At 73.2% G+C, this 113,436-nt stretch carries 98 protein-coding genes (1 of these 98 cut by a window edge); 71 read left to right on the top strand and 27 right to left on the bottom strand.

The features are described from left to right. The first annotated feature begins 301 nt into the window (after positions 1–301). The 15 genes from secY (at position 302) to glmM (ending at position 12,630) form a co-directional block, all read left to right on the top strand. Positions 302–1,612 (top strand): preprotein translocase subunit SecY, encoded by a 1,311-nt coding sequence (secY, locus tag AMK13_RS23260; protein WP_030055837.1) that lies wholly within the window; start codon positions 302–304, stop codon positions 1,610–1,612. Further along, on the top strand, positions 1,612–2,265 hold the full coding sequence (locus tag AMK13_RS23255; RefSeq protein ID WP_049649045.1) for an adenylate kinase: 654 nt from the start codon (positions 1,612–1,614) through the stop codon (positions 2,263–2,265). The genes secY and AMK13_RS23255 overlap by 1 nt, the downstream gene beginning before the upstream one ends. A gap of 117 nt (positions 2,266–2,382) precedes the next feature. Beyond that, on the top strand, positions 2,383–3,222 hold the full coding sequence (map, locus tag AMK13_RS23250; protein ID WP_049649046.1) for a type I methionyl aminopeptidase: 840 nt from the start codon (positions 2,383–2,385) through the stop codon (positions 3,220–3,222). 141 nt (positions 3,223–3,363) lie between these two features. Next, positions 3,364–3,789 (top strand): large conductance mechanosensitive channel protein MscL, encoded by a 426-nt coding sequence (gene mscL / locus AMK13_RS23245; protein ID WP_049649047.1) that lies wholly within the window; start codon positions 3,364–3,366, stop codon positions 3,787–3,789. Between the two features lie 194 nt (positions 3,790–3,983). After that, positions 3,984–4,205: a translation initiation factor IF-1 gene (gene infA, locus AMK13_RS23240; RefSeq protein WP_003956442.1), complete on the top strand. Its 222-nt coding sequence runs from the start codon at positions 3,984–3,986 to the stop codon at positions 4,203–4,205. 33 nt (positions 4,206–4,238) lie between these two features. Further along, positions 4,239–4,352, top strand: a complete 114-nt coding sequence (gene rpmJ, locus AMK13_RS23235) for a 50S ribosomal protein L36 (RefSeq protein ID WP_003956441.1) — start codon at positions 4,239–4,241, stop codon at positions 4,350–4,352. A 176-nt stretch (positions 4,353–4,528) separates the two neighbouring features. Further along, positions 4,529–4,909, top strand: a complete 381-nt coding sequence (gene rpsM / locus AMK13_RS23230; protein WP_049649048.1) for a 30S ribosomal protein S13 — start codon at positions 4,529–4,531, stop codon at positions 4,907–4,909. Between the two features lie 72 nt (positions 4,910–4,981). Beyond that, positions 4,982–5,389 carry a 30S ribosomal protein S11 gene (gene rpsK / locus AMK13_RS23225; RefSeq protein ID WP_030232513.1) on the top strand — a complete coding sequence of 136 codons (408 nt, stop codon included), beginning with the start codon at positions 4,982–4,984 and terminating at the stop codon, positions 5,387–5,389. 129 nt (positions 5,390–5,518) lie between these two features. Then, positions 5,519–6,541, top strand: a complete 1,023-nt coding sequence (locus AMK13_RS23220) for a DNA-directed RNA polymerase subunit alpha (protein ID WP_049649049.1) — start codon at positions 5,519–5,521, stop codon at positions 6,539–6,541. 126 nt (positions 6,542–6,667) lie between these two features. Then, positions 6,668–7,141, top strand: a complete 474-nt coding sequence (gene rplQ, locus AMK13_RS23215; RefSeq protein ID WP_049649050.1) for a 50S ribosomal protein L17 — start codon at positions 6,668–6,670, stop codon at positions 7,139–7,141. Between the two features lie 89 nt (positions 7,142–7,230). Further along, entirely contained in the window at positions 7,231–8,142 is a 912-nt protein-coding gene (truA, locus tag AMK13_RS23210) for a tRNA pseudouridine(38-40) synthase TruA (RefSeq protein WP_074003957.1), read from the top strand. A 41-nt stretch (positions 8,143–8,183) separates the two neighbouring features. Then, positions 8,184–9,842 carry an ABC-F family ATP-binding cassette domain-containing protein gene (locus AMK13_RS23205; protein ID WP_074003956.1) on the top strand — a complete coding sequence of 553 codons (1,659 nt, stop codon included), beginning with the start codon at positions 8,184–8,186 and terminating at the stop codon, positions 9,840–9,842. 255 nt (positions 9,843–10,097) lie between these two features. Beyond that, positions 10,098–10,541 carry a 50S ribosomal protein L13 gene (rplM, locus tag AMK13_RS23200; protein ID WP_030055846.1) on the top strand — a complete coding sequence of 148 codons (444 nt, stop codon included), beginning with the start codon at positions 10,098–10,100 and terminating at the stop codon, positions 10,539–10,541. A 45-nt stretch (positions 10,542–10,586) separates the two neighbouring features. After that, the gene (gene rpsI, locus AMK13_RS23195; protein ID WP_049649053.1) at positions 10,587–11,096 is read left to right on the top strand and encodes a 30S ribosomal protein S9; all 510 of its coding nucleotides are present in this window, start codon (positions 10,587–10,589) and stop codon (positions 11,094–11,096) included. 169 nt (positions 11,097–11,265) lie between these two features. Continuing rightward, positions 11,266–12,630, top strand: coding sequence for a phosphoglucosamine mutase (gene glmM / locus AMK13_RS23190; protein WP_049649054.1), 1,365 nt, complete (start codon positions 11,266–11,268; stop codon positions 12,628–12,630). Positions 12,631–12,744: 114 nt separating this feature from the next. Here glmM and coaA read toward each other — a convergent pair whose 3' ends face one another. Further along, positions 12,745–13,740, bottom strand: a complete 996-nt coding sequence (gene coaA, locus AMK13_RS23185) for a type I pantothenate kinase (RefSeq protein WP_049649055.1) — start codon at positions 13,738–13,740, stop codon at positions 12,745–12,747. Between the two features lie 99 nt (positions 13,741–13,839). On the opposite strand from coaA, the gene glmS reads away from it, so the two are divergent. After that, positions 13,840–15,696, top strand: coding sequence for a glutamine--fructose-6-phosphate transaminase (isomerizing) (gene glmS / locus AMK13_RS23180; protein WP_074003955.1), 1,857 nt, complete (start codon positions 13,840–13,842; stop codon positions 15,694–15,696). 37 nt (positions 15,697–15,733) lie between these two features. On the opposite strand, the gene AMK13_RS23175 is transcribed toward glmS, so the two are convergent. Then, entirely contained in the window at positions 15,734–16,282 is a 549-nt protein-coding gene (locus AMK13_RS23175; protein WP_074004045.1) for a Uma2 family endonuclease, read from the bottom strand. A 180-nt stretch (positions 16,283–16,462) separates the two neighbouring features. On the opposite strand from AMK13_RS23175, the gene AMK13_RS23170 reads away from it, so the two are divergent. From AMK13_RS23170 to AMK13_RS23150, 5 genes are all read left to right on the top strand, one after another. Continuing rightward, positions 16,463–17,938, top strand: coding sequence for a bifunctional ADP-dependent NAD(P)H-hydrate dehydratase/NAD(P)H-hydrate epimerase (locus AMK13_RS23170; RefSeq protein ID WP_074003954.1), 1,476 nt, complete (start codon positions 16,463–16,465; stop codon positions 17,936–17,938). 186 nt (positions 17,939–18,124) lie between these two features. Beyond that, positions 18,125–19,324 (top strand): alanine racemase, encoded by a 1,200-nt coding sequence (alr, locus tag AMK13_RS23165; RefSeq protein ID WP_049655958.1) that lies wholly within the window; start codon positions 18,125–18,127, stop codon positions 19,322–19,324. Continuing rightward, positions 19,321–20,553: an alpha/beta fold hydrolase gene (locus tag AMK13_RS23160; RefSeq protein ID WP_074003953.1), complete on the top strand. Its 1,233-nt coding sequence runs from the start codon at positions 19,321–19,323 to the stop codon at positions 20,551–20,553. Before alr ends, AMK13_RS23160 begins: the two co-directional genes overlap by 4 nt. Before the next feature lie 116 nt (positions 20,554–20,669). Beyond that, positions 20,670–21,167, top strand: coding sequence for a tRNA (adenosine(37)-N6)-threonylcarbamoyltransferase complex ATPase subunit type 1 TsaE (gene tsaE / locus AMK13_RS23155; RefSeq protein ID WP_049655956.1), 498 nt, complete (start codon positions 20,670–20,672; stop codon positions 21,165–21,167). Between the two features lie 145 nt (positions 21,168–21,312). Then, positions 21,313–21,528 (top strand): hypothetical protein, encoded by a 216-nt coding sequence (locus AMK13_RS23150; protein WP_074003952.1) that lies wholly within the window; start codon positions 21,313–21,315, stop codon positions 21,526–21,528. 60 nt (positions 21,529–21,588) lie between these two features. On the opposite strand, the gene AMK13_RS23145 is transcribed toward AMK13_RS23150, so the two are convergent. Next, positions 21,589–22,155, bottom strand: a complete 567-nt coding sequence (locus AMK13_RS23145; protein ID WP_049655963.1) for a hypothetical protein — start codon at positions 22,153–22,155, stop codon at positions 21,589–21,591. Positions 22,156–22,309: 154 nt separating this feature from the next. On the opposite strand from AMK13_RS23145, the gene tsaB reads away from it, so the two are divergent. The 5 genes from tsaB to AMK13_RS23120 all read left to right on the top strand — a co-directional run bounded on the left by tsaB (position 22,310) and on the right by AMK13_RS23120 (position 25,802). Continuing rightward, positions 22,310–22,966 carry a tRNA (adenosine(37)-N6)-threonylcarbamoyltransferase complex dimerization subunit type 1 TsaB gene (gene tsaB, locus AMK13_RS23140; protein WP_074003951.1) on the top strand — a complete coding sequence of 219 codons (657 nt, stop codon included), beginning with the start codon at positions 22,310–22,312 and terminating at the stop codon, positions 22,964–22,966. Positions 22,967–22,989: 23 nt separating this feature from the next. Then, the gene (rimI, locus tag AMK13_RS23135; protein WP_049655961.1) at positions 22,990–23,478 is read left to right on the top strand and encodes a ribosomal protein S18-alanine N-acetyltransferase; all 489 of its coding nucleotides are present in this window, start codon (positions 22,990–22,992) and stop codon (positions 23,476–23,478) included. Then, a complete protein-coding gene (gene tsaD, locus AMK13_RS23130) occupies positions 23,471–24,562 on the top strand; it encodes a tRNA (adenosine(37)-N6)-threonylcarbamoyltransferase complex transferase subunit TsaD (protein ID WP_049655951.1) in 1,092 nt (363 codons plus the stop codon). Before rimI ends, tsaD begins: the two co-directional genes overlap by 8 nt. Beyond that, positions 24,559–24,819, top strand: coding sequence for a hypothetical protein (locus AMK13_RS23125; RefSeq protein WP_074003950.1), 261 nt, complete (start codon positions 24,559–24,561; stop codon positions 24,817–24,819). The genes tsaD and AMK13_RS23125 overlap by 4 nt, the downstream gene beginning before the upstream one ends. Before the next feature lie 80 nt (positions 24,820–24,899). Then, positions 24,900–25,802: a polysaccharide deacetylase family protein gene (locus AMK13_RS23120; RefSeq protein ID WP_107418825.1), complete on the top strand. Its 903-nt coding sequence runs from the start codon at positions 24,900–24,902 to the stop codon at positions 25,800–25,802. Positions 25,803–25,847: 45 nt separating this feature from the next. Here the strand turns inward: AMK13_RS23120 and AMK13_RS23115 are convergent, their stop codons facing one another. Genes AMK13_RS23115 through AMK13_RS23100 form a run of 4 tightly spaced genes read right to left on the bottom strand, consistent with a single transcriptional unit; the run spans position 25,848 to position 28,050 of the window. After that, positions 25,848–27,014, bottom strand: a complete 1,167-nt coding sequence (locus AMK13_RS23115) for a class I SAM-dependent methyltransferase (RefSeq protein ID WP_074003949.1) — start codon at positions 27,012–27,014, stop codon at positions 25,848–25,850. Positions 27,015–27,071: 57 nt separating this feature from the next. After that, the gene (locus AMK13_RS23110; protein WP_074003948.1) at positions 27,072–27,401 is read right to left on the bottom strand and encodes a hypothetical protein; all 330 of its coding nucleotides are present in this window, start codon (positions 27,399–27,401) and stop codon (positions 27,072–27,074) included. Next, positions 27,398–27,724 (bottom strand): hypothetical protein, encoded by a 327-nt coding sequence (locus AMK13_RS23105; protein WP_074003947.1) that lies wholly within the window; start codon positions 27,722–27,724, stop codon positions 27,398–27,400. The genes AMK13_RS23110 and AMK13_RS23105 overlap by 4 nt, the downstream gene beginning before the upstream one ends. Beyond that, positions 27,715–28,050: a hypothetical protein gene (locus AMK13_RS23100; protein ID WP_143204610.1), complete on the bottom strand. Its 336-nt coding sequence runs from the start codon at positions 28,048–28,050 to the stop codon at positions 27,715–27,717. The genes AMK13_RS23105 and AMK13_RS23100 overlap by 10 nt, the downstream gene beginning before the upstream one ends. Before the next feature lie 250 nt (positions 28,051–28,300). Between AMK13_RS23100 and groES the strand changes: the two genes are divergently transcribed. The 3 genes from groES to AMK13_RS23085 all read left to right on the top strand — a co-directional run bounded on the left by groES (position 28,301) and on the right by AMK13_RS23085 (position 31,486). Then, complete coding sequence (gene groES, locus AMK13_RS23095; protein WP_049654366.1) at positions 28,301–28,606, top strand: co-chaperone GroES; 306 nt, start codon at positions 28,301–28,303, stop codon at positions 28,604–28,606. A 115-nt stretch (positions 28,607–28,721) separates the two neighbouring features. Next, positions 28,722–30,347 carry a chaperonin GroEL gene (gene groL / locus AMK13_RS23090; protein ID WP_049654364.1) on the top strand — a complete coding sequence of 542 codons (1,626 nt, stop codon included), beginning with the start codon at positions 28,722–28,724 and terminating at the stop codon, positions 30,345–30,347. 140 nt (positions 30,348–30,487) lie between these two features. Then, positions 30,488–31,486, top strand: a complete 999-nt coding sequence (locus AMK13_RS23085) for a LysR family transcriptional regulator (RefSeq protein WP_074003946.1) — start codon at positions 30,488–30,490, stop codon at positions 31,484–31,486. Positions 31,487–31,585: 99 nt separating this feature from the next. Here the strand turns inward: AMK13_RS23085 and AMK13_RS23080 are convergent, their stop codons facing one another. Then, a complete protein-coding gene (locus AMK13_RS23080; protein ID WP_049654358.1) occupies positions 31,586–31,912 on the bottom strand; it encodes a WhiB family transcriptional regulator in 327 nt (108 codons plus the stop codon). Between the two features lie 563 nt (positions 31,913–32,475). Here AMK13_RS23080 and AMK13_RS23075 point away from each other — a divergent pair. The 4 genes from AMK13_RS23075 to AMK13_RS23060 all read left to right on the top strand — a co-directional run bounded on the left by AMK13_RS23075 (position 32,476) and on the right by AMK13_RS23060 (position 37,208). After that, positions 32,476–33,087: a response regulator transcription factor gene (locus tag AMK13_RS23075; RefSeq protein ID WP_014136228.1), complete on the top strand. Its 612-nt coding sequence runs from the start codon at positions 32,476–32,478 to the stop codon at positions 33,085–33,087. A 335-nt stretch (positions 33,088–33,422) separates the two neighbouring features. After that, positions 33,423–34,139, top strand: a complete 717-nt coding sequence (shbA, locus tag AMK13_RS23070; protein WP_074003945.1) for an RNA polymerase sigma factor ShbA — start codon at positions 33,423–33,425, stop codon at positions 34,137–34,139. Between the two features lie 278 nt (positions 34,140–34,417). Continuing rightward, on the top strand, positions 34,418–35,920 hold the full coding sequence (gene guaB, locus AMK13_RS23065) for an IMP dehydrogenase (RefSeq protein ID WP_074003944.1): 1,503 nt from the start codon (positions 34,418–34,420) through the stop codon (positions 35,918–35,920). A gap of 160 nt (positions 35,921–36,080) precedes the next feature. Next, entirely contained in the window at positions 36,081–37,208 is a 1,128-nt protein-coding gene (locus AMK13_RS23060) for a GuaB3 family IMP dehydrogenase-related protein (protein WP_049654353.1), read from the top strand. 108 nt (positions 37,209–37,316) lie between these two features. On the opposite strand, the gene AMK13_RS23055 is transcribed toward AMK13_RS23060, so the two are convergent. Further along, positions 37,317–37,880, bottom strand: a complete 564-nt coding sequence (locus tag AMK13_RS23055) for a hypothetical protein (protein ID WP_074003943.1) — start codon at positions 37,878–37,880, stop codon at positions 37,317–37,319. Positions 37,881–38,132: 252 nt separating this feature from the next. Here AMK13_RS23055 and AMK13_RS45085 point away from each other — a divergent pair, with 252 nt between their 5' ends. Beyond that, entirely contained in the window at positions 38,133–40,124 is a 1,992-nt protein-coding gene (locus AMK13_RS45085; protein ID WP_074003942.1) for a serine/threonine-protein kinase, read from the top strand. 11 nt (positions 40,125–40,135) lie between these two features. On the opposite strand, the gene AMK13_RS45080 is transcribed toward AMK13_RS45085, so the two are convergent. Continuing rightward, positions 40,136–40,669, bottom strand: a complete 534-nt coding sequence (locus AMK13_RS45080) for an SHOCT domain-containing protein (protein WP_074003941.1) — start codon at positions 40,667–40,669, stop codon at positions 40,136–40,138. A gap of 116 nt (positions 40,670–40,785) precedes the next feature. Between AMK13_RS45080 and AMK13_RS23040 the strand changes: the two genes are divergently transcribed. The 7 genes from AMK13_RS23040 to AMK13_RS46435 all read left to right on the top strand — a co-directional run bounded on the left by AMK13_RS23040 (position 40,786) and on the right by AMK13_RS46435 (position 53,326). Continuing rightward, positions 40,786–41,916, top strand: a complete 1,131-nt coding sequence (locus AMK13_RS23040; RefSeq protein WP_079272376.1) for a protein kinase domain-containing protein — start codon at positions 40,786–40,788, stop codon at positions 41,914–41,916. 161 nt (positions 41,917–42,077) lie between these two features. Continuing rightward, complete coding sequence (locus AMK13_RS23035) at positions 42,078–43,865, top strand: serine/threonine-protein kinase (RefSeq protein ID WP_074003939.1); 1,788 nt, start codon at positions 42,078–42,080, stop codon at positions 43,863–43,865. Positions 43,866–43,961: 96 nt separating this feature from the next. Next, on the top strand, positions 43,962–45,593 hold the full coding sequence (locus tag AMK13_RS23030) for a succinic semialdehyde dehydrogenase (protein ID WP_074003938.1): 1,632 nt from the start codon (positions 43,962–43,964) through the stop codon (positions 45,591–45,593). A 94-nt stretch (positions 45,594–45,687) separates the two neighbouring features. Beyond that, positions 45,688–47,493 carry a GMC family oxidoreductase gene (locus AMK13_RS23025; protein WP_074003937.1) on the top strand — a complete coding sequence of 602 codons (1,806 nt, stop codon included), beginning with the start codon at positions 45,688–45,690 and terminating at the stop codon, positions 47,491–47,493. Between the two features lie 330 nt (positions 47,494–47,823). Continuing rightward, positions 47,824–49,479, top strand: a complete 1,656-nt coding sequence (locus AMK13_RS23020) for a proline-rich domain-containing protein (protein ID WP_158077741.1) — start codon at positions 47,824–47,826, stop codon at positions 49,477–49,479. Between the two features lie 992 nt (positions 49,480–50,471). Then, positions 50,472–52,067 carry a glutamine-hydrolyzing GMP synthase gene (gene guaA, locus AMK13_RS23015; protein WP_049659666.1) on the top strand — a complete coding sequence of 532 codons (1,596 nt, stop codon included), beginning with the start codon at positions 50,472–50,474 and terminating at the stop codon, positions 52,065–52,067. A 215-nt stretch (positions 52,068–52,282) separates the two neighbouring features. After that, the gene (locus tag AMK13_RS46435; protein WP_074003935.1) at positions 52,283–53,326 is read left to right on the top strand and encodes a Rieske 2Fe-2S domain-containing protein; all 1,044 of its coding nucleotides are present in this window, start codon (positions 52,283–52,285) and stop codon (positions 53,324–53,326) included. A 24-nt stretch (positions 53,327–53,350) separates the two neighbouring features. Here AMK13_RS46435 and AMK13_RS23005 read toward each other — a convergent pair whose 3' ends face one another. Together AMK13_RS23005 and AMK13_RS23000 are read right to left on the bottom strand one after the other, a co-directional pair. After that, complete coding sequence (locus tag AMK13_RS23005; protein ID WP_049661234.1) at positions 53,351–53,560, bottom strand: hypothetical protein; 210 nt, start codon at positions 53,558–53,560, stop codon at positions 53,351–53,353. Next, positions 53,557–55,008 (bottom strand): PspC domain-containing protein, encoded by a 1,452-nt coding sequence (locus AMK13_RS23000; protein ID WP_074003934.1) that lies wholly within the window; start codon positions 55,006–55,008, stop codon positions 53,557–53,559. Before AMK13_RS23000 ends, AMK13_RS23005 begins: the two co-directional genes overlap by 4 nt. Positions 55,009–55,142: 134 nt before the next feature. Here AMK13_RS23000 and AMK13_RS22995 point away from each other — a divergent pair, with 134 nt between their 5' ends. The 3 genes from AMK13_RS22995 (at position 55,143) to pcrA (ending at position 60,003) form a co-directional block, all read left to right on the top strand. After that, positions 55,143–56,606: a PspC domain-containing protein gene (locus AMK13_RS22995; RefSeq protein WP_380717728.1), complete on the top strand. Its 1,464-nt coding sequence runs from the start codon at positions 55,143–55,145 to the stop codon at positions 56,604–56,606. Then, positions 56,599–57,276 (top strand): LuxR C-terminal-related transcriptional regulator, encoded by a 678-nt coding sequence (locus tag AMK13_RS22990; protein ID WP_049658372.1) that lies wholly within the window; start codon positions 56,599–56,601, stop codon positions 57,274–57,276. Before AMK13_RS22995 ends, AMK13_RS22990 begins: the two co-directional genes overlap by 8 nt. Positions 57,277–57,375: 99 nt before the next feature. Then, positions 57,376–60,003 (top strand): DNA helicase PcrA, encoded by a 2,628-nt coding sequence (pcrA, locus tag AMK13_RS22985; protein WP_049658374.1) that lies wholly within the window; start codon positions 57,376–57,378, stop codon positions 60,001–60,003. A gap of 40 nt (positions 60,004–60,043) precedes the next feature. On the opposite strand, the gene AMK13_RS22980 is transcribed toward pcrA, so the two are convergent. Next, a complete protein-coding gene (locus tag AMK13_RS22980) occupies positions 60,044–60,835 on the bottom strand; it encodes a M23 family metallopeptidase (RefSeq protein WP_074003933.1) in 792 nt (263 codons plus the stop codon). Between the two features lie 347 nt (positions 60,836–61,182). On the opposite strand from AMK13_RS22980, the gene AMK13_RS22975 reads away from it, so the two are divergent. Continuing rightward, positions 61,183–61,587: a cobalamin B12-binding domain-containing protein gene (locus tag AMK13_RS22975; RefSeq protein WP_049660544.1), complete on the top strand. Its 405-nt coding sequence runs from the start codon at positions 61,183–61,185 to the stop codon at positions 61,585–61,587. A 121-nt stretch (positions 61,588–61,708) separates the two neighbouring features. Here the strand turns inward: AMK13_RS22975 and AMK13_RS22970 are convergent, their stop codons facing one another. Continuing rightward, positions 61,709–63,304, bottom strand: a complete 1,596-nt coding sequence (locus AMK13_RS22970) for a DUF5691 domain-containing protein (protein ID WP_074003932.1) — start codon at positions 63,302–63,304, stop codon at positions 61,709–61,711. A 235-nt stretch (positions 63,305–63,539) separates the two neighbouring features. Beyond that, complete coding sequence (locus AMK13_RS22965) at positions 63,540–64,835, bottom strand: SWIM zinc finger family protein (protein WP_049659199.1); 1,296 nt, start codon at positions 64,833–64,835, stop codon at positions 63,540–63,542. A gap of 179 nt (positions 64,836–65,014) precedes the next feature. On the opposite strand from AMK13_RS22965, the gene AMK13_RS22960 reads away from it, so the two are divergent. From AMK13_RS22960 to sucD, 5 genes are all read left to right on the top strand, one after another. After that, positions 65,015–66,097 carry an ATP-binding protein gene (locus tag AMK13_RS22960; RefSeq protein WP_049659200.1) on the top strand — a complete coding sequence of 361 codons (1,083 nt, stop codon included), beginning with the start codon at positions 65,015–65,017 and terminating at the stop codon, positions 66,095–66,097. Further along, positions 66,094–68,517 (top strand): DUF5682 family protein, encoded by a 2,424-nt coding sequence (locus AMK13_RS22955; RefSeq protein WP_074003931.1) that lies wholly within the window; start codon positions 66,094–66,096, stop codon positions 68,515–68,517. Before AMK13_RS22960 ends, AMK13_RS22955 begins: the two co-directional genes overlap by 4 nt. A gap of 113 nt (positions 68,518–68,630) precedes the next feature. Continuing rightward, positions 68,631–69,812, top strand: a complete 1,182-nt coding sequence (locus AMK13_RS22950) for a VWA domain-containing protein (RefSeq protein WP_049659290.1) — start codon at positions 68,631–68,633, stop codon at positions 69,810–69,812. 302 nt (positions 69,813–70,114) lie between these two features. Beyond that, entirely contained in the window at positions 70,115–71,287 is a 1,173-nt protein-coding gene (gene sucC / locus AMK13_RS22945) for an ADP-forming succinate--CoA ligase subunit beta (RefSeq protein ID WP_049659288.1), read from the top strand. 18 nt (positions 71,288–71,305) lie between these two features. Next, on the top strand, positions 71,306–72,196 hold the full coding sequence (gene sucD, locus AMK13_RS22940; RefSeq protein WP_074003930.1) for a succinate--CoA ligase subunit alpha: 891 nt from the start codon (positions 71,306–71,308) through the stop codon (positions 72,194–72,196). 77 nt (positions 72,197–72,273) lie between these two features. Here the strand turns inward: sucD and AMK13_RS46010 are convergent, their stop codons facing one another. Continuing rightward, positions 72,274–74,343 (bottom strand): sigma factor-like helix-turn-helix DNA-binding protein, encoded by a 2,070-nt coding sequence (locus AMK13_RS46010; protein WP_074003929.1) that lies wholly within the window; start codon positions 74,341–74,343, stop codon positions 72,274–72,276. 132 nt (positions 74,344–74,475) lie between these two features. Here AMK13_RS46010 and AMK13_RS22930 point away from each other — a divergent pair, with 132 nt between their 5' ends. After that, the gene (locus AMK13_RS22930) at positions 74,476–75,951 is read left to right on the top strand and encodes a cell division protein PerM (RefSeq protein WP_074003928.1); all 1,476 of its coding nucleotides are present in this window, start codon (positions 74,476–74,478) and stop codon (positions 75,949–75,951) included. A 36-nt stretch (positions 75,952–75,987) separates the two neighbouring features. Here AMK13_RS22930 and AMK13_RS22925 read toward each other — a convergent pair whose 3' ends face one another. Beyond that, a complete protein-coding gene (locus tag AMK13_RS22925) occupies positions 75,988–76,641 on the bottom strand; it encodes a hypothetical protein (protein ID WP_074003927.1) in 654 nt (217 codons plus the stop codon). 416 nt (positions 76,642–77,057) lie between these two features. Here AMK13_RS22925 and purN point away from each other — a divergent pair, with 416 nt between their 5' ends. Beyond that, the gene (purN, locus tag AMK13_RS22920) at positions 77,058–77,717 is read left to right on the top strand and encodes a phosphoribosylglycinamide formyltransferase (protein WP_049654788.1); all 660 of its coding nucleotides are present in this window, start codon (positions 77,058–77,060) and stop codon (positions 77,715–77,717) included. Continuing rightward, positions 77,714–79,291 (top strand): bifunctional phosphoribosylaminoimidazolecarboxamide formyltransferase/IMP cyclohydrolase, encoded by a 1,578-nt coding sequence (purH, locus tag AMK13_RS22915; protein ID WP_074003926.1) that lies wholly within the window; start codon positions 77,714–77,716, stop codon positions 79,289–79,291. Before purN ends, purH begins: the two co-directional genes overlap by 4 nt. 95 nt (positions 79,292–79,386) lie before the next feature. Here purH and AMK13_RS43660 read toward each other — a convergent pair whose 3' ends face one another. Further along, the gene (locus AMK13_RS43660; RefSeq protein ID WP_049654791.1) at positions 79,387–79,998 is read right to left on the bottom strand and encodes a hypothetical protein; all 612 of its coding nucleotides are present in this window, start codon (positions 79,996–79,998) and stop codon (positions 79,387–79,389) included. Positions 79,999–80,553: 555 nt separating this feature from the next. Between AMK13_RS43660 and AMK13_RS22905 the strand changes: the two genes are divergently transcribed. The 6 genes from AMK13_RS22905 (at position 80,554) to AMK13_RS22880 (ending at position 86,189) form a co-directional block, all read left to right on the top strand. Further along, positions 80,554–81,408, top strand: a complete 855-nt coding sequence (locus AMK13_RS22905) for a bifunctional methylenetetrahydrofolate dehydrogenase/methenyltetrahydrofolate cyclohydrolase (protein WP_049654792.1) — start codon at positions 80,554–80,556, stop codon at positions 81,406–81,408. Positions 81,409–81,427: 19 nt separating this feature from the next. After that, the gene (locus AMK13_RS22900) at positions 81,428–81,853 is read left to right on the top strand and encodes a DUF3017 domain-containing protein (RefSeq protein WP_049654793.1); all 426 of its coding nucleotides are present in this window, start codon (positions 81,428–81,430) and stop codon (positions 81,851–81,853) included. A 215-nt stretch (positions 81,854–82,068) separates the two neighbouring features. After that, positions 82,069–83,061 carry a malate dehydrogenase gene (locus tag AMK13_RS22895; protein WP_074003925.1) on the top strand — a complete coding sequence of 331 codons (993 nt, stop codon included), beginning with the start codon at positions 82,069–82,071 and terminating at the stop codon, positions 83,059–83,061. 180 nt (positions 83,062–83,241) lie between these two features. Then, positions 83,242–84,567, top strand: a complete 1,326-nt coding sequence (locus tag AMK13_RS22890) for a hemolysin family protein (RefSeq protein WP_049654801.1) — start codon at positions 83,242–83,244, stop codon at positions 84,565–84,567. 30 nt (positions 84,568–84,597) lie between these two features. Continuing rightward, positions 84,598–85,638, top strand: a complete 1,041-nt coding sequence (gene trpS / locus AMK13_RS22885) for a tryptophan--tRNA ligase (protein ID WP_049654802.1) — start codon at positions 84,598–84,600, stop codon at positions 85,636–85,638. 62 nt (positions 85,639–85,700) lie between these two features. Continuing rightward, positions 85,701–86,189 (top strand): 2'-5' RNA ligase family protein, encoded by a 489-nt coding sequence (locus AMK13_RS22880; RefSeq protein WP_241853003.1) that lies wholly within the window; start codon positions 85,701–85,703, stop codon positions 86,187–86,189. Here AMK13_RS22880 and AMK13_RS22875 read toward each other — a convergent pair. Both AMK13_RS22875 and AMK13_RS22870 read right to left on the bottom strand, forming a co-directional pair. Beyond that, on the bottom strand, positions 86,174–88,735 hold the full coding sequence (locus AMK13_RS22875; protein ID WP_143204609.1) for a CDP-glycerol glycerophosphotransferase family protein: 2,562 nt from the start codon (positions 88,733–88,735) through the stop codon (positions 86,174–86,176). The two genes, AMK13_RS22880 and AMK13_RS22875, sit on opposite strands and share 16 nt — an antisense overlap. 217 nt (positions 88,736–88,952) lie before the next feature. After that, positions 88,953–92,525: a bifunctional glycosyltransferase/CDP-glycerol:glycerophosphate glycerophosphotransferase gene (locus AMK13_RS22870; protein WP_074003923.1), complete on the bottom strand. Its 3,573-nt coding sequence runs from the start codon at positions 92,523–92,525 to the stop codon at positions 88,953–88,955. 134 nt (positions 92,526–92,659) lie between these two features. Between AMK13_RS22870 and AMK13_RS22865 the strand changes: the two genes are divergently transcribed. Both AMK13_RS22865 and AMK13_RS22860 read left to right on the top strand, forming a co-directional pair. Then, the gene (locus AMK13_RS22865; RefSeq protein WP_107418824.1) at positions 92,660–93,658 is read left to right on the top strand and encodes a glycosyltransferase family 2 protein; all 999 of its coding nucleotides are present in this window, start codon (positions 92,660–92,662) and stop codon (positions 93,656–93,658) included. A gap of 47 nt (positions 93,659–93,705) precedes the next feature. Then, the gene (locus AMK13_RS22860; protein WP_074003921.1) at positions 93,706–94,725 is read left to right on the top strand and encodes a YihY/virulence factor BrkB family protein; all 1,020 of its coding nucleotides are present in this window, start codon (positions 93,706–93,708) and stop codon (positions 94,723–94,725) included. A gap of 27 nt (positions 94,726–94,752) precedes the next feature. Here AMK13_RS22860 and AMK13_RS22855 read toward each other — a convergent pair whose 3' ends face one another. Next, positions 94,753–95,940 carry a D-alanyl-D-alanine carboxypeptidase family protein gene (locus tag AMK13_RS22855; RefSeq protein ID WP_241853002.1) on the bottom strand — a complete coding sequence of 396 codons (1,188 nt, stop codon included), beginning with the start codon at positions 95,938–95,940 and terminating at the stop codon, positions 94,753–94,755. Positions 95,941–96,076: 136 nt separating this feature from the next. Between AMK13_RS22855 and AMK13_RS41155 the strand changes: the two genes are divergently transcribed. Next, positions 96,077–96,334, top strand: a complete 258-nt coding sequence (locus tag AMK13_RS41155) for an SCO4848 family membrane protein (protein ID WP_049649180.1) — start codon at positions 96,077–96,079, stop codon at positions 96,332–96,334. A 90-nt stretch (positions 96,335–96,424) separates the two neighbouring features. Beyond that, positions 96,425–98,035, top strand: coding sequence for a hypothetical protein (locus AMK13_RS22850; RefSeq protein WP_143204608.1), 1,611 nt, complete (start codon positions 96,425–96,427; stop codon positions 98,033–98,035). A gap of 75 nt (positions 98,036–98,110) precedes the next feature. Here AMK13_RS22850 and AMK13_RS22845 read toward each other — a convergent pair whose 3' ends face one another. The 6 genes from AMK13_RS22845 to AMK13_RS22820 all read right to left on the bottom strand — a co-directional run bounded on the left by AMK13_RS22845 (position 98,111) and on the right by AMK13_RS22820 (position 103,407). Beyond that, entirely contained in the window at positions 98,111–98,884 is a 774-nt protein-coding gene (locus tag AMK13_RS22845) for a succinate dehydrogenase iron-sulfur subunit (RefSeq protein WP_049649181.1), read from the bottom strand. Beyond that, on the bottom strand, positions 98,884–100,626 hold the full coding sequence (gene sdhA, locus AMK13_RS22840; RefSeq protein ID WP_049649182.1) for a succinate dehydrogenase flavoprotein subunit: 1,743 nt from the start codon (positions 100,624–100,626) through the stop codon (positions 98,884–98,886). Before sdhA ends, AMK13_RS22845 begins: the two co-directional genes overlap by 1 nt. Before the next feature lie 51 nt (positions 100,627–100,677). Further along, positions 100,678–101,169: a succinate dehydrogenase, hydrophobic membrane anchor protein gene (sdhD, locus tag AMK13_RS22835; protein WP_049649183.1), complete on the bottom strand. Its 492-nt coding sequence runs from the start codon at positions 101,167–101,169 to the stop codon at positions 100,678–100,680. Between the two features lie 8 nt (positions 101,170–101,177). After that, positions 101,178–101,558 (bottom strand): succinate dehydrogenase, cytochrome b556 subunit, encoded by a 381-nt coding sequence (gene sdhC / locus AMK13_RS22830; RefSeq protein ID WP_074003919.1) that lies wholly within the window; start codon positions 101,556–101,558, stop codon positions 101,178–101,180. A 327-nt stretch (positions 101,559–101,885) separates the two neighbouring features. Further along, positions 101,886–102,371, bottom strand: coding sequence for a 2-oxo-4-hydroxy-4-carboxy-5-ureidoimidazoline decarboxylase (locus tag AMK13_RS22825; RefSeq protein WP_049649185.1), 486 nt, complete (start codon positions 102,369–102,371; stop codon positions 101,886–101,888). A 280-nt stretch (positions 102,372–102,651) separates the two neighbouring features. Then, positions 102,652–103,407, bottom strand: coding sequence for an SDR family oxidoreductase (locus tag AMK13_RS22820; protein WP_074003918.1), 756 nt, complete (start codon positions 103,405–103,407; stop codon positions 102,652–102,654). Positions 103,408–103,543: 136 nt separating this feature from the next. Here AMK13_RS22820 and AMK13_RS22815 point away from each other — a divergent pair, with 136 nt between their 5' ends. The 8 genes from AMK13_RS22815 to AMK13_RS22780 all read left to right on the top strand — a co-directional run. Next, the gene (locus AMK13_RS22815) at positions 103,544–105,133 is read left to right on the top strand and encodes an acyl-CoA mutase large subunit family protein (RefSeq protein ID WP_074003917.1); all 1,590 of its coding nucleotides are present in this window, start codon (positions 103,544–103,546) and stop codon (positions 105,131–105,133) included. 213 nt (positions 105,134–105,346) lie between these two features. Continuing rightward, on the top strand, positions 105,347–106,600 hold the full coding sequence (locus AMK13_RS22810; protein WP_079272373.1) for an amidohydrolase: 1,254 nt from the start codon (positions 105,347–105,349) through the stop codon (positions 106,598–106,600). A 276-nt stretch (positions 106,601–106,876) separates the two neighbouring features. Continuing rightward, a complete protein-coding gene (locus AMK13_RS22805; protein WP_074003916.1) occupies positions 106,877–107,941 on the top strand; it encodes a BMP family lipoprotein in 1,065 nt (354 codons plus the stop codon). A 296-nt stretch (positions 107,942–108,237) separates the two neighbouring features. After that, complete coding sequence (locus tag AMK13_RS22800) at positions 108,238–109,818, top strand: ABC transporter ATP-binding protein (RefSeq protein ID WP_079272372.1); 1,581 nt, start codon at positions 108,238–108,240, stop codon at positions 109,816–109,818. Positions 109,819–109,821: 3 nt separating this feature from the next. Further along, on the top strand, positions 109,822–110,982 hold the full coding sequence (locus AMK13_RS22795; RefSeq protein ID WP_074003915.1) for an ABC transporter permease: 1,161 nt from the start codon (positions 109,822–109,824) through the stop codon (positions 110,980–110,982). Further along, positions 110,979–112,244 (top strand): ABC transporter permease, encoded by a 1,266-nt coding sequence (locus AMK13_RS45060; RefSeq protein ID WP_074003914.1) that lies wholly within the window; start codon positions 110,979–110,981, stop codon positions 112,242–112,244. Before AMK13_RS22795 ends, AMK13_RS45060 begins: the two co-directional genes overlap by 4 nt. Beyond that, entirely contained in the window at positions 112,241–112,651 is a 411-nt protein-coding gene (locus tag AMK13_RS45055) for a cytidine deaminase (protein WP_049649192.1), read from the top strand. The genes AMK13_RS45060 and AMK13_RS45055 overlap by 4 nt, the downstream gene beginning before the upstream one ends. Before the next feature lie 96 nt (positions 112,652–112,747). Next, positions 112,748–113,436 carry the 5' portion of a thymidine phosphorylase gene (locus AMK13_RS22780; RefSeq protein ID WP_049649193.1) on the top strand. It continues 589 nt past the right edge of the window, so the window shows 689 of its 1,278 coding nt (coding positions 1–689); it begins with the start codon at positions 112,748–112,750; the stop codon falls past the right edge of the window.

Genomic DNA, 113,436 nt, shown 5'->3' with positions numbered 1-113,436 from the left:
AGATCCGCCTTCGAGCCCCGCACCTCCTCCGGGAGGTGCGGGGCTCGTGCCGTTCCCGGGGACATCGGGCCGGAAGGCGCTCGTTCTTTTGTGTGGCAAACCCGGGCATCCCGTACCCCGTGAGTGGGGGAGGGGCGGTACGCGCTTCTTCCGAGTGGCTGCGCACTGTTAGAGTCCGTGGAGTTCCCTTGTAGGCTGCGCGTAGGCTCGCCTGTGCCGTCTGTACGGGGGCCCGAACCGCAAACTCCCCATTCAGGACCGACCCTCCCGCCGACGACGCGCGGGAGGCGCAGGAGGCACCGTGCTCAGTGCGTTCGCGCGGGCGTTCCAGACGCCCGACCTGCGCAAGAAGCTGCTGTTCACGCTGGGCATCATGGTGCTGTTCCGCCTGGGCTCGCACATTCCGATGCCGGGCGTGAGCTTCACGGCCGTGAACGAGTGCGTGAAGGAGACCAAGAACAGCGGTCTCTTCGGGCTCGTCAACCTGTTCAGCGGCGGCGCGCTCCTCCAGCTGACGATCTTCGCCCTCGGCATCATGCCGTACATCACGGCGAGCATCATCCTCCAGCTCCTCACCGTCGTGATCCCGCGACTGGAGATGCTGAAGAAGGAGGGCCAGGCCGGCCAGGCCAAGATCACCCAGTACACCCGTTACCTGACCATCGCGCTCGCCGTGCTCCAGGGCACCGGCATCGTGGCGACGGCCTCCAGCGGCGCGCTGTTCTCCGGCTGCCCGCTGGCCAACCAGATCGTCCCGGACACCAGCGTGTTCCGGATCGCCGTCATGGTGCTCACGATGACGGCCGGCACCACGGTCATCATGTGGCTCGGTGAGCTGATCACCGACCGCGGCATCGGCAACGGCATGTCGCTGCTGATCTTCACCTCGATCGCGGCGCAGTTCCCGTCCTCGATGTGGGCGATCAAGACCTCCGGCACCATCGGCGGCGGCTGGGTCGAGTTCCTCTCCGTGGTCGCGGTCGGCGTCATCGTCGTGATGCTGGTCATCTTCGTCGAGCAGGCCCAGCGCCGGATCCCGGTCCAGTACGCGAAGCGGATGATCGGCCGCCGCGCGTTCGGCGGGACCTCGACCTACATCCCGCTCAAGGTGAACCAGGCCGGTGTCATCCCGGTCATCTTCGCCTCGTCGCTGCTGTACATCCCCGCCCTGGTGGTCCAGCTGACCAACAGCCAGGCCGGCTGGGCCACGTGGATCCGGACGAACTTCGTCAAGGGTGACCACCCGATCTACATGGCCACGTACTTCCTGCTGATCGTCTTCTTCGCCTTCTTCTACGTCGCCATCTCCTTCAACCCCGAAGAAGTTGCCGACAACATGAAGAAGTATGGTGGGTTCATCCCGGGCATCCGGGCCGGCCGACCGACGGCCGAGTACCTGAACTACGTGCTGACCCGAATCACGTGGCCGGGTTCGCTCTACCTGGGCCTGATCGCGTTGATCCCGATGATCGCCCTGGTCGCCTTCGGACAGCAGACCAACTTCCCGTTCGGCGGCACCAGCGTGCTCATCGTCGTCGGCGTCGGACTCGAAACTGTGAAGCAGATCGAGAGCCAGCTCCAGCAGCGCAATTACGAAGGGTTCCTCCGCTGATGCGTATCGTCCTCGTTGGTCCTCCCGGGGCCGGGAAGGGTACTCAGGCGCACCTGCTCGCCAAGACCCTGTCCATCCCCCACATCTCCACCGGCGACCTGTTCCGTGCGAACATCAGCCAGGGCACCCCGCTGGGCCTCGAGGCCAAGTCCTACATGGACGCGGGGCGCCTGGTGCCGGACGAGGTCACCATCGGGATGGCCAAGGACCGCATGCTCCAGGCGGACGCCGTCAACGGCTTCCTGCTCGACGGCTTCCCCCGCAACCTGGGGCAGGCCAAGGCGCTGGACGAGTTCCTCGCCGAGCAGGGCATCAAGCTGGACGGCGTGCTGGACCTGGAGGTCCCCGAGGACGAGGTCGTCCGCCGGATCGCCGGCCGCCGCCTGTGCCGCAACGACGGTGGCCACGTCTTCCACGTGGACTACAACCCGCCGAAGGTCGACGGCGTCTGCGACGAGTGCGGCGGCGAGCTGTACCAGCGCTCGGACGACACCGAGGACAAGGTGCGCACGCGCCTGGAGGTCTACCACACGGAGACCGAGCCGATCATCGACTACTACGTCCAGCAGGGCCTGGTGGCGACCATCTCGGCCCTCGGCAAGGTGGACGAGGTCACCGCCCGCTCGATCGAGGCGCTGAAGCAGGACAGCTGAGTCTCTCGGCGAACGTACGACGGTACGGCCGGGTCGCCCGCCCCACGCGGGTGGCCCGGCCGTTTCGGCGTCGTACGGTGGTAGCAGTGGTAATCCGGACTTGGAAGGCGTGACCAGATGGTGGAGATCAAGACCCCCGAGCAGATCGCGAAGATGCGAGCGGCCGGGCTGGTCGTCGCCGAGGCCCTGAAGGCCTGCCGCGAGGCGGTCGCCCCCGGGGTGACCACCCAGGAGCTCAACGACGTCGCGGACAAGGTCATCACCGACCACGGCGCCACCTCGAACTTCCGGGCCAACCACGGCGGGCTCTGGTTCCCGGGCGTGATCTGCGCCTCGGTGAACAACGAGGTCGTGCACGGCATCCCCGGCGACCGGGCCCTCCAGGAGGGCGACATCATCTCGATCGACTGCGGCGCCATCCTGGACGGCTGGCACGGCGACTCGGCCATCACCGTGGCGGTCGGCGAGGTCCGCCCGGAGGTCGAGATGCTGAGCCGGGTGACCGAGGGCTCGATGTGGGCCGGCATCGCCCAGATGAAGAAGAACAACCGCCTGGTGGACGTCTCCAAGGCGATCGAGGGCTTCATCCGCCGCCAGCCGCTCCCGCCGAAGGGCAAGTGGGGCATCACCGAGGGCTACGGCGGCCACGGCATCGGCACCGCGATGCACATGGAGCCGCACGTGCTGAACTACGTCGAGCGCGGCCGCGGCAAGGGCCCGAAGCTCGTCCCCGGCACCGTGCTGGCGATCGAGCCGATGGTCTCGCTCGGCACCCCGCACACCACCGTGCTGGAGGACGACTGGACGGTCGTCACCAACGACGGCACTTGGGCCTCGCACTGGGAGCACTCGGTGGCCGTCACCGAGCAGGGCCCGCTGGTGCTGACCGCCTTCGACGGCGGCAGGGCGGAGCTGGCCAAGCTGGGCATCACCGCAGCTCCGGACCCCCTCGCGTAGTCCTGACGGCGCTCAACTGCCGCTGCTGACAAGGGATCAGGGCCCTGGAGGTTTGGACCTCCAGGGCTTTTGTCCTATTTTTATGCGCTGGCAGTGGTCGGCTCCGGCCGGTCCGGTTACGAGCGATGCAGGAGAGAGCACGTGCTCAAGGGATTCCGCGACTTCATGATGCGCGGCAACGTCGTCGACATGGCGGTCGGTGTGGTCATCGGTGCCGCGTTCACCGCGGTGGTGACCGGCTTCGTGTCCGCCTTCCTCACCCCGCTGGTGGGTGTGGTGGTCGGCGCCGCCGGCGACTTCAGCTCGTACAAGGCGCACATCGCGGGGGTGACCTTCCCGTACGGGCAGTTCCTCAACGTGCTGATCGCGTTCTTCATGACCGCCGCGGTGCTGTACTTCTGCGTGGTGCTGCCGATCACCAAGGCGACCGCGCGCTACATGCCGAAGAAGCCGAAGACGCCGAAGCGCCCGTGCCCCGAGTGCCTGACCGACATCCCCGAGGCCGCCCGCCGCTGCTCGGCCTGCACCGCCCACGTCGAGCCGCTGACGGTCCTCAGCAAGGCCTGACGTAGCAGATGTGACGGCGACCGCTTTCCGGGACCCCCGTTTTGGTGCACCGGACGCGCTGGCGTAGGATGGACCGTCGGCTCACTCGTAGCGTGCTTCAGCGCGCCCTCTTCCCCCCGGGGAAGGGGTGAACCCAGGTTCGCACGAGCGTTCCGCATACGGTAGCCGGTCCCGGAAGGTGGATCTCGCAGTTCATGGCTAAGAAGCAAGGCGCCATTGAGATCGAGGGCACCGTGATCGAGTCTCTGCCGAACGCGATGTTCAAGGTCGAGCTGCAGAACGGTCACAAGGTCCTCGCGCACATCAGTGGCAAGATGCGCATGCACTACATCCGCATCCTGCCGGACGACCGGGTCGTCGTGGAGCTCAGCCCCTACGACCTCACGCGCGGGCGGATCGTCTACCGCTACAAGTAAGAACGTCAGATCTAGACCCGGAGAACCTGAAACATGAAGGTCAAGCCGAGCGTCAAGAAGATCTGCGACAAGTGCAAGGTGATCCGCCGCCACGGCCGGGTCATGGTGATCTGCGACAACCTGCGCCACAAGCAGCGCCAGGGCTGATCACTCTTCAGCATTTCTCGTAGTACTTCGCGCGACGCGAAAACGTCATAAGCGGGCTACCCGATCCGTCCGTTCCCGGACGGACTGCCACCCCCGGTCAGAGGCCGGGGCTCCCTCACCGTGAGGTGTCGGAGTAGGTAGCACGCAAGACCTCTGAAGAACCACAGGAGCCTTGAATGGCACGCCTCGCCGGCGTTGATCTCCCCCGTGAGAAGCGGATCGAGATCGCCCTTACGTACGTGTACGGCATCGGCCGTACCCGCGCCCAGCAGACCCTGGCCGAGACCGGTGTCAACCCGGATGTCCGCGTTCGCGACATCTCCGAGGACGACCTCGTCAAGCTGGGCCAGTACATCGACGCCAACTACACGGTCGAGGGTGACCTCCGCCGTGAGGTGGCCGCCGACATCCGCCGCAAGGTCGAGATCGGCTGCTACGAGGGTCTGCGTCACCGCCGCGGCCTGCCGGTCCGCGGCCAGCGCACCCACACCAACGCGCGTACCCGCAAGGGCCCGCGTCGCGCGATCGCCGGTAAGAAGAAGCCGGGCAAGAAGTAGTCCGTCCCGTAACCGGACATCCCTCCGGCCCGCGGGTCAGCGGACCGACCACCTCAGTAGGAGAACAGACTTATGCCCCCCAAGGGTCGTCAGGCTGCCGGCGCGAAGAAGATCCGCCGCAAGGAAAAGAAGAACGTCGCTCACGGCCACGCGCACATCAAGAGCACGTTCAACAACACCATCGTTTCGATCACCGACCCCGCGGGCAACGTGATCTCCTGGGCCTCCGCCGGTCACGTCGGCTTCAAGGGCTCGCGCAAGTCGACCCCGTTCGCCGCGCAGATGGCCGCCGAGGCCGCTGCCCGTCGCGCGCAGGAGCACGGCATGCGCAAGGTCGACGTCTTCGTGAAGGGTCCGGGCTCCGGCCGCGAGACCGCGATCCGTTCGCTCCAGGCCACCGGCCTGGAGGTCGGCTCGATCCAGGACGTCACCCCCACCCCGCACAACGGCTGCCGTCCGCCGAAGCGCCGCCGCGTCTGACGCAGCGCCTTCGGGCACGCGGGTGATGTTTTAAACCTCGTACGGGCTCCCGTTTTCCACGGGAGCCCGTACGCTTGGTCCTGTCGGCATCAAATAGTGGGTGCCGAAGACAACTGGAGGATTCCCCCCATGCTTATCGCTCAGCGCCCCTCGCTGACCGAAGAGGTCGTCGACGAGTTCCGCTCGCGGTTCGTGATCGAGCCGCTGGAGCCGGGCTTCGGCTACACCCTCGGCAACTCCCTGCGCCGCACGCTCCTGTCGTCGATCCCGGGTGCCGCTGTCACCAGCATCCGCATCGACGGCGTCCTGCACGAGTTCACCACCGTGCCGGGCGTCAAGGAGGACGTGACCGACCTCATCCTCAACATCAAGCAGCTGGTCGTCTCCTCGGAGCACGACGAGCCGGTCGTGATGTACCTGCGCAAGCAGGGCCCGGGTGTCGTCACCGCCGCCGACATCGCCCCGCCGGCGGGTGTCGAGGTGCACAACCCGGAGCTGGTCCTCGCCACGCTGAACGGCAAGGGCAAGCTGGAGATGGAGCTGACCGTCGAGCGCGGTCGCGGCTACGTCTCCGCCGTCCAGAACAAGGCCTCCGGCCAGGAGATCGGCCGCATCCCGGTCGACTCGATCTACAGCCCCGTGCTGAAGGTCACCTACAAGGTCGAGGCCACCCGTGTCGAGCAGCGGACCGACTTCGACAAGCTGATCGTCGACGTCGAGACCAAGCCCGCCATGCGTCCGCGCGACGCCATGGCCTCGGCCGGCAAGACCCTGGTGGAGCTGTTCGGCCTCGCCCGCGAGCTGAACATCGACGCCGAGGGCATCGACATGGGCCCGTCCCCGACGGACGCCGCCCTGGCCGCCGACCTGGCGCTGCCGATCGAGGAGCTGGAGCTCACGGTCCGCTCCTACAACTGCCTCAAGCGCGAGGGCATCCACACCGTGGGTGAGCTCGTCGCCCGCTCCGAGGCCGACCTGCTCGACATCCGCAACTTTGGTGCGAAGTCGATCGACGAGGTCAAGGCGAAGCTGGCCGGCATGGGCCTGGCCCTCAAGGACAGCCCGCCCGGGTTCGACCCGACCGCTGCCGCCGACGCCTTCGGCGCCGACGACCTCGACGACTCGCACTTCGCCGAGACCGAGCAGTACTGAGAGAATTGGCCGCGGGGGCGGTTCCACGAACCGCCCCCGTCGTCGTGAAAGTCGTACGGGCAACAGTGCCCGTACGCCCGCTGCGGTACCTGATACGGCCGTAGTCGGAGATCCAAGGAGTAATCCATGCCGCGTCCCACCAAGGGTGCCCGCCTCGGCGGCGGCCCGCACCACGAGCCGCTGCTGCTCGCCGGTCTGTGCCGGGAGCTGTTCCAGTACGGCCGCATCACCACGACCGAGGCCAAGGCCCGTCGGATGCGCCCGCTGGCGGAGAAGCTGATCACCAAGGCGAAGAAGGGCGACATCCACAACCGTCGCCTGGTGCGCAAGACCATCACCGACGTGTCGGTGCTGCACACCCTCTTCACCGAGATCGCGCCGCGCTACGAGAACCGCCCGGGTGGTTACACCCGTATCACCAAGATCGGTCCCCGTCGTGGCGACAACGCCCCGATGGCCGTGATCGAGCTGGTCGAGGCGCTGACCGTCGCGCAGACCGCCGTCGGCGAGGCCGAGGCCGCCACCAAGCGTGCCGTCAAGGAGGCCGACGCCAAGGTCGAGGAGACCAAGGCCGACGCCGCCGAGGCCGAGCAGGCCTGACACCTCTGGGTGTGTTGCGGGCCCGCTTCCCCAGTGATGGGGGAGCGGGCCCGTTCCTTGTTCTTCGAGGTCCCGGGAGAAGAGAAGCAGTGGTCAACGAGTGCGTCGAGCAGCCGCCGGTGAAGGACGGCCCGGCCGACGGGTACGTCCGGGTCCGGCTCGACCTCGCCTACCAGGGTGCCGAGTTCTCCGGCTGGGCCCGCCAGAAGGGCGGCCGCCGGACGGTCCAGGAGGAGATCGAGAGCGCGCTGCAGGTCGTCACCCGCAGCCCGGAGCTGTTCCCGCTGACCGTGGCCGGCCGCACCGACGCCGGGGTGCACGCCCGAGGCCAGGTCGCCCACGTCGACCTGCCGGCCGAGCTGTGGGCGGAGCACCGGGAGAAGCTGCTGCGCCGGCTGGCGGGCCGGCTGCCCGGGGACGTCCGGATCTACCGGGTCGGCGAGGCGCCGGCCGGGTTCGACGCCCGCTTCTCGGCCGTCTGGCGCCGGTACGCGTACCGGGTCTCCGACCACCCCGGCGGGGTGGACCCGCTGCTGCGCGGCCACGTGCTCTGGCACGACCGGCCGCTGGACGTGGAGAAGATGAACGCCGCCGCGAAGCTGCTGCTCGGCGAGCACGACTTCGCCGCGTACTGCAAGAAGCGCGAGGGCGCCACCACCATCCGCACCCTGCTGGAGCTGCACTGGGACCGCGTCCCGGTGGACCCGTACGCCGCCCAGGAGGGCTCGCTCGCGGTCGCCACCGTGCGGGCCGACGCCTTCTGCCACAACATGGTCCGGGCGCTGGTCGGCGCGATGCTGCTGGTCGGCGACGGGCACCGGCCGGTGGAGTTCCCCGGCGAGGTGCTGGCCGGCGGGGTACGCAACTCCGCCGTCAACGTGATCCGGCCGTACGGGCTCACGCTGGAGGAGGTCGGCTACCCGCCGGACGACCAGCTGGCCGAGCGCAACCGGGCGGCCCGGCGGATGCGGACCCTGCCCGGCCAGCCGGCCATCGGTTAATCCGTTTTGGCCCGGCGCGTCCGCTTGGGAGAATCGTTCCCATGGGACACGTCGAGATTTCGCACCTGGAGTACTACCTGCCGGACGGGCGCGTGTTGTTCGACGACGCGTCCTTCCGGGTCGGAGAGGGCGCCGCGGTCGCCCTGGTCGGTGCCAACGGCGCCGGCAAGACCACCCTGCTCCGGATGATCGCGGGGGACATCCAGCCGCACGGCGGCACGGTGACGATCAGCGGCGGGCTCGGCGTGATGCGCCAGTTCGTCGGCACCACCGGCCGCGAGGACCAGCAGTCCACCCCGGGCGCGCTGCCGGCCGACGCCTCGGTGCGCGACCTGCTGGTCTCCGTCGCCCCCGAGCGGATCGCCAAGGCCGCCCGCGCGGTGGACGCCGCCGAGCTGGCGATGATCGCCCAGGACGACGAGAAGACGCAGATGGCCTACGCCCAGGCGCTCTCCGACTGGGCCGACGTCGGCGGCTACGACTACGAGACCGACTGGGACGTCTGCACCATGGCGGCCCTCGGGGTGTCCTTCGACAAGGCCCAGTGGCGCGGCCTGAACACCCTCTCCGGCGGCGAGCAGAAGCGGCTGGTGCTGGAGGCGCTGCTGCGCGGCCCCGAAGAGGTGCTGCTGCTCGACGAGCCCGACAACTACCTGGACGTCCCGGCCAAGCGCTGGCTGGAGGAGGCCCTCAAGGCCACCTCGAAGACCGTCCTGTTCATCTCGCACGACCGCGAGCTGCTCTCCAAGACCGCCGACAAGATCATCTCCGTGGAGTCCGGCGCGGCGGGCAGCAGCGTCTGGGTGCACGGCGGCGGCTTCGACTCCTTCCACGAGGCCCGCAAGGACCGCTTCGCGCGGTTCGAGGAGCTCGGCCGGCGCTGGGACGAGGAGCACGCCAAGCTCAAGAAGCTGGTCGTCACCCTGCGCCAGGCCGCCGCCGTCAGCCACGCCCTGGCCACCCGCTACGCCGCCGCCCAGACCCGGCTGAAGAAGTTCGAGGAGGCCGGGCGGCCGGAGGAGCCCCCGCGCGAGCAGAGCATCACCATGCGGCTCAAGGGCGGGCGCACCGGTGTGCGCTCCTTCACCCTGGAGCAGCTGGAGCTCACCGGCCTGATGCGGCCCTTCGACCTGGAGGTCTTCTACGGCGAGCGGGTCGCGGTGCTGGGCGCCAACGGCGCCGGCAAGTCGCACCTGCTGCGGCTGCTCGCGGGGGACGAGACCGTCGAGCACACCGGCGCCTGGAAGCTCGGCGCCCGGGTCGTGCCCGGCCACTTCCGGCAGACCCACGCCCACCCGGAGCTGTTCGGCCGCACCGTGCGGTCGATCGTCGAGGAGGAGCACGCGCTCAGCCGCGGCGCCGCGATGGGGGCGCTGCGCCGGTACGAGCTGGACCGCCAGGAGGAGCAGAAGTTCGAGTCGCTGTCCGGCGGGCAGCAGGCCCGGCTGATGATCCTCAAGCTCGAACTCTCCGGTGTCACGGCCCTGTTGCTGGACGAGCCGACCGACAACCTGGACCTGGAGAGCGCCGAGGCGCTGCAGGCCGGTCTGGAGGCCTTCGAGGGCACCGTGCTGTGCGTCACCCACGACCGCTGGTTCGCCAAGACCTTCGACCGTTTCCTGGTGTTCGGCGCGGACGGCCGGGTGTTCGAGTCGCCGGAACCGGTCTGGGACGTGACCCGCGTGGAGCGCGAACGCTGAGTGACGGCCGGGCCGCGGGCCGGGCCTCCGGCCGGAAGGAGCCGACCCATTTTTGACCCCTTCGGATCCGGCCGGTAACCTGGACGCTTGATGTGCGTATTGGCTCGCTCTATCTCACGTGAGAGGTCGGTACGCCGGAGACATCAGGTCGTCGACCAGCGGTCACCCTTGAATTGCGTCCAAGGTTGGCCAGGCTGCTCTGCCGTCCGGGTGCTCCTGTCAGGACTCACTCACTGAAAAGCGAAGGCTACGACCGTGCGTACGTACAGCCCCAAGCCCGGCGACGTCCAGCGTCAGTGGCACGTCATCGACGCGACCGACGTCGTGCTCGGCCGCCTGGCCTCCCAGGCCGCCAACCTCCTCCGGGGCAAGCACAAGGCGATCTACGCGCCGCACGTTGACACTGGTGACTTCGTCATCATCATCAACGCCGACAAGGTGCACCTGTCCGGTAACAAGAAGACCCAGAAGCTGGCCTACCGCCACTCGGGCTTCCCGGGCGGTCTGCGCTCGGTGCGCTACGACGACCTGCTGGCGAACAACCCGGAGAAGGCCGTCGAGAAGGCCATCAAGGGCATGATCCCCAAGAACAGCCTGGGCCGCCAGATGCTCTCGAAGCTGAAGGTCTACTCGGGCGACCAGCACCCCCACGCTGCCCAGCAGCCGGTGCCGTTCGAGATCACCCAGGTCGCGCAGTAATTCGGCCACCAAGCCCCCCAACACTGAAAAGAGCTGAGGAACACCGTGGCCGAGACCACTGAAACCCTTGAGGTCGACTTCGACGAGGCCGTTGAGGCCGTCGAGGGCGAGTACACCTCCGAGGAGAGCTACACCTCCGAGTCGCTGGCCGGCCGCTTCGGCGAGGCCGTCCCCGGCGCCGGCCTGGGCCGTCGCAAGGAGGCGATCGCCCGCGTGCGCATCGTCCCCGGCACCGGCCAGTGGAAGATCAACGGTCGCACCCTCGAGGGTTACTTCCCCAACAAGGTGCACCAGCAGACCGTGAACGAGCCCTTCAAGCTCCTCGAGCTGGACGGCCGTTACGACGTCGTCGCCCGCATCAGCGGTGGCGGCGTCTCCGGCCAGGCCTACGCGCTGCGCCTCGGCGTCGCCCGTGCCCTGAACGAGGCCGACGTGGACAACAACCGCGGCGCGCTGAAGAAGGCCGGCTTCCTGACCCGTGACGCCCGCGCCGTCGAGCGCAAGAAGGCCGGTCTGAAGAAGGCCCGCAAGGCGCCGCAGTACAGCAAGCGCTAATCGCCTCCCCCGGGGGTGCGGTCCGCCCTGGCGGCGCACCCCCTGGTTGCGCGAAAAACCGTCGCCCCGGAGTACCTCGCGTACTCCGGGGCGACGTGTTCCCCGGCTACTGCGCGGCGGCCGGGATCATCGGTTTGGGTTCCGAGCAGTGGTGATGGAGGACGGGACAGTGGGACGACTCTTCGGTACGGACGGCGTGCGCGGGGTGGCCAACGAGGGCCTGACGGCGGAGCTGGCGCTCGGCCTGTCGGTCGCCGCGGCCCATGTGCTCGGCGAGGCCGGCGCCTTCGACGGCCACCGGCCGGTCGCGGTGGTCGGCCGTGACCCGCGCGCCTCGGGCGAGTTCCTGGAGGCCGCCGTCATCGCCGGTCTGGCGAGCGCCGGCGTCGACGTCCTGCGGGTCGGCGTCCTGCCCACCCCGGCCGTGGCGTACCTCACCGGCGCGCTCGGCGCCGACTTCGGCGTGATGCTGTCCGCCAGCCACAACGCCATGCCGGACAACGGCATCAAGTTCCTCGCCCGCGGCGGCCACAAGCTGGACGACCGCATCGAGGACGCGATCGAGACCCACTACCGCAAGCACACCCTCGGCGACGAGGACTGGAACCGTCCGACCGGCGCGGCCGTCGGCCGGGTGCGCGAGTACACCGAGGGCTTCGACAAGTACGTCGCCCACCTGATCGGCGTGCTGCCCAACCGCCTGGACGGCATCAAGGTCGTCATCGACGGCGCCCACGGCGCGGCCGCCTACGTCGCCCCCGAGGCCTTCGCCCGGGCCGGCGCCGAGGTGGTCCACACCCTGGGGGCCGAGCCCACCGGCCTCAACATCAACGACGGCGTCGGCTCCACCCACCTGGACCGGCTGCGCGTCGCCATGAAGGAGCACCGGGCCGACCTCGGCATCGCCTTGGACGGGGACGCCGACCGCTGCCTGGCCGCCGACGCCGAGGGCAACGAGGTGGACGGCGACCAGATCATCGCCATCCTCGCGATCGCCATGAAGGAGGCCGGCACCCTGCGCGGCAACACCGCCGTGGCCACCGTGATGTCCAACCTCGGCTTCAAGCTGGCGATGGAGCGCGAGGGCGTCGAGCTGGTGGAGACCGCCGTCGGCGACCGCTACGTGCTGGAGGCGATGAAGGAGCACGGCTTCGCGCTGGGCGGCGAGCAGTCCGGCCACGTGATCCTGCTGGACCACGCCACCACCGGTGACGGCACCCTGACCGGCCTGATGCTGGGCGCCCGGCTGGCCGCCACCAAGCAGCCGCTGGCCGACCTGGCCGCCGTGATGACCCGGCTGCCGCAGGTGCTGATCAACGTCAAGGGCGTCGACAAGTCCCGGGTGAGGACCAGCACCGAGCTGGCCGCCGCGGTCGCCGAGGCCGAGGCCGAGCTGGGCTCCACCGGCCGGGTGCTGCTGCGCCCGTCGGGCACCGAGCCGCTGGTCCGGGTGATGGTCGAGGCCGCCGACCCGGCGCAGGCCGAGACGGTCGGGCAGCGCCTGGCCGAGGCCGTGCGCACCCACCTGGGCTGAGCCCCGGAGACACGGTGAAGGGCCCCCGCGCGCCGCGGGGGCCCTTCGTGTCGTGCGCTCCTCCGGAGGTGCCTCCCCGGGCGCGCCCCTCGGGGCGCGCTCGTCGGGGTGGGCTCAGAGCTTGCGCAGCAGGGCCCGGCGGACCTTGTGGTCCTGGCCCTTCTGGAGGATCAGGGTGGCCCGGCCGCGGGTCGGCAGCACGTTCTCCAGCAGGTTGGGCTTGTTGATGGTGCGCCAGACCTGCCGGCCGTACTCCATCGCCTCCTCCTCCGGCACCTCGGTGAAGCGGCGGAAGTAGGAGTTCGGGTCCTGGAAGGCGGTCTGCCGCAGCTTGCGGAAGCGGTCCAGGTACCAGTGCTCGATGTCGTCGGTCCGGGCGTCGACGTAGATCGAGAAGTCGAAGTAGTCGGCCACCGCGAGGCGGGTGCGGCCGTCGCTGCCGGGCAGGGCCGGCTGGAGCACGTTCAGGCCCTCGACGATCAGGATGTCCGGGCGCTCCACGGTCAGCCGCTCGCCCTGCACGATGTCGTACACCAGGTGCGAGTAGACCGGCGCGCTGACCCGCTCCTTGCCCGCCTTCACGTCCGCGACGAAGCGCATCAGCGCCCGGCGGTCGTACGACTCCGGGAAGCCCTTGCGGGCCATCAGGCCGCGGCGGCGCAGCTCGGCGTTGGGGAGCAGGAAGCCGTCGGTGGTGACCAGTTCGACCCGGGGGTGCTCGGGCCAGCGGGCCAGCAGCGCCTGCAGCAGACGGGCGGTGGTGGACTTGCCGACCGCGACGGAGCCGGCCACGCCGATGATGAACGGGGTGCGGGTGCGCTCGGTGTCCGGGGTGTCCAGGAACGTGCCCAGCGTCCCGCGCAGCTCGTGCGTGGCGTGGATGTACAGGTTCAGCAGGCGCGACAGCGGCAGGTAGACGTCGCGGACCTCGTCCAGGTCGAGGGCGGTCCCGAGGCCGCGCAGCCGTTCCACCTCCTCGGCGGTCAGCGGCAGCGGCGTACGCTCGCGCAGCGCGCTCCACTCGGCCCGGCTGAGGTCCACGTAGGGGGACGGGGACGGGCCGGGCGTGGCGGCGCCCGGCGTACAGAGTTCGGTCAGCACATGCTCCATTGTGAGCCGTCGCGGCGTTCACGGTGGCTGTGGTGTCGGTCACGCAGTGTTCCCGCGCGGCGGGAAAACGGCCACAGAACCGCCCTTATGCTGGCACGCATGTGCGGAATTGTTGGATACGTGGGCGCTCAGACCGCCCTCGACGTAGTAATCGCAGGCTTGCAGCGACTGGAGTACCGGGGCTACGACTCGGCCGGTGTCGCGGTGCAGGTCCAGGACTCCGAAGGGCAGTGGAGCCTGGCCACCGACAAGCGGGCGGGCAAGCTCGCCAACCTGGAGAAGTCGCTCGCCGAGACCCCTCTGCCCGGCGGCACCACCGGCATCGGCCACACCCGCTGGGCCACCCACGGCGGCCCGACGGACGCCAACGCCCACCCCCACCTGGACGACCGCGAGCGGGTCGCGGTGGTGCACAACGGCATCATCGAGAACTTCGCCCAGCTGCGCGCCGAGATCGCCGAGCGCGGCCACACCCTCCGGTCCGAGACCGACACCGAGGTCGTCGCCCACCTGCTGGGCGAGGCCTACACGGGCGACCTCGCCGAGGCCATGCGGGCGGTCTGCCGTCAGCTGGAGGGCGCCTTCACCCTGGTCGCCGTGCACGCGGACGCGCCGGACGTGGTCGTCGGTGCCCGCCGCAACTCGCCGCTGGTGGTCGGCCGCGGCGAGGGCGAGAACTTCCTCGCCTCGGACGTCGCCGCCTTCATCGCCCACACCCGTGAGGCGATCGAGCTGGGCCAGGACCAGGTGGTCGAGCTGCGCCGGGAGGGCGTGACCGTCACCAACTTCGACGGCACCCCGGCCGACGTGCGCGAGTACCACGTCGACTGGGACGCCTCCGCCGCCGAGAAGGGCGGCTACGACTACTTCATGCTCAAGGAGATCGCCGAGCAGCCGAAGGCGGTCGCCGACACCCTGCTCGGCCGGATCGGCACCGACGGCCGGCTGACCCTCGACGAGCTGCGGATCTCCGACGCCGACCTGCGCTCGGTCGACAAGGTCGTCATCGTGGCCTGCGGCACGGCCTTCCACGCCGGCATGATCGCCAAGTACGCGATCGAGCACTGGACCCGCATCCCCTGCGAGGTCGAGGTCGCCTCCGAGTTCCGCTACCGCGACCCGATCATGGGCCCGGGCACGCTGGTCATCGCCATCTCGCAGTCCGGCGAGACCATGGACACCCTGATGGCCCTGCGGCACGCCCGCGAGCAGGGCGCCAAGGTGCTGGCGATCTGCAACACCAACGGCTCCACCATCCCGCGCGAGTCGGACGCGGTGCTGTACACCCACGCCGGTCCGGAGGTCGCGGTCGCCTCCACCAAGGCGTTCCTGACCCAGCTGGTCGCCTGCTACCTGGTCGCCCTGTACCTGGGCCAGGTGCGCGGCACCAAGTGGGGCGACGAGATCTTCGCCGTCATCAAGGAGCTCGGCGACGCGCCGAAGCAGGTCGAGCAGGTCCTGGAGACCATGGAGCCGGTGCGCGAGCTGGCCCGCTCGCTGGCCGACGCCCGCTCGGTGCTGTTCCTCGGCCGCCACGTCGGCTTCCCGGTGGCCCTGGAGGGCGCGCTCAAGCTCAAGGAGCTGGCGTACATGCACGCCGAGGGCTTCGCGGCGGGCGAGCTCAAGCACGGCCCGATCGCGCTGATCGAGGAGGGGCTGCCGGTCGTGGTGGTCGTGCCCTCGCCGCGCGGGCGGTCGATCCTGCACGACAAGATCGTCTCCAACATCCAGGAGATCCGGGCCCGCGGCGCCCGCACGATCGTGATCGCCGAGGAGGGCGACGAGGCCGTCGTCCCGTACGCGGACCACCTGATCCGCATCCCGGCCACCCCGACCCTGCTCCAGCCGCTGGTCTCCACCGTCCCGCTGCAGGTCTTCGCCTGCGAGCTGGCCACGGCCAAGGGCCACGAGGTCGACCAGCCGCGCAACCTGGCGAAGTCGGTCACCGTCGAGTAGCCGCTCGGCCGTACGGCGCCCCTGCGGTGGCTGCGTCCTACCGCAGGGGCGCCGTGTCGAGTGCGAACGAGAAGGGGGCGGGCAGGTCGATCGCCTTGCCGAACTCGACCTTGGTCTGGGTGATGTAGTCCTCGCCGTCGGGTTCAGTGAACAGGGTGATCATGCCTTCGCCGCGGTCGATCAGCAGGTAGCAGGGGATCCCCGCAGCGGCGTAGCCCCTGCGCTTGGGCTCGCGGTCCTTGTGCGGGTTGATCGACGTGATCTCGAAGACCAGCAAGACCCCTTCCGCAGAAGCCCACGAGTCGGCGTGCTCGAAATGGCCGACCGGGCTCAGAGTGCCGTCGGGGATGAACCGTCCTTTGGGCGTGATCAGTCCCTTGTTCCCGGACAGATCGAACTCGGCCTCGGCCTTGCGCATGAACTGCCTGTTCAGCAGGGAGAACGCGGTCTCGTGTTCGCCGTCCGGCGGTGGTGTCACGACGATCTCCCCTTCGATGAACTCGGCCTTGCTTCCCAGCGGGGTGTCCAGCCCCAGAAACGCCTGGAGGAGGCTCTCCTCGCTCAGCGGGTGCTCGACTGCCGGCATGGCGACCATGGCCCTTCTCCCTCCTGCTGGTCTGTACCGAGCGACAAAGTAGGCGTACGGACCGGAGCCGGTGGGGGATCGAAGTGGGTGTCACTCGAAAGTGTGCCGCAGGCCCGGCTCCCGTGGGGCGGTGACGCGGGCTAGCGTCGGCGGTAGCCGACCGCTGAAGGAGTTCTCCCCATGCGTCATGCACACCCTGTGGAAACCGTCCGGGCCGCCGAGGCCGAGCTGATGGCGCGGCTGCCGGAGGGCACGCTGATGCAGCGGGCGGCGGCGGGGCTGGCCGCGACCTGTGCGCGGCTGCTGACCGGGCGTCGGGGGCGGGTGTACGGCAGTCGGGTGACGGTGCTCGCGGGCAGCGGGGACAACGGGGGTGACGCCCTGTACGCGGGGGCCGCGCTGGCCCGGCGCGGGGCGCGGGTGACGGCGGTGCTGCTGGTGCCGGAGAAGGCGCACCCGGACGGGCTGGCCGCGCTGCGGGCCGCCCGTGGGCGGGTGACGGTGGAGCAGGAAGTCGGCCTGGCCGACTTCTCGCGCGCGGACCTGGTGCTGGACGGCATCGTCGGCATCGGCGGCCGGGGCGGGCTGCGCCCCGCGGCGGAGCCGTACGCGCGGGCGGCGCGGCGCGGGGTGGTGGTCGCGGTGGACCTGCCGAGCGGGGTGGACGCCGACACCGGCGAGGTGCCGGGCGTGGCGCTGCGCGCGGACGTCACGGTCTGCTTCGGCACGTACAAGCCCGGTCTGCTGATCGACCCGGGGGCCTCGTACGCGGGCGCCGTGCAGCTGGTCGGCATCGGGCTGGAGCCGCTCGCCGCGGAGGTGACGGCGCTCCAGCACGCGGACGTGGCGGCGCTGCTGCCGGTGCCGGGCGCGGAGAGCGACAAGTACCGGCGCGGCGTGGTCGGGGTGGCGGCCGGCTCGGCGACCTACCCGGGGGCGGCGCTGCTCGCGGTGGCCGGGGCGCTGCACGGGGGCGCGGGCGCCGTCCGGTACGTCGGCACGGCGGCCGAAGAGGTGGTGCGGCGCTTCCCGGAGGTGCTGGTCACCGAGGGCGGGCCGGCCGGGGCCGGACGGGTGCAGGCCTGGGTGGTCGGGCCGGGCGGCGGCGAGGGGGCGCGGCAGGCGCTGGCCGAGGCGCTGGCGAGCGACGTCCCGGTGCTGGTGGACGCGGACGGGCTGACCGAGCTGGGTCGGCTCGGCCCGGACGCGCTGGCTGGCCGCACCGCGCCCACCCTGCTCACCCCGCACACCGGCGAGGCCGCCCGGCTGCTCGCGGGTGCCGGGGGCGGCACGCCGCCGGCCGCCGACGACCTGGCCGCGGCCCGGCTGGCCACCGCCCGCCGGCTGGCGGCCGCCTACCGCGCGACGGTGCTGCTGAAGGGCTCCACCACGGTGGTCGCCGACCCGGGCGGGGCCGTCCGGGTGAACCCGACCGGCACCTCCTGGCTGGCCACGGCCGGCAGCGGCGACGTGCTGGCCGGGCTGGCCGGCTCCCTGCTGGCGGCCGGCCTCGCGCCGCTGGACGCCGCGTCGGCGGCCGCCTACCTGCACGGCCTGGCCGGCCGCGAGGCGGCGGGCGAGCCGGGCGCCCCGACGACGGCGCTCGCGGTGGCCGGCGCGCTGCCGGCGGTGTGGCGGGCGGTCCGGACGCCCTGACCGGGAAGGCCGGGAAGGCGCCCGGAGGGCCGGCAACCGGAACCGGACGGTCCGTCGAACGCGTCCGTGCAAGGGACGGACGAGCGGTTCGCCGCAGGTCGGCGCGGTGCGCGCGGCCCGGTCGTCGGCCGCCGCGCCGACGGGCCGTTCGGCGAGGACTCCGGGACGTCTGGGAGACTGACCCTGATGACAACTGCGAACACGATCGGCACAGCCACCCTCACCGACGGCGTACGGGCCGAGGCGACCATCGATCTCGCCGCCCTGCGCGGCAACCTCGCCGCGTTGCGCGAACGCGTCGGCAGCACGGCGGTGATGCTCGCGGTCAAGGCGAACGCCTACGGCCACGGCGCGGTCGAGTGCGCCCGGGAGGCGGTCGCGAACGGGGTCGGCTGGCTCGGCTGCGCGACGCCGGACGAGGCGCTGGCCCTGCGGGCCGCGGGCATCCGCCCCGAGCAGGCCCGCATCCTGTGCTGGCTGTGGACGCCGGGCGGGCCGTGGCGAGAGGCGCTGCGCGCGGGCCTGGACATCTCGGTCAGCGGCCAGTGGGCGCTGGACGAGCTGCTGCCCGCCGTGCGCGAGACCGGTATCCCGGCCCGGGTGCACCTGAAGGCCGACACCGGCCTCGGCCGCAACGGCTGCCAGCCGCACGACTGGCCGCGGCTGGTGGCGGCCGCCCGCCGGGCCGAGGCGGAGGGGCTGCTGACGGTCGTCGGCGTCTGGTCGCACTTCGCCGCGGCGGACGAGCCCGGCCACCCGTCGATCCAGGCCCAGCTAGACTCCTACCGCGTCGCGCTGGCCACGGCCGAGGCCGCCGGGCTGCGCCCCGAGGTCCGGCACCTGGCGAACTCCCCGGCCACCCTGCTGCTGCCGGAGTCGCACTTCGACCTGGTCCGCACCGGCCTGGCCGCGTACGGGCTGTCGCCGGTGCCCGAGGTGGGCTCGCCGGCGGACTTCGGGCTGCGCCCGGTGATGGCGCTGACCGCGCGGCTGGCGCTGGTCAAGCACGTCCCCGGCGGGCACGGGGTCAGCTACGGCCACCACTACACGACGCCGGGCGAGACGACGCTGGGCCTGGTCCCGGTCGGCTACGGCGACGGCATCCCCCGGCACGCCAGCGGCACCGGCCCGGTGCAGATCGACGGCAAGTGGCGCACGGTGGCCGGCCGGGTCGCGATGGACCAGTTCGTGGTGGACCTCGGCGGCGACGCCCCGGCGATCGGCGACGAGGTGCTGCTGTTCGGCAACGGCGAGCGCGGCGAGCCCACCGCCGAGGACTGGGCCCGCGCCTGCGGCACCGTCTCGTACGAGATCATCACCCGGATCGGTGCCCGGGTGCCCCGCCGCTACCTGGGCGGCAGCCACGCCGAGGTCCGGTCGGCATGACCGGGGGGCCGGCCGAGGGCAGTCCGGTCGCGGCGGTCGCCAGGGCGGCCGGTGCCGCCTCCGGGGTGAGCCGGGCGGGTGTGATCGGGATCTCGGTCGGCGTGCTGGCGGCCGGGGCGGCCGCGGGCGTCGCGATCGAGCGGCTGACCGTCGGCCGGGCGATGCGCCGCCGGGCCCGGGCCGAGCTGGACGCGAACGCCCCGTACGGTTCGCTGCGCGGGCGCCCGAGGACGGTGGCCGCGCCGGACGGCACCGAGCTGTACGTCGAGCTGGACGGCACCGGCTGGAGCGGGCCGGACGGCGGGACCGGTGCCGAGCCGCTGACCGTGGTGTTCTGCCACGGCTACTGCCTCAACCAGGACAGCTGGCACTTCCAGCGGGCCGCGCTGCGCGAGGGCCTGCGGCTGGTCTTCTGGGACCAGCGCAGCCACGGCCGCTCCGAGCGCTCCCGCTCGTACCTGGCGGGCGAGCCGGCCGGCATCGACCAGCTGGGCGGCGACCTCAAGGCGGTGATCGACGCCGTCGCGCCGACCGGGCCGCTGGTGCTGGTGGGCCACTCGATGGGCGGCATGACGGTGATGGCGCTGGCCGACCAGCACCCGGAGCTGTTCCGCGAGCGCGTCGCCGGGGTGGCGCTGATCGGCACCCTCGCCGGGGACTGGAACGAGGTCAGCCTCGGCCTGCCGAAGGCCGGCGCGAAGCTGTTCAAGAAGGTCGCGCCCGGGGTGGTGAAGCTGCTGGGCCGCCAGGTCGACCTGGTCGAGGCGACCAGGCGGCTGGGCTCGGACGTGGCCGCCGTGTTCTACCGGAGGTTCTCCTTCGGCGGCCGGGACGTCGACCCCGGTGTGGTGCGCTTCGCCGAGCAGCTGCTGGACGCCACCCCGATCGACGTGGTCGCCGAGTTCTACCCGGTGTTCGGCGCGCACGAGAAGTACGGGGCGCTGGACGCCCTGCGCGGCCTGCCCGCGCTGGTGCTGGCCGGGACGAAGGACCTGCTGACGCCCTCGACGCACAGCGAGGCGATGGCCGAGCGGCTGCCCGGCGCGGAGCTGGTGCTGGCCGAGGGCGCCGGGCACCTGGTGATGCTGGAGTGCCCGGAGCTGGTCGACCACGAGCTGGCCCGGCTGCTGCGCCGGGCCGTCGGCTTCGCCGGGGCCGCGCCGCTGCCCGCGGCCGTCCTCGACCTGGCCGGGGAGCGGGCCGCGGAGACCGTCGTCGACCCCGCCTGAGGCCCGGGTGCCCGTCCGAAGGGCCCACCCGCCGCGCGGGTGCCCGCCGATGTGGCACGGTAGCGGTGGCGGCCGGTGGTCGGCGCGCCGTACGGACCGAAGGGCAAGACACGCGCATGGGCTCGCACGCCACTCTCACCGTCCCCACCCCGGAGCGGATGGGCCGGCTCGGCCGGGAGCTGGCCGCGCTGCTGCGGCCGGGTGACCTGGTGCTGCTCTCCGGCGAGCTGGGGGCGGGGAAGACCACGCTGACCCGGGGCCTGGGGGAGGGGCTGCAGGTCCGCGGGGCGGTGACCTCGCCGACCTTCGTGATCGCCCGGGTGCACCCCTCGCTGGTCGGCGGCCCGGCGCTGGTGCACGTGGACGCGTACCGGCTGGGCGGGGACCTGGACGAGATGGAGGACCTCGACCTGGACGTCTCGCTGCCCGAGTCGGTGGTCGTGGTCGAGTGGGGCGAGGGCAAGGTCGAGCGGCTGTCCGAGGACCGGCTGGAGGTCCGGATCGAGCGCGCCATCGGCGGCACCGAGGGCGGGGACGACCAGGACCCGCGCCGGGTGGTGCTGACCGGCATCGGCCCGCGCTGGGCGGACGCGGCGCTGGCGGAACTCGGATAGCCGGGAGGGCGCCGACGACCCGCCGACGGGGCTCCGACGACTCGCCGACATCTTGCCGACAGACTGTCGGCAAGATGTTGCGGCCGGGGTGCCGGGCGTGGTGGGATGGGTGCTGCGGTTAGGTCTGCCTAACTAGGGAGGCGCCATGTCGAGCACCACCCCCGCCCCGCAGCGCGCGGTCACCGCCGCCGGGGCCGGAGAGTCCGCCCGTCGCGTTCCGGGAGAGCCGATGCGGGCGCTGCTGGCCGCCTGCGCGGCCGCCGCGGCGGTGTCCACACCGCCCGGACCGCGCCCCCGGCAGGACGGACCGCGGCCCGGACACGACGAACGGCCCGAGGCGCGGACGCCCCGGGCCGCCTGAGGCCGCTCCTCCCGAACCCGGATTCGAACCCGAACCCGGGCCGCCCGGTCCCGTCCGGGCTCAGGCGATCACGACCACCTTGGTGTCCTTCGGCGCGAAGTCCCAGAGCAGCTGCCCCTCGGCGCGGCCGCTGCGGATGCCGCCGGTCTTCGCGCTCGGGTCGGTGGTCGGCGTCGCGCCGTCCACCGCCGCGCTGAAGCCGAACACCACGCCGTTCTGCTGCGCGAAGCGCACCACGTGCTCGATCTGCTTGCCGTCCGTCCCGGTGGTGGTCGGGGTGCGGCTGTACACCGCGTAGCTGCCCGGGGCGGGCTCGACCGAGCCCGGGGTGACCGGGAAGGCGGCCGCGACCTGCGGGCTCTTCTTCGGGTCGACCAGCCAGACGTAGTGGCTGCCGACCGAGTACACCACCCGGGTGCCGGTGCCCGAGGTGGCCGGCAGCGGGGGGACGGTCGGGGTGGCCGCGGCGGTGGGCGCCGCGGCGGTGGCCGTGCCGGTCGCCGTGGTGGTGGCGGTGGGCTTGGGGCCGCCGGCCCGGTCCTGGGCGCCGTTGGCCTGGAAGGCCAGCAGGCTCACCACCGCCAGGGCCCCCAGGGTCAACCCCGTGACCACCACTCCAGGACCCATCTTCGCCACGTTGCCGCTCCCGCCGCCGTCCCTTTACGTACGGCCCCATCGTGCCAGGTTCATCCGCGCGGGTCGCAGTGCCTCGGATCTGTGTTCCCGCCTGGTACACCCTGCCGATCGGCCGGTCGGCCCAACGTCGGTCTAACCTTGACCCGTGCTGCTGCTCGCGTTCGACACCGCTACCCCCGCCGTCACCGCCGCCGTCCACGACGGCACGGCCGTCCTCGCCGAGACCCACCAGGTCGACGCCAGGCGCCACGGTGAACTGCTGCTGCCCGCGATCGACCAGGTGCTGCGGGCCGCCGGGGTGGACAAGCACCGGCTGACCGGCATCGCGGTCGGCGTCGGCCCCGGCCCGTACACCGGCCTGCGGGTCGGCCTGGTGACCGCCGCCGCGCTCGGCCACGCCCTCGGGCTGCCGGTGCACGGCGTCTGCACGCTGGACGCGATCGCCTTCCAGGCCCGCGCCGAGGGCCTGGCCGGGCAGCCGTTCACGGCCGCCACCGACGCGCGCCGCAAGGAGGTCTACTGGGCCTCGTACGACGCCGAGGGCCGCCGCACCGAGGGCCCCGCCGTGGACCGCCCGGCCGAGCTGACCCCGCAGCCGCGCTCCGTCGGCGCCGGCGCGCTGCTCTACCCCGACGCCTTCCCGGGCGGGCACGGCCCCGAGCACGTCTCGGCCGGCGCCCTGGCCGGCTTCGCCGCCGCCGAGCTGGCCGCCGGGCGCGAGCTGCTGCCCAACCACCCGCTGTACCTGCGCCGCCCGGACGCCCAGGTCCCCGCGGGCTACAAGGCGGTGCTCCCGGCGTGAACCACGGCACCACCCTGCGCCCGATGCGCTGGTGGGACATCGCGCCGGTGCTGGAGCTGGAGCTGCGGCTCTTCCCCGAGGACGCCTGGTCCGCCGGGATGTTCTGGTCCGAACTGGCCGAGTCCCACCCCGGCGGCACCCGCCACTACACCGTCGCGGCCGCCCCGGACGGCAGGATCGTCGGCTACGCCGGACTGATGGCGATCGCCGGCGAGGGCGACGTCCAGACCATCGCCGTCGACGAGCGCCACCAGGGCGCCGGCCTCGGCACGGCGCTGCTCACCGACCTGATCCGGGAGGCCGCCCGGCGCGAGTGCGCCGAGCTGCTGCTGGAGGTGCGGGTGGACAACCCGCGCGCCCAGCGGCTGTACGAGCGCCACGGCTTCGAACCGGTGGGCATCCGGCGCGGCTACTACCAGCCCGCCAACGTCGACGCGCTGGTGATGCGCCTCGACCACCCGAGCACTGACAGCACTGACCCGAAGGACATTGAGGACACCCGCCATGGCTGACGAACCGCTCGTCCTCGGTATCGAGACCTCCTGCGACGAGACCGGCGTCGGCATCGTGCGCGGCACCACGCTGCTGGCCGACGCGGTCGCCTCCAGCGTCAACGACCACGCCCGCTTCGGCGGCGTCGTCCCGGAGATCGCCAGCCGCGCGCACCTGGAGGCGATGGTCCCGACCATCCAGCGCGCCCTGGACACCGCGGGGATCAAGGCCAGCGACCTGGACGGCATCGCCGTCACCGCAGGCCCCGGCCTGGCCGGCGCGCTGCTGGTCGGCGTCAGCGCCGCGAAGGCGTACGCCTGGGCGCTGGACAAGCCGCTGTACGGGGTCAACCACCTCGCCTCGCACATCTGCGTCGACCAGCTGGAGCACGGCCGGCTGCCCTCGCCGACGATGGCCCTGCTGGTCTCCGGCGGGCACTCCTCGCTGCTGCTCAGCGAGGACATCACCAGCGACGTCCGCCCGCTCGGCGCGACCATCGACGACGCGGCCGGCGAGGCCTTCGACAAGGTCGCCCGGGTGCTCGGCCTCGGCTTCCCCGGCGGCCCGATCGTCGACCGCACGGCCCGCGAGGGCGACCCGAAGGCGATCGCCTTCCCGCGCGGGCTGAGCGGCCGCAACGACCCGGCGTACGACTTCTCCTTCTCCGGCCTGAAGACCGCCGTCGCCCGCTGGGTGGAGGCCAAGCGCCGGGCCGGCGAGGAGGTGCCGGTCGCCGACGTGGCGGCGTCCTTCCAGGAGGCGGTCACCGACGTGCTCACCCGCAAGGCCGTCAAGGCGTGCAAGGACAACGGCGTCGACCACCTGATGATCGGCGGCGGCGTGGCGGCCAACTCGCGGCTGCGCGAGATGGCCCAGCAGCGCTGCGACCGGGCCGGCATCCGGCTGCGGGTGCCCCGGCCGGGCTTGTGCACCGACAACGGCGCGATGGTCGCGGCACTGGGCGCCGAGATGGTGTGGCGCGACCGCACGCCGTCCGCCCTCGACCTGTCGGCGGACTCCTCGCTGCCGGTGACCGAGACCCACGTGCCCCACACGGACTTCCACGGCCAGGCCTACGACGCCCTCGGCGGCGGCGCGGCATGACCGTCGCCGCGATGTGGGAGGCCCGGGCGGCGACCGGCCGGGGCGACGAACTCGCCGCCTGGGTACGGGAGTCGGTGCTGCCCGCGGTCCGCGGCTCGGCCGGGCTGGAGCGCCTCGAACTGCTCTCCGCCCCGGGCGAGCGGGTGCTGCTGATCACCTGGTGGAACGGCGAGCCGGTGCCCGTCGCCGACCCGCCGGCCGGGCTGCTCGGCCGTCCGGTGCACCGCTGGTCCTTCACCAGCGAGCACGTCGAGTAGCCCCTGGCCGGGAACCGCCGCGGCGGTCGGTACCGTGCATAGCTGAGAGAAGGCTGGACGGGAACCGGGAGCGCGCAGCGGTGATCAGGCGGAGCAGGACCAGGACGTACGGGGTGGGGGCGCTGGCCCTGCTGGCCTTCGCCACCGCGTGCGGGGACAACGGGGGCGGTGGCGGTGCCGCCCCCGCCGCCACGACGGCGGCGGCCACGCCCCGGCCCACCGGCGCGGCGCCGACCAGCGCCTCCGCGCCCCCTTCGGCGGGCGCCCCGGCGGGCGCCGACGCGGCGGCCTGGGCCAAGTGGAACCTCACCCCGCTCGCCCCCGCCCCGGCGCCGCCCGCCGACAAGCCGATCAAGCTCGAACGGACCGGCCCCGTACCGGTGTTCAGCGATGTGAAGACCAGCGACAAGGTCGTCTTCATCACCATCGACGACGGCGCCGAGAAGGACCCGAAGTTCGTCGAGATGCTCACCGACCTCAAGGTGCCGATCTCGATGTTCCTGACGAAGGACATCGTCAAGAACGACTACGGCTACTTCAAGCCGCTCCAGGCCCTGGGCAACCACATCCAGAACCACACCGTGGACCACCCGGTGATGAGCAAGCTGTCGGCCGACAAGCAGAAGGCCGAGATCTGCGACGACCAGGCCGCGCTCACCCAGCAGTACGGCACCGCCCCGCTGCTGTTCCGCCCGCCGTTCGGCGACGGCGCCAACACCCCGATGCTCAACACCTCGGTGCAGCAGTGCGGCCCGCGCGCGATCGTGCTCTGGCGCGAGTCGATGCAGATCCACGACATGCAGTACCAGGCCGCAGACAAGAAGCTGAAGCCCGGCGACATCGTCCTGGCGCACTTCCGCGGCCCCAAGGAGCTCAAGGGCGCCACGATGACCCAGATGTTCGGCGACCTGCTGGCCCGGATCCAGGAGCAGGGCTTCTCGGTGGCCCGGCTGGAGGACTACATCCAGGCGCCCGCCTCGTAGCCCGGTCCCGGTCCCGGCGCCGTGGGCCGGGCCGCCGCGCCGGGGTCAGACCGGCTGTCCCAGCATCATCAGCGGCCCGTTGTCGGTGCGGCTGAGGATCACCGTGACGGTGTTCGGCCCGGAGGGCTTGAGCTGGCGGCGCAGCTCCTCCGGGGTGATCGCCATCCCGCGCTTCTTGATCACCACCGTGCCGACCGCCCGCTCGCGCAGCAGCGCCTTCAGCTTCTTGATGTTGAACGGCAGCACGTCGGTGAGCTCGAAGGCGTGCGCGTACGGCGTCGCGACCAGCTCGTCCGAGGTCAGGTAGGCGATCTTCGGGTCGATCAGCCGGCCGCCCACCTGCCCGGCCACCTCGGCCACCAGGTGGGCCCGGATCACCGCGCCGTCCGGCTCGTACAGGTAGCGCCCGACCGGGCCGGCCGGCGGGTCGGGCAGGTCGCCGCCGGTCAGGGTGGCGCCGTGCGGCAGCAGGGTGGCGCGGTGCGGGCCGGTGGCCCTGGTGCCGAACCAGAGCACCGCCTCCTTGACGTCGCCGTGGTCCGAGACCCACTCGGCCTCGGCGTCCTCCGGCACGGCCTCGTGCGGGATGCCCGGCGCGACCTTCAGCGCGCCGATTGGGGTCCGCCGGCCGGCCTCGATCGCCCAGGAGAGCGGCGGGGCGTACGCCTCCGGGTCGAACACCCGGCCGCGCGCGGTGCGCCGGGCCGGGTCGGTGAACACCGCGTCGTAGCCGGTGACGTCCACCTCGGCGACGTCCGCGCAGCGCACCTCGACCAGGTCGGCCAGGCCCAGCGCGGCCGCGTTGGCCGCGGTGGCGGCGCAGGCCGCCGGGTCCTTGTCGACGGCCAGCACCTCGATGCCGGCCCGGGCCAGCGCCAGCACGTCCCCGCCGATGCCGCAGCACAGGTCCGCCAGCCGCCGTACGCCCAGGTCGGCGAACCGCCGGGCCCGCCACTCGGCCACGCTGCGCCGGGTGGACTGCTCGACCCCGTTGGGCGTGAAGTACATCAGGTCGGCGTCCGCCCCGAACTTCGCCCGCGCCCGCTGCCGCAGCCGCGCCTGCCCGAACGCGGCCGACACCAGCTCCGCCGGGTGCTCCCGCCGCAGGCGGGTCGCCAGCGCGAGCTCCTCCTCGGGGGTGAACTCGCGCAGCTCGGCGAGCAGGGCCTGGCCCTCGGGGGTCAGCAGCGGCTGGAGGTTCTCGGTGTCCACGGGGCCATTCTCGCGGGTCGGCCGGGTGGCCGGTCGGCCGGAGCGGCCGCGCGGCGTTCACCGGCCGATGACGGGGACGTCGGAGGTCAGCCAGAACACCAGCGGCATCAGCGGCGCGGCCGCCAGCGCGGCGTACGGGGTGATCCGGTACCCGAGCCGCCGGGTGCCCCGGCCGGTCAGTGCCAGCAGGACGAGCATCACCACGACGCCGAAGACGTCCAGGGCCTCCACCCCGGGGCCGTACAGGACGAGCAGCTTCAGCCAGTTGAGCACGAACGACCCGGCGGACGCCGCCGCGACGGCCCCGGCGACCACCACCGCGGCGAGCACCAGGTCCGGCGCCCAGTGGACCGGCGGCCGCCCGGGCGCGCCGTGGGGCCGGCTCACCGGAGCCACCCCGCGCCGGCGAGGGCGGTCAGCAGGGCGGGGCTGACCGCGGCGGCGACCGGGGTGATCCGGTAGCCCCGCCGGTGGGTGTACCGGGCCACCGCCACGACCGGGACGAGCAGCAGCGCGGTCGCGGCGCCCCGGGCCGCCCAGCCGCCGATCGCGGGGTGGGCCTCCAGCGCGAGCGCGGCCAGGAAGGCCGCGATCCAGCCGAACCCCAGCAGCGAGGCGGCCCCCAGGACCGTCAGCAGCGCGAGCAGCAGGTCCGTCGGACGGCCGACCGGGCGCAGCGGGTCGGCGAGCGGCAGCCGGTTCACCGCCACAGCACGCCCGAGGAGAGGACCGCCGGCAGCGCGAACGGGGCGAGCCCGGCGGCGACCGGGAGGAGCCGGTAGCCGGACCGCCGGCTGCGGAAGGCCACCACGAGGCCCGCCGCCAGGGCGACCACCGGGGCGGCCAGCATCCCGATGCCCAGGAAGGCCCACCCGCGCCCGTCCCCGTCGTCCCCGTAGCCGGGGATGGTGCCGAGGCAGGCGACGAGGAGGAAGGCGACGAACGGCAGCACGCCCCCCAGCAGGGGCAGCGACAGCAGGGCGAGGGCGGCGTCCTTGGGCCGGGACGGGCCGATGCGCACCGGGATCGAGGTCATGGCAGGAGTCTGGCGGGGCCGGGCCCGGTCGTACATGAGTACGGCTACTCATTCGCGAACCGGGGACTTCCGGGACTCGCCGTTGGCACTCTGGTTGACTGAGTGCTAACACGGCCCTATGGTCATCCTTGGCACTCACCACTAGGGGAGTGCTAACGCGACGACGTGTGTCTGACCCCCGCGACGGCAGGCCCGCAGGATCGCCCCTACCCGTTAGAAAACCCCGTAATCTCCGAAGGGGAGCTCGGACGTGACCACCAGCAGCAAGGTTGCCATCAAGCCGCTCGAGGACCGCATCGTGGTCCAGCCGCTCGACGCCGAGACCACCACGGCCTCCGGCCTGGTTATCCCGGACACCGCCAAGGAGAAGCCCCAGGAGGGCGTCGTCCTGGCCGTCGGCCCGGGCCGCTTCGAGGACGGTCAGCGTCTGCCGCTCGACCTCGCCGTCGGCGACATCGTCCTGTACTCGAAGTACGGCGGCACCGAGGTGAAGTACAAGGGCGAGGAGTACCTCGTCCTCTCGGCCCGCGACGTTCTCGCGGTCATCGAGAAGTAAGACGTACCGACCCGCCCCGGATCCGTGTCCCAGTGACAGGGGCCCGGGGCGTGGTTGTTGGTTCACGTAGTTCGGCGGCCGGTGGGCCGGCCGCAGCCCCGAGGGAATAGGGAACATGGCGAAGATCCTGCAGTTCGACGAGGACGCCCGCCGCTCGCTGGAGCGCGGTGTCAACAAGCTGGCCGACACCGTCAAGGTGACCATCGGCCCCAAGGGCCGCAACGTCGTCATCGACAAGAAGTTCGGCGCCCCGACCATCACCAACGACGGTGTCACCATCGCCCGCGAGGTCGAGCTGGACGACCCGTACGAGAACCTTGGCGCGCAGCTCGTCAAGGAGGTCGCCACCAAGACCAACGACGTCGCGGGTGACGGCACCACGACCGCCACCGTGCTGGCCCAGGCCCTGGTCAACGAGGGTCTGCGCAACGTCGCCGCCGGTGCCGGCCCGGCCGCCCTGAAGAAGGGCATCGACAAGGCCGTCGCCGCGGTCTCCGAGCACCTGCTGTCCGTCGCCCGCGAGATCGAGGGCAAGGACGACGTCGCCGCCGTCGCCTCCCTCTCCGCGCAGGACACCCAGGTCGGCGAGCTGATCGCCGAGGCGATCGACAAGGTCGGCAAGGACGGTGTCATCACCGTCGAGGAGTCGAACACCTTCGGCGTGGAGCTGGACTTCACCGAGGGCATGCAGTTCGACAAGGGCTACCTGTCGCCGTACTTCGTCACCGACGCCGAGCGCCAGGAAGCGGTCCTCGAGGACCCGTACATCCTGATCAACCAGGGCAAGATCTCCTCCATTCAGGAGCTGCTGCCGCTGCTGGAGAAGATCCTCCAGGGCGGTGCCTCCAAGCCGCTGCTGATCATCGCCGAGGACGTCGACGGCGAGGCGCTGTCGACCCTGGTCGTGAACAAGATCCGTGGCACCTTCAACGCCGTCGCCGTCAAGGCCCCGGGCTTCGGCGACCGCCGCAAGGCGATCCTCGGCGACCTGGCCGTCCTGACCGGTGGCCAGGTCATCTCCGAGGAGGTCGGCCTCAAGCTCGACCAGGTCGGCCTGGACGTGCTGGGCACCGCCCGCCGCGTGACCATCACCAAGGACGAGACCACGGTCGTCGACGGTGCCGGTGACTCCGAGGCCGTCGCCGGCCGCGTCGCCCAGATCAAGGGCGAGATCGCCGCGACCGACTCCGACTGGGACCGCGAGAAGCTGCAGGAGCGCCTGGCCAAGCTGGCCGGCGGCGTCTGCGTCATCAAGGTCGGCGCCGCCACCGAGGTGGAGCTGAAGGAGCGCAAGCACCGCCTGGAGGACGCCATCTCGGCGACCCGCGCCGCGGTCGAGGAGGGCATCGTCGCCGGCGGTGGCGCCTCCCTGGTCCACGCCGCCAAGGTGCTGGACGAGGGCCTGGGCCTGTCGGGTGACGAGGCCACCGGTGTCGCCGTGGTCCGCAAGGCGCTGCACGAGCCGCTGCGCTGGATCGCCCAGAACGCCGGCCTGGAGGGCTACGTCATCACCTCCAAGGTCGCCGAGCTGGAGATCGGCCAGGGCTACAACGCCGCCACCGGCGAGTACGGCGACCTGGTGAAGGCCGGCGTCATCGACCCGGTCAAGGTCACCCGCTCCGCCCTGGAGAACGCCGCCTCGATCGCCTCCCTGCTTCTCACCACCGAGACCCTCGTGGTGGAGAAGAAGGAGGAGGAGGCCGACAACGGTCACGGCCACGGCCACGGCCACTCGCACTGAGGCTCCGACGCCTGACCGGAGGCCCGGTCCGCTCCCCCCGGGGGGCGGGCCGGGCCTCCGGCGTTCCGTCCGGGCCTCGCTTGAGGCTTCAACTATCAGCAGAATTTTGCAGAATGCAAAGATTGCCTTATAACTAAGGCATGATCGAGGCCCGCCATCTGCGCGTTCTGCGTGCCGTCGCCCGCACCGGCTCCTTCTCCGCCGCCGCCCGCGAGCTGGGGTGTACGCAGCCCGCCATCAGTCAGCAGATGAAGGCCCTGGAGAAGTCGGTGGACACCCCGCTGGTGGTCCGCTCGGGCCGCGGGATGCAGCTCAGCGAGGCCGGCCGGGTCCTGCTCAAGCATGCCACCGGAATCCTGGCCGGGCTCTCCGCCGCCGAGGAGGAGGTGGCCGCGATCGCCGGGCTGCGGGCCGGACGGGTGCGGCTGGTCTCCTTCCCGACCGCGAGCTCCACCCTGGTGCCGCCCGCGGTCGCCCGCCTGCGGGACAGCCATCCGGGGGTGCGCGTGTCGCTGGTCGAGGCCGAGCCGCCGGAGTCGCTGGCGATGCTGCGCGGCGGCGAGTGCGAGATCGCGCTGGCCTTCCGCTACCCGCAGTCCGACGGCGCCGTCGCGCTTCCGGCGCCCGCCCACGGCACGCCGCGCGAGGCCCGGGCCGAGGCCAACCTGGAGGCGCAGCAGCTGACCGCCGGGACCGACTGGTCCGACCTGGTGGTCACCCCGCTGCTGGACGACCCGCTGGTGGGCGTGCTGCCGGCCGGCCATCCGCTGGCCGGGCGGGGCGGGGCGGTGGGGCTGGCCGAGCTGGCGGAGGAGCAGTGGATCGCCGGCTGCCCGCAGTGCCGGGGGCACCTGGTGGAGCTGTGCACCGGGGCGGGCTTCGAGCCGCGGATCGACTTCGCGACGGACGACTACCCGGCGGTGGTCGGCCTGGTGGCGGCCGGTCTCGGGGTGGCGGTGCTGCCCCGGCTGGCGCTGCGGTCGGTGCGTCCTGACGGCGTGTCGACGGTGCCGGTGCGGACGGCCTCCGGGGCGCCCGCGGTGCGCCAGGTGGTCGCGCTGACCCTCCCGGACCTGGCCGAGGTGCCGGCCGTGGCGCTGATGCTGGAGCGGCTGGCGGGGGCGGCCGCCGACCGCTGACGGTGGGTGACGGGGCTGCCAGGGTCCGGTACGTACGGTGAGCCAGAAGACTGAAGCGCCGCGAAGAAACGTTTCTTCACGGCGCTCAAGGAGACGGGTCTACCGCTGGGCGACCGCCGGCGGGGCCAGCGGAACCTCGACCAGTCGGTGCCGCGAGCGCCCCAGCATCTCCTCGCGTTCGTCCTCCGTCATCCCGCCCCACACGCCGTACGGCTCGCGGACCGCCAGCGCGTGCGCCGCGCACTCGGCGATCACCGGGCAGCGCATGCAGACCTCCTTGGCGCTGGCCTCGCGCGAACTGCGCGCCGCCCCGCGCTCGCCCTCGGGGTGGAAGAAGAGCGAGCTGTCCACGCCACGGCAGGCTGCGGAGAGCTGCCAGTCCCAGAGGTCCGCGTTGGGACCGGGGAGGCGGGAGAAATCTGCCATGGCTCATTCCCTTCAGAGGCTGTCGGCCGTCGGCCGGGCGTTCGGCGGGGCTGCTGCCGAGCGGTGCGGCGGGGCTTCGATGCACTGGTGTGGACACCTGGAAATATGACTTAAGGCAACTCCATGGACAAGTCACCCACACACTGGCACAACAGTCAATGACCATACGAAAGCTATAAAAACGGGCATAGTGGGCAAGGGGCTCCAGCGGGCGCGGACGTGGCAATCGGGTGGTCGACGGGCGCGCGGGGTGCCGAATCGATGTGCGGGTCGTACGCCGACCGCGCGCGAGCTGCGCAAAAGAGCGGCGTGTGCACCGCGATGCGGCTGATCGGTAATGGGTTGGCCACGTACAGTGGTGGAGATGGCCCCGAAGGCCGTAACTCATTCGAGTGACGGTCGTTGGAAGTGCGGAGGCGGTTAGCGGGCGCCGGACGTCGGGAACGATCGCGGGCAGGTTGGGGCGATCACCGCGGAGTCCGTCGCCGATCGGCCGTGTCGTAGAGGTTCGTACCAGCCAGGAGGCTCAACGTGACGCGGATCAGCTGCGGAGGACGACGGTCATGACTTCCGTTCTCGTTTGCGACGATTCCCCGCTCGCCCGCGAGGCGCTTCGCCGCGCGGTCGCGACCGTACCCGGTGTGGACCGGGTCACCACCGCGACGAACGGGGAGGAGGTCCTCCGCCGCTGGGTGGCCGACCGCTCCGATCTCGTTCTGATGGACGTCCGGATGCCCGGCCTCGGCGGGGTCGAGACGGTCCGGCGGCTGCTGTCCGCCGACCCGGGCGCGCGGATCATCATGCTCACCGTCGCCGAGGACCTCGACGGGGTCGCGCTCGCGGTGGCCGCGGGCGCCCGCGGGTACCTGCACAAGGACGCCTCGCGCGCCGAGCTGCGGGCCACCGTCACCCAGGCCCTCGCCGACCCGACCTGGCGGCTCGCCCCCCGCCGGCTGCGCAGCCCCGACATGGGCGCGGCGCCCACCCTGACGGCGCGTGAGATCCAGGTGCTGGAGGGCATGAGCCACGGCCGCAGCAACGCCGAGATCGGCCGCGAGCTGTTCCTCTCCGAGGACACCGTGAAGACCCACGCCCGACGGCTGTTCAAGAAGCTCGGGGCCTCCGACCGGGCGCACGCGGTGGCGCTGGGCTTCCGCTGGGGCCTGGTCCGCTGACCACCGGCGGCGCCGCCGGTTGCGGCGTGCCGCCGGAGGTTCCCGGAGCGGGCGCCGCACGGGCGTGTGACGTTACGGTCCCGAGGTTGCACCATGGAGGAGTGGAGCACCTCGGGGACCAGCGGACAGGCACTGCGGCGAACCACGCAGCCGCAGGACACTCGGCGGACGGCGCGACGGACGGGACCGCCGACGGCGGCGGGGCGGGAGGCGGCACGGTGCAGGAGGGGCCGGTGGTGCGCGGGACGCCGGACGGTGCCGCAGCGCATAACGTTCCGGTGCACAACTCCGGACGCGGTGCCGCGTTTTCCCGCTCGACCAGGCACCATGGACCGATGCGCGACGACGTCGCCGGTGCGACCGGCCAGGCGGACCCGGTGGAGGCCGAGCCCTCCGGTCCGGGCCACGGTCCGTCGTACGCCGAACCCGGCGGTTCCGCCGGTGGGACCGGGCCGGGCCGCCGGCCGGTGCTCGGCACGGGCGGCTCGCCGCTGGTGGGCGAACTGGTCGCGGCCGCGGTGCGCGGCGAGAACCCGGCGATCGACGCGCTGCTCGCCTACGTCCACCCGCTGGCGCTGCGGTACTGCCGCGCCAAGCTGGTCCGGCTGCCCGGCGGGGCCCGCCACCACGTGGACGACGTCGCCCAGGAGGTCTGCGTGGCGGTGCTCTGCGCACTGCCCCGGTACAAGGACCAGGGGCGCCCGTTCGAGGCCTTCGTGTACGGGATCGCCGCGCACAAGATCGCCGATCTCCAGCGGGCCGCGATGCGCGGGCCCGGCTCGACCGTCGTGCCGCAGGACGACCTGCCGGAGGTGCCGGACGAGGCGCTCGGCCCGGAGGAGCAGGCGCTGCTGAGCAGCGACGCGGCCTGGGCGAAGGAGCTGCTCTCCAACCTGCCGGCCCGTCAGCGCGAGCTGGTGCTGCTGCGGGTGGCCGCCGGGCTGTCGGCGGAGGAGACCGGCGAGGTGCTCGGGATGTCACCGGGTGCCGTCCGGGTGGCCCAGCACCGGGCGCTCAGCCGGCTGCGGGCGCTCGCGGAGGAGTCCTCCTGACCACTCCTCCCGTTGCGTGCCGTTTCCGCCGGTTGCGGGCGGAATGATCCACGGGGCGGGGTTGTTGTCAAGGGCACACGAGGACACATTCGCGGTGCCAGTACCATGGGGTATCGGCGCCTGGGCGGGTTGCCAAAGTTTGACGGGTGCGCGCGGGGTCCCCTTGGAGGATCCTCCTATTCGTACCCGGCTTCGGCGGTCTGCGCGAGTGAGCGATGAATGCGCCCCCACCCTCAGGGCGTGAGCGGATTAGGCCGGCCACGGAAGGTACCCCCCAAATGTCTTACAACGCCGCAGGCGTACCCGAGAAGTTCGCCATGCTCGGGCTCACGTACGACGACGTCCTGCTGCTGCCCGGGGCCTCCGAGGTGCTGCCGAACCAGGTGGACACCTCCTCCCGGGTCTCCCGGAACGTGCGCGTCAACATCCCGCTGCTGTCCGCGGCGATGGACAAGGTCACCGAGTCGCGCATGGCCATCGCGATGGCCCGCCAGGGCGGCGTCGGCGTGCTGCACCGCAACCTCTCGGTCGAGGACCAGGCCAACCAGGTCGACCTGGTGAAGCGGTCCGAGTCCGGCATGGTCACCGACCCGATCACGGTCGGCCCGGAGACCACCCTGGGCGAGGCCGACGCGCTGTGCGCCAAGTTCCGCATCTCCGGCGTGCCGATCGCCGACGAGGCGGGCAAGCTGCTCGGCATCGTCACCAACCGCGACATGGCCTTCGAGTCGGACCGCACCCGCCAGGTCCGCGAGATCATGACCCCGATGCCGCTGATCACCGGCAAGGTCGGCATCTCCGGCGTGGACGCGATGGCCCTGCTGCGCCGCCACAAGATCGAGAAGCTGCCGCTGGTCGACGACGAGGGCCGGATCAAGGGCCTGATCACCGTCAAGGACTTCGTCAAGGCCGAGCAGTACCCGAACGCCGCCAAGGACGCCGAGGGCCGGCTGCTGGTCGGCGCCGCCGTCGGTGCCAGCGCCGAGGCGTTCGACCGGGCCCAGGCCCTGGTCGAGGCCGGTGCGGACTTCCTGGTGGTGGACACCTCGCACGGCCACAGCCACAACGCGCTGGCCTGGATCGCGAAGATCAAGTCGGCCGTCGGGATCGACGTGGTCGGCGGCAACGTGGCCACCCGGGACGGCGCCCAGGCGCTGATCGACGCCGGCGTGGACGGCGTCAAGGTCGGCGTCGGCCCCGGCTCCATCTGCACCACCCGCGTCGTCGCCGGCATCGGCGTCCCGCAGGTCACCGCCATCTACGAGGCCGCCCAGGCCTGCCTGGCGGCCGGCGTGCCGGTCATCGGCGACGGCGGCCTGCAGTACTCGGGCGACATCGGCAAGGCGCTGGCCGCCGGCGCCGACACCGTGATGCTCGGCTCGCTGCTGGCCGGCTGCGAGGAGTCCCCGGGCGAGCTGATGTTCATCAACGGCAAGCAGTTCAAGTCCTACCGCGGCATGGGCTCGCTGGGCGCCATGCAGTCCCGCGGCCAGGGCCGCTCGTACTCCAAGGACCGCTACTTCCAGGCCGAGGTGGCCTCGGACGACAAGCTCGTCCCCGAGGGCATCGAGGGCCAGGTGCCCTACCGCGGCCCGCTGTCGGCCGTGCTGCACCAGCTGGTCGGCGGTCTGCGCCAGACCATGGGCTACGTCGGCGCCGGCACCGTCGCCGAGATGGAGAGCAAGGGCCGCTTCGTCCGGATCACCTCGGCGGGCCTCAAGGAGAGCCACCCGCACGACATCCAGATGACCGTCGAGGCGCCGAACTACTCGGCCCGCTGAGCCACCGGCCACCGAGGGGCCCGCTGCCGCACCGCGGCGGCGGGCCCCTGCCGGTGCGCCCGGGCGCGGGCCGTCGGGGCGGGACCAGCGGCAGTACGGGATACTGGGGGGCGGCCGGGGTGACCCGGCGGGCATGAGCAACAAAGCAGAAGGGCTCGAAGTGACTGAGATCGAGATCGGGCGAGGCAAGCGCGGCCGACGGGCGTACGCCTTCGACGACATCGCCGTCGTCCCCAGCCGCCGGACCCGGGACCCGAAGGAGGTCTCGATCGCCTGGCAGATCGACGCCTACCGCTTCGAGCTGCCGTTCCTGGCCGCCCCGATGGACAGCGTGGTCTCGCCGCAGCAGGCCATCCAGATCGGCCGCCTCGGCGGTCTGGGCGTGCTGAACCTCGAAGGCCTGTGGACCCGCTACGAGGACCCGCAGCCGCTGCTGGACGAGATCGCCGCGATCACCGACGAGTCCACCGCGACCCGTCGGCTCCAGGAGATCTACGCCGCGCCGATCCGCGCCGAGCTGATCAAGCAGCGGATCCAGGAGGTCCGCGACTCCGGCGTGGTCACCGCCGCCGCGCTCTCGCCGCAGCGCACCGCCGAGTTCTCCAAGGCCGTGGTGGACGCCGGCGTCGACGTCTTCGTCATCCGCGGCACCACCGTCTCGGCCGAGCACGTCTCCAGCGCCGCCGAGCCGCTCAACCTCAAGCAGTTCATCTACGAGCTGGACGTCCCGGTGATCGTCGGCGGCTGCGCCACGTACACCGCGGCCCTGCACCTGATGCGGACCGGTGCCGCCGGTGTGCTGGTCGGCTTCGGCGGCGGCGCCGCCCACACCACGCGGAACGTCCTGGGCATCCAGGTGCCGATGGCCACCGCCGTGGCCGACGTGGCGGCCGCCCGTCGCGACTACATGGACGAGTCCGGTGGCCGCTACGTGCACGTCATCGCGGACGGCGGCGTCGGCTACAGCGGGGACATCCCGAAGGCCGTGGCCTGCGGCGCGGACGCGGTCATGATCGGCGCCGCGCTGGCGCGGGCGACGGACGCCCCGGGCAAGGGGATCCACTGGGGGATGGAGGCCGTCCACGAGGAGCTGCCGCGCGGCAAGCGCGTGGACCTCGGGACCGTCGGTACCACCGAGGAGATCCTGACCGGGCCCTCGCACACGCCGGACGGGACCATGAACCTGTTCGGCGCGCTGCGTCGGGCGATGGCCACCACGGGCTACACGGAGCTCAAGGAGTTCCAGCGGGTCGAGGTCACCGTCAACCCGGCGCTCGACCACCGCTGAGTCCTGACCTGACCTGATCGAGGGGCCCCTGCCGGGTGACGGCGGGGGCCTTCTCCTTTTCCCGGTGCGGGAGGCGGGTGCGGTGCGGGGAGGGGACGGGGCGGGCGGTCAACTCCGCGTGGCGCTGCGGCGGGTGAGGAGGAAGCCGCCGATGAGGGCGATGGCGTAGAAGGCGGCGTCGAGGGGGCGGAGGTCGGCGCGCCAGGCGGTGACGGTGTCGTGCAGCAGGCCGCCGGGGGCCGGGCCGTCGGCGTGGACGCGGCGGAGGTGCTCGATCAGCTGGCCGAGGAGCAGGGCGCCGGCGGAGAGGAGGGCGCCGAGCGGGGGGAGTAAGCGGCCCTGGCCGCCGAGCCGGCCGAGCGGGAGGGCGACCAGGCCGGCCGGGGCGATGGCCAGCCAGCCGAGGCTGTCGGCGGCGCGCAGCGGGGCGCTGCCGTAGGCGAGGCCGCCGAGGAGCATGGCGAGCAGGGCGAGGGAGACGGCCAGGGCGGTGCGGTGCCGGGGGGCGGTCCTGGGCGTGGGTTCGACGGGGTCGAAGCCGGCCACGGGGGCGCCGGGCATGCCGGGGGCGACGTAGCCCTCGGGGGAGACGGGGGGTGGTGCGACCGAGTAGTGCTGGGCGGTGTGCGGCCGGATCGATGGGCCGTCAGTGCCCGGTGCGGGTGCGGTCATGGGCGTCGAATCCCCCCGGAATACGATGAGCTGCCGAACGGTAGCAGTGGTCCGGACAGATCTTGGCGAGTTTTCGATCACAGATCGGGCACGGAGCGCCGCCTCCGTTCCGGTTCGTACCGGCTCGATGCGGGGGCCGGGTGGTCGCGGGCCCTCCGGACAGGAGATGATGGAGGCTTGGGCGTCCGGGCCCCAGGTCGGGCCGACGCGCCGTCACCACGACCGCCAGCAGCACATGGGGGAACGTTCCGAATGACCCAGGCGCAGGGTTCCACCGGCCGCCTCCTGGCCGGCCGCTACCGCCTGAACGGCGTGCTCGGGCGCGGCGGCATGGGCACCGTCTGGCGCGCCGAGGACGAGATGCTGGGCCGGACCGTCGCGGTCAAGGAACTGCGGATGAACGCCAGCGTCGACGAGGAGGAGAAGCACCGGCTGATCACCCGGACGCTGCGCGAGGCCAAGGCGACCGCGCGGATCCGGCACAGTTCGGCGGTGACGGTCTTCGACGTGGTCGACGAGGACGACCGGCCGTGGATCGTCATGGAGCTGGTCGAGTCCCGCTCGCTGGCCGACGTGGTCCGGGAGGACGGGCCGCTGGCCCCCGCCCGGGCGGCGGAGATCGCGCTCGACGTGCTGGGCGTGCTCAGCGCGGCGCACGCGCTCGGCATCCTGCACCGGGACGTCAAGCCGTCCAACGTGCTGATCGGCGAGGACGGCCGGGTCGTGCTCACCGACTTCGGCATCGCCAGCGTGGAGGGCGACGCCTCCGTCACCTCGACCGGGATGCTCGTCGGCGCGCCCTCGTACATCTCCCCGGAGCGGGCCCGTGGGCAGAAGCCCGGGCCGCCGGCCGACCTGTGGTCGCTGGGCGGCACGCTGTACGCGATGGTCGAGGGCCGGCCGCCCTACGACCGGGGCTCGGCGCTGGCCACGCTGACCGCGGTGATGACCGAGGACCTGATCGCGCCGGTGAACGCCGGACCGCTGCAGCCGGTGATCGAGGGGCTGCTGGCGAAGGACCCGGCCGAGCGGCTGGACGCCTCGCAGACCCGGTCGATGCTCAAGCGGGTGGTCGCGGAGGCGACCGCGCGGGCCGAGTCCACCACCGAGCACGCGGTGCCGCTGGAGAAGCCGGCCGAGGAGCCGGAGCCGAAGGCGTCGAAGGCGTCGGGGCTGTCGAAGGCGGCGGGGCCGGCGGAGGCGTCGAACGCCGCGGAGCCGTCCGAGCCGTCGGCGTCGACCGCGGCGGAGTCCGCGGAGCCCTCGGAGTCTTCGCCGAAGGAGCCGGAGCAGACCGGGAGCGGCCGCAAGCGGTCGGTGGGCGGGCTGCTGGGGACGGTCCGGGTCGGGAGTCGGGCCCAGGACGCGGAGCCCGCCGGGACGCCGTCCGAGGAGCCGGGCGCGGAGCCGATCCGGCCGGTGACCAGCGAGTGGACGATGGGCGCGACCCAGGCGGCCGGGGCCGATCCGCGTACCGGCCGGCGACGGCTGGCCATCGCCACCGTGATCGTGGTGCTGCTGCTGATCGCGGGAGTGGTGGCGGTCGTCCGGATGGTCGGCACCGACGACGGCGGCGCGAACGGCGCGGCCTCGCAGAGCGCGGTCGCCACCTCGCCGGGGGCGACCGGTACCGAGCCGGTGCCGACGTCGGCACCGACGGGCGAACCCGCGCCCGCCCCGGCGCCCGCCCAGCCGACCGGCGACCCGGCCGCGGCGCCGGACGCGCCCGCGCAGTCCGCCGGTGCGCCGGCGGCTCCCGTCCAGCCCCCGGCGGCACCGGCGCAGCCCGCGCCGGGTGCCGTGCCGGCCGGGTACCACGAGTACAAGGACCCGAGCGGCTTCTCCGTCGTGCTGCCGGACGGTCTGCAGCCGACCGGGTCGGACGCCAACCGGCGGATCTTCAAGAACGCGGCCGACGGCAGCCAGCTGCGGATCGAGTGGACCACGTCGCCCGGGGCGAGCGCGGTCGCGGACTGGCAGGAGTCGGAGCCGAACGTCCGCGGTCAGGTCAGCAACTACCAGCGGCTCAACCTGGCGGCGATCACCTACCGGCAGTGGACCAACGCGGCGGACTGGGAGTGGACCAACGGCACGCCCAGGATGCACTCGCTCAACCGCGGCTTCGTGACCGGGACCCCGCCCAAGTACGGGTACTCGATCTACTGGATAGTCCCGGACGCGGAGTGGGCCGCCCAGGCCCCGCTCCGGGACGTCGTCTTCAACAGCTTCCAGCCCGCGCCGTAGGGCGGCGGGTCCTAACCGATCAGGCGCTGCTTGGCGCGGGTGAACTCGTCCTCGGTGAGCGCACCGGAGGCGCGCAGGGCGGCCAGTCGTTCCAGCTGGCCGATGAGCTGCTCGCCGGCGGACGCCTCGACCGGGGTGGCGGCGGGCCCGGCCTTCGGGGCGTTCCGGGCGGCCCGGGCGGAGGCCCGGAGCTGCTCGGCGAAGAACTCGGCCTTGGCCACGTCCTCGAAGCGGTGCGAGCCGCTGAGCGCCACCACCAGGAGCACTTCGCCGTTGAGCTTGGTGCGGGTCACGGTGACGTCGGTGACGGCGGCGAGCGGAACCGGGACCGGCGGCTTCCCGTCCTTCAGGAAGAGCAGCCGATGGGTGGTCAGCACGAGCACTCCCTTGCGGAAGTGGTCGGGGTGGCGCCCGGCGGTGGAGGCGACCGGCTTCTCGCCGTCGATGACGGTCGCCTCGACGGCGCGGACGGCCTCGGCCTGGTTGGCTTTGCTGCTGTTCCCGGATGCCTCGAAGGCGGTGTCGATCAGATCGGTCCAGTCCATGGGATCGAGCCTAGGGCCTGTCGTCGGACTCCCGTCGTTCGCCCGGAGGCGAGGGAGTTCGACGGCAGGCCCTGGGAGCCGCTCAGTAGGCTGCTCGGTGAGTGAGAGGAACTGGCATGCGAGGCGGCCCCGGTCAGTTGCTGGCGGGGCGGTACCGGCTGACGGACCGCCCCGAACCCTTGCGCGCCCAGGCGGTGGACGAGCGGACCGGTGAATCGGTGCTGCTGGGCGCCCTGGAGCTGCCGGGGGTGCTGACGGCGGGCCAGGATCCGGAGGCGGCCGCCGCGGCGCAGGCGGACCGGATGGTGCGCCGGGTGGCGGCGGTCGGTTCGACCGCGCCGGTCGCGCATCCGCGGCTGCTGCGCGGGGTCGGCGCGTTCGTCGAGGGCGAGCTGCTGTGGACGGTGGAGGAGCGGCCGGTCGGGCGGACGGTGGCCGAGCTGCTCGCCGAAGGGCCGCTGCCGCCGTACCGGGCGGCCGAGTTGGCGGCGGACCTGGCCGGGGCGCTGCGGGCGCTGCACGCGGCCGGGCTGACCCACGGCGCGCTGACCGCGGAGGCGGTGCTGGTCTGCGAGGACGGCGCGGCGATGCTCGGCGGGCTGCTCGCCGGGGTGGCCGAGGAGGCGCTGGCCGAGGAGCTCGGCGGGCCGGGCGGGCGGCGCCGGTACGAGGTGCGGGCGACCCTGGTCGGCCCGGTGGCGGAGCGTTGGCCGCTGGACGGCGGCCCGGCGGGCGACTGCTGGGCGCTCGGGGTGCTGGTGCACCGGCTGGTCACCGGCCGTTCGCCGTACCCGGAGCGGGACGTGCCGGAGCTGGTGACGGCCGTACGGGACGGGCGGCGGGAGCCCTCGGTGGTGTGCGGGCCGCTCGCGCCGCTGGTGGAGCGGCTGTTGCAGCCCGATCCGGTGCTGCGGCCGACGGCGGAGGCGGTGCGCGAGGAGCTGGCGGGGCTGCTGGCGGGGGCGCCGGAGCCGGTCGACGGGGAGGCGGAGGAGCGGAGCCGGGCCGCAGGGGGGCCGGTGCCGGTGCCGGAGACGCCGGCGGTGCCGCGCGGGCGCGGCGGGAGGGCCGTCGGCTCCAGGGCCGGGAGGAGTGCCCGAAAGGGCCGGAACGGTGGGGACTTGGGGGCAGGGAGCGGGGCGAAGCCGCCCCGGATACCCCCCTCCCTGTGGGGCCCGCTGCTGGTGGGCGGAGTGTTCGTGCTGCTGGTGCTGGGAATCGTCGCGGTGGTGCTGTTCGCAGGCTGACGGCCCGCCCGGATTCCGTTCCACCGGTCCGGGGGGTGGGCGTGATTACCGGGGGCGGCAAGGTGCGCCTAATGTGTGCGTGGGATTTGTTCGAACAGTGGTCTGCACCAGGCCCTCCGTCGCGGTGACGGCAGGCGGAATGTGTGGGGGAGCGGGCGCAGATGGGCGTGCAGGACCGGCCGGAGGCGGCCGAGGCGGAGCGTTTGCTGGCCGGGCGGTACGAGCTCGGCGAGCGGCTCGGCCGGGGCGGCATGGGCACCGTCTGGCGGGCCTGGGACCGGATGCTCGACCGGGAGGTCGCGGTCAAGGAGCTGACCGTCAACCACCTGCCCGAGGAGGACCTGCAGATCCTGCACACCCGGATGAAGCGCGAGGCCAGCGCGGCCGCGCGGATCAAGCACCCCGGTGTGATCACCGTGCACGACGTGCTGGAGCAGGACGGCCGGCCGTGGATCGTGATGGAGCTGGTCGACGGCCGCTCGCTGGCCGACGTGATCAGCCAGGACGGCACCCTGCAGCCGCGCGCCGCCGCCGAGGTCGGCAGCCAGGTGCTGGCTGCGCTGCACCGCGGCCACCAGCTGGGCGTGCTGCACCGGGACGTGAAGCCGGCCAACGTGCTGCTGGAGCGCGGCACCGGGCGGGTGGTGCTGCTGGACTTCGGCATCGCGAAGTACGAGGGCTCGACCGAGCTGACCCGGCCGGGCGACCTGGTCGGCTCGCCGGACTACCTGGCGCCGGAGCGCGCCCAGGGCGAGCGGCCCGGTCCCGCCTCCGACCTGTGGGGCCTCGGGGCGACGCTGTACGCGGCGGTCGAGGGCCAGTCGCCGTTCCGGCGGGACTCGCCGATCACCACGCTCGCCGCGGTGGTCGACGAGCCGCTGCCGGAGTCGCGGCGGGCCGGGCCGCTGGGGCCGGTGCTGGCCGCGCTGATGGCGAAGGACCCGGCCGAGCGGCCCACCGCGGACGAGGCGGCCGCGATGCTGGCCGAGGTGCGGGCCGGGCACACGATGGGCCTGAAGTCGGTTCCGTCGGTGCGTACGCCCACCCGGTCGGTGCCGGTGGTGGACCGCACCGAGGGCCCGGTGGCCGTGGCGGAGCCGGCCGAGGGCTCCGAGGAGCCGACCGAGCCGAAGGCCTCCGGGGCCGCCGTCCCCGCCGCGCCGGCCGTCCCTGCCGTCAGCGCCGTCCCCGCCGCGCCCGCCGTTCTCGCCGAACCGGACACCGCCGGGGGCGCGCAGGACGCTGCCCGGGCGCACACCGGTCCCGTCGCGCCGGTGCCGCACTCCATTGCGCCGGAGCGGGGACCGGCCAAGCGCCGCAACCTGCTGAAGATCGTCGGCATAGCGGTGGCCGTCGGCCTGCTGGCCGCCGCGGGCACCTTCCTGGTCACCCGGCACGTGGTCGGCGGCGACACCCCCGACGACCCGACGCCGACCGCCGCCGAGTCCACCGGACCGGAGCCCACCAGCGACGCCACCCCCGCGGCGGCGCCGCCCAGCGGCTACCACTGGGTCGACGACCCGGCCGGCTTCCGCTTCCCGCTGCCGAACGGCACCCCGTCCTGGCAGCGGATCAGCGCCGGGGACAACCAGATCTACTACAGCCCCGACGGCAAGGTGCACTACCTCCAGTTCGCCGTCACGGTCGGCCAGTCGGTCAAGCCGCTGGAGCACATGCGGCAGATGGAGGCCACCGTCGCCAAGTCGCTCAAGGACTACAAGCAGCACCGGATGGCCGGCACGGCGGTGAAGGGCCAGGAGGCGGCGGTCTGGGAGTTCAGCTACCTGGCCAAGGAGGGCGGCCGCCGGCGCGCGATCGAGACCGAGTTCATCAGCCAGGACGGCACCAGCTACGCGATCTACTCGTCCAGCCCGGACCGGGGCAACGAGTGGAACGAGGCCGAGCAGCGCTTCTACGCGGTGCTCAACAACTTCGCCCCGAGCCGCTGACCGGGTCGGGCGGGGGCGCCCGCTTTCGCCCGACTGCGGCAGATTCTTGTTACCGACGGGTACCGGACCGGCCGCCGAGCGCCTAGGCTGCGCCGTATGTCGGACCTCACAGCAGACGCAGTGGCCACCGAACCCTCCGGCGCCGGCAACCCGGCGGCCCCCGGCGGCGGCCGGACCGTCGCCGCGGCCGTCCCGCCGTCCCTGGTCGCCAGGCTTGCCACCGGCGTCACCGCCACCGGTGAACCCGACCTGGTGGAGACCGTCGCCCCGCTGACCGGCGAACGGCTGGCCAGCCTGCCGCAGTCCACCCCGGCCGACGTCGAGGTCGCCTTCCAGCTGGCCCGCCGCGCCCAGGGGGCCTGGGCCGCGCTGCCGGTGCGCCGCCGCGCCGCCGTCCTGCTGCGCTTCCACGACCTGCTGCTCAAGCGGCAGGACGAGGTGCTGGACCTCGTCCAGGCGGAGACCGGCAAGGCCCGGCTGCACGCCTTCGAGGAGGTGCTGGCCGTCGCCATGGCCGCCCGGCACTACGGGCGGGCCGCGCACGGGTACCTCAAGGACAAGCGGCACGGCGGCGCGCTGCCGGTGCTCACCCACGCCGTCGAGGCCCGCCGCCCCAAGGGCGTGGTCGGCCACATCTCGCCGTGGAACTACCCGCTGGAGCTGTCCGTCGGCGACGCCCTGCCGGCCTTCGTGGCCGGCAACGCGGTGGTCAACAAGCCCGACACCCAGACCGCGCTGACCGCGCTGTGGGCCCGCGAGCTGCTGATCGAGGCCGGACTGCCCGCCGACCTGTGGCAGATCGTGATCGGCGACGGCCCGGTGATCGGCCCCGCCGTGGTGGAGCACGCCGACTACGTCTCGTTCACCGGCTCCACCCGCACCGGCCGCGACGTCGCCCAGCGCGCCGCCGCCCGGCTGGTCGGCGCCTCGCTCGAACTCGGCGGCAAGAACGCCATGCTGGTGCTCGCCGACGCCGACCTCGACGCGGCCGCCGCGGGCGCCGTACGGGCCTGCTTCTCCTCCGCCGGACAGCTCTGCATCTCGATCGAGCGGCTGCTGGTGCACCGCTCGGTGGCCGACGAGTTCCTGGAGCGCTTCGCCGCCCGCACCCGGGCGCTGCGCCTCGGCGGCGGCCTCGCGTACGGCGCGGACATGGGCTCGCTGGTCTCCGCCCGCCAGCTGGAGACCACCGGCCGGCACGTGGAGGAGGCGGTCAAGGCGGGTGCCACCGTGGTGGCCGGCGGGCGCGCCCGGCCGGACCTCGGCCCGCTCTTCTACGAGCCGACCATCCTCGACGGCGTCACCCCGGAGATGGCGGTCTGCGCCGAGGAGACCTTCGGCCCGGTCGTCTCCCTCTACCGCTTCGACACCGAGGAGGAGGCGGTGGCCGCGGCCAACTCCACGCCGTACGGCCTGAACTCCAGCGTCTGGACCAGGGACCTGCGGCGCGGCCGGGCGGTCGCGGCCCGGCTGCGCACCGGCACGGTCAACGTCAACGAGGCGTACGCCGCCGCGTACGGCTCGGTCGGCTCGCCGATGGGCGGCATGGGCGACTCCGGGCTGGGCCGCCGGCACGGCGCGGAGGGCATCCTGCGCTTCACCGAGGCGCAGACCGTCGCGACCCAGCGGCTGATGCCGATCGCGCCCTCGTTCGGCCTGGACGACAAGCAGTTCGCCGCCCTGATGACCGGCGGGCTGCGGGCACTCAAGGCGCTGCGCTTCAAGTAGGCCCCCGCAGACAGGCCCCAGGGCCCCGCACCTGCGGCGGGGCCCGGTTCGCGGTACCCACAGGCAGGTTCACCCGGTGAAGGAGCGGTGGCAGATGGTGCAGTCCGGCGGTGCGGCGGAGTTCGACTACGACGTGGTGGTGGTCGGGTCCGGCTTCGGCGGTTCGGTCGCGGCCCTGCGGCTGACCGAGAAGGGCTACCGGGTCGCCGTCCTGGAGGCCGGCCGGCGCTTCGACCGGGACGAACTGCCCAGGAACTCCTGGGACCTGCCGAACTACCTGTGGGCGCCGGCGCTCGGGCTGTACGGCATCCAGCGGATCCACCTGCTGGCCAACGTGCTGATCCTGGCCGGCGCCGGGGTCGGCGGCGGCTCGCTGAACTACGCCAACACCCTGTACGTGCCGCCGAAGGCCTTCTTCGAGGACCGCCAGTGGCGCCACATCACCGACTGGCAGCAGGAGTTGGCGCCGTTCTACGACCAGGCGCAGCGGATGCTCGGGGTCCGGCTCAACCCGACCCTCACCCCCTCCGACGTCCACCTCAAGGCGGCCGCCGAGCGGATGGGCGTCGGTGACACCTTCCACATGGCGCCGGTCGGGGTCTTCTTCGGCGACGGCGAGGACACCGACGGCACCGCCAAGGCGGCCCCCGGGAGCGAGGTCGCCGACCCGTACTTCGGCGGTGCCGGCCCGGCCCGCAAGGCCTGCGTGGAGTGCGGCGAGTGCATGACCGGCTGCCGGCACGGCGCCAAGAACATGCTCACCGAGAACTACCTGTACCTGGCCGAGCGGGGCGGGGCGGAGATCCACCCGCTCACCACGGTGGCCCGGATCCGGGAGATCGAAGGGGCCGACGGGAGCGGCGGCTACGCGGTGGACGTGCGCCGCACCGACGCGCGGTCGAGGACCGACCGGGTGAAGGCGGGCGCGCGGACCGTCACCGCGGCCCGGGTGGTCGTCGCGGCCGGCACCTACGGCACCCAGTCGCTGCTGCACCGGATGCGGGACGGCGGCCACCTGCCCCGGATCTCGGCGCGGCTGGGCGAGCTGACCCGCACCAACTCCGAGGCCCTGGTGGGCGCGCAGACCACCGACCGGCGCTACGGCGGCAAGGCGGACTTCACCAAGGGCGTGGCGATCACCTCCTCGATCCACCCGGACGCCAACACCCACATCGAGCCGGTCCGCTACGGCAAGGGCTCCAACGCGATGGGCGCGCTGTCCATCGCCCAGGTCAGGGGCGGTGGGGCGGTCCCGCGCTGGCTGCGCTACCTGGGCAACATGGCGCTCCACCCGGTGACCTTCGCCCGCTCGATGAACCAGCGCCGCTGGTCCGAGAAGACGATCATCGGCCTGGTGATGCAGTCGCTGGACAACTCGATCACCGTCTCGCTGAAGAAGGGCCCGCTCGGCAAGGCCCGGCTCACCTCCGGCCAAGGCCACGGCGAACCCAACCCGACCTGGATCCCGGCGGCGGAACAGGGCGCCCAGGCGCTGGCCGACGAGATCAACGGCTTCCCGGGCAGCACCGTCGGCGAGATCTTCGACATCCCGATGACGGCGCACTTCCTCGGCGGCTGCCCGATCGGCGACGCCCCCGAGACCGGCGTGGTGGACCCGTACCACCGGCTGTACGGCTATCCCGGGATCAGCGTGGTGGACGGTTCGGCCGTCTCCGCCAACCTGGGCGTCAACCCCTCGCTCACCATCACCGCCCAGGCCGAGCGCGCCATGTCGATGTGGCCGAACAAGGGCGAGGCGGACCAGCGCCCGGCCCAGGGCGCGGAGTACCTGCGGGTGGCGGCGGTGGCGCCGGCCCGGCCGGCCGTGCCCGAGGGCGCGTTCGGCGCGCTGCGGCTGCCGCTGCTGCCCGTCCCGGAGGTCCCGAAGAAGCGCGGCTGAGACCGGCCCGACGGGCCAATCCGCCTGCCCCGGTTCCCGGTTGACATCCGTTCGGGTCCGATGGGATAAACGGGCTCCCTGGAGCGGCCAGGGACTCGTCGAGCGGGGGGAACGCGGGCCATGGCCAACTGCACATCGTGCGGGGCGACTTCGGAGGAGGGGGCGCCCGCCTGCGGGTCGTGCGGTCGGCCGTTCGCGCCCCCTGCCCCGGTGGCCGCCGCCCCGCCCGCCGCCCAGCCCGTCCCACCGCCTCCGCCGGGTTCGGCTCCGCCCGTCCCGCCGCCGTACGGACCGCAGCCCGGGTACGGACCCCAGCCGGGGTACGGGCCGGTGGCCGCCGTCCCGCCCGCCCTGGGCAGCTGGGGTGCCGGGCAGGAGTACGACAAGCAGCCCGCCTTCCAGCGCCTGCTGACCGCCGCGGACTGGCGCCCGGCCGTCAAGGTCGCCGTCGCGCCGACCCTCGTCCTGCTGGCCGTCGCGCTGATCGCGGCGATCCCGAGCGACTACCAGTACGAGTACCGGTTCCAGTCGGCCGGCTTCGGCGAGCGCTTCGGCTCGGCGGTGTCGATGGCCCTGAACGCCCTCGGCGCACCGTTCCGGCTCGGCTACCAGAGCCCGCTGGGCCACGACCGGACCGACCGGCTGGAGATCGCCCTCCGGGTGCTGCCGATGACCGTCACCGTCCTGTGGTGCCTGGCGCTCTGGCTCGGCCTGCGGGCCGGGCTGCGCCGGCGCAAGGCCGTGGTGGGCCAGCTCACCCGGGGCCAGGCCGCCGCCGAGGCGCTGCGCACCGCCCTGGTCCTCGCGGCGGTGAGCGGACTGCTCGGGCTGCTCGGCGGCACCGAATGGAACCCCTCGGGCCGCGCCGCGAAACCCGACTACTTCGGCGACTTCGGCTCCGGCGCCCAGAAGTCCGGTCAACCGCTGATCACGGCGGGCTCCGGCTGGCTGGAGGCGGTCGCCTGGACCGCGGTGCTGGCCGGCCTGCTGGCCTTCCTCGTCCACGGCACCGACGCGCTGCGCTGGGCCGCCTGGCGCAGCCGCGCGGTGCGCGGCTGGGCGGTGTCCGCGCTGGCCGCCGGCCAGGCGCTGGCGGTCACGGTCGGGCTGTCCTCGGTGACGGCCTTCGTCCTGGTCGCGGCCACCAGCGAGAGCGGGGCGCAGACCGGGATCTCGCTGGCCTTCCTGCCCAACCTCGGCCTCAACCTGCTCGGGTTCGGCTCGGGGGCGACCTTCCGGGCGCACTCCGGCCTGTCCGGCAGCGACGGCTCCCGCGGCGACTCCTCCTGGGGCGACCGCAGCAGCGAGACCGACTTCTCCTTCTTCGACCTGCACGACCTGACCGGCGACTGGCGCTGGGCCGGGCTGCTCGCGCTCGTCTCGGCGGCCCTGCTCGGCCGGGTGGCGTTCCGGCGGCGGCTGGACTCGGCCGACCGGCTGCGCCTGGCCGCCGTGCACGCCGGGGCGCTCACCCTGCTGATGACGGTCTCCGGCGTGCTGATGACGCGGACCACGTCCAGCTCGGGCTGGATCGGCTCGGCGCGGATGGAGATCTCCCAGGAGGAGTCGGGCGGGCTGGCCTTCGTGAGCGTGCTGGTGGCCAACGCGGTCTGGGCGCTGGCCGGCGCGCTGCTGGTGCCGCCGCTGCTGGCGGCCTTCCGCGGCCGGGGCGCGGGTGCGCCGCAGGGCGCCGTGCCGTACGCCGAGTCCCCGTTCGCCCCGGGGCGGGGCACGGTGCCCCATCCGGCGGTGCCGCCGCAGGTGCCGTACGCGACGCCGCCGTACGGCGTTCCGGCCCAGGGGGTGCCGCCGCAGGCCGACGCGCCGCAGGACGCGCCGTTCGCCCCCGGCGGCGGGGTGAGCGAGGTGCTCGGCTCGCACGAGGAGCCGCCCGCCCCGACCGGCGGGACGCCGGTGCCCGGCGCGGTGCCGCCGCCCCCGGCCGAGGAGCCGGTCGACCCGAGCGTGTGGCGCGAGCACCCCTGAGCGGGTGCCCCGTACGGGCACCCCTGAGGAAAGGGCAAAGGGCCCCGCGGGGGAACGGGGCCCTTTGTCGTTCAGCACTCGGCGTCAGGGCCGCGCCGGTGCTGGGGTGACGGCGCCGGGGGAGGAGCGCCGTCGGGTCGGTCGGCTTCGGGGCGCGCCGCGCGGCTCCGGCGTGGGTGGCCGGCCGCGCGGGGCGCGCACGCCCGTGCGCGGTGGCTCGGCGCACAGGTCTGCGCCGGTCCTACGCTCACGGAGCGTGAACTGAGGAACCGCGGCCGCCTTCCGTGGCGCGGCTGCGGAGAACGCCGTCGCGGGCCCCCTCGGTGAGCCGTGAGGCGCCGGGAGAACCGCGTACAACGAGCATCGTGCTGGACGGAGGGCTCGCTCTGCAACCGGTTCGGCACAGTTCGGCACAGAGCATTTCCTGCCGGGGCCGCCGTCGATGATCACGGTGCGTAGTGGTCTGGATGGTTGTGGCGCACGGGGACGCGCGTAGCGGCGCGGGGCGGAGGGGGGAGTGCGCCCGGGCGCGCACCGCACCGGACCGGGGGTGCGACGGCCGGCCCCGGGCGTCCCCGGACTCCGGCCGTCCCACCTCTCGGCCCAGTCGCGGCCGGGGTCGCTGTCCCCTGCTGGCCGGCCGCGGCACCCGCGCACGGTCCCACGGTGCCGCCGCCCGGCGGGCCGGGCGGCGGCACCACGTGCGCCGGTGGACTGGGATGGAACTCCACGCGTGGTCCTGCTGCCGTACGGCGGTGCCCCCGCGGGGGCGGGCGGCGCGTCTGGCGGACGCGGCGCGGCCGTACGTTCGTAGGAAGCAACGAACCGCCGCCCCGCCCGGTCACGGTCGTTCGGACGGGCAGACGAGTGAAACCGGACAGCCCGGTAGAATCGGTGTCCAGACACCCCACACCGTCCGCCGCAGCCGCAGCCCCCCTGCCGGGGAGGCGGTCACGCGCGGGCACCTCGATACCGCTGCCGGAAGGCCGTCTGTGTCCTCTGCAATTCCCGTCCAGTCCGCGCCGGACAACGACCCCGTTCTGGTGGTCGACTTCGGCGCCCAGTACGCCCAGCTCATCGCCCGTCGGGTGCGTGAGGCGCGGGTCTACAGCGAGATCGTGCCGAGCAGCATGCCGGTCGCCGAGATGCTCGCCAAGAACCCCAAGGCGATCATCCTCTCCGGCGGCCCGTCGTCGGTCTACGAAGAGGGCGCGCCGCAGATCGACCGCGCGATCTTCGAGGCCGGTGTCCCGGTCTTCGGCATGTGCTACGGCTTCCAGCTGATGGCCAAGACCCTCGGCGGCACCGTCGACAACAACGGCGCCCGCGAGTACGGCCGCACCCCGCTGACCGTCTCCCGCAGCGGCTCCACCCTGTTCGAGGGCGTCCCGGCGCAGCACTCGGTGTGGATGTCGCACGGCGACGCCTGCTCGGCCGCCCCGGAGGGCTTCGCCGTCACCGCCTCCACCGACCTGGTCCCGGTCGCGGCCTTCGAGAACGACGAGGCCCGGCTGTACGGCGTCCAGTACCACCCCGAGGTGCTGCACTCCGACCACGGCCAGCAGATCCTGGAGCACTTCCTCTACCGCGGCGCCGGCATCGCCCCCACCTGGACCACCGGCAGCGTGGTCGAGGAGCAGGTCGCCCTGATCCGTGAGCAGGTCGGCGACAAGCGCGCCATCTGCGGCCTGTCCGGCGGCGTGGACTCCGCGGTCGCGGCCGCGCTGGTCAACCGCGCCATCGGCGACCAGCTGACCTGCGTCTACGTCGACCACGGCCTGATGCGCAAGGGCGAGACCGAGCAGGTCGAGAAGGACTTCGTGGCCGCCACCGGCGTCCAGCTGAAGGTCGTCGACGCCTCCGAGCGCTTCCTGAACGCGCTGAAGGGGGTCACCGACCCCGAGGAGAAGCGCAAGATCATCGGCCGCGAGTTCATCCGCGTGTTCGAGCAGGCCCAGGCCGAGATCATCGCCGAGGCCGGCGAGCACGGCGAGTCGGTCGACTTCCTGGTCCAGGGCACCCTGTACCCGGACGTGGTGGAGTCCGGCGGCGGCGAGGGCACCGCCAACATCAAGTCCCACCACAACGTCGGCGGCCTGCCCGAGGACCTCCAGTTCCAGCTGGTCGAGCCGCTGCGCAAGCTGTTCAAGGACGAGGTCCGGATGGTCGGCCAGGAGCTGGGCCTGCCGGAGGAGATCGTCCAGCGCCAGCCGTTCCCGGGCCCGGGCCTGGGCATCCGGATCGTCGGCGAGGTCACCAAGGAGCGTCTGGACCTGCTCCGCGACGCCGACGCGATCGCCCGCGAGGAGCTGACCGCGGCCGGTCTGGACCGCGAGATCTGGCAGTGCCCGGTCGTGCTGCTCGCCGACGTCCGCAGCGTGGGCGTGCAGGGCGACGGCCGCACCTACGGTCACCCGATCGTGCTGCGCCCGGTCTCGTCCGAGGACGCCATGACCGCCGACTGGTCGCGCCTGCCGTACGACGTGCTGGCGAAGATCTCCACCCGGATCACCAACGAGGTCCGCGACGTGAACCGCGTCGTCGTCGACGTCACCAGCAAGCCGCCGGGCACCATCGAGTGGGAGTGACCCCTCCCACCGGCCGCCGGGGCGCTTCCTCGTCCTGAGGCCGATGCCTGAACGGCCGCGCCGTCGTTCCCGTACTGAAGGGAGCGACGGCGCGGCCGTTTCGCGGTGCGGGCGCCGCTCTCCGGGAGGGACCTCCCACCGAAAGCGGTCGGGAGCGGGCAGAATGCGGACCGGACCTGTCAGGGAGTGGCGGGCGGCGAGGGAAGGTGTGAGGGATGTCGGAGGCCAGCAACCCGGTGCCGGCCGGTGGGGGAGCGGCCGGCCGGGCCGCCCGGGCGGCGCAGCGGAGGGCGCTCGCGTCCAGGTACGCGCTGCTGCCCCTGCGGCTCTTCCTCGGCGTCACGTTCGTCTATGCCGCCCTCGACAAGCTCTCCGACGCCCACTTCCTGGCCGGAGCGGGCGACCCGGCCTCCTTCGTCTCGCAGACCCAGGCCGCCAAGGCGGGCGGCAGCCCGATCTCCTTCCTGCTCGGCCCCGCCCTCGACCACCCGACCCTGTTCGCGCTCGCCATCGCCTTCGGCGAGCTGGCGGTGGGCCTCGGCACCCTGGTCGGCCTCTGGGGCCGGGCCGCCGCGCTCGGCGGCGCCCTGCTCAACCTCAGCCTGTGGCTGACCGTCAGCTGGAGCGTCTCGCCGTACTACCTCGGCAACGACCTGGCCTACCTGATGGCCTGGACGCCGCTGCTGCTGGCCGGCACGCCGTACCTGTCGGTGGACGGCTACCTGGCCCGCCGGGCCGGGCGGGACCGCGAGCGCGGGCTGGGCGAGGACCACGTCAAGCGCCGGGCCCTGGTGGACGGCGGGATCGCGGCCGTCGCGATCGGCGGGGCCGGGCTGCTCACCGGCTCGCTGACCCGCACCTTCGGCCGGGACCGGACGGCCGCGCCCAAGCAGTCGGCGGCCCCGGCCTCCGGCGCCCCGGCCCCCGGTGCCCCGGCCGCCACCGCCCCGGCCCCCGCGGTGCCCGCCGCGAGCGTGCCGGTCGGCGGCTCGGCCCAGGTCAAGGACCCGGCCACCGGGGACGCCGTCTACATCGTCCAGCCCAAGGCCGGCCAGTACTGCGCCTTCTCCGCCGTGTGCACCCACGCGGGCTGCGCCGTGGACGCGCCGAAGAACGGCCAGCTGTACTGCCCCTGCCACGGCTCCCGGTTCGACGCCGCGACCGGTGCGGTGGTCAACGGGCCGGCGGTCAAGCCGCTGCCCAGGTACGCCGTCAGCAAGGACGGGGACCGGCTGACCCTGGGCCCGCAGCAGAGCTGACGCCCTAGGGTCGGGCGGGGCGGGTCACTCCTCGCGGTCGGGCCGGCCGCGCCGGGCCACCGCCGCGACCGCGCCGGCCAGGCCGCCGACGCCGAGCACGATGAAGGTGACCGGGATGACGATCCGCCCGTTCACCGACTGGTCGTTGAGCGCCGCGACCAGGTAGAGCACGGCGATCACCGTGAACAGCGCGCCCGCGATCAGCGAGAACAGGTCGAGCCGGTGCTTCCTCACTGCTGGACCACCTTGATGTTGCCGAGCCCGATCCCGAGTTCGAGATTGAGGGTCCCCTTGGCCGGCTGCCCGTTGGCAGGGCCGATCAGGTAGGTGTGCCGCCCGGTGCCGTCGCTCCGGTCACCGGGGAGGGCGACGTTGCCGAGGCCGATCCGGGTCACCAGGTTCACCGTCACGTCGTCCGGCACGGTGACGGTCATGTCGCCGACGCCGAGGTCGACCTTGGTGGCGAGGGCGGCCCCGGCCGGGTCGAGTCCGGACAGGTCCAGCCTGATCTCCCCGGCGCCCAGGTTGTACCGGTCGTGCAGGTCGGACGCCGAGGCGACGGTCCAGGCGCGGTCGCCCACCGCGTCGCGCACGGAGTCCGGCGAGTGGCCGACGAAGGCCAGCGCCAGGGTGAGCAGCAGACCGGTCACCGCCAGCCGCCGGGCCCGGCCGAACTTCGCGCCGACCAGCAGCGTCAGGCCCACCACCAGCAGCGCGGTGGCCAGCACCGTCGCGCTCAGCACGGTGGGGTTGTGGCCGCGGTCGACGGAGGCGGACCAGACCGCGGCGGCGGCGCCGATCGCCAGCAGGAAGCCGAAGAAGCCGAGTGCCGAGCGCTCCCGGGGGCGCCGTGCGGCGGCGGCCTCGGGGCGGCGCTTCGCGCCCTCCTTGCGCAGCGGGTCGCCCTCCGGCAGGTCGGCGCGCTGCCACCAGGGCTGGGCCGGGGTGCCGGCCGGCGGCACCGGGGTGCCGTACGGCGGGGTCGGCGTGCCGTGGGGCGGGGTCGGGGCGGCCGGGGCGGTGGCCCCGTACGGGTTGCGCTCCGGGTGGCGCGGGTCCCACAGGTAGCCGCCGGCGCCGTCGGCGGGGGCCTTCCCGGCGGCCCGGGCGGCCCCGTCCTGTTCCGGCCGCGGCCAGCGGTAGGCCCCGGCACCGTCCGCGGCGGTGCCGCCGGTGCCCTCGGACCCGGGGAAGTGGCGGTCGTACGGGCCGCCGTTCCGGTGCTCGCGCCCCCGGCCCCGGCGGCGGTCCGGGTCGTAGCGCACCGCCAGGAAGACCAGGGCGGCGAGCAGCAGCAGCGGGAACAGCTGGCCGCCGTCACCCATCGAGGAGAAGAAGACCCCGGTGCCGATCACGGTCAGCAGCACCGCGCCGACCGACTGGCCGTCCACCCGCCCGGTGAGCACCCGCTGGAGCTCGGTGCGCCCGCCGCGGCCCTTGGCCCCGTCGTCGGTCGGGACGATCAGCCAGGCCAGGCCGTACAGGAACAGCCCGAGGCCGCCGGAGAGGCAGAGCACCACCGTGACGACCCGGAAGACCACCGGGTCGATGTCCAGGTGCCGGCCGAGGCCGCCGCAGACGCCGGCCACCACGCGGTGGTGCTCGGTCCTGGTCAGTGGCGGGCGGTCCGGTTCCGGCGGGGCGGCGGGCCCGGTTTCCTCGATGCGGGGGTCCTCGGTCATGGACACCATCCTTCCGGCAGAGGACCGCCCGGCCCAACCGGGTCGAGCCCTGTCCGTACCCTGACTTGTCCCTGATACGGGATGGGGACACACCCTGATGCGCCCGCGGGTGCCCGCGTGGAACCATCGGTGGCGTGGCAGCCCCCGGTACCGATCCCCGATCCATCGCCCCCGACACCGCGTCGTCGGCCGGCGCCGACCCGAGCGCGCCCGACGACGGGCGGCCGCCCTACCGCCGGCTCTACCGCAGCCCGCAGGGACGGATGCTGGGCGGCGTCGCGCACGGCCTGGCGGTGCACCTCGGGCTGCCGGTGCGGTGGGTGCGGATCGCCTTCGTCGTGCTGTTCTTCGCGCAGGGGATCGGCGCGCTGCTGTACGCCGCGTTCTGGTTCGTGGTGCCGATCGGCATCGGCGAGCCCTCGCAGCGCGCCGGCGCCCAGTGGGTGTACTTCAACGGGGCGTTCGTCCCGGCCTCGCCGGGGGTGCAGGGCGGCCTGCTGAGCAAGGCCGGCCAGGCCGGCGGCTGGGTGGGCCGGATGCGCCGGCTGCTCCAGCTCACCCTGCAGGGCGAGCCGGTGGGCGCCCCGGCGGAGGGGGAGGAGGCCGAGTCGGCCGGCAAGGCCGGGCAGGGCGGTCTCGGCCAGCTCGCCGCCCTGGTGATGACGGTGGTCGGCGTGATCGCCCTGCTCAACGTGCTCGGCTGGCAGACCGCCAAGCCGTACACCTGGCCGCTGCTGGCGATCGGCGTCGGCGTGGCGCTGGTCTGGCGGCAGGCCGACGACTCGCGCTGGCAGCGCTGGTTCGGCATCGAGGAGGGCGAGAAGCGGCGCGGCGCCTACACCCGGGTCGGCGCCGGCGTGCTGCTCGCGGTCGCGGGCACCATCGCGCTGCTCGCCATGCAGGGCAGCGGCTCCACCCTCGCCTCGGTGATCGAGGCCTCGCTCGCCGTGCTGGCCGGTGTGCTGGTGCTGCTCGGCCCGTACGGCCTGCGGCTCTGGCAGGACCTCGGGGCCGAGCGCACCGCCCGCATCCGGGCCCAGGAGCGCGCCGAGATCGCCGCGCACATCCACGACTCCGTGCTGCACACCCTGACCCTGATCCAGCGCCGGGCCGAGGACCCCAAGGAGGTGCTGCGGCTGGCCCGCTCGCAGGAGCGCGAGCTGCGGCTGTGGCTGTACCGCCCGGAGGCCGCCGCCGAGGCCGCGCCGGACACCATGGCGGAGAGCCTGCGGGCCGCCGTCGCCGAGGTCGAGGACCGGCACGGCGTCCCGGTCGAGCTGGTGATCGTCGGCGACTGCCCGATGGACGAGCGGATCGCGGCCCAGATGCAGGCCGCGAGGGAGGCGACCGTCAACGCGGCCAAGTACGGTGGCGGGGGACCGGTCCAGGTCTACGCCGAGGTCGAGGGGAGGACGGTGTCGGTGTTCGTCCGCGACCACGGCCCCGGCTTCGACCCCGACACGGTGCCCGAGGACCGGATGGGCGTACGGGAGTCGATCATCGGCCGGATGAAGCGCAACGGCGGCACCGCACGGGTGCGGCCGGCGGCGGGCGGCGGCACCGAGGTCGAGCTGGAGATGGAGAGAACGAATGACTGAGGCAGCTCCGGAGCGCACGGCCCGGGTCGTGCTGGTGGACGACCACCGGATGTTCCGGACGGGGGTCAGGGCCGAGATCGGCCGCACCGAGGTGACCGGCATCGACGTGGTCGGCGAGGCCGACGACGTGGACTCGGCGGTCCGGGTGGTCGCCGAGACCAGGCCGGACGTGGTGCTGCTCGACGTCCACCTGCCGGGCGGCGGCGGCGTCGAGGTGCTGCGCCGCTCGGTCGGGGTGATGGGCGAGCAGGGCGGGGTGAAGTTCCTGGCGCTGTCGGTGTCGGACGCCGCCGACGACGTCATCGGCGTCATCCGCGGCGGCGCGCGCGGCTACGTCACCAAGACCATCACCGGCACCGACCTGGTGAACGCGATCTTCCGGATCGCCGACGGCGACGCGGTGTTCTCGCCCCGGCTGGCCGGTTTCGTGCTGGACGCCTTCGCCGCCACCGACACCCCGCCGGTGGACGAGGACCTGGACCGGCTCACCCAGCGCGAGCGCGAGGTCCTGCGGCTGATCGCCCGCGGCTACGCCTACAAGGAGATCGCCAAGCAGCTCTTCATCTCGGTGAAGACGGTCGAGAGCCACGTCTCCGCCGTCCTGCGCAAGCTCCAGCTCAGCAACCGCCACGAGCTGACCCGCTGGGCCACCGCCCGCCGCCTGGTCTGAGGCACCCCGGCGTCCTGGGGCGCCGCCACGGAGCCCGCCCGCCCCGGATCGTCCGGGGCGGGCGGGCTTGTCGGTGGGTGGCCATAGACTCGATGTGCCATGAGTAGCCTCTTTGACGACCTTCCGCTCCCCGGTTTCGAGGCACCCGCCGCCGGGTCGAAGCAGCCCGACGCGCCCGTCGACGCCATCGGTGAGGAGCCCCCGCCGTACGAGGAGGAGGCCCCGTACGACGCGTACGAGGAGGCCATCCCGGACGGCCTGTTCCAGACCGACCACGCCGCCGAGGCGGAGCGGGACGCCTGGTACCGCAACGGTGCCGCGCGGACGGTGGTGGACCCGGCGCAGCTGCTGGAGGGGATGAACGACCCGCAGCGCGAGGCGGTGCTGCACGCGGGATCGCCGCTGCTGATCGTGGCCGGCGCCGGCTCGGGCAAGACCCGGGTGCTGACCCACCGGATCGCCCACCTGCTGGGCGCCCGCGGGGTGCAGCCGGGGGAGATCCTGGCGATCACCTTCACCAACAAGGCGGCCGGCGAGATGCGCGAGCGCGTCGAGGCGCTGGTCGGCCCGCGCGCCCGGGCGATGTGGGTCTCCACCTTCCACAGCGCCTGCGTGCGCATCCTGCGTCGCGAGTCCAAGCAGCTGGGCTTCACCTCCAGCTTCTCGATCTACGACTCGGCCGACTCGCAGCGGCTGATGTCGCTGGTCTGCCGCGACCTCGACCTGGACCCGAAGCAGTACCCGCCGAAGTCGTTCACGGCGAAGGTCAGCAACCTCAAGAACGAGCTGATCGACGAGGAGACCTTCGCCGACCAGGCCGCCAACCCGATGGAGAAGAAGCTCGCCGAGGCGTACGCGCTCTACCAGCGGCGGCTGCGCGAGGCCAACGCGCTGGACTTCGACGACATCATCATGACGACGGTGAACCTGCTGCAGGCCTTCCCCGACGTCGCCGAGCACTACCGGCGCCGGTTCCGGCACATCCTGGTCGACGAGTACCAGGACACCAACCACGCCCAGTACATGCTGGTCCGGGAGCTCAGCGGAGGATCCGTCGCCGCCGCGCCCAGGCGCACCGTGGACGGGGAGCTGGTGAACCCGGCGGCCGGGCGGCTGGCCGAGGTGCCGCCGGCCGAGCTGTGCGTGGTCGGTGACGCGGACCAGTCGATCTACGCCTTCCGCGGCGCGACCATCCGCAACATCCTCCAGTTCGAGGAGGACTACCCGAACGCGACCACGATCCTGCTGGAGCAGAACTACCGCTCCACCCAGACCATCCTGAGCGCCGCCAACGCCGTCATCGAGCGCAACGCCAACCGCCGCGAGAAGAAGCTCTGGACGGCCGGGGACCACGGCGAGAAGGTCGTCGGCTACGTCGCGGACGACGAGCACGGCGAGGCCCAGTTCATCGCCGACGAGATCGACCGGCTCACCGACAAGGGCGAGGCCAAGCCCGGCGACGTCGCGATCTTCTACCGGACCAACGCCCAGTCCCGCGTGTTCGAGGAGGTGTTCATCCGGGTCGGCCTGCCGTACAAGGTGGTCGGCGGGGTGCGCTTCTACGAGCGCAAGGAGGTCCGGGACGTCCTGGCGTACCTGCGGGTGCTCTCCAACCCGGAGGACACCGTGCCGCTGCGCCGGATCCTCAACGTGCCCAAGCGCGGCATCGGCGAGCGGGCCGAGGCGATGATCGACGCGCTGGCCTCGCGGGAGCGGATCTCCTTCGCCCAGGCGCTGGTGCGGGTCGACGAGGCGTACGGGATGGCCGCGCGCTCGGCCAACGCCGTCAAGAAGTTCAACACCCTGATGGCCGGACTGCGCCAGGTGGTCGAGTCGGGCGCGGGCCCGGCGGCGGTGCTGGAGGCCGTCCTGGAGGAGACCGGCTACCTGGCCGAGCTCCAGGCCTCCACCGACCCGCAGGACGAGACCCGGGTGGAGAACCTCCAGGAGCTCGCCTCCGTCGCCCTGGAGTACGAGCAGGACCCGGGCGAGCGGCCGGACGCCGACGAGGAGGGCACGCCGCCGGTCGGCTCGCTGGCCGACTTCCTGGAGCGGGTCGCGCTGGTCGCCGACTCGGACCAGATCCCGGACGACGACGAGGACGGGCAGGGCGTCATCACGATGATGACCCTGCACACCGCCAAGGGCCTGGAGTTCCCCGTCGTCTTCCTGACCGGCATGGAGGACGGGATCTTCCCGCACATGCGGGCGCTCAACCAGGTCAAGGAGCTGGAGGAGGAGCGCCGGCTCGCGTACGTCGGGCTCACCCGGGCCCGCGAGCGGCTGTACCTGACCCGCTCGGTGCTGCGCAGCGCCTGGGGGCAGCCGGCCTACAACCCGGCCTCGCGGTTCCTGGAGGAGATCCCGGAGACGCTGGTGGAGTGGAAGCGCACCGGGGCGGCCCAGGCGCCGGTCCAGCGCGGCTACTCCTCGGGCTCGTCCTGGGGCAAGTCCTCCTCCGGGGGCGGGAGTTCGCGTTCCTCCTCGTCGGCCGCGGCGGCCAAGCCGAAGGCCGGCTGGGGGCAGTCGGCGCGGCGCGGCGGCCAGCTGGTGGAGCGCGAGGCGGTCTCGCTCGCGGTCGGCGACCGGGTCACCCACGACAGCTTCGGGCTGGGCACGGTGGTGGCCGTCACGGGCGTCGGCGACCGGGCGCAGGCCACCGTCGACTTCGGCACCGACGGGCGCAAGCAGCTGCTGCTGCGCTACGCGCCGGTGGAGAAGCTCTGAGCGGCGGAGCGGCTCTGCCCCGCGGAGCTGCTCCGACCCGCTAGCGCGGGTCCAGCCCGTTCGAGAGGAGCCAGGGCAGCGGGTCGATCGGCCCGTTGCCCTGCGGCCGGATCTCGAAGTGCAGGTGCGGGCCGGTGCTGTTGCCGCTGCTGCCGACGAAGGCGATCACGTCGCCCTGCTTCACCGGGCCCTTGCGCACCTTGTACGCCCGCAGGTGGCAGTACCAGGCCTCGGTGCCGTCGGGCATCTTGAGGATCGTCATGTAGCCGTAGAACGGGTTCCACTGGGTGCGGATCGTGCCGTCGGTCACGGCGTAGACCTCGGAGCCGCCGTCCACCGGGAAGTCGATGCCGGTGTGCCGGTTGGCCCAGTGGGTGCCGGCCTCGCCGAACAGTTCACCGAGGCCGTGCCGGGCGACCGGCATGACCACCGTGGGCTTCACCGGTTCGGGGGCCGGCTCGGCGGTGGGCTGCGCGGTGGGGGCCTCGGTGGGCTGGGCGCCGGCCAGCGGCTGGCGGGCGTCGCCGCGCGAGGCCTGGGCCGGTGCGCCGGCCGCGAGCGCCTGGGTCGCCGCGTGCGCGGCCGCGGTGTCCGGCGCCGTGGCCTGCGGCGTCCGTCCGGCGGCCTGGGCGCGCTGCTGGTCGGCCTCCCCCTGCACGGTGACCGCCGCGGCGGCGGCCACCCCGAGCGCGGCCACCGACGGCAGCGCGACCCGGAACAGGGCCGTCCGGGTGGCCGCCTTGGCGGCGCCGCGGCGCTGGGCACGGGACTGCTCGCGGGCGGCGAGGCGCAGCTCCGCGCGGGTCGGACGGGCGGCTGCATCGGGAGCCATCGGGGGCTGCCTCCTCGGTGGGCCTCGGGCGTCGTCGGACGAGGGGAGAACAGCCGTGACTGTAGTCCCAAGGGCAGCCGTGACTGTAGTCCCAAGGACGACGCCCCGGAAAAACCTCCGGATGTCAAGGGGTCGGCCGGGGGGTCTGTGCGGAGGTTGCGGGAAGGACGGGTATACCCGCTGGTAGCAAGGCCCGGAGCTGTGACTTTGCCCTCCTCTTCGGGGGCGGCGCGGTCAACCGTGCCGGGTGGCGCTAACCTCCCCTCAGGTTGGTTATCGACCGTTAACCGCGCCGGCGGCCCACGAGGCCCGGTCGGATGGTGGACGACGAGGTCCAGGAGGCAGTCATGAGTGTGTCGGGGCCGATCCGTGTGGTGGTCGCCAAGCCCGGGCTCGACGGTCACGACCGTGGTGCCAAGGTCATCGCGCGAGCCCTGCGCGACGCCGGTATGGAGGTCATCTACACCGGACTGCACCAGACGCCCGAGCAGGTCGTCGACACCGCGATCCAGGAGGACGCGGACGGCATCGGGCTGTCGATCCTCTCCGGTGCCCACATGACGCTGTGCGCCCGGGTGCTGGAGCTGCTGAAGGAGCGCGACGCGGAGGACATCAAGGTCTTCTGCGGGGGGATCATCCCGGACGAGGACATCGCCGAGCTCAAGGCGCTGGGCGTCGCGGACATCTTCACCCCGGGCACGCCGACCCGGGACGTGGTCGCCTGGGTCGAGTCGAACCTGCGGGCCGGCTGAGCCACGGCGCGTCGAGCGGGCCGGCCCTCCCAGGGGCCGGCCCGCTCCGTCGTCTCCGTCGTCTCCGTCGTCTTCGTCGTCTTCGTCGTCTCCGGAGGCGTACCGCGGGCCCGGCCCGCCCTCAGCCCGCCAGCTCCGCGAGCATCGCCGCCCGGAAGCGCAGGGTGCCGGCCAGCCGGGAGAAGGTCTCGGACCACGCGGAGTCCGGGGCGGCCCCGGCGGCCAGCTCCTCCACCGCGGCGGCCGTCTCCGGGGCGAGCGCGCGCTCCGTCATCCCGAGCACCCCGCTGTGGCTCCACGGGTACGCCCCGGAGGCCGCCGCCCGGGCCAGGGCGGTCACCACGGCGGTGGACAGCGGCGGCGTCCACGGGGTGGCGCAGGCGCCGAGCAGCTGGAAGGCCTCGCCCAGCCCGTGCACCGTGATGAACGCGGCCGTCCAGACCGCCCGCTCCTCCGGCGGGAGGACGGCCAGCAGCTTGGCCGGGGCGCCGGTGGTGCGCAGCGCGCGGGTCCGGGCGCCGCGCCCGGACGGGACCGGGGCCGGGCCGAGCAGCGCCCGGGCCCAGTCGGCGTCCTGCTGGCGGACGGCGGCCCGCGCCCAGGCCTCCCGCAGGTCGTCGGCCCAGCTGCTGCTGGTCTCGTCGATGCTGTCGCCGACCCGCAGGGCGAGCAGCTGCCCGGGCGTCAGCCCGGTGCTCTCCGGCCACAGCGACAGCGGTGCGGCGGCCACCAACTCGCCGAACCACCAGGCCCGTTCACCGCGCCCGGTGGGCGACTTGGGGGCGATCCCGTCGCGCTGCATCTGCGCGTCGCACGCGGTGGGCGGGGTGACCAGCAGGTGCGTGCCGGTGTCGGCGAGCCGGACGGCGGCCCGCGCCCGCTCGGCCATCCGGCGGGCCAGCGCGGAGCCGGGCAGGGTGGAGAGCAGCTCGGCGGCGGTGGCCCGGACGTTCTTGCTGCGGTCGCCGAGGGCGGCCTCCAGGAACGGTTCGTCGGCGGGGGAGAGGCCGTCCTGGAGGGCGTCCAGGAAGAGCAGGCGGTCCTCGGCGCGCTCGGTGGACCAGGTGCCGCGCAGCAGCTCCAGGCCGGCCGCGGGATCGCGGCGGCGCAGCTGCGTGAGGTGGGTGACCCGTTCGGCGAACAGGCCCTCGTGCCAGAGCCGGTCGTCCGTGGGCCGCTGCGGCGGCTCGGGGGCGGTGGTGCGCAGCACGAACCGCCAGTCGGGGTTCTGCTCGGCCAGCCAGCGGCCCGGCGGACCGGCCAACGCCACGGCGTCGGAGCGCAGTTCGCTGCGGGCGCGGGCGGCGTCGAGCAGGCCGGGTATCAGCGCGGCGGGCGGGCGCAGGCCGCTCGCCCGGGCGGTGGCGAGCCACTGCGGCAGCAGCTCGGACAGGTTGGCCAGGGTGCCGCCGGCGCCGGTGCCGCCGCCGGTGCGCCCCGAGAGCAGGACGGCCAGCCGGCGGGCGGCCGGCTCGGGCAGCTCCGGGCGGGTGTCCTCGGCCGCGGGCGGGCCGGGCGGCCCGTCGGCCGGTACGGGCAGCGCGCCGGCCCGGCGGCGGACGGCGGCCAGCGCGGCCAGCTCCAGCAGGGCGGTGGCCGGATCGCCCTGGTCCACGGCGTCGGCGAGCGGCAGGGCGGTGGCCGGGAGCGGACGGCGGTCGGTGCCGAGCAGGGCGCTGGCGTGCAGGGTCTCCCACGGGTCCTGGGTGATCGTCATTCCTGGTGCTCCTGGGCGTGTCTTGTGGGTTTTGTCGGATCAGGGCGCGGCGTTGGGGTGCGTGCATCGCAAGGCGGAGGAGGGAGTCACTGCGGTGGGGGCACCTCCCGGCCGAAGGCTGGGGGCCATTGGCGACCGACGACAACGCGGCGAGGTGCGTTTGTGCCCTGGGGGTACCTCCCGGCCGAAGGCTGGGGGAGCGTCGCGCGCCCGGCAGGGATCCACAAGACACGCCCTAAACGTTGGTGAGGCCGACCGGGCGCTGGTCGGCGGCCCAGGCCGTGACCGGGGCGAAGCCCTGGTGGCCGTACTCGCCGAAGACCGTCAGCGGGCGGCCGGTGGAGACCGCGGCCAGCCGCCACAGCGCGGCCTCCGGGACGGCCGAGGCGCGGACCGGCACGGTGTGGTGGCCGTCCGTCAGGAACCAGCCGTCCGGGGTGCGGACCGGGACGACGTCGCCGAGCACGGTGGGCCGGCTCTCCAGCCACGGGTCGTCGGCGACGGCGGTGCCGTAGCCGGCCACCGCCTCGGCGACGGTGAGCCCGGCGGGCGGGCCGGCGGGGCCCGGCTCGGGGGCGCCGTAGCGCTCGCGGAGGTCGGCGCGCAGCGGGTGGGCGGCGGGGAAGTAGGCGAGGTCGGCCTCGACCAGGCGGCCGGTGGGCAGGGCGAGGGCGGGGGCCTGGCCCTGGTGGCCGAAGGAGAGCAGCAGGGCCGGGCGGCCGGTCTTGGCGCCGCGCAGCCAGACCCGGCGGGTGGTGAGCCGCTCGTCCGTGGTGTCCCGGGTGCCGAGGACCAGCCAGCGGTCGCGGACGGTGGGGCCGGCCGTGCCGGGGTCAGCGGGGAAGCCGACCCGGGTGCGGACGGTGGCGGCCAGTTCGGCCGGCAGTTCGTCCATCCGGGTGGCGGCGGTGGCGAGCAGGTGCAGCATGGCGTACTCCTCCAGCAGCCGCTCCTGCGGCAGCGCGTCCAGTTCGCGGACCCGGGCGGCCAGGCCGGGGGCCTGCGCGTCGACCATCCGGGCGGCGACCTCCTCCCAGGGGCCGGCGGTGGACTGGTCGGCCAGGCCGTGCCGGACCCGGTCGGCCAGCCGCAGCCGCAGCTCGGCGGCGCCGACCGCGACCTTGGCGCCGCGCTTCTCGAGCCGGCGCCGGGTGGCCTCCGGGTCTTCCTCCTTCTTCTCCGCGCGCTTCTCGGCGCGCTCCTGGCGGGAGGCGAGCCACTCGGAGACCCAGTCGGCGGGCTCGCCGGCCGGGACGGCCGCCGGGGTGCCGCTCCACAGCAGGAGGAGCCCGAGCGCGTGCTTGCACGGGAACTTCCGGCTGGGGCAGGTGCACTGGTAGGCGGGCGTGGCGAGTTCGATCGCGGTGCGGTACGGCGTGCGGCCGCTGCCCTTGCACTCGCCCCAGAGCGCGGTGCCGTCGGTGCCGGTGCCGGACCACGGCGCGGGCGCGGAGAGCTTCCCCGCGGCCTTCTGCGAGGCGGCGTCAGGTGCCAGGGACAGGACGTGTTCGGTGCTCCAGCGTTCCTCCATGCGACCGACCGTAGGCGGCGGCACTGACAGTGGCTGACGGCCCGTCCGCGGCCCCCGGCGGGTTGTCAGTGGCTCGGTGCAGGGTTGGTTCCACAGGCCGGGACGCCGACCTGGCTCCCCCCGATCACCACTCCGCCCGGGGCACCCGTGTGCCCGGCGGCCGACCCGAAGGAGCCCCCATGACCGACGTTCTGCGGCAGCACGCCGAGGACGCGTTCGCCGGTGAACTGGCCGCGCTGGCCGCGCAGGACGACCGTCCGCGCCCCGAGCGCTGGAAGCTCTCGCCGTGGGCCGTGGCGACGTACCTGCTCGGCGGCGAACTGCCCGACGGCACCCGGATCACCCCCAAGTACATCGGCCCGCGCCGGATCGTCGAGGTCGCCGTGACGACCCTGGCGACGGACCGGGCGCTGCTGCTGCTCGGCGTGCCGGGCACCGCGAAGACCTGGGTGTCCGAGCACCTGGCCGCGGCGATCAGCGGCGACTCCACGATGCTGGTGCAGGGCACGGCCGGCACCCCCGAGGAGGCCGTCCGCTACGGCTGGAACTACGCCCAGCTGCTCACCAACGGGCCCAGCCGGGACGCCCTGGTGCCCTCGCCGCTGATGCGGGCGATGGCCGACGGGAAGATCGCCCGGGTCGAGGAGCTCACCCGCATCCCGGCCGACGTGCAGGACAGTCTGATCACCATCCTGTCCGAGAAGACGCTCCCGATACCGGAGTTGGGCGCCGAGACGCAGGCCGTGCGCGGCTTCAACGTGATCGCCACCGCCAACGACCGCGACCGCGGCGTCAACGAGCTGTCCAGCGCGCTGCGCCGCCGCTTCAACACCGTGGTGCTGCCGCTGCCGGGCTCGCTGGACGAGGAGGTCGACATCGTCACCCGGCGGGTCGGCCAGCTCGGCCGCTCCCTGGACCTGCCCGAACTGCCCGGCGGCGCCGAGGAGATCAGGCGCGTGGTCACCGTCTTCCGCGAGCTGCGGGCCGGGATCACGGTGGACGGCCGGACGAAGGTCAAGACCCCGAGCGGCACCCTCTCCACCGCCGAGGCGATTTCGGTGGTGACCAACGGGCTCGCGCTGGCCGCCCACTTCGGCGACGGCGTGCTGCGGGCCGGGGACGTGACGGCCGGCATCCTCGGCGCCGTCGTCCGCGACCCGGTGGCGGACCGGGCCGTCTGGCGCGAGTACGTCGAAGGAGTGGTGCGCGAGCGCGACGGCTGGAAGGACTTCTACCGCGCCGCCCGCGAGGTGACCGTATGACGAGCCCCGAGGTCGCCCTGCTGGGCATCCGCCACCACGGCCCCGGTTCGGCCCGGGCGGTGGCCGCCGCGCTGGCGCAGTGGCGGCCGGACGCGGTGCTGATCGAGGGCCCGCCGGAGGCCGACGCGATCGTCCACCTAGCGGCCGAGAAGGACCTGGTCCCGCCGGTGGCGCTGCTCGCCCACGCGGTGGACGACCCGGCGAAGGCCGCCTTCTGGCCGTACGCCGAGTTCTCCCCGGAGTGGGTGGCGATCCGGCACGCCGTGGACCACGACCTGCCGGTCCGCTTCATCGACCTGCCCGCCGCGTACGGCTTCGCGCCCGCCGAGCCCGTCGGTCCCGCCGTTCCTGCCGAGGACGGTGAGGCCGGCGACGCCGAGGAGGACGACGCCGAGGAGGCCGGCGCCGACCCGGTCGCCGACCCGCTGGCGCTGCTCGCCGAGGCGGCCGGGCACGACGACGCCGAGCGCTGGTGGGAGGACGTGGTCGAGCACCGCGCGCCCGGCACCGACGCGCTGGCGCCGTTCGCCGCCGTCGCCGAGGCGATGGGCGCGCTGCGCGCCGAGGGCCTCGGCGAGTCCCGCCGGGACCTGCTGCGCGAGGCGTACATGCGCCAGCAGATCCGTGCCGCCCGGCGCGCCGGGCACCTGCGGATCGCCGTGGTCTGCGGGGCCTTCCACGTCCCCGCGCTGGAGCGGATGCCCACCGTCGCCCACGACCGGGCGCTGCTCGCCGGGCTGCCGAAGAAGGTGCGCACGGACATCACCTGGGTGCCGTGGACGCACCGCCGGCTCTCCCAGGCCACCGGCTACGGCGCGGGCGTGCAGTCGCCCGGCTGGTACCACCACCTGTTCACCACCGACGGGGACCCGGTGCCGCGCTGGCTCACCCGGGCCGCCGACCTGCTGCGCGCCGAGGACCACCCGGTCTCCTCCGCGCACGTGATCGAGGCGGTCCGGCTCGCCGAGACCCTGGCCGTGCTGCGCGGCCGCCCGCTCGCCGGGCTGACCGAGACCCTGGACGCCGTGCGCGCGGTGCTCTGCGAGGGCTCGGACGTCGCACTGGAGCTGGTCCGGGACCGCCTGGTGGTCGGCGACGCGCTCGGCGAGGTCCCGGACGCCGCACCGGCGGTGCCGCTCCAGCGCGACCTGACCCGTTTGCAGCGCTCGCTGCGGCTCAAGCCCGAGGCCGCGCCGAAGGACGTCGACCTCGACCTGCGCAAGGAGAACGACGCGGCCCGCTCCCGGCTGCTGCACCGGCTGCGGCTGCTGGGCGTGGACTGGGGCGTGCCCGCGCGCTCCTCGGTGAACTCGACCGGGACGTTCCGGGAGAGCTGGCGGCTGTGCTGGCAGCCCGAGTTCGCGGTCCGGATCGCCGAGGCCGCCCAGTGGGGCACCACGGTCGAGGAGGCGGCGGCCAACAAGGCCGTCGGCACCGCCCGGGCCGCCGAGGAACTCGCCGAACTGACCGGCCTGGTGGAGACCTGCCTGCTGGCCGGGCTGTCCGGCGCCCTGCCCGCGGTGATGCGGGTGCTCGCCGACTGCGCGGCCCTGGACACCGACGTCGCGCACCTCGCGGGCGCGCTGCCCGCCCTGGTCCGGGCGCTGCGCTACGGCGACGTGCGCGGCACCGACCACGGCGCGCTGGCCGGGGCGGCCTCGGGCCTGGCCGAGCGGATCTGCGTCGGGCTGCCGCCCGCCTGCGTCGGCCTGGACGCCGAGGGCGCGGCGACGATGCGCGGCCGCCTCGACGAGGTGCACGGCGCGATCGGCCTGCTGGCCGCCGATCCGGGCACCGCCGCCGACACCGCTGCCGCCACCGCCTCCGACGCCGTGCCGGAGCCCGACGGCCTGGCCGGCCTGGCCGGCCTGGCCGGCCTGGCCGGCCTGGCCGACCGCTGGGCCGCCGCCCTGGGCTCGCTGGCCCGCCGCGAGCCGGCCGGCGGACCGGCCACCGGAGCCCCCGGGCTGCTGCGCGGCCGGGCCGTGCGACTGCTGCTGGACGACGGCCGGCTCGACTCCGAGGAGGCCGGCCGCCGGCTCCGGCTGGTGCTCTCCGTCGCCAACGCCCCGGCGGACGCGGCCGGTTGGGTCGAGGGCTTCCTGACCGGCGGCGGCGCCCTGCTGCTGCACGACCCGCGGCTGCTCGCCCTGCTGGACGAGTGGCTGACCGGGGTGGGCGACGAGGTCTTCACCGACGTCCTGCCGCTGCTGCGCCGCACCTTCGCCGCCCTGGAGGCGGGCGTGCGCACCACCATCGGCGGCCGGGTCGCGGCCGGTCCGCTCGACGAGCTCCCGGCCGTCCGGGCCGAGGCCGGCGAGCTGGACCGGGCCCGCGCCGACGCCGCCGTCCCCGTGGTGGCCCTGCTGCTCGGGATCCGTCCGACGATCCCCCGGCAGGCCGCCGGCCGGGACACCTGACCCCCGGCCCACGACCCCCGGCCCGTGCGCCCCACCCGTGACACCCGACACCCAAGACACCCGACACCCACGACACCCGACCCATGACGCCCGACCCGGCGAAGGAGGACGAGATGGCAGCGCCCACGACCGACGAACGGCTGCGCCGCTGGCGGCTGGTGCTCGGCGGTGAGGCCGACGGCACCGGCTGCACCCTGCGCGGCCGCGACGCCGCGATGGACGGCGCCCTCGGCGCGCTCTACCGCGGCGCCCCCGAGGAGGGCGCCCGGGCCGCCCGCGGCGGCCGCCGCAGTGCCGGGCTGGGCGGCTCGGCCCCGCAGGTGGCCCGCTGGCTGGGCGACATCCGCACGTACTTCCCGTCCACCGTCGTGCAGCTGATGCAGCAGGACGCGATCTCCCGGCTCGGCCTGGACCGGCTGCTGCTGGAGCCGGAGATGCTGGAGGCCGTCGAGCCGGACGTGCACCTGGTCGGCACCCTGCTGTCGCTCAAGCACGCGCTGCCCGAGACCACCCGGGAGACCGCCCGGGCGGTGGTCGGCAAGGTGGTCGCCGACCTGGAGCGCCGGCTCGCCGACCGCACCCGGGCCACCCTCGGCGGCGCCCTCGACCGCAGCGCCAAGGTCAACCGGCCCCGCCACCGCGACATCGACTGGGACCGCACGATCCGGGCCAACCTGAAGAACTACCTGCCCGAGCACGGCACCGTCGTCCCCGAGCGGCTGGTCGGCTACGCCCGCGCCCAGCGCGCCGTGAAGAAGGACGTCATCCTCTGCGTCGACCAGTCCGGCTCGATGGCGCCCTCGGTCGTCCACTCGGCGGTCTTCGGCGCGGTGCTCTCCTCGATGCGCACCCTGGACACCCGCCTGGTCGTCTTCGACACCTCGGTGGTCGACCTCACCGAGCAGCTCACCGACCCGGTCGACGTCCTGTTCGCCACCCAGCTCGGCGGCGGCACCGACATCAACCGCGCGCTCGCCTACTGCCAGTCGAGGATCACCCGGCCCTCCGAGACCGTCGTGGTGCTGATCAGCGACCTGTACGAGGGCGGCATCCGGGACGGCATGCTCAAGCGGGTCGCCGCGATGAAGGCGGCCGGCGTCCAGTTCATCGCCCTGCTGGCGCTCTCCGACGAGGGGGCCCCGGCGTACGACCACGCGCACGCCGCCGCCCTGGCCTCGCTCGGCGCCCCGGCCTTCGCCTGCACCCCGGACGCGTTCCCGGAGATCATGGCGGCGGCCATCGAGAAGCGCCCGATCCCGCGGGGCCTGATCAGGGGGGCCGACCAGGGGGCGTGAGGAATTCACCCGGACGCGCTAATCCGCGCGATCGGCGGACCGGCCGTCCACCCCGTCCCGCCGGGCTGTTTGTGACGGTTCTCACCCGGGGCGGACAGGCCCCGGGCGGAACTGCCCGGCCCTGCGGGGATAACCTGCCAGACGGACGTGACGCGCGTGTTGATTGACGTGAGCGCCCGTGGCTGTGTGGGCCGCAAGGCCGTACCTCTGCGTACCCGCACCGCCCCGACGACCCGCAGCGAAGATCCTGCCGTGGCACGCTCGTAGAGACACAATCCGCGACCACGAACAAGGACAAACACGTGGACCTGTTCGAGTACCAGGCGAGGGACCTCTTCGCCAAGCACGGTGTGCCCGTGCTTGACGGCGATGTCATCGAGACCGCCGCAGACGCTGCCGCCATCGCGGAGCGCTTCGGCGGCCGCGCCGTCGTCAAGGCTCAGGTGAAGGTGGGCGGCCGAGGCAAGGCCGGCGGCGTCAAGCTCGCCGCCGACCCGGCGGACGCCGTCGCCAAGGCCGAGCAGATCCTCGGCATGGACATCAAGGGCCACACCGTTCACAAGGTGATGCTGGCCCAGACCGCGGACATCAAGGACGAGTACTACGTCTCGTTCCTGCTGGACCGCACCAACCGCACCTTCCTGGCCATGGCCAGCGTCGAGGGCGGCGTGGAGATCGAGGTCGTCGCCGAGCAGAACCCCGAGGCGCTCGCCAAGATCCCGGTCGACGCCAACGAGGGCTGCACCCCGGAGAAGGCCGCCGAGATCGTCGCCGCGGCGAAGTTCCCGGCCGAGGTCGCCGACCAGGTCGCCGAGGTCCTGCAGAAGCTGTGGACCGTCTTCATCAAGGAGGACGCCCTCCTCGTCGAGGTCAACCCGCTGATCAAGTCCGGTGACGGCAAGATCATCGCGCTCGACGGCAAGGTCTCCCTGGACGAGAACGCCGAGTTCCGCCAGCCCGAGCACGAGGCCCTGGAGGACAAGGCCGCGGCCAACCCGCTGGAGGCCGCCGCCAAGGCCAAGGGCCTGAACTACGTCAAGCTCGACGGCCAGGTCGGCATCATCGGCAACGGCGCGGGCCTCGTCATGAGCACCCTCGACGTGGTCGCCTACGCCGGTGAGAACCACGGCGGCGTCAAGCCCGCCAACTTCCTCGACATCGGTGGCGGCGCGTCCGCCGAGGTGATGGCGAACGGCCTGGAGATCATCCTGGGCGACCCCGACGTCAAGTCGGTCTTCGTCAACGTCTTCGGCGGCATCACCGCGTGCGACGCGGTCGCCAACGGCATCGTGCAGGCCCTGGCGCTCCTGGAGAGCAAGGGCGAGAACGTCTCCAAGCCGCTGGTCGTCCGCCTGGACGGCAACAACGCGGAGCTGGGTCGCAAGATCCTCGACGACGCCAACCACCCGCTGGTGCAGCGCGTGGACACCATGGACGGCGCCGCTGACCGCGCCGCCGAGCTGGCCAACAAGTAAGGAAGGGGACTTAACACCATGGCTATCTTCCTTACCAAGGACAGCAAGGTCATCGTCCAGGGCATGACCGGCGCCGAGGGCATGAAGCACACCCGCCGCATGCTCGCCTCCGGCACCCAGATCGTCGGCGGCGTCAACCCGCGCAAGGCCGGTACCACGGTCGACGTCGACGGCACCGAGATCCCGGTCTTCGGCACCGTCGCCGAGGCCATGGAGAAGACCGGCGCCGACGTCACGGTCCTCTTCGTCCCGCCGGCCTTCACCAAGGCCGCCGCGATCGAGGCCATCGACGCCGAGATCGGCCTGGCCATCGTCATCACCGAGGGCGTCCCGGTGCACGACACCGCCGCCTTCTGGGCGCACGCCGGTGCCAAGGGCAACAAGACCCGCATCATCGGCCCGAACTGCCCGGGTCTGATCAGCCCCGGACAGTCGAACGCCGGCATCATCCCGGCCGACATCACCAGCTCCGGCAAGATCGGCCTGGTCTCGAAGTCCGGCACCCTGACCTACCAGCTCATGTACGAGCTGCGGGACATCGGCTTCACCTCGGCCGTGGGCATCGGTGGCGACCCGGTCATCGGCACCACCCACATCGACGCGCTCAAGGCCTTCCAGGAGGACCCGGAGACCGAGCTCATCGTCATGATCGGTGAGATCGGTGGCGACGCCGAGGAGCGTGCCGCGGCCTTCATCGCCGAGCACGTCACCAAGCCGGTCGTCGGCTACGTCGCCGGCTTCACCGCCCCCGAGGGCAAGACCATGGGCCACGCCGGCGCCATCGTCTCCGGCTCCTCGGGCACCGCCCAGGCGAAGAAGGAGGCCCTCGAGGCCGCCGGTGTCAAGGTCGGCAAGACGCCGTCCGAGACCGCCCGCCTGGCCCGCGAGATCATCGCCGCCCAGGGCTGATCCCGCCCCGCGCGTGACGAGCGCCCCCGCCCTCCCCGGGCGGGGGCGCTCGCCGTTTCCGGCGCGCCCTCGGTCGCTCAGCGCTCCCTCGGCCCCGTGGTGCAGGGCAGCGGCGACCACAGCGGACAGGCCACCGGGCCCTGCGGCGGGGGAGCGGCGCCCCGGGCCGCCGCCGGCAGCTCCCAGCGCGCGGCCGCCTGCGGCCGCGGATCCACCAGGACGGCCTCCAGACCGGGCGCCGGGCTGCACCAGATGCTGGTGATGCCGTTCGGCGCCCCGCCGGGCAGCAGCGGCACACCCGGCCCCGCCGCGTTCGCCGCGTCCGCCGAGTCCGCCGTCTCCGACCCGGGGGCGGGCGGAGCGGCGGGCAGACAGGCCGCGGGCGTGGGTGGGGCGGACGGCCGGAACAGCCCCGCCGGGCGCACCCCCGCCAGGGTCGCCAGCACCGCCCCGCCCACCGCGAGCGTCAGCAGCGCCGCCGCACCCGTCCGGCTCGCCGTCCAGAGCCGGTGCCGGGCCCGCAGCACCGCCACCGGCGCACGGTGCGGCTCCGGGCAGCCGCGCACCGCCGCCCGGTGCAGCAGCCCGCTCAGCCCGTCGGCGAAGCCCGGCTCCGCCGGATCCGGCCCGACCAGCTCCGGCACCCACTGCGCCAGCGCCGCCCGCGCCGCCCACACCCGCCCCTCGGCCGCCGCCTGGGTGGACTCCACCTCCACCGCGACCGCCGCCGCCGGGAACCCCAGCCCGTCGTGCAGCACCAGCGCCCGGCGCTGGGGACGGGACAGCCGCTTCAGCGCCTTCAGCAGCGCCCGGTCCCGGTCGGTCAGCCGGTCGTGGTCCGGCAGCACCGCCTGCGACTCGTCGGCCGGCCGCACCCTGATCCGCCGGTGCGGCAGCCCCCAGGCGTGCGACCGCCGGGGCCCGCCCCGGTGCCACGGGGACAGCGCCAGCTCGCAGGCGCGCACCCGCACCCACCCCTCCGGGTTCCCCGAAGCGGTGACCGCGCCCCAGCTCCGGCGCGCCTCCCCGAACGCCCGCCGTACGCAGTGCACCGCCCGGTGCCGGCAGGCGGTCAGCAGGAACACCTGCTGCACCAGCCGGGTGTGGACGGTCTCGTAGAGCTCCTCGAAGGTGACCGCCGGGGCCTCCGCGTCGAGGTCGTCCTCCGCGCTCGAGGGCGCGGCGGCGGCCAGCGCCGCCCGGCCGGGGCTGACGGGGCCGCGCCCGGCGGGGGCGGCGTGCTCCTTCGGTGCCTGCCCGGGGTCGGCGGACGCGCGCTCCACGGGGCCGGGTGCCGGCTGCGCTCCGTCGGCATCCTGAGCGGCCGGGGCCGGGTACGGAGCGCCGCCGCGGCCGTCCGCGTCCGGGGCGGCCGTCGGCGCGTGGCCGGGGTCCGCGGACGGGGAGTTCTCCGTCCGGCCCTGTCCGGTGTCGGGGGCGTCAGCGTGCCGACCGGGATCGGCAGGGGGTGCCGACCCGTCTCCGCCGCCGGGTGGGCCGGGGTCGGCAGGGGCCGTCGGCCCGTGGTCCGCGGCGGCGCCTCCGGTCGGGAGCGCGGGCGTGCACGCCCCCTGCGCGCGCCCGGGGGTGGCGCCCCTTGTGGAGGCCTGGCGCGGATCCTCGGCCGGAGCCCCGGGGCTCGCGCCGCCGTCCACGCCCCGCGTCGGCCGGGCCGTCCGCGCGCGCTCGTCGGCGGCGGCCCGCGGGGTGCCGCCGGAGGGTGCCGGGGCGGGCTTCCCGCTCCGGGTGCGGCGCCGCTTCCCGGTCGCGTCCCCGCCTGCCCCCGTCCCCGCCCCCGCTCCGGGGCCGGCAGCGGCCGGGTCCAGGCCGGCGGGGTTCGCCGGGCGCCCGGTCGGGCCGGGGTCCGGGGGGTGCGGCAGCGCGCCCGCCAGCAGGGCGAAGGCCTCCGCCTCGGTGCGGGTGCCGAGCTTGCGCAGGGCGCGCTGGAGGTAGCTGCGGGCGGTGTTCGGGGTGACCCCGAGGGCGGCGGCGGTGCGGGGGAGGTCGTGGCCGGCCGCGAGGTGGGCCAGGGTCTGGGCCTCACGGGGGGTCAGTTTCCGCAGCAGGCGGCCCGCGTCGGTCCCGGCATGGTCGGGCTTGCGGTGGCGCTCCGGGGTGGGGGAGTCGGCGGTGGGTGGCGTGGTCATCAGACGCTCCGGGCCGGGGCGCCGGCGGCTTGGGGGCAGGGTCTGAAAATGCGCATAAGCCAATAATCTGGGACACGGCGGCGGTTTGGCGCTTCACGGAGCATGGCGAGTCGCCTTGGCACCATGTGGCCCATGACGCAGCTGATGGGTCGTCCGATCCTGGAACCGCCCGGCGTGTTGGGCGGACGCCCCGCGCTGGCCGACCTGTTGGCGGGAGTGCGGACGGCGCTGGTCGGCCTGGCGGCGGTCGGGCTGCCGGTGCTCGGGCTCTGGGTCGCGACGCCGTACGCGGACGACGGCGCGGCCGCTGTCACCCGGTTGGCGGGGGTGCTCTGGCTGCTCGGGCACGGGGCGCCGCTGCTGCGCGGGCCGACGGACGCCCCGCTGACCGTCACTCCGCTGCTGCTCGGCGTCCTGGCCGTGGTCCGGCTCCACCGGGCGGCCGCCGGGGTGGCGGCACGGCGCGGGCCGCGCCCGCGCTGGGGCGGCCCGGCGGCGGTGTGGGCGGGGTACTGCGCGGTGGCCGTGGGGGTGGCGCTGCACTGCGCGGGCGACGGGCTGTTCCGCAGCCGGGTGCTGCTGGACGTCCTGGTGGTGGCGTCGGTCGCGGGCCTGGCGACGGCCGCCGGGGCCCGTTCGGTGACCGTCCTCGACGTGCCGGCCGACTCCCCGCTGGACCTCCTCCCGCCCCCGTACCGCCCGGTCGACGGCGCGCCGGTGGTCCGGGCCGCGGCGCTGGCGGCCGGGGCCGGGCTGGTCGCGGCGGGCGGCCTGCTGGTGGTGTGCTCGGCGGTGCTGGACGCGGTGGCCGGCGGCGGGCGCGGGATGGCGCTGCTGGGGAGCGGGCCCGTCGCGGTGGTGGGGCTGCTGCTGCTCGCGCTGGTGCTGCTGCCGAACGCGGTGCTGTGGGGCGCGGCGTACGCGCTGGGTCCGGGCTTCGCGGTGGGCGCGGGGACGGTGGTGTCGCCGGTCGGTACGGCGCTGGGCCCGGTGCCGGAGTTCCCGCTGTTCGCCCTGCTGCCGGCGGACGGGCCGGGCGGCTGGCGGCTCGCGGTGTCGGTGCTGCCGCTGCTGGCCGGAGTGGTGCCGGCGGTGCTGCTGGGCCGGGCGGCGGCGGGCCGGCGGCTGCCGGGCGCCGGGTCGGGGGAGCGGCCCGAGCCCTGGCCGCCGGCCGCGACGGCGGTGGCCGCGCTGGCGGCGGCGCTGTCGGTCGGGGCCGGGGCGGCGGTGCTGGGCTGGCTCTCCGGCGGGGCGCTGGCGGGGGAGCGGCTGGCCTGGGTGGGGCCGGTGCCGTGGACGGGCCCGGCGGCGGCGGGCTGGATCGCGCTGGTCGCCGTCCCGGGCGCGCTGCTGGTCCGGTACCGCACGCTGGGCCCGGCGGACGGCGAGGGCGTGTACGCCCGGCTCGTGCGGCAGGCCCGCCGGGGCGCACTGGAACTTCGCGCCGGTACGTACGCCCTGGTGCTGCGGCTCTCCGGACCGGGCGTCGGGACCGCCGACGAACCGGGCCCCGAGGACCGGGACCCGGCCGGCCCTGAGGATCAGGCCGTCCGTACGGATCAGGCCGTCCGTACGGATCAGGCCGCCCGCGCGGACCGGACCGAATGAGCCGCCCGGGAGACCCGACCGGTCCCGGAGGCCCGGCTACTCGGCGTTCCCGGTGAAGTCCACGTACCACTGCGGCGCGTACCGGTCGCAGTTCTGGGCGCCGACGGAGGTCAGCGAGTCCTGGACGCAGGTGACGTACTCGCGGTAGTGGTACCCGAGGCCGATCACCGAGGTGGCGACCACGATGGTCATCGCGCCGGTCAGGATGCCGGCGAGCGCGGCCGGGGTGAGCGGGTTCGACGCGGGGGCGACGGGGTACGGGCCGCCCGGCCCGGCGAGCGCGCCGGCGGCCGGGGCGGGCCGCCGGGCCCGCAGCGCGCCGACGCCCCAGACGATGCCGAGCGCCCCGGCCAGCAGGGCGATCCAGTGGAACCCCGTGAACAGGCAGACCAGCGCGAACGGTCCGGCCAGCGCGGCGTTGCGGGCCTTGCGGTGGGCTGGGTCCGCGGGGTCGAGCCGGGGCGGCTGCGGGGCCGGCGGCCGCTGGCCGGGGCGGCCGTCGCCGCCGGGGCCCCACGGCGGCGGAAGCTGCGGGCGTCCGCCGTCCTCGCCGCCGGGGCCTGCCGGCCCGCCGGAGCCGTCCTGGCCCCCGCCGGCCCAGGGGCTGCGCGGCTGCCACGGCTGGTCCGGGGTATCCGCCGGCGGCGGCGCGAAGGGGTTGCGCTCGCCGGTGTCGTCGCCGCTGCTCATGGGTTCAGCCATTCCTTCTCGGTCGGGGCTCGTTCGGAGGTTCTCGGGTCGGAGCGGTCTTCCGCGCCCCAATGATCCCGCAGGCCGATCCGGCGGCCGTCCGGCGGGATGGTCCCGCGGCCGTCCGTCGGGCCGCCCGCGGCCCGTCGGCGGGCCGGTGCGGGCCGGGGCAACTCCGGTGCGGCGGGCCGGAGGAGATCCCCGTCTCAACTACGCGCGTAGCGCCGCCGGGAGGGTGCGGAGGCCGTCCGACCAGCCGTTATCGTGGTGACGGTCAGCAGCCCACAGAGGTTCCCCCGGGCCCGCGTCGCGGCGGGTTTCCCCGGAGTTCCCCCTCGCTCGACCTGCCGTTCGTAGTGGCCCCACCGCCGGTGGACGTACCAGCGGACGGCGCCCGACCTACGGAGAAACGCGCAGTGGCCGCCGCCCCCGCCCAGCACTTCCCGCCCCGTACGCCCGGACCGGCCCGCCTGGTCGTGCTGGTCTCCGGCTCCGGCACCAACCTGCAGGCGCTGATCGAGGCCGCCGCCGATCCGGCGTACGGCGCCGAGATCCTCGCCGTCGGTGCGGACCGGGACGGGATCGCCGGTCTGGAGCGGGCGGAGAAGGCGGGCCTGCCGACCTTCGTCCACCGGGTGAAGGACCACCCGGACCGGGCCGCCTGGGACCGCGCGCTGACCGCCTCCGTCGCCGAGTACCAGCCGGACCTGGTGGTCACGGCCGGTTTCATGAAGATCCTCGGCCCCGAGTTCATCGCCGCCTTCACCGGGCGGATCGTCAACACCCACCCCGCACTGCTGCCCGCCTTCCCCGGCGCCCACGGCGTCACCGACGCGCTCGCGTACGGGGTGAAGGTCACCGGCTGCACCGTCCACCTGGTCGACTCCGGCGTGGACACCGGGCCGATCATCGCGCAGGGCGTCGTCGAGGTCGTCGACGCCGACCACGCCGATGGCGGCGAAGCGCTGCACGAGCGCATCAAGACTGTCGAGCGCAAGCTGCTCGTCGACATCGTGGGCCGGCTGGCCCGCGAGGGTCACCGCATCGAGGACCGAAAGGTATGGATTCCGGCATGAGTGCCAGCTCCACCACCACGCCCGTTTCGGAGAACGTTCGTCCGATCCGTCGCGCGCTGATCAGCGTGTACGACAAGACCGGTCTGGAGGAGCTGGCCCAGGGCCTGCACGCCGCCGGGGTCGCCATCGTCTCCACCGGCTCCACCGCCGGCCGGATCGCCGCCGCCGGCGTCCCGGTGACCGAGGTCTCCGAGCTGACCGGCTTCCCGGAGTGCCTGGACGGGCGCGTGAAGACGCTGCACCCCCGCGTGCACGCCGGCGTGCTGGCCGACCTGCGGCTGGAGTCGCACCGCGCCCAGCTGGCCGAGCTCGGCGTCGAGCCCTTCGACCTGGTCGTGGTGAACCTCTACCCGTTCAAGGCCACCGTCGCCTCCGGCGCCACCCCGGACGAGTGCGTCGAGCAGATCGACATCGGCGGCCCGAGCATGGTGCGCGCCGCCGCCAAGAACCACCCCTCGGTGGCCGTGGTGGTCGACCCGGCCCGCTACGGCGACGTGCTGAAGGCCGCCCAGGAGGGCGGCTTCGACCTGGCCACCCGCAAGCGCCTGGCCGGTGCCGCGTTCGCCCACACCGCCGCCTACGACGTGGCCGTCGCCTCCTGGTTCGAGGCCGGCTACGCGCCCAGCGACGAGCGCTTCCCCGAGTTCCTCGGCGCCACCTGGGAGCGCCAGAACGTGCTGCGCTACGGCGAGAACCCGCACCAGGGCGCCGCGCTGTACAGCGACGGCACCGGCGGCCTGGCCGGCGCGCAGCAGCTGCACGGCAAGGAGATGTCGTACAACAACTACGTCGACACCGACGCCGCCCGCCGCGCCGCCTACGACCACGCCGAGCCGGCCGTCGCGATCATCAAGCACGCCAACCCGTGCGGCATCGCGACCGGCGCCGACGTCGCCGAGGCGCACCGCAAGGCCCACGAGTGCGACCCGGTCTCCGCGTACGGCGGCGTCATCGCCGTCAACCGCCCGGTCACCGTGGCGCTGGCCGAGCAGATCGCCCCGATCTTCACCGAGGTCGTCGTGGCCCCCGGCTACGAGGAGGGCGCCCTGGAGGTGCTCACCCGCAAGAAGAACCTGCGGGTGCTGCTCGCCCCCGAGGCCCCGGCCAACCGCCAGGAGGTGCGCCCGGTCTCCGGCGGCGTGCTGCTCCAGGACGCCGACCGGGTGCACGCCGAGGGCGACGACCCGGCGAACTGGACCCTCGCCACCGGCGAGGCGCTGACCGCGGCCGAGCTGGCCGAGCTGGCCTTCGCCTGGCGGGCCTGCCGGGCCGTCAAGTCCAACGCGATCCTGCTGGCCAAGGACGGCGCCTCGGTCGGCGTCGGCATGGGCCAGGTCAACCGGGTGGACTCCTGCAAGCTCGCGGTCGAGCGGGCCGGCGAGCGCGCCAAGGGCGCCTACGCGGCCTCGGACGCCTTCTTCCCGTTCGCGGACGGTCCGGCGATCCTGATCGCGGCCGGCGTCAAGGCGATCGTCCAGCCCGGTGGCTCGATCCGTGACGAGGAGGTCGTCGCGGCGGCCGCCGAGGCCGGCGTGACCATGTACTTCACCGGCGCGCGGCACTTCTTCCACTGATCCCGCCGCCGGCGTGACGGTGTGACGGAACGACAGAGCGGCCCGGCCCCCTCCGAGGAGGGAGCCGGGCCGCTCCGGCGTGTCCTGCGGGCCGGTCAGTACCGCGGCCGGTTGAACCAGTTGACGCCGTCCTGGACGCACATGGCGGTGATCCAGATGATGCTGATCGCCAGCCAGAGCAGGGCCATGACCAGGCCGACCGCGGTGCCGCCGGTGATGGCGCCCAGCAGGATCAGCAGGCCGATCAGGGCGCCGAGCGAGCCGTACACGATGGTGGTGACCCGGACGGCGTTGCCGCCCTTGCCGAACTTCGCGCCGAGCGTGATGGAGAGCGCGGCGAACAGGCCGAACAGCACGGCGACGACGATCAGGACGCCGGCGGCGGCGTCGCCCAGCGCGGTGAACGGGTTGTCCTCGCTCGCGGCCCGGGTGGCGTTGGTGGCGTCCTTGGCGACCGCCCCGATGACCATGTAGAGGATCGCGAGCAGCGTCTGCACGCCGCCGACTATGAACAGCAGCACGCGGGCGGTGGTCACCAGGCCCGGCATGGACGGCGGGGCCATCGGCGCGTAGCCGTAGGCCGGGGCGGCCTGCGGGTAGCCGTAGCCCGGGGCGGCCTGCGGCGGCGGGGCCTGCTGCGGGTAGCCGTAGCCCGGGGCGGCCTGCGGCTGGCCGTACGGGTTGTTCGGGTCGGGCGGGTAACTCATGGATGCCTCCGGGCAGTTACGGGGACGCGGGGACGGGACGCTGACGGCCCGGTGCCGACCGGTGACAAGGGTCACCGGCCGAAGGGGACGTTAGCCGAGCGGGGTGACAGCCCGGCGGCGGTGACGGGCGCCGCGGCTCGGCAGCGTGGTGAGCGTCAGGGGCGCGAGGCAGCCGACGGGTGCGGTGCGGGCGGGACGGTGCCCCCGCGGTCGGACTGCTGGCTCTGCTCTGGTCGGCTCACTGGCTCTTTCCCCCGGGTACGCCCCACCGCGGGTCCGTCGGCCCGTCACCGGGCCGGTTCGCGGCGGGAATGCGCTTATCGTCATCCGGACGACGGCGCCCTGTCCAGCCGGTTCCGCGTGCCGCGCCGAGACTGTGGCGCAACCGCAATGTGCGGTGGACCTTCGTACCCGTCCGTTCACCCGCCGGTTCCCCCGGCTGTTCCCCCGCCCGGCCGGGCGCCCGTTCCCCGGCCCGGCCACCCCCGGAACCGCGGCCCGAGCGGTCGGACGCCCTCGGTACGGAGACCCCCGGCGATCCGGGAGAATGGGGTCATGACTGCCCAGATTCTCGATGGCAAGGCCACCGCCGCCGCGATCAAGTCCGAACTCGCCGCCCGCGTGGCGGCCCTCAAGGCGAAGGGCGTCACGCCCGGCCTCGGCACCGTCCTGGTCGGCGACGACCCGGGCAGCCGCTGGTACGTGAACGGGAAGCACAAGGACTGCGCCGAGGTCGGCATCGCCTCGATCCAGCGCGAGCTGCCCGCCACCGCCACCCAGGAGGACGTGGAGAACGTCGTCCGCGAGCTCAACGCCGACCCGACCTGCACCGGCTACATCGTCCAGCTGCCGCTGCCCAAGGGCCTGGACCAGAACCCGGTCCTGGAGCTGATGGACCCGGACAAGGACGCCGACGGCCTGCACCCGACCTCGCTCGGCCGGCTCGCCCTGGGCATCGACGGCCCGCTGCCGTGCACCCCGCTCGGCATCGTCGAGCTGCTGCGCCGCCACGACGTCGAGATCAACGGCGCCGAGGTGGTCGTGGTCGGCCGCGGCATCACCGTCGGCCGTTCGATCGGCCTGCTGCTGACCCGCCGCAGCGAGAACGCCACCGTCACCCTGTGCCACACCGGCACCCGGGACCTCGGCGCCCACCTGCGCAAGGCCGACATCATCGTGGCCGCCGCCGGCGTGCCGCACCTGGTCAAGCCGGAGGACGTCAAGCCGGGCGCGGCGGTGCTGGACGTGGGCGTCAGCCGCAGCGAGGGCAAGATCGTCGGCGACGTGCACCCGGGGGTGGCCGAGGTGGCCGGCTGGATCTCCCCGAACCCCGGCGGCGTGGGCCCGATGACCCGCGCGATGCTGCTCAACAACATCGTCGAGGCGGCCGAGCGCCGCGCCGGCATCTGACACCCCAGGGACGGCGAGCATGACTGAACCGCGATCGGCCCGGTCCCGCCGCAGGCCGGTCAAGACCACCGGCACCCTGCCGCCCGAGGGCTCGGCCGCGGCCCTCGGACGCGATCACGCCCTGCCGGTCCGGCAGTGGCCGATCACGCTCGTCCTGCTGGTCGTCGGCGCCGGCCTCGCGGTCACCTGGTTCGCCGACTTCAAGGACGGCTTCAAGTACGGGCTGCTGATCCTCGGCGGCGGCGTGCTGCTCGGCGCGGTGCTGCGGCTGGTGCTGCCCGAGGTCGGGATGCTGGCGGTGCGCAGCCGCTTCACCGACGTGATCGTGCTGAGCTTCCTGGGCCTCTCGATCGTGCTGCTGACCCTGGTGGCGCAGCCGAACCCGTGGGTGCAGATCCCGTTGCTCGACAACATCGGCCAGCTGATGGGCCGGCCCCGGCACTGATCCGCGGCCCGTGACGGCCCCCGCCCGACGCCATGGAAATCCAGGGCCCGGGCGGGGGCCGCCTTTCTTCTGTGACGCATCAGCCACGCCGGGACACCAGGCGTACGCTTCCCTTTGCGATAACCTGACGCCGGTCTCTCGACGTCGAGAGAGATCATCCTGGCTCCAGTGCCGGTGTGCCTGGGGCGCCTGGCGATTTGCTGGAGAAGGTAGAAATGACCCGCACCCCCGTCAACGTCACCATCACCGGCGCGGCCGGCCAGATCGGCTACGCGCTGCTCTTCCGCATCGCCTCGGGCCACCTGCTCGGCGCCGACGTGCCGGTGAACCTGCGCCTCCTGGAGATCCCGCAGGGCCTCAAGGCCGCCGAGGGCACCGCCATGGAGCTCGTCGACTGCGCCTTCCCGCTGCTGCGCGACATCACCATCACGGACAACCCGAACGAGGCCTTCGACGGCGCCAACGTCGCGCTGCTGGTCGGCGCCCGTCCGCGCACCGCGGGCATGGAGCGCGGCGACCTGCTGCAGGCCAACGGCGGCATCTTCGGCCCGCAGGGCAAGGCCATCAACGACCACGCCGCGGACGACATCAAGGTCCTGGTCGTCGGCAACCCGGCCAACACCAACGCCCTGATCGCCCAGCGCAACGCCCCGGACGTCCCGGCCGAGCGCTTCACCGCGATGACCCGCCTGGACCACAACCGCGCCGTCGGCCAGCTGTCCGCCAAGACCGGCGCCCTGGTCTCGGACATCAAGCGCGTCACCATCTGGGGCAACCACTCCGCGACCCAGTACCCGGACGTCTTCCAGGCCGAGATCGCCGGCAAGCCGGCCTTCGAGGCCGTCGGCAGCGACCTGGCCTGGCTGGAGAACGACTTCATCCCGACCGTCGCCAAGCGCGGCGCCGCCATCATCGAGGCCCGTGGCGCCTCCTCGGCCGCCTCGGCCGCCAACGCCGCCATCGACCACGTGCACACCTGGGTCAACGGCACCGCCGAGGGCGACTGGACCTCCATGGGTGTCGTCTCCGACGGCTCCTACGGCGTTCCGGAGGGCCTGATCTCCTCCTTCCCGGTCACCACCAAGGACGGCAGGTTCGAGATCGTCCAGGGCCTGGAGATCTCCGACTTCTCGCGCGCCCGCATCGACGCCTCGGTCAAGGAGCTGACCGAGGAGCGCGACGCGGTCCAGGAGCTGGGCCTCATCTGAGCCCGCCCCGCACGGCTCCACCGGCGGCCCGCCGCTTCCTCCCCGGAAGCGGCGGGCCGCCGCCGTGTCCGGACCGGGCTCCGCCGTCGTGCGGGCCCGGGTTCCGCGGCGGTGTCCGAGTCGGTGCTCCGCCGTCGTGTCCGGCCCCGGCCGGTACCGGCCGTCCTACACTGGCCCGCTGTGAACGAAACACTCGGGGACGCCGCGCTCGTCCTCGTCTTCATCCTGCTGGGCGGGTTGTTCAACGTCGCCGAGATCTCGCTGATCTCGCTGCGCGAGGGCCAGATCCGGACGCTGGAGGCACACGGCACCCGCCGCGCCGCCCGGGCCGCGCACCTGGCCGCCGACCCCAACCGCTTCCTGGCCGCCGTCCAGGTCGGGGTGACCTGCATGGGCTTCCTGTCCGCCGCCTTCGGTGCGGACACCCTGGCCGGCAAGGTCGCCCCGCTGTTCGTCCGGGCCGGGCTGTCCGAGGGCGTGGCCGCCGCGGTGGCCCTGGTCGGCCTCACCCTGGTGATCAGCTACGCCTCGCTGGTGCTGGGCGAGCTGACCCCCAAGCGGATCGGCCTGCAGCGCGCCGAGTCGATCGCGGTCGTCGCCGCCCCGGTGGTGGACGTGATGTCGGTGGTGCTGCGGCCGGTGATCTGGCTGCTCGGCCACTCCACCAACCTGATGGTCCGGCTGCTCGGCGGCGACCCGACCGCGGGCCGCGGCTCGATGAGCTCCGAGGAGCTGCGCGGCCTGGTCGCCGCCAACACCGAACTCGGAAGCGACGAACGGGCGTTGATCGCCGACGTGTTCTCCGCCGGGGAGCGCCAGCTGCGCGAGGTGATGGTCCCGCGCACCGAGGTGACCTTCCTGGACGCCGAGCGCCCGCTGGCCGCCGTCCGGCACCAGGCCGACACCTCGCCGCACTCGCGCTACCCGGTGGTCGAGGGCAGCGCCGACGCGGTGGTCGGCTTCGTCCACGTCCGCGACCTGTACGGCGCGCGCGGCGAGCAGGCCGTCAAGGTCCGTGACCTGGCCCGCCCGGTGAAGCTGCTGCCCGGCACCAAGCGGGTGCTGGAGGCGATGGGCGAGATGCGCCGGGAGGGCCACCACCTGGCCATCGTGGTGGACGAGTACGGCGGCACCGCCGGGATCGTCACCCTGGAGGACCTGGTCGAGGAGGTGATCGGCGAGATCCGGGACGAGTACGACAGCCCGGCGGCCGCCCCCACCCGGCGGCTGGCCGGCGGCGGCATGGAGCTGGACGGTCTGCTCAACCTCGGCGACTTCGCCGAGGAGACCGGCGTCACCCTGCCCGAGGGCCCGTACGAGACGGTGGCCGGCTGCCTGGTCGCCGCGCTCGGCCGGCTGCCCCGGGACGGCGACCAGGTGCGGGTGCCCGTCGAGGGGGGCGGCGGGGTGCTGCTGACGGTGGCCAAGGTCGAGGGCCGGCGGATCGCCCGGGTGGGGGTGAGTGCGGTCACACTGGCCGAGCCCGCGGGGGCGGAGGTTTCCTGAGCGGTCGGTGGAACTGGAAGAATGGCCCGCATGGTCAACGCAGCGGTCACTGGTCCGGTCAAGGACCGTCCCCGGGTGCTCTCCGGCATCCAGCCCACTTCCGGCTCGTTCCACCTCGGCAACTACCTGGGCGCGGTGCGCCAGTGGGTCGACCTGCAGAAGGACAACGACGCCTTCTACATGGTCGTCGACCTGCACGCGATCACGGTGCCCCAGGACCCGGCGACGCTGCGCGAGAACACCCGGGTCTCCGCCGCCCAGCTGCTCGGCGCGGGCCTGGACCCGGACCACTGCACGCTGTTCGTCCAGTCGCACGTGCCCGAGCACGCGCAGCTCGCCTGGGTGATGAACTGCCTCACCGGCTTCGGCGAGGCCTCGCGGATGACCCAGTTCAAGGACAAGTCCTCCCGGTACGGCGCCGAGGGCACCACGGTCGGCCTGTTCACCTACCCGATCCTCCAGATCGCGGACATCCTGCTCTACCAGGCCGACGCCGTCCCGGTCGGCGAGGACCAGCGCCAGCACGTGGAGATCACCCGCGACATCGCCGAGCGCTTCAACACCCGCTACGGCCGGACCCTCACGGTGCCGAAGCCGTACATCCTCAAGGAGACGGCGAAGATCCAGGACCTCCAGGACCCGGCCGTCAAGATGAGCAAGTCGGCCTCCTCGCCCAAGGGCCTGGTGAGCCTGCTGGACGACCCGAAGGCCAGCGCCAAGAAGTTCAAGAGCGCCGTCACCGACACCGGCACCGTCGTGTCCTACGACGAGGAGGGGAAGCCGGGCGTCTCCAACCTGCTGCGCGTCCACTCCGCGCTCAGCGGCCAGTCGGTCGAGCAGCTGGTCGCGCACTTCGAGGGCAAGATGTACGGCGCCCTGAAGACCGAGCTGGCCGAGCTGTTCACCGAGTGGGTCACCCCCTTCCAGGAGCGCACCCGGCTGTTCCTGGACGACCCGGCCGAGCTGGACCGGGTGCTGGCGATCGGCGCCGAGAAGGCCCGCGAGGTGGCGTCGGTGACGCTGGAGACGGTGTACGACCGGATCGGCTTCCTCCCGGCCGCCAAGCGGTGAATCCCCTCACACGCCTGCCCGGTGGTGACGGCCTCCCCGAGGTCGTCACCATCGGCGTGTCCGTGAGCGTCCCGGACCCGTACGGCACGGCGATCCAGGACGACCGGGCCGGGCACGGCGACCCGCTGGCCCGGTCGATACCCACGCACGTCACCCTGCTGCCGCCGACCGAGGTGCCCGCGGGGGAGCTGCCGAAGATCGAGGAGCACCTGGCGGCGGTGGCGGCCGCGCACCGGCCGTTCCGGATGCTGCTGCGCGGCAGCGGGACCTTCCGCCCGGTCTCCCCGGTGGTGTACGTCCGGGTCGAGGAGGGCGCGCAGGAGTGCCGGCTGCTGGAGGCGGACATCCGCTCCGGCCCGCTGGCCCGCGAGCTGGCGTTCCCGTACCACCCGCACGTGACGGTCGCCCACGGTCTGCCGGAGGACGTGCTGGACCAGGCGTACGAGCAGGCGCGCGGCTTCCGGGCGGACTTCCCGGTGCCGGGCTTCGGCCTCTCCCGCTTCGACGCGGACGAGGTCTGGCGGCCCTGGCGGAGCTACCCGTTCGGGTGAACCGGGGTGTGCTCCGGGGCGTGTCCGAGGGGGTGTCCTAGCCCTCCCCGGCCGCCGAGTTCGAGCATCCGGTCGACCACCCGGCGGGCCGCGCCGCCGTCGTCCAGCGCGCAGTGCTCGGCCCGGAAGCGCCGGTAGCGCTCGGCGTAGCCGGGCGGCGGTCCGCCGTCGCCGTCGGCCAGTTCGCGCAGCGCGCCGAGGAGTTCGGCCGACGTGGGCACCAGCGGGCCGGGGGCGTTCGACTCGAAGTCGAAGGAGAAGCCGCGCAGGGTGTCGCGGTAGTGCTCCAGGTCGTAGGTGAAGAAGTACATCGGGCGGCCGGTGATGGCGAAGTCGAACATGATCGACGAGTAGTCGGTCACCAGCACGTCCGCGACCAGCAGCAGTTCCTGCGGGTCGGGATAGTCCCCGCAGTCGTACAGGAAGCCGTCACCGGCGCCCGGCAGCGGCTCGCGGACGTGCGCGTGCGGACGGACCAGCAGCACGTGGTCCGCGCCGAGCAGGCGCCGCGCGTGGCCGAGGTCCAGCCGCAGGTCGAGCCGGAACCCGTCGCCGTCGCCGCGCTGCTGGTCCTCGCGCCAGGTCGGCGCGTACAGCACGATCCGCCGGCCCTCGGGGACGCCGAGCCGGCGGCGGACGGTCGCGGCGGCCCGCGGGTCCGGGCGGGCGAGCACGTCGTTGCGCGGGTAGCCGGACTCCAGCAGCTCGCCGCCGTAGCGGAAGGCGCGCCGGAGGATCGGGGTGGCGAACGGGCTGGGGGAGAGCAGCAGGCTCCACTGCGGGGTCTCCCGGTCGAGCGCCCGCAGGTAGCCGCGGTCGGCCAGCCAGGGGCTCTCGACGTCGTGGGCGATCCGCTTCAGCAGGGAGCCGTGCCAGGTCTGCACGACGACCTGGCCGGGGCGGCGCTCCAGGAAGTCCGGGAAGTGGGTGTTGCCGACCAGGTACCGGCAGGTGGCCAGCGCGCGGTACCACTCCGGGCTCCAGCTCCGCACCGGGACGACTCCGGGCGGCAGCGCGGCCTGGGCGTCGTCGACCACCCACAGGTGCTCCAACCGGCCGTCCCGGCGGGCGAGTTCGGCGTGCACCGCGCGCGGGGAGTCGGCGTAGCCGCGGCCGCCGAACACGTCGTACAGCACCGCCTCGCGCAGCGGCGCGCGGCGGGCGGCCGGGTAGCGCTCGGTGCGCAGCCGGTGCTGGGTCCAGGCGCTGCGCTCGGTGGCGGTGAGCACCGGGGTGGAGTCCACCACCAGGGTGTCGTGCCACCGGCGTTGCAGCAGGATCCGCTTGCCGCCGGCGGTGGTGGCGGCGGGGACGGCGGTCAGCGCGCCGGGGGCGGCGAGCAGCGGCCGGCCGTCCCCGGGGCGGCCGACCGGCTCCAGCGCGGCCTCCCAGACGCCCTTGCGCAGCGGCAGCGCGACGCCGTCCGAGCCGGTCCGGGTGGCGGGCACCCGGGCCCGGAAGCGGCCGTCCGGGCCGGTGCCGACCGGGGTGCGGACCTCGCTCGCGGAGCCGGGGTGGCGCAGCACCAGCTCCAGTGCCGAGGCCGGGCCCGGGCAGTGGCCGGACAGCTCGAAGCCGCCGTCCCGTACGGCGATCCGGTCGACCAGGCCGGCCGCGGGCTGGACGCAGAGCTGGAGCCGGCCGTCGGCGAGGTGCTTGAGGTAGAGCACCCGGTCCGGGGCGCCGGGCAGCGGGTGCTGGCCGGCCACCGGGCCGCCGCGCTCGTCGAGGCAGGGCTGCACGGCGGCGCCGTCGGGGTACAGCAGTTCGGCGTCCCAGTGCTCCAGCCGGCCGCCGCCCCGCCCGTCGGCGGTGAACGGCCGGTACGGCACCCGGACGGTGAAGGTGTTGCCGGTTCGGGCGAGCGGCCGCTCGACCACCGCGTCGCTCTCCCGGTGGCGTAGCCGCAGCACGGTGCCGGAGGGGCAGGTGTCGGCGACCCCGTCCAGGTCCAGGCCGTCGGGGGCGGGGGCGGCCCGGGTGACCAGGACGGCCGGGCGCTCCAGCCGCAGGTGCAGCCGGCCGTCGGCGAAGAACGGCTGGAGCCGGACGTCGTGGTCCACCCAGTGGGCCGGCGGGTACTCGCCGGACCCGCACCAGTACGGGGCGAGGGCGCCGTACCGGCGGCGCACCCGGGCGGGGCGGGGGCGGGTGAAGAGCGTGGCCTCGATCCGCCAGTCGCCGAGCAGCCAGTGGCCCCCGCGGCGCAGCCGGCCGGGGGCTATCAGGGCGGTGAAGCCGGACCAGTCGTGGTTGTGCTCGGACTGGGCGCTGTCGTCGGTGACCTCGGGCATCCGGCGGGGGCGGGAGCGCAGGTGCAGCGGCGGCTGGGAGCGGTTCTGGTGGCGCAGGGTCAGCCAGGTCCAGGCGGAGCCGGGCCGGCCGGTGTCCTGGCCGTCCGGGCGGGCGAAGCCGGTGAGCTCCAGGCCGCGGCCGTGCCAGCGGGCGCGCAGCAGGCCGAAGGCGACGTCCTCGTCGGCGGCGGGGTGGTCGGCGGCCACCCGGGGGGCGGCGTGCGGCAGGACCAGCCGGGTGAGCACAGGCATGGCGGTGGGAGCCCTTCGGGAGGGAGATCCACATCCCATCCAGAAATGGCGCCGGGGTCAATTGCACGCTTTTTCGAATGCCCCGGGGAATGCTTTTTCGGGAACGCCGGTTCGACATTCGAAATCGGTTTTCCGGTCGTTTCCGGATCCGGCTCCGGAAGCGCACGGGCGCCCGGCACCGATCGGTGCCGGGCGCCCGCCGGATCGTGCGCGGGGGCTACTCCTTGCGGAGCATCGCGTCGACCACCCGGATGGAGGCCTTGCCGTCGTCCAGGTCGCAGTACGCCTCGCGGAACGCGGCGGCCCGGTCCGCGTACTCGGCCGCGACCTCGTCCACCCGGCCGAGCACGGAGAGGAGCTCCTCGGAGGTGGCCGGCATCGGGCCGGGCGCCTCGGCCTCGAAGTTCAGGCTGAAGCCGCGCAGGTTGTCGCGGTAGTGCTCCAGGTCGTAGGTGAAGAACACGATCGGCTTGCCGGTCGACGCGAAGTCGAACGCGCTCGCCGAGTAGTCGGTCACCAGGACGTCGGCGATCAGCAGCAGCTCCGCCATGTCGGGGTAGGTGCCGACGTCCCAGATGTAGCCGTTGCCGGCGCCCGGGATCTGGCCGCACATCAGGTGGTGCCGGCGCACCAGCAGCACCTGGTCGTCGCCGAGCGCGGCCCTGGCCGCCGCCAGGTCGATCCGCAGGTCGATCTGGTAGCCGTCCTGCGGCCGGCGCCGGTCCTCGCGCCAGGTCGGCGCGTAGAGCACGACCTTCTTGCCCTCGGGCAGGCCGAGCCGCTCCCGGACCTGCTCGGCGGTCTTCTCCCGGTCGGTCGCGAACAGCAGGTCGTTGCGGGGCGAACCGCTCTCCAGGATCTCGCCCTTGAAGTCGAAGGCGCGCCGCAGCACCGGGGCCGACCAGCGGTTGCCGGCCACCAGCAGGCTCCAGTTCGGGACTTCCCGGGCCAGGCTCCTGAGGTACTTGGAGTCGGTGAACCAGACCTTCTCGAAGTCGAAGCCGATCTGCTTCAGCGGAGTGCCGTGCCAGGTCTGGACGACCACCTGGTCGGGGCGGCGGACGAAGAAGTCGGGCAGGTGGGTGCTGGCCACGACGTACTTGGCGGTGGCCAGCGCCTCGTACCACTCCGGGCTGCGGTACCGGAGCGCGGTCGCGCTCTGCGGCAGCTCGGCCTGCATGTCGTCGTTGCCCCACAGGTGCTCCAGCGGCAGGCCGCGGCGGACCAGCTCCTCGTGCACCGCCCGGGGCGAACCGGAGTACGTGCCGTACTTGCCGGTGTGGTACAGCACCGTGTCGCGCACCGGCAGCCGGCGGGCGGCCGGGTAGTCCACGCTCTGCAGCTGGCGCTGGCGGTAGCGGGCCCCCTCCTCGGGCAGCAGCACCGAGTGCGACTCCAACGACAGGGCGTCGTGGTCGCGGCGCTCCAGCAGTATCCGCTTGCCGCGGGACTCCACCTCGACCGGCAGGACGTCGAAGCAGTCCGGGGCCACCAGCGCGGCGGCGTCCGGCAGTTCGGGCACCGGCACGCCGACCGGGCGGAAGACGACGTTCCAGGTGCCCCGGGAGAGCGGCACCCGGCCGGCGAAGGAGGCCGTCGGCACGGCGGGCAGCGCGGTGCGGAAGCGGCCGTCGGAGATCTCCACCGGGTAGGCGTGCTCCTCCTCGCGCCACTCGTGACGGACCACCAGCTCCCAGCGGTGCGCGCCGGGCAGCGGGAACGAGCCGCTCAGCAGGAAGCCGTCGGCGCCGCGCGAGGACACCTCGTCCACCAGCGGCTGGAGCACCTGGTCGGTGAACTGGAGGTGCCCGTGGGGGGAGGGCTTGGAGTAGAGCGCCCGGCGCTCGGCGACCGGGGCCTGCGGGTTCAGCGCCAGGTGCAGCCGCTCGGGCGCGTTGCGGTCGTCCCAGGCCAGCTGGACGGTGCTGCCGTCGGCCAGCAGCAGCGCGCCGTCCCAGTGGTCGCGGCTGCGCTCGGCGGCCACCGGGTCCAGCTCGGCCCAGGCCTCGCGGACGGCGGTCAGCTCGGCGACCGGGAAGGCCGCGGTGAACGGCTGGAGCGAGCCGACCGGAGCGCCCAGCTCCAGCGGGAAGGTCAGGTGGCGGTCCGACTCGGTGTGGGTGAGCCGCAGCCGCGCCCCGGCGAAGCTCGGGCCGGAGCGGGCCGCGCCCGAGACCTCCAGCCGGTCGCCGTGGGCGGCCAGGCCGGTCACCCGGGCCTTGACCGTCTCCACCCGGAGGTAGACGAAGTTGTCCCGGATCCACGGCACGATCCGCACGTCCGGCTCGACCCAGTGCGACGGGAGGTACAGCGCGCTGTCGCTCCACCCGGCCGAGATCCGGCCCTTGTAGACCCCGCCCTTGCCCGCGCCGGCCACCAGGAGGCGCCAGTTGCCGTCCTTCCACTGGCCGCGGTGCTTCAGCTTCTTCGGGTCTATGGCCACGGTGAAGCCGGACCAGTCGCAGCTGTACAGGTCGTGGTGGCAGCTCGCGGTGGCCTCGGGGCTGTACGTCGTCCGCATCGGCACCGCGATGACCCGGCGGCCCTTGGCCTCGCGCAGCACCAGGGTGCGGACCATGTCGTGCTTGCCGGCGGCGCCCAGCTGCTCCGGGTACGCGTGCCCGGTCAGCCGGAGCTTCCCGTCCTCCCAGGTGCTGCGGTACAGCCGGCTGCGGATCACCAGCGAGTTGTCCAGCTTGAGCACCCCGGCCGGCACGCTCTTGCGCCCGCCGCGCAGGAACGGGTAGTCGGCGTACGGGCGCAGCAGGCCGCGGGCCTGGACACCGCCGCCGCTCTCGCGCTCGTACGTGATCTGCTCGACCAGCTCGTCCATCCGGCCGGACAGGGTCAGGTGGTACTTCAGCCGCAGCGGTGCGCGCAGCCGGGCGACGTGCTCGGCGCCGATCGACCGGAGCAGCCGGCCGACGTGCTGGAGGTAGGCGTCCCGGTACTCCTTGTCCCCTTCGACGAGGGACGAGAAGAACATCGGGATCTCCTCGACGAGGGTGTTCTCGTCGTAGGAGCGCAGGTACTCGGCGAAGCGCGGCTCGGTCTGCTTCGTCAGCCAGGCGCGGACCAGCTCGACCGAGGCGACCCGGTCGATCAGGCCCCTGGGGTTGGTGCGCATCTGCGTGATCGACATCTCGCCGACCTCGCGCTCGCGCCAGTGGTAGATCGGCTCGGAGAGCACGTCCACGCTCTTGGCCAGGTAGTGGTGCGGCACGCTGACCGGCGCGTCCTCGTAGAGGATGCCCTCGGGGTAGAGCAGGCCGGCCGCGTCGAAGAACGAGCGGCGGTACACCTTGTTCCACGCGGTGCGGTCGGTGACCAGCGCCGGGATCTCGGTGATGTGGGTCTTGAGCCTGGTCTCCTTGAACGGCTTCAGGTGGCCGCCGGACTGGTAGTAGCCCACGGCGCGGAAGCGCAGCACGTTGCCGGTGCAGAAGTCCGAGCCGGTCTCGTCCAGCGTGTTGATCATCAGCTCGTACGCGCTCGGCGGCATCGAGTCGTCGCTGTCCACGAAGCAGAGGAACTCGGAGTCCGGGTCGATGTGCCGGATGCCGGTGTTGCGGGCCGCGCCGAGGCCCTTGTTCACCTGCCGGACCAGCCGGAACCGGGAGTCCTGGGCCGCGTACGCCTCGGCGAGCGCCGCGCTGCCGTCCTTCGAACCGTCGTCGACCATGACGCACTCGAAGTCCGTGAAGGTCTGGGCGGCGATCGAGTCGAGGCATTCGACGAGGTAGCGCTCGACGTTGTAGATCGGGACGACGATGGAGAGGCGGGGAGCCATCGGCTACGCAGGCCTTTCTCTGGAGGAGCGTGGCAGCCCGTACGGGGTCTGACCGCACTTGGATCGGTGCGTACGTGCGCCCCCGATCCTACCTCCGGGGACCTCGCCCACCCGGGGACCACTACGCTGGGTCCGTGTCCCGTTTCAGCGTGATCGTCCCCGTGTACCAGGTCCAGGACTACCTCGCCGAGTGCCTCGATTCGGTGCTCGGCCAGGACGGCCCGGACGTCGAACTGATCGCGGTGGACGACCGCTCCCCGGACGGCTGCGGCGCGATCCTGGACGGGGCCGCCGCCGCCGACGCCCGGGTCCGGGTGCTGCACCTGCCGCAGAACGTCGGCCTCGGCCGGGCCCGCAACGCCGGCCTGGAGGTCGCCACCGGGGAGTACGTGGTCTTCCTCGACAGCGACGACACGCTGACCCCCGGATTGCTGAAGAGCATCGACGAGCGGCTCACCGCCACGGGTGACCCGGACATCCTGGTTTACGACTACGCCCGCACCTACGCCGACGGCCGGATCACCCGGGCCGCCTCCGCGCACGTCTTCGGCGCCGCCTCCCCGGACGTCTTCGACCTCGACGCCTGCCCCGACCTGCTCGACCTGCTCCAGGTCGTCTGGAACAAGGCCTACCGCCGTGACTTCGTCACCGAGCAGCGGCTGGTCTTCCCGGCCGGCTACTACGAGGACACCCCCTGGACGTACCCGGCGCTGCTCGCCGCCGCCCGGATCACCCTGCTCGACCAGGTCGGCGTGCACTACCGCCAGCGCCAGGAGGGCGGCAACATCCTGGCCACCGCCAGCCGCAAGCACTTCGACGTGTTCGCCCAGTACGACCTGGTCTTCGCCTTCCTCGACGGCCGCCCCGACCTGGACCGCTGGCGCCCGGTCGTCTACGGCCGGATGCTGCACCACCTCAACACCGTGGTCTCCAAGCCCGGCCGGGTCCCGCCCGGCGACCGCCGCGAGTACTTCCGCCGGGCCGCCGAGCACTGCGCCCGGCTGCGCCCGGCCGGCTACCGGCCGCCGGCCGGCGTGGACGGCGTGCGCACCGAGCTGCTCAGCCACGGCCGCTACGGGGCCTACCAGGCCGTCCGGGCCCTCGCCAAGGCCCGGCGACTCGTCAAGCGCTGAGCGCGAACTGACGCCCGTTCGGGGGACGGACCGGCTATAACCGGTAGGTGGACTTCCTGACCCGCCTGCCGGTCGTCGGCCCGCTCGTGGCCCGGGTGCTGCGCAGCCGCCCGTACCGGGTGTACGAGTACTTCTCCGCCGCCCGGGGCAACCGGCTGGCCGGCGCCGTCACCTTCTTCGGCTTCCTCGCGCTCTTCCCGCTGCTCACGGTGGGCCTGGCGGTCGCCGCCGCGACGCTGAGCGACAGCCGGGTCCACGAGCTGCAGGAGCACATCTCCGACCAGCTGCCGGGGCTCTCGGACGCGCTCAACCTGCCCGCCCTGGTGGCCAACGCGGGCACCGTCGGACTGGTCGGCGGGGCGCTGCTGCTGGTCTCCGGCCTCGGCTGGGTGGACACCATGCGCACCTCGATCCGCGACCTGTGGCAGCTGCCCCAGGAGGAGGGCAACCCGGTCCTGCGCAAGGGGTGGGACGTGGCGGTGCTGGCCGGCCTCGGCCTGGTGTCGCTGTTCTCGCTGGCCACCTCCGCCGCCGGCACCACGCTCGCCGGCCGGATCGCCGACGCGATCGGCCTCAACAGCGGGTACCTGCTGACCGCGGTCGGCGTGCTGATCGCCATAGCGTGCGACATGCTGCTCTTCGCCTACCTGCTGGCGCCCTTCCCCGGGATCACCGACCAGCGCCGGCGGGACCTGGTGCAGGCCGCGCTGATCGGCTCGGTCGGCTTCGAACTGCTGAAGCTGCTGCTCGCCTCCTACCTGGGCTCGGTCGCCGGACGGAGCCTGTACGGGGCGTTCGCCACCCCGGTGGCGCTGCTGCTGTGGATCAACTTCGTCTCCCGGCTGCTGATGTACTGCGTGGCCTGGACGGCGACGGCCGACCCGGTGGCCGCCCGGGACCGGACCAGGGCGCACGGGCGGGCGCTGCTGGAGGCGGCCGACGAGGCGGAGGCGGCGGCGGAGGCGGACGCGGCGGAGCGGGCCGCCCGGGCCGAGCAGCGGAAGAAGGAGAAGGAGCAGGAGAACGGGGAGGGCGAGGGCGAGGGGAGGGCCCGGCCCCGGGACTGAGGCCGAGCCCTCCCACCCGTCGGCGGGTCAGCCGGCGGAGCGGCGCCGCAGCAGCACCAGCGAGCCGTACCCGGCCGCGGCCCCGGCCAGCACCACGGCCGACCAGCCGCCGAGGCCGAGCCCGCCGCGCGTGCCCATCGCCGCCGTCGGGGCGGTGGTGGCCGCGGGGTGCGGCGGCGGTGCGGGCGTGCCCTCGGCGCCGCCGGCCTGGCCGGTCGGTTCGGCGCCGGCGGGCGGGAGCTCGTCGACCAGCCTGCCGACCGGCTGGACCTTGCCGGCCGCGGCGAAGCCCCAGTCCAGCAGGGCGGCCGTCTCGTCGTACACCCGCTGGTAGCCGGCCGGGTGCATCACCGTCACCAGCAGGGTGCGGCCGTCGCGCTCGGCGGCGCCGACGAAGGTCGAGCCGGCGTTGGTGGTGGTGCCGTTCTTCACCCCGATCAGGCCGGGGTACTTGCCCAGCAGCCGGTCGGTGTTGGCGATCCCGAAACTGCCGCGCTGGCCGGTGTTCCGGTCGACGGCGCCCGGGAACATCGCGTCCCGGGTGGCGCAGTACGTCCGGAAGTCCGCGTTGCGCAGGCCGGCCCGGGCGAACAGCGACAGGTCGTAGGCCGAGGAGACCTGGCCGTCCATGTCGTAGCCGTCCGGGGAGATCACCCTGGTGTCCCGGGCCTGGAGCGCGTCGGCGCGCGCCTGCATCTCGGTGACGGTCTGCTGGACGCCGCCGTTCATGTGCGACAGGACGTGCACCGCGTCGTTGCCGGAGCTCAGGAACACCCCGCGCCACAGGTCCTCGACCCGGTAGTCCAGGTTCTCCTTGATGCCGACCAGGCTGCTGCCGGGGCCGATCCCCTGGATCTCCTCGTCGGCCACCCGGTGCACCGCGTTGCGGTCGAACTTGGGCAGCACGGTGTCCGCGAAGAGGATCTTCAGGGTGCTCGCCGGGGGCAGCCGCAGGTGCGGGTTGCTGGCCGCCAGCACGTCGCCCGACGCCGCGTCGGAGACTATCCAGGACTGGCCGGTGAGGTCGGAGGGCAGCGGCGGGGCACCCGCCATCGGGGCGACCTGGACCCCGGGGAGCCCGAGCCGCTCGCCGCCGACCGCGGCCGACGGGGGCGGCTGCTGCGGGGTCGCGCCCGCCGGGGCGGCGAGCAGGACCGGGAGGGCCGCGGTGACCGCGGCGCACAGGCGCGCGAACGTGAGTCGGGGTGTGGGCACCAGCTGACCGTACCCACTCGGGGCTCCCGCTGCCCTCCCCCCGGAGCCCGTCCTCCGCAGGAGGGGCCCGCCGTACGCCGATCGGCGGCCCGCGCATACTGGGGACGCACACCGCCTTCACAAGCCGAGGACCCCCATGAAGCTCAGCCGTCGCACCTCCTGGTTCCTGACCGCCTTCGGGGTCTGGTCGATCATCATCTGGACGACCTTCGTGAAGAACCTCTGGAAGGACTCCGGCGGCCAGGCGTTCACCAACGGCGACCACTCCCAGCCCACCGCCTTCTTCTGGGTCCACCTCCTCCTCGCCGTCACCTCCTTCGCCCTCGGCATCGCGGTCGGCGCCATCGGCCTGCGCGGCCTGCGCGCCACCCGCCGCACCCCGGCCACCGACTGAAAATCCCCGTTGCCTCGGTCGGACCCCACTGGCAAGATCCTCACGGCTCGCACAGAAGAGCTACAGGACGACACCAGGGGTGGGGATTCGATGAGGAACACGTACGTGCGCAGACTCGGCGGGGTGGCCGCGGCCGCCGTGGCCGCGGGTCTGCTGACCACGCCCACGGCGGCCGTGGCCGACACGGCGCCGGCCGTCCTCGGCACCAGCCAGGGTGGCGACTACCGCAGCGAGGCCTGCGACTCGACCACCGCTCCGGGCTGGGTCGGCTGGACCAACTACGGCCCGACGCTCACCGCGAACGTCGCCGGCACCGGCGCCCGGTTCGCCGTCAGGGACGAGACCACGGGCACCGACCCGGTGTTCACCGACGAGGCCCAGGCCTACGCCCAGCAGGCCAAGACCGTGGTCCGCGGTCTGGTGGACGGGCACAGCTACGCCTGGCACGCCTGGGCCCTCCAGGGTCAGCAGGCCTCCGCCCCGTCGGCGGACTGCCGCTTCACGCTGGACACCACCCCGCCGACCGCCACGGTCTCCTCGCCGGACTTCCCGGACGGCGGTCCAGCCACCAAGTACGCGGGCCAGAAGGCGACCTTCGTCATCAAGACCGCCGACCAGGCCCCGACCGGTGGCGCGGGCTCCGGCGTCGCCTGTGTCCGGTACGGCTTCGACTACCTCGGCGTGGGCGGCTGCGACTCGCGGAACGCGGTCAAGCCGGCCGCCGACGGGACGGTGACGCTCGACCTCAAGGTCCTGCGGTGGGGCACCAACACGCTCAACGTCCAGGTGCTGGACAACGTGAGCAACGTCGCCAACGCGTCCTTCACCTTCTACGCCCCCTCGAACCCCAACCCGCCGAAGACCTTCGGCGACGTCGACGGGGACGGTGTTGCGGACATCCTGCTGCCCGACGCGCAGGGCAATCTGCAGTACATCGGCGTGAACGCGTCCGACACCACCCCCAACGCGACGATCCGGGCGCTCGCCTCGCCCGATCACAACGGCTGGGCGTCGTACCAGGTCATCCACCGCGGCTGGTCGAACGACCACGCGCCGTCCTCGGACGACCTCTTCCTCTACCAGCCCGGGTCGGACTACCTCTACCTGTACCGGAACTCCGACTACGGATCGTTCTCCGGGAGCATGATCGGCGCCAGGCGTCCGAGCACCTGCGTGGACGGGGCGGGCGCGCAGACGGCGTGCCCGGCGGACTTCGCCGACGACTGGTCGAAGGCGGAGCAGATCGTCGCGTTCGGCCCGGCGGCCGGCGGCTTCGGTCCGTCGCTGGTGACGCTGGAGGACGGCAACCTCTGGCTGCACGCCGGAGGCGACTTCGCGTACGGCTGGGCGAAGGCCCGCAAGCTCACCACCACCGGCGACTGGGCCGGCTACGACCTGATCGCCCCCGGTCCGGACGCGGCCGGGAACCTCGCCCTCTGGGCGCGCGACCGGGCCACCGGCGAGCTGCACGCGTACCCGGTCCCGAAGCAGGCCGACGGCAGCTTCGACTACTCCGCCCTCGCCGACCCGAAGGCGGACGTCGTGGCCACCGGCTTCACCACCGCCGCCTACCCGACGCTCGGCAGCTCGGGCGACGGTGACGGGGACGGCAAGCCCGACCTGTGGGCCGTCACCCCCGACCGGCACCTGGTGACCTTCAGCGGCTGGTCCGCGCCGAAGGACCTCGGCGCCCTGCGCTGACCCGGCACGACGGAACGGCGGAGGCCCCCGCCCGATCCGAGGATCGGGCGGGGGCCTCCGGTGTGGCGGGTGGGATCAGAAGCGGCGGGTCACCAGGGCCCGCTTCACTTCCTGGATCGCCTTGGTGACCTCGATGCCGCGCGGGCAGGCCTCCGAGCAGTTGAAGGTGGTGCGGCAGCGCCACACGCCCTCACGGTCGTTGAGGATCTCCAGGCGCTGCTCGGCACCCTCGTCGCGCGAGTCGAAGATGAAGCGGTGCGCGTTGACGATGGCGGCCGGGCCGAAGTACTGGCCGTCGTTCCAGAACACCGGGCAGGACGACGTGCACGCGGCGCACAGGATGCACTTGGTGGTGTCGTCGAAGCGCTCGCGGTCCTCGGCGGACTGCAGGCGCTCGCGGGTCGGCTCGTTCCCCTTGGTGATGAGGAACGGCATGACGTCCTTGTACGCCTGGAAGAACGGGTCCATGTCCACGACCAGGTCCTTGAGGACCGTGAGGCCCTTGATGGCCTCGATCGTGATCGGCTTCTCCGGGTTGACGTCCTTGATCAGGGTCTTGCACGCCAGCCGGTTGCGGCCGTTGATCCGCATGGCGTCGGAGCCGCAGATGCCGTGGGCGCAGGAACGGCGGTAGGTGAGGGTGCCGTCCTGCTCCCACTTGATCTTGTTGAGCGCGTCGAGGATGCGCTCCTTCGGGTCCATCGTCAGCTGGTAGTCGACCCACACCGGGTCCGGGTGCTCCTCCGGGTTGAACCGGCGGATCCGGACGGTGACGGTGATCGGCTGGACGGCACCGGCTTCGACCGCGTCCAGAGCGGCCGAGTGCTTCTCCACGGTCGGAGTGCTCATCAGTACTTACGCTCCATCGGCTGGTAGCGGGTCGTGACGACCGGCTTGTAGTCGAGGCGGATGGAGGTGCTGCCGTCGGCGGCGACCTCCTGGTACGCCATGGTGTGCTGCATGAACTTCACGTCGTCACGGGTCGGGAAGTCCTCGCGGTAGTGGCCGCCGCGGGACTCCTCGCGGGCCAGCGCGGAGACGGCCAGCACCTCGGCCAGGTCGAGCAGGTTGCCCAGCTCGACGGCCTCCAGGAGGTCCGTGTTGTAGCGGAAGCCCTTGTCCTGGATGGAGACGTTCTTGTAGCGCTCCTTCAGCGCGGCGATGTCCTCGACCGCCTGCTTCAGGGTGGCGCCGGTGCGGTACACCATGGCGTTGGTGTCCATGGTCTCCTGCAGCTCCTTGCGGATCTGCCCCACGGACTCGGTGCCGGTGCCCTCGCGCAGGCCGTCGACCAGGGCCTGGACCTTCTCGGCCGGGTTCTCGGGCAGCTCGACGAAGCCGTTCGCGTTGGCGTAGTCGGCGGCGGCGATGCCCGCGCGGCGGCCGAACACGTTGATGTCCAGCAGCGAGTTGGTGCCCAGGCGGTTGGCGCCGTGCACGGACACGCAGGCGACCTCGCCGGCCGCGTACAGGCCCGGGACGATGTCGGTGTTGTTGCGCAGGACCTCACCCTCGACGTTGGTCGGGATGCCGCCCATGGCGTAGTGCGCGGTGGGCTGGATCGGGATCGGGTCCGTGTAGGGCTCGATGCCGAGGTAGGTGCGCGCGAACTCGGTGATGTCCGGCAGCTTGGCGTCCAGCTGCTCCGGCGGCAGGTGGGTCAGGTCCAGGTAGACGTGGTCGCCGTCCGGACCGCAGCCGCGGCCTTCGCGGATCTCGGTGTAGATCGCGCGGGAGCAGACGTCACGGGACGCGAGGTCCTTCATGACGGGGGCGTAGCGCTCCATGAAGCGCTCGCCGTCCTTGTTGCGCAGGATGCCGCCCTCGCCGCGGGCGCCCTCGGTGAGCAGGATGCCCATGCGCCAGATGCCCGTCGGGTGGAACTGGAAGAACTCCATGTCCTCCAGCGGCAGGCCGCGGCGGTAGACCAGGGCCTGGCCGTCACCGGTGAGGGTGTGGGCGTTGGAGGAGACCTTGAAGAACTTGCCGGTGCCGCCGGAGGCGAACACGACCGACTTGGCCTGGAAGACGTGGATCTCGCCGGTGGCCAGCTCGTACGCGACGACGCCGGCCGTCTTGCCCTCGTTGATCAGCAGGTCGAGGACGTAGTACTCGTTGAAGAACTCGACGCCGTGCTTGACGCAGTTCTGGAACAGCGTCTGGAGGATCATGTGGCCGGTGCGGTCGGCCGCGTAGCACGAGCGGCGGACCGGGGCCTCGCCGTGGTTGCGGGAGTGGCCGCCGAAGCGGCGCTGGTCGATCCGGCCCTGCTCGGTGCGGGAGAAGGGAAGACCCATCTTCTCCAGGTCGAGGACGGCGTCGATGGCCTCCTTGCACATGATCTCGGCGGCGTCCTGGTCGACCAGGTAGTCACCACCCTTGACCGTGTCGAAGGTGTGCCACTCCCAGTTGTCCTCCTCGACGTTGGCCAGGGCGGCGCACATGCCGCCCTGGGCCGCGCCGGTGTGGGACCGGGTCGGGTAGAGCTTGGTCAGGACGGCGGTGCGGCTGCGCTGCGTCGACTCGATGGCCGCGCGCATGCCGGCGCCGCCGGCGCCGACGATGACGGTGTCGTACTGGTGAATCTGCATGGGGGGTTAACTCGCCTCTGGCCTCTGCCGATGGTCGATGGTGCTCGCGGCTCAGATGTTGGGGTCGAAGGTGAAGATCACCAGGGTGCCGAGCAGCACGGTGAAGACCGTGGCGGTACCCATGAGCCCCTTGAGCCAGAGCCGGGTCGAGTCCTTCTCGGCATAGTCGTTGATGACCTGACGCATGCCGTTGGCGCCGTGCAGCATGGCGAGCCAGAGCATCAGGAGGTCCCAGCCCTGCCAGAACGGCGAGGCCCAGCGGCCGGCCACGAAGGCGAAGCCGATCTTGGAGACGCCGCCGTCGAGCACCAGCATGATCAGCAGGTGGCCGAGGATCAGCACGACCAGAACGACACCGGACAGGCGCATGAAGAGCCAGGCCAGCATCTCGAAGTTGGTGCGGGTGCGACGCGGGGTCTTCGTGGTCCGCTTGCGCGGAGGCTCGATGACGAACGCGTCGGCCGGGTTGCCGGTGCCCAGTCCCTTGCCGGTGTGCGCCTGCTTCGAGGGGACGACGATGGCGTCGGAGTATTCCGTGGACATGTCTCGGCTCACTTCCCGAACCAGGAGATCAGCGTGTGCTGGAGGATCCCGTAGAAGGAACCGGCCATCAGGACGACCCAGACGCCGACGACGCTCCAGAGCATCTGCTTCTGGTACTTCGGGCCCTTCGACCAGAAGTCCACTGCGACGACGCGCAGGCCGTTCAGGGCGTGGAACAGGATGGCGGCCACCAGGCCGTACTCCATCAGGTTCACGAGCGGAGTCTTGTACGTCTGGATGACGGTGTCGTAGGACTCCGGCGACACTCGCACGAGGGCGGTGTCGAGGACGTGGGCGAACAGGAAGAAGAAGATGAGGACGCCGGTGACTCGATGAGCCACCCAGCTCCACATGCCTTCCCGGCCGCGGTACAGCGTTCCAGCCGGCACGGAAAAACCCTCCGGAAGCGATTGGGGGCTCGGCCGGCTTCGGTGTCGGTCAGCCCGGCCGGGTACGGTCCACCGGCCGCCAGCATCCTATCGACGCCTTGTCGTGAACCGCCTCCGGGGGCCCCAGGTGTGATCAATCAGGCACTTCTGGCCTAGTGGGGCGGGAACCAAACCCGGAGTCATCACGATGGGTGACGGCATGCTCGCGCCCCGCGTCGGTGGGCGCGGGGCGCGGCGGTCGGATCCGGCGGCGGGGTCGGTTCACTCGTCCGGGCGGTTTCGTGATCGTTGTCACCCGGCAGGGTGAAGAGGGGGCGTGATGCGGGCTCAGCGCGCCGCGGTCTCCGGGTGGGTGGCGACCAGGTGCTCCAGTCGGGTGAGGGCGATCCGGCGGAGTTCGTCGGACGCGATCAGCCGCTCCTCGTCCGGGTCGTTGGCGAGGCGGGTGCGGATCGAGGAGAGCACGGTGTCGAGCATCTCCTCCGGGGCGACCCCTTCCAGGCAGACCACGAAGACGTGGCCGAACCGGGCCTCGTACGCGGCGTGCGCCGCCCGCAGCGCGGTGTGGGCGGCCTGGCTGCCGGGAGCCCGCATGCCGAGCAGCGGCTGCGGCATCCAGCTCTCGTCCGCCAGGGCCTCGGTGAGGTCGGCCGGTCGGAGGTCGTAGGAGGCCTCGCTGGCGGCGGCCAGCAGGGACTCGATGTCGGGGTAGGGCCGGTGCGCGGTCAGGCGCAGGGCCCAGCGGTGGCTGCCGCAGCAGGCCAGGAGGGCCTCCTCGGCGGCGCCGGCGTCGGCTTCGTTGAAGCGGTGCAGCCCGAGGAGGGTCGGCTCTGTTCTGACGTCGAGCCGCTGTGACGGGATGTCGCTGGCCAGCGGGTCCTCCTCGTGAGGGCGGGAAGGTGCCGGTGGAACGGGGTGGTGCGCAGGTGGGATGGGGGCTGCCGAGGGGCGCGCGAGCGCCGGTCGTTCAGCGCCTCAAAGGTAGTTGAGCGGTCATCAGTTGGGGAGGGCGCGCGCCGAATTCATCCGGACGAGCTATCAAGTTGTGACGTTGACACCTGCACGTCAGCGCCCTCCCCGCCCGTTCCCGGGCTCAGTCGCGGTGGACCTTGTGGTTGGCGGCCTGCGCCCTCGGGCGGACCACCAGCAGGTCGATGTTCACGTGCGAGGGCCGGGTGACCGCCCACGCCACGGTGTCCGCGATGTCCTCCGAGGTGAGCGGCTCGGCCACGCCCGCGTACACCGCGGCGGCCTTCTCCTCGTCGCCGCGGAAGCGGGTGACCGCGAAGCCCTCGGACTTCACCATGCCGGGGGCGATCTCGATCACCCGGATCGGCTCCCCGCACAGCTCCAGCCGCAGCGTGGCGGCGATGGTGTGCGCGGCGTGCTTGGCGGCGACGTACCCGCCGCCGCCCTCGTACGCGGCCAGCGCGGCGGTCGAGGAGAGCACCAGGACCGTGCCGTCGCCGGTCGCCCGCAGGGCCGGCAGCAGGGCCTGGGTCACCTGCAGCACGCCGAGCACGTTCACCTCGTACATGGCCCGCCAGTCGGCCGGGTCGCCGTGCTCGACGGTCTCGGCGCCGATCGCGCCGCCGGCGTTGTTCACCAGGACGTCCACCCGGCCGACGGCGGCCGCGAAGGCGTCCACCGCGGCCCGGTCGGTGACGTCCAGGGTGACGGCCCGGGCGGAGCCGCCCCGCTCGGCGATCTCCTTGGCCAGCGCCTCGACGCGCTCGGTGCGGCGGGCGGTCAGCACCACGTCGAAGCCCTCGGCGGCCAGCCGGCGGGCGGTCGCCGCGCCGATTCCGCTGCTGGCACCGGTGACCACGGCCACCTTCTGCTCGGTCATTGCCACTCCCTGGGGCTCGTCGGTCGTTCACCCGATCATCTCAACCGCGCCGGCGCTCCGGCGGGCCGGTCGCCTCCCGCACGGCGGGGAGCCCGATAGTGCGAGGACCCCGTTCCCCCAGCCCCGGAGGGCCCCCATGGCAGCCGCGCCGCGCCGCGCCGAGTCCGGCTTCGAGATCGAGCCGGTGTACGGCCCCGGGTCGCCGGCCGGCTGGGACCCCGCCGCCCGGCTGGGCCGGCCGGGGGAGTACCCCTTCACCCGGGGCGTCTACCCGACGATGTACACCGGCCGCCCGTGGACGATGCGCCAGTACGCGGGCTTCGGCACCGCCGCCGAGTCCAACGCCCGCTACCGGCAGCTGATCGCGGGCGGCGGCACCGGCCTCTCGGTCGCCTTCGACCTGCCCACCCAGATGGGCTACGACTCGGACGCGCCGCTCGCCGCCGGGGAGGTCGGCCGGGTGGGCGTCGCCGTGGACAGCGTCGAGGACATGGCGGTGCTGTTCGACGGCATCCCGCTCGGCGGGGTGTCCACCTCGATGACCGTCAACGCGCCCGCCGCGCTGCTCCTGCTCCTCTACCAACTGGTCGGCGAGGCCCAGGGGGTGGCGCCGTCGGCGCTCACCGGGACGGTCCAGAACGACGTGTTGAAGGAGTACATCGCCCGCGGCACCTACATCTTCCCGCCGGAGCCCTCGCTGCGGCTGGCCGCCGACGTGTTCCGCTACTGCCGGGCCGAGGTCCCGCGCTGGAACACCATCTCGATCTCCGGCTACCACATGGCCGAGGCCGGGGCCGATCCCGCGCAGGAGGTCGCCTTCACCCTGGCCAACGGCATCGCCTACGTCCGCACCGCGCTCGCCGCCGGGATGGCCGTGGACGACTTCGCCCCCCGGCTCTCGTTCTTCTTCGTGGCCCGCACGACCCTGTTGGAGGAAGTGGCCAAGTTCCGCGCCGCACGCAGGATTTGGGCCAGAATCATGCGGGACGGATTCGGCGCCCGGGACCCGCGCTCGCAGATGCTGCGCTTCCACACCCAGACCGCGGGGGTGCAGCTCACCGCCCAGCAGCCCGAGGTCAACCTGGCCAGGGTCACCGTCCAGGCGCTCGCCGCGGTGCTCGGCGGCACCCAGTCGCTGCACACCAACGGCTTCGACGAGGCGATCGCGCTGCCCACCGAGAAGGCCGCCCGGCTCGCCCTGCGCACCCAGCAGGTGCTCGCGTACGAGACCGACGTGACGGCCACCGTCGACCCGTTCGCCGGCTCCTACGCCGTCGAGTCGCTCACCGACGGGGTGGAGGCCGCCGCGCGGGCGCTGATGGACCGGATCGAGGAGCAGGGCGGCGCGGTGGCCGCGATCGAACGCGGTTACCAGAAGGGCGAGATCGAGCGCACCGCCTACCGGCTCCAGCAGGAGACCGACTCCGGGGAGCGGACCGTGGTCGGGGTCAACCGCTTCCGGTCGGACACGGAGGAGCCGTACCAGCCGCTGCGGGTGGACCCGGCGATCGAGGAGCGGCAGGCGCGGCGACTGGCCCGGCTGCGGGCCGAGCGCTCGGCCGGCGCCGTCACCCGGGCGCTGGACGGGCTGCGCCGCACCGCCGAGGGGACGGGGAACGTGCTGTACCCGATGAAGGAGGCGCTGGCCGCCCGGGCCACCGTCGGCGAGGTGTGCGACGCGCTGCGCGGGGTGTGGGGGACGTACGCCCCGGTGGAGCGCTTCTGACCACCAGCTGAACGGCCGTCAACCCGCCGGTGCCGTCAGGGGGGTTGGCGGCCGTGACCGCCGGCCCGGGGGATCGTTGCACAGGGCACGCAACCCGGGGAAGGCGGCTGAAACAAGATGTCATACCCACGTGTCCGGCCGGTATGCGCCCATCCGGGGACTAGTTTTCCGGAAGTCGGGCCAAATCCCCCCAACAGGCCTACGATTGGGGAGATGAACCGTCCTGAGCCCGCTCAGTCGGGCGCCACTCTGGCCGCCGTACGCCCCGCCGCCGATCTGCGCGACCGGGTCCGGGCGCTGGAGCCCGAGCTGATCGCCTTCCGTCGTGATCTGCACCGGCACCCGGAGCTGGGCCGCCAGGAGTTCCGAACCACCGGGCTGCTGCGCGACCGTCTGGTGGCCGCCGGCCTCGAACCCCGGGTGCTGCCCGGCGGCACCGGCATGCTCGTCGACATCGTCCCGCCCGGCACCACGCCGGGGACGGAGTTCCTGGCCTTCCGCGCCGACATCGACGCGCTGCCGATCGACGACGCCAAGACCGATGTGCCGTACCGCTCCACCGTCCCCGGCCGGGCCCACGCCTGCGGCCACGACGTGCACACCTCGGTGGTGCTCGGCACCGGCCTGGTGCTGGCGGAGGCCGTCCGCACCGGCGAGCTGCGCCGGCCCGTCCGGCTGGTGTTCCAGCCCGCCGAGGAGGTCATGCCGGGCGGCGCGCTGGACGTGATCAAGGCCGGCGGGATGGCGGGCGTCGGGCGGATCTTCGCGGTGCACTGCGACCCCAAGGTGGAGGTCGGCCGGATCGCCCTGCGGGTCGGGGCGATCACCTCGGCCTGCGACCGCCTGGTGCTCCACCTGGACGGCCCCGGCGGGCACACCGCCCGTCCGCACCTGACCACCGATCTGGTCACCGCGGTCGCCAGGATGGCCGCCGACCTCCCGGGCGCGCTGGCCCGCCGGATGGACCCGCGCTGGGGCGTCAGCCTGGTCTGGGGGCGGATCGCCTCCGGCTCCGCGCCCAACGTCATCCCGCAGCACGCCGAACTGGAGGGCACCGTCCGCTGCCTGGAGCTGGACGGCTGGCGCGAGGCGCCGGACCTGCTGCACGAGCTGATCGCCAAGGTGTCCGAGACCTACCGGGCCAAGTGGACGCTGGACTACCACCGCGGGGTGCCGCCGGTGGTCAACGAGGCGGTCTCGGTCGCGCGGTTGGACGAGGCGATGAACGCCCGCTTCGGCGCGGACGGGGCCCAGGTGGTCGAGGGAACCGAGCAGAGCCTGGGCGGCGAGGACTTCTCCTGGTACCTGGAGCACGCCCCGGGCGCGCTGGCCCGGCTCGGTGTCCGGGCGCCCGGCGACGCCACCGTCCGGGACCTCCACCAGGGCCGGTTCGACGTGGACGAGCGGGCGATCGGCATCGGGGTGGAGCTGTTCTCGGCGCTGGCCCTGGAGGCGGACGGCAGCTGACGGCGGGCCGGGCGCGGCGGAGCGGGGTGACGGTTCCGGGGGCGGCGCGGGTGAAGCGGAACGGTCGGATCCGGGGGGTCCGGAACGGTTCCGTAAACTGGGCCGCACCGACCTCGGATCACCGTCCGCGCATGGGATAGAGCCTCAGGAAGAACATCAGACCACGGTTTGATAACAACCCGAACGCTCTGGCACCCCGTAACACAACCGTGTTCTACGCGCGTTACGGTGGCGACCGACCACGCCAAACGGTTGCGTGTAGAAGGAGATATCCCCTTGCGCCGTTCAATGAAGCTCGCCGCGGTTGTGCTCTCGGGTTCCCTGGGCATGGCCTCGCTCGCCGCTTGCGGCGCAAAGAGCACCGACAACTCCTCCTCCGCCGGCTCGGGCGACGGTTCGCTCAAGGTCGGCATGGCCTACGACATCGGCGGCCGCGGCGACCAGTCGTTCAACGACTCCGCCGCCCGTGGCCTCGACAAGGCCAAGTCCGAGCTGGGCGTCTCCGTGACCGAGGCCGAGGCCAAGCAGGGCGAGGCCGAGGCCGACAAGGAGACCCGTCTCAAGAACCTGATCGACGCGGGCTACAAGACGATCGTCGCGGTCGGCTTCGTCTACCAGCCGGCCGTCAACAAGGTCGCCAAGGACAACCCGAACGTGAAGTTCGCGATCATCGACTCGAACGACAAGGACCAGCCGGCCAACGTCACCTCGCTGCTCTTCGCCGAGCAGGAGGGTTCGTACCTGGCCGGTGTCGCCGCCGCGAACAAGTCGAAGGCCAAGCACGTCGGCTTCATCGGCGGTGTGCAGTCCGAGCTGATCAAGAAGTTCGAGGCCGGTTACAAGGCGGGTGTGAAGTCCGTCGACCCGAACATCACGGTCGAGACCACCTACCTGAGCACCCCGCCGGACTTCACCGGCTTCGCCTCGCCCGACAAGGGCAAGGAGTCCGCCCAGGGCCAGCTCGACAAGGGCGCGGACGTCATCTACACCGCCGCCGGCTCCTCCGGCAACGGCGCCATCGAGGCCGTCGCCAACAAGCAGGGCGCCTGGGCCATCGGCGTCGACTCCGACCAGGCCAGCCAGCCGGCCCTGGCGAAGTACAAGAACAGCATCCTGACCTCGATGGTCAAGAACGTCGACACCGCGGTGTTCTCGTACGTCCAGTCGGTCAAGCAGGGCCAGACCCCGACCGGCATCAAGCTGTTCGACCTGAAGGCCGACGGCGTCTCGCTCGCCACCACCGGCGGCAAGATCGACGACATCCAGGACAAGCTGAAGGCCGCCGCCGACGCGATCAAGTCCGGCGCCACCACGATCCCGACCGCGCCGGCCGGCCAGTAAGGCCCGCGCGTCCCGGACGCCGCAGCGCCTGCCGCCTGCCCGGCAGCGCGACGCAACACGACACAGTTCACGGGAGGGGCCCGGCAGGGTGCGCTCAACGCGTACCCCCGGGCCCTGTTCCGTCTCCCCATGTTCCCCCTTGGCCCTCCCAGCGCAACGACGCGCCTCCAGACCACCAGGAGATCGCCATCACCGCATCCGACCCCGTCCCCCCGCGCGAGGACGGCACCCCCAGCGCGGGGACGGCGACACCGGCCGTCGAGCTGCGCGGCATCACCAAGCGCTTCCCGGGTGTCGTGGCCAACCACGACATCAACCTGACCGTCCGCACCGGCACCGTGCACGCCCTGATGGGTGAGAACGGCGCCGGCAAGTCGACGCTGATGAAGATCCTCTACGGCATGCAGAAGCCGGACGAGGGCACCATCGCGATCAACGGCGAGCTGTGCGAGTTCCACACCCCCGGTGACGCCATCTCCCGCGGCATCGGCATGGTGCACCAGCACTTCATGCTCGCCGACAACCTCACGGTGTGGGAGAACGTCGTCCTCGGCGGCGAGAAGCTCCACGGCATCGGCGCCAAGGCGAAGGCGAAGATCAAGGAGATCTCCGACCAGTACGGCCTGGGCGTGCGCCCGGACGCCCTGGTCGAGGACCTCGGCGTCGCCGACCGCCAGCGCGTCGAGATCCTCAAGGTGCTGTACCGCGGCGCCAAGATCCTGATCCTGGACGAGCCCACGGCCGTGCTCGTCCCGCAGGAGGTCGACGCGCTGTTCGACAACCTGCGGGACCTCAAGTCCGAGGGCGTCACCGTCATCTTCATCTCGCACAAGCTGCACGAGGTGCTCGCGGTGGCCGACGCGATCAGCGTCATCCGGCGCGGTACCACGGTCGGCGACGCCGACCCGAAGGCCGTCACCGCCCGCCAGCTCGCCGAGCTGATGGTCGGCGCCGAGCTGCCCTCCCCGGAGAGCCGCGAGTCGACCGTCACCGACACCGTGATGCTCGACGTCGAGGGCCTGCGGATCGCCAAGACCGACGCCGAGGGCATCGAGCGCGTCGTCCTGGACGACATCTCGCTGCGCATCCGCAAGGGCGAGATCCTCGGCATCGCCGGTGTCGAGGGCAACGGCCAGGCCGAGCTGGTCGAGGCCGTCATGGGCATGCTGCCGCTGAACGCCGGCACCGTCACCCTGGACGGCAAGGACCTCTCCGGCACCCTGACCCGGGCCCGCCGCGAGGCCGGCATCGGCTACATCCCCGAGGACCGCCACAAGCACGGCCTGCTGCTGGAGGCCCCGCTCTGGGAGAACCGCATCCTCGGCCACGTCACCGAGGCGCCCAACTCCAAGGGCCTGCTGCTGGACCCGGCCGCCGCCCGGACGGACACCTGGCGGATCGTCGAGGAGTACGACGTCCGCACCCCCGGCATCGAGGTCACCGCGGCCTCGCTCTCCGGCGGCAACCAGCAGAAGCTGATCATCGGCCGCGAGATGAGCCACCAGCCCAAGCTCCTGATCGCCGCCCACCCCACCCGTGGCGTGGACGTCGGCGCGCAGGCGCAGATCTGGGAGCACATCCGGGTCGCCCAGCGGGCCGGCCTGGCCGTCCTGCTGATCTCCGCGGACCTGGACGAGCTGATCGGCCTGTCCGACACCATCCGGGTCATCTACCGCGGCCGCCTGGTCGCCGACGCCGACCCGGCCACCGTCACCGCCGAGGACCTCGGTACCGCGATGACCGGTGCCGCCAGCGGCCACCTGGAGTCCGAGCCGGAGGCCGTCGCCGAGGCGCAGGCCGTCGCGGCCGAGGGCACCGAGGCCGAGGCCGGGCACCAGCCCACCGACACCGCCGACGACCCGCAGGCGGGGGAGTAACCCATGACCAGTCCCAATCCCGCAGCCGCGAAGCCCGGCCTGGCCCAGCGGTTCAGCGGTGAGCGGATCGTGCTCGCGCTGGCGGCGCCGGTGCTCGCGGTCCTGCTCTCCGTGGCGATCTGTTCCGTCCTGCTGGCGACCTCGGGCAAGAACCCGTTCGACGCCTGGAACGTGATGCTCACGTACGCCAGCAAGTCGGACGGCCAGGTGGGCATCCTCAACCGGTCCACCACCTACTACCTGGCCGCCGCGGCCGCCGCGTTCGGGTTCCGGATGAACCTGTTCAACATCGGCGTCGAGGGCCAGTACAAGGTCGCGGCGCTGTTCGCGGCCTTCGTCGGCGCCAAGGTGGACCTGCCGGCCTTCATCCAGATCCCGCTGCTGCTGGTCACCGCCATGCTGGTCGGCGGCCTGTACGCGAGCGTCGCCGGTCTGCTGAAGGTCTACCGCGGCGTCAGCGAGGTCATCTCGACCATCATGCTGAACTCGATCGCGACCGCGATCATCGGTCTGCTGCTCGTCCCCGGCATCTTCGCGCCGAAGACCAGCGGCACCACCAACTCGATCCAGACCGAGCCGATCTCGCAGTCCAGCCACTTCTTCGCGATGGAGACGGCCGGCGGGACGCTCTGGGGCTTCATCTTCGTCGCCGCCCTGGTCGGCGTGGTCTTCCAGTTCGTGCTGACCCGCACCCGCTTCGGCTTCGACCTGCGCGCCACCGGCCGCTCGGAGTCCGCCGCGACCGCCTCCGGCGTGAACGTCAAGCGCATGGTGGTCATCTCGATGGTCGTCTCCGGCGCCATCGCCGGTCTGATCGGCCTGCCGGAACTCCTGCAGAACTCGCACTACTTCGGCCAGAGCTTCCAGCCCGGCCTGGGCTTCCTGGGCATCTCGATCGCCCTGCTCGGCCGGAACAGCCCGATCGGCATCGCCTTCGCGGCGCTGCTGTTCGCCTTCCTGGACGTCACCGGCTCGGTGCTGCCGCTCCAGGGCGGCTTCCCCTTCGAGATCGTCGACGTCATGAAGGGCACCATCGTCATCTGCGTCGTCGTCGCGTACGAGCTGGTGCGCCGCTACGGCCTGAAGCGCCAGCAGCAGAAGGTCGGCGCCCAGCTCGCCGCCCAGGCCGCCGCGAACAGTGAGAAGAAGGAGGTGTCCGCATGAGCACGGCTACCGCTGCGCGTGCGAAGGCGCCGGGCGCACCCGCGAAGAAGCGCAAGCTGTCCTGGCCGGTCGTCCTGCTGCTGATCGCGGGCGCCCTGGTGCTGTTCTCCGCCGTGGGCATGGCCACCGGCAACCACTCGCTGACCTCCTCCGGGCAGATCACCGCCGCGCTCGGCGCGGCCGTGCCGATCGGCATGGCCGGTCTGGGCGGTCTCTGGTCCGAGCGGGCCGGCGTGGTCAACATCGGTCTCGAAGGCATGATGGTCGCCGGCACCTTCTGCGGTGCCTGGGCGGGCTACCTGGTCAACCCGTGGGTCGGCCTGCTGGCCGGCATGCTGGGCGGGGCGCTCGGCGGCCTGCTGCACGCGGTCGTCACCGTCACCTTCGGCGTCGACCACATCGTCTCCGGCGTCGGCATCAACCTGCTGATCCCCGGCATCTGCGCGTACGTCAACCGGATCTACTACAAGGACTACGTCTCGGCCGGTGCTGGCCAGAACCAGTCCCCGCCGGCGGACCCGCTGCCGTACATCACCGTCCCGGGCCTGTCCTCCGGGCTGAAGAGCATCGAGAACCACCACTGGTTCCTGGTCTCGGACGTCGCGGGCGTGCTCGGCGGCCTGGTCACCAACATCTCGGTGGTCGTGCTGGTGGCCGGCGCGCTGATCGTGGTCAGCTACTTCGCGCTCTGGCGCACGGTGTTCGGCCTGCGGCTGCGCTCCTGCGGCGAGAACCCGACCGCCGCCGAGTCGCTGGGCGTCAACGTCTACAAGTACAAGTACCTTGCGGTCATCGCCTCCGGTGCCTTCGCCGGCCTCGGCGGGGCGTACCTCTCGCTGGTCGCGGCGCACTTCTACAAGGACGGCCAGACCCTCGGCCGCGGCTTCATCGGCCTCGCCGCGATGATCTTCGGCAACTGGATGCCGGGCGGCCTCGCCATGGGCGCGGGCCTGTTCGGCTTCACCGACAGCCTCCAGCTGCGCGACCCGGAGTCGGTGCACGTGATGATCCTGATCGTGGGCATCGCGATGGTGCTGCTCGCGCTCTGGCACCTGTACCGCCGCAAGTACACCGCGACGGTGGCCTCCTTCGTGGTGGCGGCCGGCCTGATCGCCTGGTACTCGTTCACCGACGAGGTGCAGCGCCCGCTGATCGTCGCCACGCCGTACCTGATCACCCTGGTGGTGCTCTCGCTGGCCGCGCAACGGCTGCGGATGCCGAAGGCGGACGGCCAGATCTACCGCAAGGGCCAGGGCAAGTGACCGCCGACGGGCCCGCGGCGCCGCCCGCGATCGACTGGGAGCTGCTGCGTTCGGCGGCGCGCGAGGCCATGGGCCGCGCGTACGCGCCGTACAGCAGGTTCCCGGTCGGCGCGGCCGCGCTGGTGGACGACGGCCGGGTGGTCACGGGCTGCAACGTCGAGAACGCCTCGTACGGGCTGGGGCTGTGCGCCGAGTGCGGGCTGGTGTCCGCGCTGCACTCCTCCGGCGGCGGCCGGCTGGTCGCCTTCACCTGTGTGGACGGCGCCGGCGAACTGCTGATGCCGTGCGGGCGCTGCCGCCAGCTGCTGTACGAGCACGGCGGGCCGGGGCTGCTGATCGAACTGGCCTCGGGCATCAAGCCGATGAGCGAGGTCCTGCCCGACGCGTTCGGGCCGGAACGGCTCTAGCCTCCCTTTCTGTTACGCGCGTAGAGTGTCGCGAGTGGGCCGGAACCCGGTCATCTCGCGACACTCTTCGCTTTTGAAACCCCTCTTGGAGCACGCATGGACGCCATCTCCGTCATCAGGACCAAGCGCGATCGCGGAGAACTGAGCGACGCTCAGATCGACTGGGTCATCGACGCCTACACCCGCGGCGAGGTCGCCGACGAGCAGATGTCCGCACTGGCGATGGCGATCCTCCTGAACGGCATGAAGCCGCACGAGATCAGCCGCTGGACCGACGCCATGATCCGCTCCGGCGTCCGGATGGACTTCTCCTCGCTGCCGCTGCCCACCAGCGACAAGCACTCCACCGGCGGCGTCGGCGACAAGATCACCCTGCCGCTCGCCCCGCTGGTCGCCGCCTGCGGCGCCGCCGTCCCGCAGCTCTCCGGCCGCGGCCTCGGCCACACCGGCGGCACCCTGGACAAGCTGGAGTCCATCCCCGGCTGGCGCGCCCTGCTCTCCAACGAGGAGATGATGGACGTGCTGGGCTCCGTCGGCGCGGTGATCTGCGCGGCCGGCGACGGCCTCGCGCCCGCCGACAAGAAGCTGTACGCGCTGCGCGACGTCACCGGCACCGTCGAGGCCATCCCGCTGATCGCCTCCTCGATCATGTCGAAGAAGATCGCCGAGGGCACCGGCGCGCTGGTCCTGGACGTCAAGGTCGGCTCCGGGGCGTTCATGAAGAACCTGGACGACGCCCGCGAACTCGCCCGCACCATGGTCGGTCTGGGCACCACCGCCGGGGT

It is taken from the genome of Streptomyces sp. CB02056, from assembly GCF_001905545.1.
Taxonomy (GTDB): Bacteria; Actinomycetota; Actinomycetes; order Streptomycetales; family Streptomycetaceae; genus Kitasatospora.
This window is presented reverse-complemented; position numbering and strand designations above follow the sequence as displayed.

Coding starts and splice junctions, on each gene's coding strand:
- AMK13_RS23255 (WP_049649045.1), top strand. CDS start 1,612: ATGCGTATCGTCCTCGTTGGTCCTCCCGGGGCCGGGAAGGGTACTCAG.
- map (WP_049649046.1), top strand. CDS start 2,383: ATGGTGGAGATCAAGACCCCCGAGCAGATCGCGAAGATGCGAGCGGCC.
- infA (WP_003956442.1), top strand. CDS start 3,984: ATGGCTAAGAAGCAAGGCGCCATTGAGATCGAGGGCACCGTGATCGAG.
- rpmJ (WP_003956441.1), top strand. CDS start 4,239: ATGAAGGTCAAGCCGAGCGTCAAGAAGATCTGCGACAAGTGCAAGGTG.
- rpsM (WP_049649048.1), top strand. CDS start 4,529: ATGGCACGCCTCGCCGGCGTTGATCTCCCCCGTGAGAAGCGGATCGAG.
- rpsK (WP_030232513.1), top strand. CDS start 4,982: ATGCCCCCCAAGGGTCGTCAGGCTGCCGGCGCGAAGAAGATCCGCCGC.
- AMK13_RS23220 (WP_049649049.1), top strand. CDS start 5,519: ATGCTTATCGCTCAGCGCCCCTCGCTGACCGAAGAGGTCGTCGACGAG.
- rplQ (WP_049649050.1), top strand. CDS start 6,668: ATGCCGCGTCCCACCAAGGGTGCCCGCCTCGGCGGCGGCCCGCACCAC.
- AMK13_RS23205 (WP_074003956.1), top strand. CDS start 8,184: ATGGGACACGTCGAGATTTCGCACCTGGAGTACTACCTGCCGGACGGG.
- coaA (WP_049649055.1), bottom strand. CDS start 13,740: ATGGAGCATGTGCTGACCGAACTCTGTACGCCGGGCGCCGCCACGCCC.
- glmS (WP_074003955.1), top strand. CDS start 13,840: ATGTGCGGAATTGTTGGATACGTGGGCGCTCAGACCGCCCTCGACGTA.
- AMK13_RS23175 (WP_074004045.1), bottom strand. CDS start 16,282: ATGCCGGCAGTCGAGCACCCGCTGAGCGAGGAGAGCCTCCTCCAGGCG.
- AMK13_RS23170 (WP_074003954.1), top strand. CDS start 16,463: ATGCGTCATGCACACCCTGTGGAAACCGTCCGGGCCGCCGAGGCCGAG.
- alr (WP_049655958.1), top strand. CDS start 18,125: ATGACAACTGCGAACACGATCGGCACAGCCACCCTCACCGACGGCGTA.
- AMK13_RS23160 (WP_074003953.1), top strand. CDS start 19,321: ATGACCGGGGGGCCGGCCGAGGGCAGTCCGGTCGCGGCGGTCGCCAGG.
- tsaE (WP_049655956.1), top strand. CDS start 20,670: ATGGGCTCGCACGCCACTCTCACCGTCCCCACCCCGGAGCGGATGGGC.
- AMK13_RS23150 (WP_074003952.1), top strand. CDS start 21,313: ATGTCGAGCACCACCCCCGCCCCGCAGCGCGCGGTCACCGCCGCCGGG.
- AMK13_RS23145 (WP_049655963.1), bottom strand. CDS start 22,155: ATGGGTCCTGGAGTGGTGGTCACGGGGTTGACCCTGGGGGCCCTGGCG.
- rimI (WP_049655961.1), top strand. CDS start 22,990: ATGCGCTGGTGGGACATCGCGCCGGTGCTGGAGCTGGAGCTGCGGCTC.
- tsaD (WP_049655951.1), top strand. CDS start 23,471: ATGGCTGACGAACCGCTCGTCCTCGGTATCGAGACCTCCTGCGACGAG.
- AMK13_RS23125 (WP_074003950.1), top strand. CDS start 24,559: ATGACCGTCGCCGCGATGTGGGAGGCCCGGGCGGCGACCGGCCGGGGC.
- AMK13_RS23100 (WP_143204610.1), bottom strand. CDS start 28,050: ATGACCTCGATCCCGGTGCGCATCGGCCCGTCCCGGCCCAAGGACGCC.
- groL (WP_049654364.1), top strand. CDS start 28,722: ATGGCGAAGATCCTGCAGTTCGACGAGGACGCCCGCCGCTCGCTGGAG.
- AMK13_RS23085 (WP_074003946.1), top strand. CDS start 30,488: ATGATCGAGGCCCGCCATCTGCGCGTTCTGCGTGCCGTCGCCCGCACC.
- AMK13_RS23080 (WP_049654358.1), bottom strand. CDS start 31,912: ATGGCAGATTTCTCCCGCCTCCCCGGTCCCAACGCGGACCTCTGGGAC.
- AMK13_RS23075 (WP_014136228.1), top strand. CDS start 32,476: ATGACTTCCGTTCTCGTTTGCGACGATTCCCCGCTCGCCCGCGAGGCG.
- shbA (WP_074003945.1), top strand. CDS start 33,423: ATGCGCGACGACGTCGCCGGTGCGACCGGCCAGGCGGACCCGGTGGAG.
- guaB (WP_074003944.1), top strand. CDS start 34,418: ATGTCTTACAACGCCGCAGGCGTACCCGAGAAGTTCGCCATGCTCGGG.
- AMK13_RS23055 (WP_074003943.1), bottom strand. CDS start 37,880: ATGACCGCACCCGCACCGGGCACTGACGGCCCATCGATCCGGCCGCAC.
- AMK13_RS45085 (WP_074003942.1), top strand. CDS start 38,133: ATGACCCAGGCGCAGGGTTCCACCGGCCGCCTCCTGGCCGGCCGCTAC.
- AMK13_RS45080 (WP_074003941.1), bottom strand. CDS start 40,669: ATGGACTGGACCGATCTGATCGACACCGCCTTCGAGGCATCCGGGAAC.
- AMK13_RS23040 (WP_079272376.1), top strand. CDS start 40,786: ATGCGAGGCGGCCCCGGTCAGTTGCTGGCGGGGCGGTACCGGCTGACG.
- AMK13_RS23035 (WP_074003939.1), top strand. CDS start 42,078: ATGGGCGTGCAGGACCGGCCGGAGGCGGCCGAGGCGGAGCGTTTGCTG.
- AMK13_RS23030 (WP_074003938.1), top strand. CDS start 43,962: ATGTCGGACCTCACAGCAGACGCAGTGGCCACCGAACCCTCCGGCGCC.
- AMK13_RS23025 (WP_074003937.1), top strand. CDS start 45,688: ATGGTGCAGTCCGGCGGTGCGGCGGAGTTCGACTACGACGTGGTGGTG.
- AMK13_RS46435 (WP_074003935.1), top strand. CDS start 52,283: ATGTCGGAGGCCAGCAACCCGGTGCCGGCCGGTGGGGGAGCGGCCGGC.
- AMK13_RS23000 (WP_074003934.1), bottom strand. CDS start 55,008: ATGACCGAGGACCCCCGCATCGAGGAAACCGGGCCCGCCGCCCCGCCG.
- AMK13_RS22990 (WP_049658372.1), top strand. CDS start 56,599: ATGACTGAGGCAGCTCCGGAGCGCACGGCCCGGGTCGTGCTGGTGGAC.
- pcrA (WP_049658374.1), top strand. CDS start 57,376: ATGAGTAGCCTCTTTGACGACCTTCCGCTCCCCGGTTTCGAGGCACCC.
- AMK13_RS22980 (WP_074003933.1), bottom strand. CDS start 60,835: ATGGCTCCCGATGCAGCCGCCCGTCCGACCCGCGCGGAGCTGCGCCTC.
- AMK13_RS22975 (WP_049660544.1), top strand. CDS start 61,183: ATGAGTGTGTCGGGGCCGATCCGTGTGGTGGTCGCCAAGCCCGGGCTC.
- AMK13_RS22970 (WP_074003932.1), bottom strand. CDS start 63,304: ATGACGATCACCCAGGACCCGTGGGAGACCCTGCACGCCAGCGCCCTG.
- AMK13_RS22965 (WP_049659199.1), bottom strand. CDS start 64,835: ATGGAGGAACGCTGGAGCACCGAACACGTCCTGTCCCTGGCACCTGAC.
- AMK13_RS22960 (WP_049659200.1), top strand. CDS start 65,015: ATGACCGACGTTCTGCGGCAGCACGCCGAGGACGCGTTCGCCGGTGAA.
- AMK13_RS22955 (WP_074003931.1), top strand. CDS start 66,094: ATGACGAGCCCCGAGGTCGCCCTGCTGGGCATCCGCCACCACGGCCCC.
- AMK13_RS22950 (WP_049659290.1), top strand. CDS start 68,631: ATGGCAGCGCCCACGACCGACGAACGGCTGCGCCGCTGGCGGCTGGTG.
- sucD (WP_074003930.1), top strand. CDS start 71,306: ATGGCTATCTTCCTTACCAAGGACAGCAAGGTCATCGTCCAGGGCATG.
- AMK13_RS46010 (WP_074003929.1), bottom strand. CDS start 74,343: ATGACCACGCCACCCACCGCCGACTCCCCCACCCCGGAGCGCCACCGC.
- AMK13_RS22930 (WP_074003928.1), top strand. CDS start 74,476: ATGACGCAGCTGATGGGTCGTCCGATCCTGGAACCGCCCGGCGTGTTG.
- AMK13_RS22925 (WP_074003927.1), bottom strand. CDS start 76,641: ATGAGCAGCGGCGACGACACCGGCGAGCGCAACCCCTTCGCGCCGCCG.
- purH (WP_074003926.1), top strand. CDS start 77,714: ATGAGTGCCAGCTCCACCACCACGCCCGTTTCGGAGAACGTTCGTCCG.
- AMK13_RS43660 (WP_049654791.1), bottom strand. CDS start 79,998: ATGAGTTACCCGCCCGACCCGAACAACCCGTACGGCCAGCCGCAGGCC.
- AMK13_RS22905 (WP_049654792.1), top strand. CDS start 80,554: ATGACTGCCCAGATTCTCGATGGCAAGGCCACCGCCGCCGCGATCAAG.
- AMK13_RS22900 (WP_049654793.1), top strand. CDS start 81,428: ATGACTGAACCGCGATCGGCCCGGTCCCGCCGCAGGCCGGTCAAGACC.
- AMK13_RS22895 (WP_074003925.1), top strand. CDS start 82,069: ATGACCCGCACCCCCGTCAACGTCACCATCACCGGCGCGGCCGGCCAG.
- trpS (WP_049654802.1), top strand. CDS start 84,598: ATGGTCAACGCAGCGGTCACTGGTCCGGTCAAGGACCGTCCCCGGGTG.
- AMK13_RS22875 (WP_143204609.1), bottom strand. CDS start 88,735: ATGCCTGTGCTCACCCGGCTGGTCCTGCCGCACGCCGCCCCCCGGGTG.
- AMK13_RS22870 (WP_074003923.1), bottom strand. CDS start 92,525: ATGGCTCCCCGCCTCTCCATCGTCGTCCCGATCTACAACGTCGAGCGC.
- AMK13_RS41155 (WP_049649180.1), top strand. CDS start 96,077: ATGAAGCTCAGCCGTCGCACCTCCTGGTTCCTGACCGCCTTCGGGGTC.
- AMK13_RS22850 (WP_143204608.1), top strand. CDS start 96,425: ATGAGGAACACGTACGTGCGCAGACTCGGCGGGGTGGCCGCGGCCGCC.
- AMK13_RS22845 (WP_049649181.1), bottom strand. CDS start 98,884: ATGAGCACTCCGACCGTGGAGAAGCACTCGGCCGCTCTGGACGCGGTC.
- sdhA (WP_049649182.1), bottom strand. CDS start 100,626: ATGCAGATTCACCAGTACGACACCGTCATCGTCGGCGCCGGCGGCGCC.
- sdhD (WP_049649183.1), bottom strand. CDS start 101,169: ATGTCCACGGAATACTCCGACGCCATCGTCGTCCCCTCGAAGCAGGCG.
- AMK13_RS22820 (WP_074003918.1), bottom strand. CDS start 103,407: ATGACCGAGCAGAAGGTGGCCGTGGTCACCGGTGCCAGCAGCGGAATC.
- AMK13_RS22815 (WP_074003917.1), top strand. CDS start 103,544: ATGGCAGCCGCGCCGCGCCGCGCCGAGTCCGGCTTCGAGATCGAGCCG.
- AMK13_RS22810 (WP_079272373.1), top strand. CDS start 105,347: ATGAACCGTCCTGAGCCCGCTCAGTCGGGCGCCACTCTGGCCGCCGTA.
- AMK13_RS22795 (WP_074003915.1), top strand. CDS start 109,822: ATGACCAGTCCCAATCCCGCAGCCGCGAAGCCCGGCCTGGCCCAGCGG.
- AMK13_RS45060 (WP_074003914.1), top strand. CDS start 110,979: ATGAGCACGGCTACCGCTGCGCGTGCGAAGGCGCCGGGCGCACCCGCG.